Here is a 115343-nt window from a genome sequence, read left to right as displayed (position 1 = left end):
TCATACGCGAGGGGGATGTTGCGCCCGATTGCCGTGGGTTCGCGCCCCTCAAGTCGGGCACGGATCGCCTCCGCAAACCCGCAGTAGAGGTTTGCAAAGGCTTCTAGATACCCTTCGGGGTGACCGGGCGGCGTTCGAGAACGGACCTTTGTTTCTTCGGATAGATCGTCGGCACCGCGTTTGATCGTCTGCACGCGACCGTCAAGCGGCGTGTAAATCAGCTCGTTCGGCTGCTCTTGGAACCATTGGAACGAGCCTGTGGAGCCGAATACCCGGAGCCGTACGCCGTTCGAATTGCCAAGCGCGACTTGCGATGACCAGAGGAGGCCGCGTGCGCCACCTCCATAGCGCATCATGACATGCGCGTTGTCATCCAGGGCGCGCCCCTGAACAAAGGTTGCAAGATCGGCTGTAAGCGTTTCGAGCGTAAGCCCAGTGACGAATCCGGCAAGATGGTAGGCGTGCGTACCGATGTCGCCTATCGATCCACCTCGTCCGTTCTTCTTTGGGTCGGTGCGCCATGCCGCCTGGGCATTGCCGTTTTGCTCGATCGCGGTCGCCATCCACTCAAGCGGATATTCAACCTGCACCGTCCGAACGTCGCCAATCTCGCCTCGGGCAATGCGAACACGCGCCTCATGAACCATGGGATAGCCGGAATAGGTGTAAGTCACACCGACGAAACGGCCGGATTGCCGCGACAGTGCCTCAAGAGCAATTGCATCCTGGATCGTCGCCGTCAGAGGTTTCTCGCAAATAACATCGAACCCGGCTTCAATCAGGGCCTTGGCGATCGGATAGTGCGTAAAATTCGGCGTGCAGATCGCAACGGCGTCGACACGATCTTCGCGCCCACGTTCGCCGGCAATCAAGTCCTGGTACGTTCCATAGCTTCTTGCAGGATCGAGACCCTCGTTGATAGCGAAGTCCCGGCCACGGTCCGGGTCGACATCAAAAGCGCCAGCGACCAATGTCCAATGTCCGTCGAGACGCGATGCCAGGCGGTGGATATTGCCGATATAGGCTCCCTGCCCACCACCGACCATACCAAGGCGAAGCGGTCTCCTACTCATTGTTCCTCCAGTCCGAGCATCGCCCGGTTCGCGCTGCGATTTGCGCCTGATTTTACGAAGTCATCGAAAGCCCGGTCCGAGACGCGAATGATGTGATCGGCAATGAAGCGCGCGCCTTCCGACGCGCCATCCTCGGGATTCTTGACGAAGCACTCCCATTCGAGCACCGCCCACCCGTCAAAGCCATATGTCGTCAGCTTGGTAAAAATAGCACCGAAATCGATCTGCCCGTCGCCGGGGCTTCTGAAGCGGCCGGCCCGCTTCGACCATGGCTGGTAGCCGCCATAGGCACCCGATTTTCCATCGGGGCGGAACTCGGCGTCCTTTACGTGGAAGGTCTTGATCCGCTCGTGGTAGTGATCGATGAAGGCCAGATAGTCCATGCCCTGAAGAACCAGGTGCGAAGGGTCATACATGAGATTGGCCCGGGGGTGCTCATCGACCTTGTCGAGGAACATCTCCCAGCTATGACCATCATGCAGGTCCTCACTTGGGTGGATTTCATAGCAGACGTCCACACCGTGCTCGTCGAAGTCGTTCAGGATCGGTTTCCAGCGGCGAGCCAGTTCGTCGAACCCTTCCTCCACAAGACCTTCCGGCCATTGCGGGTAGGGGTAAAGGTAGGGCCACAGGAGTGCGCCTGGGAAAGTCACGTGACGATCGATACCGAAACGCTTCGAGGCACGTGCGGCAAAACGCAGTTGTTCTTCAGCCCAGGCGCGCCGCGCGCCGGGATTTCCCCGAACATGTTCGGGGGCAAAGCTATCCATGATTTTGTCATGGGCAGGATGAACCGCGACGAGTTGGCCCGTGATGTGCGACGCCAATTCGGTAATCTCCAGACCGTGCTCACTGAGCATGCCTTTCAGATCATCGCAGTAGGCCTGGCTTTCGGCTGCCTGCTTCATATCGATCAGGCGAGTATCCCAGGTGGGAATCTGGACGCCTTTGAAGCCCTTGTCCGCTGCCCAGCGACCGAGAGATGGCAACGAATTATAGGGGGCATCGTCGGCAGCAAACTGTGCCAGGAAAACGCCTGGTCCCTTGATAGTACGCATCTCAGGCCTCCAGCTTCCTTGCCGGCACCGGAGCGTCGTCGTACCCGCCATAAACCGATTGATCGAAGGGGATGACTGCCCCGGTCATCATGCCACTCTCGTCAGAAGCCATCCACAGCACTGTACGGGCAACTTCCTTCGGATCGAGGATTCGACCGAACGGCTTCGCAGCGGCCGCCCGGTCAATGAAGTCCGGATCGCCCGTCTCCGAGAGAATGAGCTTTCGCTCGTGATCCGAGTTCATCCAACCGATGTCCAGCTGGTTGACGTGAATACGGTGACGCATGAGCGAGAAGCCGGCATGGCGTGTGACCGTCGACAGCGCACCCTTGGACGCCGCATAGGGGGCCAGAAATGGCTGGCCAGCCAAACCGGACATGGAGCCGATGTTGACAACCCGCCCCTCGATGCCTTCACGGATCATCACCTTTGCCGCGTCTTGAATCAGGAAGAACGGCGCGCGCGTATTGACTGCGAACATCCGATCGAAAAGGTCCGGCGTGGTGTTCAGCATGTTGCCACGGTCAGTAAGGCCCGCGGAATTCACCAGAATATCGACGCGGCCGAAACGTGCGTCGGTCGCTGGGATGATGGCTTGCACATCTTCGATCTTGCCAAGATCGGCCGCGACCAGCTCGACCGGCACACCGGTCTTGTCGGTGATGCGCTTGGCGACGGCCTGACCCTTTTCCACGCCGCGCCCGACGATGACAATGCCAGCGGCTCCTGCATCGGCAAACTGTTCAGCGATTGCCGCTCCCAAACCTTGCGTGCCACCGGTGATGACCGCGATTTTTCCTTCAATCCTGCTCATTTCATGACCTCGTAACCTGCAGCGTCCATGACGCGGAGAAGCTCTTTGTGTCCCTTTCGGGCCATATCCAGTGGTGGGTTTTTAATGGGGTCTTGCTCTGCTTCGACCACGAACCAGCCTTCGTAGCTCTTGGAGGCCAGCGCCGTGACGATTGTCTCGAAGTCGAGGCTGCCATCGCCGGGAACGGTAAAGGCTCCTTTGATGACCGCGTCGAGAAAACTCTCTGACGTGCGGTCAAGCGCGTCTACGACCTCACGCCGAATATCCTTCGTATGGACATGGGTGATGCGTCCATGATGGTTCTCGATCACGCGCAGCACATCACCGCCTGCGAATGCCATATGTCCGGCATCGAACAGAAGGGGCACGGACGAGTGTTTCATCAACAGGTCGAGCTCGCTTTCAGTCTCGACGGCTGCTGCCATATGGTGGTGATAGGAGATCGGCATGCCCTGTCCGGCGCACCAATCAGCAAACTCCGACAGTTTCCGCCCATAGGCCGCCATCTCTCGTTCATCGAGCTTGGGCTTTGTTGACAGCGGCGCGGCGCGCACGCCCTGGATCGAACGTGCTGTTTCGCCGTAGACGATGCAAGGCGCGCCCGCTGCGATGAAAAATTCCATCTGCTGTGCAATGCGATCCTTCTCGGCCTCGATATCGCCATCAAGCAGCAGTCCGGAGAACCAGCCACCGCAGACGGATATTCCGTAGCGCGCAAGGACAGGGCCGAGTTCGGCCATATCCATGGGAAACCGCCGTCCAGTTTCCATACCGGTGAAGCCTGCTTCAGACGCCTGCCTCAGGCATTCCTCAAGACTGACATCATCAGACAGTTCGGCGAGGTCGTCGTTCCACCAGGCAATTGGTGCAATTCCAAGTCTTGCTTTCATCTCAAACTCCTAGACGCCGCGCTTCGCGGATTTTTTCCTGAGCGGCGCGAGCAGCACGCACGCTTTCGAACGTGGATACTTCGGGTACGCCGACATCCCAGTCCGCATCGCCGGGAACCCACTTCCAGGCATCGGAGACGATCGAGATCAGCGTTACGCCGTCATTTCCTTGCGCCCAGATCATTGCATCTTCGAGATCGGCAAGGCTCTCGACCTTTCGTGCACTGGCTCCCATGGCTTCGGCATGCTTGACGAAATCGACATGCAGAGGATTGGTGCGGTCCTGAACACGGCAGTCGGCGAGGAGATTGTTGAATCCCGGAACACCTTTTGCCTGTTGAAGGCGGTTGATGACGGCGTAGCCACCATTGTCGCAAACCACGACGATCATCTTGTGGCCAGTGAGTGCGGCCGAATAGATGTCGGAGTTCATCATCATGTAGGTGCCGTCGCCGAGCATGACGATCGGAGTGCCGCCGGCACTGCCAGGGCCGTCCTGGGCCATTGAAACACCCCAGCCGGCCGCGATTTCATAGCCCATGCACGAGAAGCCGAATTCGCAGTCGAAGGTGTTCGGGTTCTTGACGCGCCAGCCCTTAGTAACCTCTCCCGGTGTACCGCCAGCCGCCGCGATCAGAGTATCTTCGGGGCGGGCAACCTTGTTGAGAATGCCAACCACCTGAGCGTAAGACGGAACCGGGGCATTGGTCGGAGCCTGATGCTCGTCCAGCAACTGGTTCCACTCTGCGAACAACGATTTCGCCCGCTGCATAAGGGCTGAGTCGGCTTTGTAGCCCCCAAGGGCTTCGTCGAGTTCGATGATCGATTCGAGTGCATCGCCGACAACCGCGAGCGCACGATGCTTGATCGCGTCGAAGCGGGCTGCATTGATCGAGATGAACTGGGCTTCCCGTGAAAATGCAGTCCACGAACCGGTCGTGAAGTCCTGCAGTCTTGTCCCGATCGCTATGATGACGTCGGCTTCTTTCGCCAACGCATTGGCGGAGGTTGAGCCAACGATTCCGATCGGACCCGCATGAACTGGATGATGATGGGTGAAGGCACCCTTGCCAGCGATCGTCTCGACGACGGGGATGCCACGCTTTTCTGCAAACGCTGCAAGTTTGTCCTCAGCCCCCGAATAACGGACACCGCCGCCGGATATGATCAGCGGGCGCTTTGCTTTGGCAAGCAGTTCAGCCGCCTGAGCGACTGCGTCCCGATCCGGACGCGGACGTGGAATCTTCCAGACCTTGGGTTCGAAAAAGACCTCGGGGTAGTCGTAGGCGAGCTCCTGCGTATCCTGGGCAAGGCCGATAAATGCCGGACCACAGTCGGCAGGATCAAGCATCGTCGCGATCGCCTGGGGCAGAGACTGGAGCAGTTGCTCTGGAAGCACGATACGGTCCCAGTAGCGAACGACGGACTTGAAGGCATCGTTTGCGGTGAGAGTCGGATCACCAAAGTGCTCGACTTGCTGAAGCACCGGGTCGGGCAGACGGTTGGCGAAGGTGTCTCCTGCAATAAGCAGGACGGGAAGCCGGTTCGCCATCGCAACGCCCGCAGCGGTTACCATGTTCAACGCACCAGGACCGATCGACGTCGCGGCCACCATGAGCTGCCGACGACGCTTGGCCTTGGCAAAGCCAATTGCGGCCAGTGCCATGGATTGCTCGTTCTGACCGCGCCATGTCGGCAGCTGGTCCTGAACCGTTTCCAGTGCCTCGGAGAGGCAGGTTACGTTGCCATGTCCAAAGATGGCGAAGACTCCGGCGAACAGCGGCACGCGCTCGCCTTCGACCTCGGTAAACTGGTTGCATAGGTAGCGTACAAGGGCCTGAGCCATGGTCAGGCTTAAGGTCTTCGCGGTCATCTCGCCTCCTCCTGCGGATGTGAATTTCGGTTTGTTCTGGAATGCATATTGACAATTGGAATAGTTTGCAATGATTATTGCGAAAATATCTCGGGAGGAATTCAGATGCTGAAAATAGCCGTTCTAGGCGTGGGTCGTATTGGCAAGATGCATGCGGAAAACATCGCTGCGCACCCTCGTGCCTCCCTTGCCGGGGTCTTTGATGTGCACGGGCCATCGGCGAAGGAAGTATCCCAGAAACTGGGCGTAGAACAATACGAATCGGCTGAAGCCGTGTTCGCGTCGGGTGACGTTGATGCCGTCTTGATTGCAACTTCTACGCCGACACACGCCGACCTTCTCGAACAGGCGATAGCGGCGGGAAAGCCGGTTCTCTGCGAAAAACCAATCGACCTTTCGCTAGAGCGCGTGAATGCTTGTGCGGCAAGAATTGCAGGGACCAGCATCCCGATCATGCTGGGTTTCGTTCGCCGCTTCGACACCGGACATCGCGCAGTGACGAATGCAATCGCATCCGGTGCCATCGGCGATCTGCATCAGGTGATCATCACATCACGTGACCCCGGAATGGCACCGGCCTCATACATAGAAGTGTCCGGAGGGATTTTCCGGGACATGACAATTCATGATTTCGACATGGCGCGCTTCATCCTCGGTGAAGACGTGACAGAGGTCAGCGCGACGGGATCAAGGCTTGTCGATCCTGAGCTTATGGCGAAATGCGCGGACTACGACACTGTAACGGTCGTCTTGAAAACAGCCTCTGGCAAGCAGTGCATCATCAACAATTCGCGGCGCGCGGTTTACGGATACGACCAACGGGTCGAGGCGCTGGGTAGCGCCGGAATGGCAATCTCCGAGAACCGGCCGCTTAACGGGATGCGTCTCTACAGCGAACAATTCACCGATCAGGCCGCGCCGTTGATGAACTTCTTCATCGAACGTTATGCCGACGCTTTCGCCGCAGAAATCAGCGCATTTGTCGATGCCGTCGAGAAGGGCGCACCGCCGGAAGTTGGTTTCGAGGACGGCCGCCAGGCCTTGATCCTTGCCGAGGCCGCCATGCTTTCGATTTCCGAAGGCCGCTCCGTCAACACGAACGAAATCGGGTAAGCCATGTACGCGAAATTTGGATTGTTCATCAACGGTAGCTGGGTCCCCGGCTCCGCGTCGGCAGACGTCATTTCTCCGGTCACGGAGAAGGAAATCGGAACCGTACCACTCGCAACGGCTTCAGAAACGCGCCAGGCAATTGACGCCGCCGCAAGCGCTTTGCCGAAATTGCGAGCCATGGGCGGCTTTGGCCGAGCCGAGGCGCTGCACAAGGCCGCCGATGAAATGCTCCGTCGGTCGGATGAAGCCGCCCGGATGATCTCAACGGAAACCGGCAAGCCGATTGCGCAGGCCGGCCGCGAATGGGTACTTGCCTGCGATCAGTTTCGCTGGTTTGCCGAGGAGGCTCGCCGCATCTACGGGCGCATCGTCGACAGCCGCGTGCCCGGTGGGCGATTCGAGGTCAGCCGCGAAGCTGTCGGTATTGTTGGGGCATTCACGGCGTGGAACTTTCCCGCGGCCTTGCCCGCGCGCAAACTTGCGCCGGCTCTCGCGGCCGGTTGCTCCGTCGTGCTTCGGCCGTCTTCGCAGACGCCGGGTGTCGCGATGGTCATGGTCGATTGCCTCCGCGCAGCCGGGCTTCCGGATGGGGCGGTCAATCTGGTTGTCGGTTCGACAGACAATACCTACGGTCCGATCATGGCCGATAGCCGTGTCCGCAAGGTTTCGCTGACGGGATCGACCCGCGTCGGCCAGCAGATGATCCGCGACGCCGCGGCCACGGTCAAAAAGGTCTCGATGGAACTCGGCGGTAATGCACCGTTGATCATCTACGATGACGCCGACTTGCAAAACGCCCTGGACCTCACCGTGCCGACCAAGTTCGCCAATTGCGGACAGGTCTGCGTCACCCCGGATCGCATCTTCGTCCACGACAGCCTGCACGACGCCTTTGTCGAAGGTTTCGTCGAGCGTGCTGCCAAGATCAAACTCGGCGACGGCCTCGAAGCAGATACTGGCATGGGGCCGCTGATCAATGCGCGCCGCCTGCAGGAAATCGAAGAGATCGTTGCTGCCGCCACACAAGCAGGTGCGACCCTTGCTTTTGGCGGAAAGCGGCCGGCGCAGTTGAACCACGGCTTTTTCTTCGAACCGACGGTGCTGACCAATGTCACCGACGACATGAAGGTCTTTGCCGAAGAGAACTTCGGACCGATCGCAGCAATAACGCGGTTCGGCAGCGAGGACGAAGCTCTTGCGAGAGCGAACGCTTCCGACATGGGATTGTCGGCCTATGCTTTCACCCGTTCGCCTGACAGGGCGCGCCGAACGGTGGCCGCTTTAAAGTCGGGCATGGTCGGCATCAACAGCTTTGCCCTTGCCGCGGCTGAAGCGCCGTTTGGCGGCACCAATCACTCCGGCATGGGACGCGAGGGCGGAATCGAAGGCATCGATGATTACCTCGACACCAAACTTGCTCAGCTCGTGTTCTAGGAAACCGATCATGAAAAAGAACAAGCTGAGACAAATCTGGGCGGAGGGACGTCCCGTACTGCACGGTTGGCTGTCGATCGCCAGTCCGTTCACGGCCGAGATCATGGCCGCCCAGGACTATGACGCCATCTCCATCGACATCCAGCATGGCGCGGTCGATTACAAGGACGTGCTGGGCATGTTCCAGGCGATGCGAGCGTCGGACAAGGTCCTGATGGCGCGCGTGCCGTGGCTGGACCCCTCCTGGATTTCCAAGGTGCTGGACGCTGGCGCATACGGGATCATCTGCCCGATGATCAATACACGCGCGCAGGCGGAGCAGTTCGTTCGTTACATGCGCTACCCGCCATTGGGCGAGCGAAGCTTCGGGCCGACACGCGCCGTCTACGCGGCCGGTGCGAACTATCCGGCGGAAGCCAATGACGAAATCCTCGCTTTCGCGATGATCGAAACCGCCGAGGCCATGGGAAATCTGGAGGAGATCGCCTCCACGCCCGGTCTTGATGGCATCTATGTCGGTCCGGCCGACCTCAGCTTCTCACTGTCCAAGGGACAATTGATGCCGGCTTTCGACCGGGAAGAGCCGGAGGTCATAGAGGCGATCAAGCGCATCAAGGATGCCTGCCTCCGAAACGGCATCCAGGCGGCGATCCATTGCGGAACAGCCGAGTACGCGGCGCGCGCAGTCGAGTGGGGTTTCAACATGACCACTGTGTCGGGAGACAGTCGGCTTATCGCGGCAGCCGCCGCTGAGTCCGTCGCCACTTTCCGCAAGCTTACCGCAAAGGTTACGGCGTCGACCGACCGACCGGGAGGCTACTGATGCCAAATCTTTTGGTTGCCGGGAAAATGCACCCGTCCGGCGAAGCCATACTGCGCGAACTGCCCGCGCACGGCTACACGGTCAAGTACATCGAGGAGGTATCAGAAGCCTCATATGCACCGTTCATCGACGCTGCCGACGCGATAGTTATTCGGACCCAGCCTTTGTCGGCTGCAACCATCGCCAAAGCCGAGCGCTTGAAGGTCGTTTCTCGCCACGGGGTCGGCTACGATTCTGTCGACCTCGTAGAACTGAACCGCAGAAAGATCGCGCTCACTATAGTCGGGGACGTCAACTCCGTCTCGGTTGCCGAACACGCGATCATGCAGCTCCTTGCCGGGGCAAAACGTGCGATCCTCGCGGACAGGTCTGTAAGAGAACCAGGACAATGGGGCTGGAGGAACAAACTTGAGCAGCAGGAAGTCTCGGGCAAGAACCTGCTCATTCTCGGCTACGGTCGGATTGGAAGGCATCTTGCGCGAATGGCATCCGGGTTCGGAATGCAAATCCGCGCTTATGATCCGTACCTGCAACAGACTGGTTGGCCAGATGGGGCCGTAAAGGCAACCTCACTGGAGGACGGACTTCCCTGGGCGGACTATATTTCCGTTCATATACCCAAAGGTGCGACACCTGCGATCGGTGAGGCTGAGATTGCCGCGATGAAGCGTGGTGTCGTGTTGGCGAACACCGCACGAGGTGGCGTGGTTTGCGAGCGGGCCTTGAACGACGCTCTGCTCAGTGGGCACATCGGCGCTGTGGGCCTTGATGTCTTCGATGATGAGCCACCGGCAAGTGACTCCCCACTTCTTTCGCACCGCAACGCCATACTCTCCCCGCACATCGCCGGCCTCACGGCTGAATGTGGTGAGCGGATGGCCATCGCCGCGATCCAGAACGCAGTGAACTTTCTGGCGGGCACCATCGACCGTACCCTTATCGTCAATCCGGATCACGCATATGCCTAATAAACCTGTTCTTCGCATCGGACTGATCGGTACTGGTTTCATGGGTAAGGCTCATGTCTTTGGTTTTGCCTCGGCACCAAAGGTGTTCGACCTTCCCTTTGATATCGAGCTGCATACCGTTGCAGACGTTACCGAGGAGGTAGCGGCACGAGCTGCCGCCGATTTCGGCTTTGCAAACTCGACATCCGACTGGCGATCGCTGATCGCTAATGCCGATATCGACGTCATCGACATTACTGCACCCAATGCCTTGCACAAGGAGATGGCCTTGGCCGCCATCGCCGCCGGCAAGCATGTCTACTGCGAAAAGCCTTTGGCACCACTGGCGTCAGATGCCCGCGAGATGGCGCAGGCCGCAACCGCTCGGGGCGTGAAAACCCAGGTCGGTTTCAACTACCTCTGCAATCCAATGCTCCGTTTGGCAAAGAAGATGATCGCCGACGGTGAACTTGGTGAAATCCGCGGATACCGAGGGCTGCACGCGGAAGACTACATGGTCGATGCCTCAGGGGCATTCACTTTCAGACATGATCCAGCTGGCGGCGGGGCGCTCGCCGACATTGGATCACATGCACTGGCGACCGCCGAATTTCTCCTCGGTCCGATCACCGAGGTAATGGGCGACTGCATCACCATGATCGGCGAGCGCCCTGACGGCAAAGGCGGAACCAGGAAGGTGGAAGTGGACGATGTCGGGCGCGCATTTGTCCGTTTCGCCAACGGAGCGCAGGGATCGGTCGAAGGAAACTGGATCGCAACCGGACGAAAGATGCAGCATGACTTCGAGGTCTATGGCACCGAAGGCGCACTCCATTACAGTCAGGAGCGCTTCAACGAGCTACACTTCTACTCGAACCGCGACCCGGCAGGACGTCGTGGCTTCCGCAAGATCGAAGCGGCCCCTGATCACGAGCCCTATGGCCGTTTCTGCGTCGCTCCCGGCCATCAGCTCGGATTCAATGATCTAAAGGCCATTGAGGTCGCCGGGTACATCCACGCAATCGCCGGCACGATCGAAGAACCGTTCGGATTTGCCGCCGGTCTTCGCATTCAGACACTTGTCGAGACGATCCAGCGCTCCTCGTCGACGCGTCAATGGATCAGCGTGCCCGCCTGACCAGCATAGCCGCCGGATAGCCTCGGCGCTACCAGGGGCAACAGCCCCTACTCCCCGGACGTCCGGCCCTCCCCCGGACGTCCGCTCCTTCACGAGGGCTCCAATGTTCAAGAAAATCCTGATTGCCAACCGCGGTGAAATCGCAATCCGTGTGATGCGCGCAGCCAACGAACTGGGCAAAAAAACAGTGGCCGTGTACGCGCAGGAGGACAAGCTCAGCCTCCACCGCTTCAAGGCTGACGAAGCCTATTGCATTGGCGAGGGACTGTCTCCCGTTGGCGCATATCTCAGCATCTCCGAGATTATCCGTGTCGCCAAGGAAGCGGGCGCGGACGCCATCCACCCGGGCTATGGTCTACTGTCGGAAAACCCGGACTTCGTGGAAGCTTGCTCGAAGGCCGGCATTACTTTTATCGGACCTCGCGCCGAAACAATGCGGTCGCTTGGTGACAAGGCGTCCGCACGAAAAGTTGCCGAAGTCGCCGGTGTCCCTGTCATTCCTGCAACCGATGTACTCGGCGACGACTTCGATCTCATCCGGAAACAAGCTGCAGCGGTCGGCTACCCGCTCATGCTCAAGGCGAGTTGGGGTGGCGGTGGCCGGGGCATGCGGCCGATCAACTCGGAAGATGAACTCTCCACCAAAGTCCGTGAGGGTCGCCGTGAAGCGGAAGCTGCTTTCGGCAATGGCGAGGGCTACCTGGAAAAGATGATCCTCAGGGCGAGGCATGTTGAGGTCCAGCTTCTCGGCGATGCCCATGGCGGTCTATACCACCTCTATGAACGTGACTGCACAGTGCAACGACGGAATCAGAAGATTCTAGAACGCGCGCCTGCACCTTACCTCACTGAAAGTCAGCGCGCTGAAGTCTGCGATCTTGCACTGAAGATCGGTAATGCCGTCGGATACCAGAATGCGGGGACTGTCGAGTTCCTGATGGATATGGACAGCGGCCACTTCTATTTCATCGAAGTGAACCCGCGCGTGCAGGTTGAACATACGGTGACCGAGCAGATCACCGGGATCGATATTGTGCAGGCCCAGATCAAGATCGCTGAAGGCGAAACACTGGCTCAGGCAACCGGCGTTTCCCGACAACAGGACGTCAAACTTAACGGACATGCACTTCAGTGCCGTGTCACGACCGAAGACCCGCAGAACAACTTCATCCCTGACCATGGTCGCATCACCGCATACCGAACTGCCACGGGCATGGGCATTCGTCTCGATGGCGGCACAGCATACGAGGGTGGCGTGGTCACCCGCCATTATGACTCGTTGCTGGTCAAGGTGACGGCATTGGCACAGACACCGGACCAGGCAATCCGCCGAATGGATCGGGCATTGCGAGAGTTCCGGATCAGGGGGGGCAGTACGAACATCGAGTTCGTGGTGAACTTGCTCAAGCATCCAACATTTCTGGACATGAGCTATTCCACGAAGTTTATCGATACGACGCCAAGCCTGTTTCAATTCAACAAGCGGGCTGACCGCGGCACCAAACTGCTTCAGTACATCGCCGACATCACGGTCAATGGTCATCCGGAGACTGCGGGCCGTGCAAAGCCTGCGGCTGATGCCAAATCAATCAGCGTTCCGACCGTGACCAAGGAAGTGCAACCAGGCACACGCCAATTGCTCGACCAAGAGGGTGCAAAAGCGGTCGCCGCCTGGATGGTGGCACAGAAGAAGCTTCTGATAACCGACACGACCATGCGTGACGGCCATCAATCGCTTCTGGCGACCAGGATGCGCACCAATGACATGGTCAAGATCGCACCGGTCTACGCATCAGGCCTCGGAGACTTGTTTTCCGTGGAATGCTGGGGCGGTGCGACCTTCGATGTCGCCTATCGCTTCTTGCAGGAATGCCCGTGGCAAAGGCTGCATGCGATCCGCGAGCGACTGCCGAACGTGTTGACGCAAATGTTGCTGCGGGCCTCCAACGGCGTTGGATATACCAACTACCCGGACAATGTAGTCTCGTTTTTCGTCAAGCGTGCCGCCACTTCAGGGGTAGACGTCTTCCGCGTATTCGACAGCCTCAACTGGGTCGAGAATATGCGCGTCGCGATGGACGCGGTCGTTGAAACCGGCAAGATTTGCGAAGGCACGATCTGCTACACGGGTGACATCCTCAACCCCGACAGAGCAAAATACGATCTCAAGTACTACGTGACCATGGCGAAACAGCTGGAAGCCGCCGGGGCCCATCTGCTAGGCCTGAAAGACATGGCTGGCCTTCTGAAACCCGCTGCAGCTCGTGTGCTGGTCAAAGCATTGAAGGAGGAAGTCGGACTTCCGATCCATTTTCATACGCACGACACGGGCGGGCTCGCAGCAGCATCTATTCTCGCCGCAGCTGAGGCCGGCGTCGACGCGGTCGATGCCGCGATGGATGCATTTTCCGGCGGGACTTCTCAGCCCTGTCTTGGGTCCATTGTTGAAGCACTTGCGAGATCGGACAGGGATACTGGGTTGGATATCGAGACCATCCGCCTCGTCTCATCCTATTGGGAGCGGGTACGGCATCAATATGCGGCTTTCGAAAGTGGGCTGGAAGCGCCAGCGTCGGAAGTCTACCTGCATGAAATGCCCGGAGGGCAGTTTACCAACCTGCAGGCCCAGGCACGAAACCTCGGTCTTGAAGAGCGTTGGAACGAGGTCGCCCAAGCCTACGCGGATGCCAACCAGATATTTGGTGATATCGTCAAGGTCACACCGTCGTCGAAAGTTGTCGGTGACATGGCGTTGATGATGGTGGCGCAGGGATTGTCGAAGGAAGACGTCATAGACCCCGAGAGAGAAGTGGCGTTTCCGGAATCCGTCGCCGACATGATGGCCGGAAACTTGGGGCAACCGCCTGGCGGCTGGCCGGAAGCAATTTCGAGTAAAGTTCTTAAAGGCAAGCTGCCATCAACAGAACGCCCGGGAAGCAACTTGGCCGCGGTCGATCTGGTTGCCACACGCAGTAAGCTGAGCGACGAGCTCGATGGATACGCCGTCTCGGATGAGGACCTAGCATCCTACCTGATGTACCCCAAGGTCTTCCTGGACTTCATGGGGCGACGCCGTACATATGGACCGGTTCACTCTTTGCCGACGCCAACCTTCTTCTACGGCATGCAGGAGGGGCAGGAACTGTCGGTCGAGCTTGCACCAGGCAAAACAGTTGAGATCAGATATCTGACCAAAGGTGAGCCAGACGAGAACGGTGATGTGAAGGTCTACTTCGAGATCAACGGCCAGCCGCGCTCCACGAAAGTTTCAGATCGGAAGCGGTCAGTGAGAAAGACTGCACATCCGAAAGCTGACCCGACAAACCCTGGCCAGATCGGCGCGCCTATGCCTGGCATTATTTCAACCATCTCAGGGTTCGTGCACCAGACGGTCAAGGTAGGTGACCCTTTGCTTTCAATTGAAGCCATGAAAATGGAAACCAGCATCAACGCTCACCGTGATGGCGTCATCGTTGCCATGCATGTCAGCTCAGGTATGCAAGTCGATGCGAATGATCTGCTAGTTGAGATCGTATAGAGGTCGACCCCTTGGTTTTTCGCAACAGATATTGCAAGGTTTTGTCATGAAGCAACAACCGACACCCACGGCATCACCTAAAGACTACGAAGAACTTATCCGTCTGATCCATGAGCGTCATGATCAGATGAGCAAAACCTATCAGAAGATTTCGGTCTATCTGACCCAGAACCCCAATGAGGTCGCCGTCCAGTCGGTCAACACCATCGCAGAGCGATGTGGCATGCACGCGTCGAGCTTCGTCCGGTTCGCTCAAGCGCTCGGCTACAAAGGGTTCAAGGAGCTTCAGGTTCTCTTCCAAAAGAGGCTCGCGACGGCTGCGCCGGGCTTCGAGGCCAGAATCAAGGCGCTCGACAACGAGCTCATGAACAGGGAGGATCGATCCGAATACGGCTTCCTGCACGATTTGGTCGTGCGCGACATCGCGTCCCTGCAGGACATTCTCGAACGGACGAGCGGCGAAGACCTCGCCATGGCGGCAGACGTCATTGAGGGGGCCGACACGATCTACCTCATCGGGCAGTTGCGCTCGGCTCCTGTTGTGGAACTGTTGCGCTACATCCTGACAATGCTGGGAAAGCGCTGTGTGCTCCTCGATCCGGGTGGGGGCTTGGCTACCCATATGGCGCGGACGATGAAGAGTACGGACGCGTTGATTGCCGTGTCATTCCGGTTCTATGCAAACGAAGTGGTGAACATCGTAGAAGAGGCGCAGAAGATTGGCGTCCCCGTCGTCGCGATCTCCGACAGTACGCTCTCACCGCTGGCTAAGTCCGCCAAGGTCTTGTTCTCTGTTCCCGAACATGACTACACGTTCTCCCGGTCTTTGGCAGCGCCTATGTGCCTGGCTCAGGCCTTGACTGTCGCGGTCGCGGCCCGGGTTCAGAAGGACGATACCGCTCCCCGCATTCCGACGGTGACGGGCATATAGCGTTTACAAACTAACGATGCCGTCCCAAACGAGCTTCACACCAACGGCCGCGACTGAAATGTAAGTCATGGGATAAAACACGGCAGCGTCCATCCGGCGTACTGCCCATGCTCCTAGCCATGTCGACGCGATAGCCAAGGGCATCATGATGGCCGCGCGACTGAGGTTCTCAACACCCAAACCACCCAGTGCGGCATAGGGCACCAGCTTCACCGCGTTGGTGATCGCGAAGAACATTACCGTTGTTCCGGTGAAAACCTTCGGATCAAGTCGAAGTGGTAACATATAGACTTGCAAGGGCGGGGACCCGGCATGCGCGACGAAGCTTGTATAGCCGGCGAGTGTGCCCCAGAAGCTCGCAGCCAATGGACGTTCACCGGTGACCGCTCCGGTAACGGTTCTTCCCAACGCAACGCGCAAGACGAATGTCAGAGACACCAATCCGACAATAAGCCGGACAACGGCGTCAGATGTTACTTCGGCCGTCAGCCAGCCCAACCCAATACCGCCTAGAGCACCCGGCAAAACGAGCACCAGTATTTTCCAGTTTACCCACTTCTTCCAGGCGGCAACGCTGACGATATCCATGACCACCAGGATTGGCAGAAGTATCGCAGCAGCAGTGATTGGCGACATAGCCAGGGCCATTAACGGTACCCCGAGAAGGCTCATTCCCCCGAGCCCTCCCTTAGACAAACCGACAAGGAAGACCGCAACTACTGTGACGGCCAACTCCAAGGGGCTACCAAAGAATCCATCGGCCATGATTGCCTCGAAGACTGGCGAGTTCGATTACACTCAGCCCTTCTTGACCCGAGCCTTTTGCCGATAAACATCGGTGACCACAGCGGCGACGATGATCAGCCCTTTGACGATCTCCTGGTAGTAAGCGTCAACGCGCAGGAACGTGAAGCCGGACATCATCAGGCCAAGAATGACTGTACCGATCACCGTTCCAAATATCCGTCCACGTCCACCCGAAAGCGATGTCCCACCAATGACGGCGGCCGCAATCGCATCGAGTTCATACATCATGCCCATCCCAGCCTGGGCAGTCTCCGCTCGAGCGGCCGTGACGACCCCTGCGAGGCCTGCCAGCATGCCGGCAATCGCATAGACTTTCACGAGATGCGCCTGCACGTTGATACCTGAAACACGGGCGGCCTGTGCATTTGCACCGATCGCGTACGTGAACTTGCCGTACCGTGTATAGCGAAGGGCAACATGAAATATGACCGCTGCCAGCAAGAAGATGGCGACTGGCCATGCACCCGAGCCGATGCTGGCGAAACTTTCCGATGGGAAGGAAATCGGCTGACCCTTGGTGTACCACTTTGCGACACCGCGTGCGGTGACCATCATGCCGAGGGTCGCGATGAAGGGTGGTATACCTGTCAACGCGATCAGTGCACCATTGATGATACCGGCGATCAAGCCGAGGCCGACACCGATCAGGATGGGTACGATTGCCGGCAAGTCTGTCAGACCCGGGTAGATGGCACGCGCAAAATCACTCGTTTGCGCAAAGCTCATGGCAATCATTGCAGTCATCGCGACGACGGAGCCAGAGCTGAGATCGATACCGCCGGTGATGATGACCTGGGTTACTCCAATGGCGATGATGCCGACAACGGAAACCTGGAGGATCATGATGGTCAAGCGCTGGGGATTTCCCAGAAAGCTCTGTCCCTGGACGAACCACCCAAGAAGTTCAAAGACGAGCGCCACTCCGATCAATACGGTCAGGATATTCAGTTCCTGAGGCAGTTTTCGTCTCGTTGGGCTGGCCGGCTGCGCTTGCACGTTTTCCATTTCGTCTCCTCCTCGGCATTCTCGCCTCTGCGACCTCAGCGGGCCGCGAGTTCCATTATCTTGACTTGATCGGCTTCCGCCCGGTCCAGGATTCCGGTCATGTGTCCCTCATGCATGACAAGAATTCTGTCTGACATGCCCAGGACCTCAGGCAGCTCCGACGAAATCATGATGACGGCCACGCCTTCCTTGGCCAGGTTTGAAATCAGTCGATGGATTTCCGCCTTGGCACCGACGTCGATGCCTCGGGTTGGCTCATCCAGGATCAAAATTTTCGGCTTTGTCAGCAACCATCGCGCAATCAGCACCTTCTGCTGATTTCCGCCGGAGAGGTTTTCAATGCGCTCATCAAGGTTCGGAGTCTTGATGCGCATTGCGTTCTTCATCTCGTCGCACAAGACTCGGAGGCCGCTTTCATCGACATAGCCCATTTGGGAATGACCGTGCTGCAAAGCTGCAATCTGCATATTTTCAAGGATAGTCAGCGGCAAGAAACAGCCCGTTTCCTTGCGATCCTCAGTCAGTAGCGCCATGCCGGCGCGCATGGCATCGGCAGGGGAACTGATTGTTGTCTCCTCGCCGTTGATCCTGATCGAACCTTCGGTAGCCGGGACCACGCCGAAAATCGCTTCCGCGACATTGGAGCGTCCGGAGCCGACCAAGCCGGCCACACCCAGAATTTCGCCACGGCGCAGGTCGAAGGTGATGCCGCTGAAGACACCGTTTAGTCCAAGGTCTTTGACCTCCAGGATGACATCACCGATCGGTGCCTCTTCCTTCGGAAACATGTTAGTGATTTCGCGCCCAACCATCATTCGAATGATATCGTCGCGGGTCACGTCGGTGCTGGCGTGGGTGCCGACGTAGTGGCCGTCACGGAATACCGAAAACTCGTCGGCGATTTCAAACAGCTCGTTCATTTTGTGTGTGATGTAGACGATGCCGATATTCCGGGACCTGAGGTCGCGGATAATCTCGAAAAGATGACTTACCTCGGATTCAGTGAGGGCAGAGGTTGGCTCATCCATTATCAAAACGCTGGATTCGTAGCTGACCGCCTTGGCGATCTCGACCATTTGCTTCTGCGCGACTGTGAGCGTGCTAACTTCGGCCGAAGGGTCGATCCCGATCTTCAGCTGATCGAACAAATCCCTTGTATTCGCCATCATGCGCCTGTGGTCTATGAGACCAAGCGCGTTGCGAGGCTCCCGCCGTATCCAGATATTTTCGGCGACGGTCATCCACGCCATCAGAGCGAGTTCTTGGTGGATCATTGCGATCCCCTGCTCCAAGGCATCTTTCGGGCTCTTTAGTCGGACTTCGTCACCCCTCAGCTTTATGGTGCCTTGATCCGGCGCATACACTCCCGCAATGATTTTCATCAGCGTGCTTTTGCCTGCACCGTTCTCTCCCATCAGAGCGTGAACAGTGCCAGGTCGAAGGCGAAACTCAACGCCATCTAGCGCGACGACGCCCGGGAATTCTTTCCGTATGCCCTCAATCTCAAGCAGGTACGGCCGCGCCTTCGATTTGAAGTCCTCTATGGCTTGAAGGGTCGTTGTCGAAATCATGTATCACCTGTGCTATCTGCAGGCAGCGCCCAGTTGCGAAGTCGAGGACGACCAGAGAAACCCTGATCGTCCTCGACGATTGCTTAGTTGCTGGACTTGTAGTTCGCGACGTTTTCCGGCGTGACGAGCTCGAACGGGATTGCAACCCGCTGTTCGGACTTTTCACCGCGGGCAATCTTCAGAACCGTATCGAGCGAACCTTCGCCCTGGCCCTTCGCGGACTGATAGACAGTGACGTCGAGATCACCAGCTTCGAGAGCCGCAAGCGCATCCTGAGTCGCATCCACGCCACCGATGATCACGTCGCTCATGGCGACACCCGAGGCCTTCAGCGACTGGATCGCGCCAAGCGCCATTTCGTCGTTGTTGGCGAACACGATGGTGGGCTTGATGCCGGAGGTGGTCCAGTTGGTCATCAGATCGAGAGCCGGGGTACGCATCCAGTTTGCAGTCTGCTGGTCGAGGACCTTGATCCCCTTGCAGGCGTCACTTTTCAGGACGCGTTCGACGGCTGCCGTACGACCACGCTGGCCGGTCGTTCCGAGCTGCCCCATCAGGATAACCGCGTCGCCCTTGCCCCCTGCAAGCTTGCAGATTTCGGTCGCCTGCAGCTCACCTGCCTGCTCTTCGTCCGAGCCAACCCAAGCCTGCTTTTCAGGGAACGTGTCCATGTTGGCCGGCAGCATGTTGACGAAAACCAAGGGAATTCCGGCATTTTCGGCAATCTTCGACATAGCCCTGCCGGAGTCAGCATCCACCAGCATCGTGATGATGCCGTCGACGCCTGCGGCAACGAAGTTTTCGATCTGGGACTGCTGGCGCGCGATGTCGCCCTGGGCGTCTTCCATCTGCACTTCAACGCCAAGGTCCTTCGCGTGGCGCTCAATGTTGTGACGGAGTACGGTCAGGTAGTTGTCGTCGAACAGGGACATCGCGACGCCGATCGTTTCGGCATGTGCAGCTCCCGACATCAGGGCACAAAATGCAGTAGTGATTGCGAACTTCTTCATCATGAGATTTCTCCTCCGTTAAATCCCTGCACGCGTCGAACCTGTACGAACGCTCATTCAAGTCCCATCCGGTAATCGCGGACACAGCTTCGCCATGGCGGACAACGCGAACGTCCCACCTGGATAAGTTTCGGTCTTTGCGATTGGCCTCCTCGGCACCATCACGAGCGAAGCGTTATGAACGCTTCGCGCTTCTCTCCCATGCAGCGGGTCTTGCCCGGTGCATGGTCAACATACGCACGTAATTTCGAGTACGCAACAAAAATTGCGAAATTATTTTAACGGCAATATTGCTTCCGGATTTGCACTTGCATTGCGCGACCGGAGCCGGCCGTCTTGTAAACAAGGTGGCTGCCGTTGAACTGTCCCTAATGTTGGGTCAAAAAGTTTAGGTTACGCGGAAGCGATGGCCGAGACGAAGGCCATCGACCAACCTGCGTGGCATACGCGTGGGTGAGTAAACAATCAAACCTGGGGAGAAGGTCGGTCTTGCAACGCCGAGCATGTCGAGAGTTTCCCTGGTCGACAGGTGCGACTGCTCGACAAGCCGGATGATCTCACGCTCTCTGAGTCGGGTATCTCAACCGGGCCCTATCACTTGGCCCGGATCATCACGGCCTCACAGACCGCTCCGGAAATGACCGTGCAGAAGACGCTCCAGACCTCAGCATGACTGCTCGGCGATCGATCCCGCCTCGCGGTAAAGCGTGATTGCTCCTTTGCCAGACAGCATGCGCCTTTGAAGGTCGAACAGACCTGTACCCACGCTTCCCATTTCGACATCGACGCTGATCGCAAAAGTTTAGGTCATTCCTATCCACCCGGTAGCCGGTAACGCGCTATCAGTGGTTCGCCACAAACTCGCTCATTCGCCTGATCAGGAAAAACCCAACCGTTGCGCCAGCGTCCTGCAGCCCCACGGTCTTTTCCTGAAATGCCGCGGCCTTTCCGTGCTGCGCGACCATCGACTTCGTCGCTTCGAGCGCATCTTCCGCGGCTTTGGCGGCAGAAGACAGCGCTGCCGTCAGAACTTCGCCCTTTCCGGCCGCGTCCTCGAGAGACCTCGTCAATGGATCAAGTACATCGAGCAGAGTCTTGTCACCGACCTTCGCCTTGCCGCGTTCGGCAATGCCATCGGTATAGGCACGCCAGAACTGAGCAAGCGCTTGCGTATCAAGTGCGTCCAGTCCTTCGACCGCCTTGCTCGCCCTCAGGAAACCGGTCGCCGTCAGCGTTCCCATGGTTGAGGGAGCCGTCCGGGCCATCGTCGCACCGGCCGTGCGAAGCAGCTTGGACAAACCGGCTTCTTCGCCTTCGGCAGCGACGGCGTCGGCCGCCGCTGCAAAAGATTTCGCCATGGTGATGCCAAGGTCGCTGTCACCAACCTTGCCGTCGAGTGCGATCAGAAACTCGCGCTGTTCAGCAAAAAGCTGCTGCCAGCTCTGAAACAGCCCGATCAGATGACCCGCATCCAGTTTTTCGAGGCTCATGATCTTATCCCGTGACATGCTTGAAGAAAGGCGTGTTGGCGGGTGCAGCCATCAGACGGTCGAGCTCTTCGTCCAGCTGAAGGATCGAAATCGAGGCGCCTGCCATCTCCATCGAGGTTGCAAACTCTCCAATCCAGACATGCTTGAGGTTCACGCCGCGCGCATCGAGAAGCTGACGGACCCGGCGGAAAAGGATGTAGAGTTCTTCGAGTGGCGTGCCGCCCAGACCGTTGATCAGGACTGCAACATCATCCCCCGACTTGTAGTCAGTCTCGTTGAAGATGCGCTCCATCATCTCGTCGACAACGGCGTCCGCTGCACCAAGCTTCTTGCGGCTAATGCCGGGCTCGCCATGGATCCCCATGCCGATCTCCATCTCGTCTTCGCCGATCGAAAACGTGGCATGACCGATTTCAGGCACGACGCAGCTGGAAAGAGCAACACCCATGGTCCGGGTCTTCATCCGTGCCTTGTCGGCAATTCGTGCGACCTCGTCGAGCGACAGACCTTCGGCGGCAGCAGCACCTGCCGCCTTGTAGATGAAGAAGATACCGGCCACGCCGCGGCGCTTGTGCTCTTCTCCAACAATCGAGGAGGCCACGTCATCGTTGCCGACCACCTGCTTGACGGCAATGCCATCGAGATCTGCTAGTTCGGCGGCCATGTCGAAATTGATGATGTCGCCCGAGTAATTGCCGTAGATGTAAAGGACTCCGGCACCCTGATCGACGGCCTTCGTCACCTGATACATCTGCTCGGCACTGGGAGACTGGAAGACGCCGCCAACGGCTGCACCGTCGAGCATGCCGTCCCCGACAAAGCCCAGGAACGTCGGCAGGTGACCCGAGCCACCGCCGGTGGTGAGCCCGACCTTGCCTGTCTTTGGCTTTGCCGTCACCAGGCAACGCAGATCGTCATTCACATAGGTGACCATCGGATGCGCCGCATAGATGCCCTCAAGCATCTCGTCGACGAAGTTGACCGGATCGTTGAGAAACTTCTTCACTTTATCCTCCACTGTTACTTTTTGCGCTGACGCGTGACGAAGAAGGCAGCGGCAAGCAGGATGAAGCTGCCGACCACCAGTCGCTGCCAAGTGCTTGGGATGCCGACGAGAACCAGGACGCTGTTGATGACCACGACCAGGAGAACGCCGAGAATGGTGCCGAGAACCGTGCCGGTTCCGCCCGTGATGCGGGCACCGCCCAAGACGACGGCTGCGATCACGTTGATTTCCGTGCCGACCAGATCAAACGGGTTGGCCTGCCGGTTGGCACAGACATGGATGATCCCTGCAAGTCCCGCCAAAGCGCCAGCATAGCCGAAGAGGAACAAATGCACCGTGCGCAGACTGTAGCCCAGGCGCTCGGCGATATTGGCATTGCCGCCTACGGCAAAGATTGCCCGCCCCATGAGCGTGCGGTTCAAGATCCACCAGGTCAGGATGGCTGCCACCGGAAGCACGAGGAAATAGAAGGGCAAGGTGACGAGGGCGCCATTGGCGGTCTCGAACTGCAGAAGCGGCATTCGCCCGAAGGCCCCCATCTGCGGCGGCAGCGACATGATCCAGACGGTACCGATGAAGGACAGAAGAAATCCGCGAAACAGATACTGGGTGCCGATCGTCACGATCAGCGATGGCACCCGCAGGTGATGAACGAGAAGGCCGTTGATCACACCCAGCAGGACGCCGCCTGCCATCGCAACCAGAATGATGACAATGATCGGTAGCCCAGGCAGATAGGTCTGCACCAGAAGGGTCACCGAATACATGGTGAAGGCGGCAATCGCGGTGAACGAAACATCGATGCCGCCAGCTGCCAGAATGACGAAGACGCCAAGCGCAAACAGTCCCATGACGACGCTTGCACGGCCTATATCGATCAGGGTCGACGGCTGAAGAAAGGCCGGATTGGCAATCGAAACGGCAACACAGATGGTCACGAGAAGAGCAAAGGTGATCGTCTCGGGCCGTCGCCGTATCAGATCGCCCAGACTGAAGGAGCCCGCATGTGTTGAAGAAGGGGCCTTCTCGGCTTTGGTCGTGTTCATTGTGCAGCCCCCTTTTCACTGCCAAGCATTGCCCGGTAGAGATCGTCTTCGGACGCCTTGTCTGCTTCGAATTCTGAAACGATCTGGCCGCCATTCATGACCATGATCCGGTCGGCGTTTTGCAAGAGTTCCGGCAGATCGTCACTGACGATGATCAGCCCCATGCCGGATTGCGACAGGGATTGGATCACCTTGTAGATCGTGTCCTTTGAGCCAACATCGACACCGACGGTTGGACCATGCAGGATGAGGAGCTTTGGCAGAATGCTCAGCCAGCGACCGATCAGGACGCGCTGCTGGTTTCCGCCGGATAGCGAGCCAACCGGCAAGTCGATATTCTTCGTATTGAGGCGCATCTGTGCCGAGAGATCATCGGCAAGTCCCCTCGCCCGATCGCGATCAATCACGCCGATCCCATTTGTCAGATCCCGAAGAATCAGGGCGATCTCGTTGTCGAGGATGGATTTGTCGAGAAACAGACCTTCTGCAAGACGATCTTCCGGGACATAGCCGATCCCGTGTCTGATCGCGTCTGCGGGAGAAGTCAGTCTGACCTGCGCCTCGTCGATCAGCATTTTCCCACGCCCGATCGGCATGACACCGGCCAGTGCCATGGCAAGTTCGTTTCGACCGGAATCGGCAAGACCGGTGATGCCGAGGATCTCTCCGCGGCGAAGCGCAAGCGACACGCCTTCGACATTGTCGGTGTGCAGACCGTCGACCTTAAAGAAGATTTCGCCGTCGGGCCGTCCCTCACGATAGCGGGTGGCTGTGATCTGCCGCCCGGTCATCAATTCAGACAGATCATCCTTGGTGAAGCTTGCGATTGGGCCCTGCGCCACGCATTTGCCGTCGCGAAACACGATGGCGTTGCCGCCGATCCGGTAGCATTCCTCGAGCTTGTGGGTGACGAAGAGTACGGTCACGCCCTCAAGCCGCAAGCGCTCGACGACGTCAATCAGGTTGTCGACCTCTCGCCTGGTCAAAGAGGTGGTCGGCTCATCCATGATGACAAGCTTTGCCCGTGTGGCAATCGCGCGAGCGATCGCCACCAGTTGCCGTGAGGCAAGCGGCAGATCCGAGACGATTTCCTGCAGGAAGGCGCGGCCTGTGGGCAGGCCAACGGCTGCAAGCGCGCGGGCTGCTGTCTCCCGCATCTGGCTGCGGTTAAAAAGACGCGCCAGTCGTCCGCCAGCCGACACGAGTTGCTCGGTCAGGGCGACATTCTCGGCGACCGTCAGATTGGGCAAAAGCGAGAGATCCTGATAGACGGTCTCGATCCCGGCTGCCAGCGACTGGATCGCAGTGAGAGCAGCATAGCTCTTGCCCTCGAGCACGATCTCTCCAGAAGACGGCGGGTGCGCACCGGACATGATCTTGATGACCGTGCTCTTGCCGCAGCCGTTTTCACCCAAAAGGTGATAGACCTGGCCTCGGGCAAGCGTGAGGTTAATGCCCCTGAGCGCATGGACGCCACCAAACCACTTCTCGACATTGTTCAATCTGAGCAGCTCTTCTGGCTGCTCAACGCTTTTATGCATTGCGACCACGGGAACAGGATCCTCATTTTATCCGCAGGCAAATTTTCGCTGCGGCGATGTGACCGGGAGAGAGATCTCCCGGTCACGGCTACTCAAAGGATCAGAACAGGAAGTCCTTGTAGGTCGCCTTGTCGGCGAGAACCATGCCATTGCCGACAACCAGCAAGCCCTGGCCAGCGCCCTGCTTGACGGTCACCTTTTCATAGCCGGGGACACCGAGATCCATGCCATCGGTAAGCTCCTTCTTTTCAAGCAGGAGCTTGGCGATCGTGTTCATCGCCATGCCGGCCTTTTGCGGATCCCAGAAACCGATCGCGGTGATTGCGCCTGACTCAAGCAGATCGGCCGAGGGGTTCGGCAGGCCCGTGCCGACGAGGCAGACCTTGCCGCTCAGACCGGCTTCGTCGATTGCACGACCAACACCGAGGACGTCATTGCCGGCAGAGGTCTGGAAGCCCTTGATGTCGGGATGCTTGCGCAGAATTTCCTTGGCCTTTTCATAGGTCGCGTTGGCATCGTCGAAGGACTCGTTATTGGCGTCAACGAGTTGCATGCCTGCATACTTCTTGGCGTTCTCTTCGCCTGCACCGACCCACTGCATGTGGGTGCGGCTGCCAAGCGAACCGACGAATGTCGTCCACTTGCCTTCCTTGCCCATGCATTCGGCAAGGCGTTCGTTGAGGGCTGCACCATAATCGGCGTTGTCGAAGGCCTCGACATTGGCATTGGTGTTGATCTGGTTGTCGGCCTCATGGGTGACGACAACGATGCCACGTTCCATGGCGCGCTGCAGCGTGCCTTCAAGCACAGCCGGATCCATGGGAACGACGGCAAGCGCATTGACGCCCTTGGCGACGAGGTCATTGACGATCTGCAGCTGCTGGGCGGAGTCGGCGGTCGCTGGACCGCTCTGGCTTGCAACCACATCAGCATTGGCTTCCTGGAAGGCGACCACGCCGGTGTTCATGCGATCGAACCACGGGATACCGCTGATCTTGACCACCGTTGCGATCACCGGCTTTTCCTGGGCCACGAGCACGCCGACCGAGCCTCCCAGCGAGACGGCTGCAAGTGCTGTGCCGAGCATCATTTTTTTAACAAACGAGTTCATGCTTTCCTCCACAAATTTTCCCTCGCTTTGTTACTTCGGCGATTGAGGGACAGACGCCGAAGGATCTTCAGATCGACGCATGGGGGCGAAGAAACCCATCACGTCGTAGCGACCGACAGCCAGGAAGGTGAGCAGCAGAGCTCCCCAGGCGAAGTCTCGGACGAAGTTGGAAAGGCCGCCGAAGTTCAAAAGGCTCGACATCAGCTGGAGGGCGACCGCGCTCAACACCACGCAAACCACGCGGCCATAGCCACCTTCGGGGCGAACACCCGCCATCACCGCAATCAGGATGGCGATCAAGAGATAGGAGCTGCCATAGTCGAACTTCACGTTGACGTTGCGGGCCGCGATGATGATGCCGGCGAGACCCGACAGCGTTCCCGACAGGGCATAGGTCGCAAGGATGACACCGTTCTTCGGGAAGCCGGCAAAGGTTGCAGCCTTGGGGTTCGTTCCCATCAGCATCAACCAGAGACCAAATGGCGTGAACTTCAACACGGCGCCAATCAGGGTTGCGACGCCGATGAAGATGATGAAGCTGATCGGCACGCCAAACAGCGTGTCGTTGCCAAGGCTCGACAAAAGAGCCGGACTGCCAACCGTCACGGCACGCCCTTGAGAGACGACAATGGCAAGGCCCATGAAGGCCATCTGGGTGCCAAGCGTGCACAGGATCGGCGTGATCTGGAAGCGGGCAATCAGAAACCCGTTGAAGAGGCCGCCCGCAAAGCCGACCAGGAGGCAGCCGAACATGAAGCCCAGACTGAATGTTGTGGGATCGGACGCCGGCCCGAGGATCGACACCATCAGAACTGCAGAGACGACGCCTGAGAGATTGGCAAGCGCGATGCCTGAAAGATCAATGCCACCATTGCCGGCACACATGGCGAGCATGACACCGATGGCCAGAAGCCCGATTTCGGGCACCTGACCCGTCATGGATTGCAGATTGAACAGCGACAGAAAGGAGCCGCCAGAGATCACCACTCCAGCAACAAGCAGCAGGGCGTTCATGATGACAAGCATCACGAATTGGCCGTCGGTTCGCCGCATGGTCTCCTCCCATGTTTAGTGAACGTTTTACGACTTCACTAAACGCTAACAAAGCAGAAACCCGGTGGCAAGCCCTATTTTGCGCGCAAATCTAATTGCGAACGGATAGCACTTGCCGTAAACATCCGACTTAACGACTATATTGTTTAGTAAATTATCTCGCAGATGCAGCATTCGGGACAGCGATGAAGAACGGCAAGAACCTGACGATCCGAGACATTGCGGAGGCCGCGGGTGTTTCTGCTGCAACCGTGTCGCTGGTGCTGAACGGAAAAGGTGACATTTCGGGCGTCACACGCGCCAAAGTGCTCGAAGCGGTGGCCAGCCTCAACTATGTACCGCGAACGAGCAAATCGACCGCCGAACCGGGCGAAACGTTCAGGTTCTTGAAGATCGCCAAACATGGCCACACCGTAAACCGCGACCACAGCGTGTTTATCTCAGACTACATCGATGGCATGTCTGCAGAGGCCACCCGGCGCAACTACACGCTCGAAGTGGTAAGCTTCGAAGGCCAGCCGATCAGCTCAGTCGCTGAATCGCTGGCAGGATCGCCGATCTCGGGTGTCGTTGCCCTTGGAACCGAACTGACCGAAGGCGACATCAGGCTGATCCAGGGACTGGGCTATCCCACGGTATTCATCGATACATTCTTCGATGTCATAGACGCCAATTTCGTCGACATGAACAATGAGGATGCGGTCTTCAAGGTGCTGTCGCGCTTTCACCAGCAGGGCTTCCGGCGAATAGGCTTTGTCGCCTCGCACGTCGAAACGACGAATTTTAAGCTTCGCCGCGATGCCTTTTTCAAGAATATGGCGCGGCTCGGACTTTCGGTGGACGCGGCCGATATTCTCTCTGTGGAGTCGACCTATGACGGCGCTTACAGCGACACCCGCCAGCTATTGGCCGACGGCCTGGACCTGGCAGAATGTTATTTCTGCACCAATGACATCATCGCCTATGGCTTCATCCGCGCCTTGCGCGAGCATGGGCTGACCATCCCGGATGATGTCTCGGTCATCGGTTTCGACAACTTGCCCCAGAGTGCGACGATGGACCCGGGCCTGACAACAATCGAGGTCTCGAAACGAAAGATCGGCTATCTGGCGGTTACCATTCTCGATGATCTGATCAATTCGACCGAACCCCAGCCGGCCGTCAAAATCCTGGTCGGCGCTGATCTCGTCTTGCGCGGAAGCCACGAGAAGCTCGTGCAGCGCAGCAAGACCCGTGCTGCAAAACAGCAGATCCCAGCGCAATGACCAGCGACACGAATGGCCAAATCAAGGACCAGATAGTGACCAAGCCGCAGATGGCGCAGCCCCGAAGGCTGACCTTCATTCACACGGTCAAGGCATTGGAACCCGTCTTTGCCTTGCTTGCAGCCGAAAAGCTGCCGGGCTGGCAGATCGCCTCGGTCGTGGACGAAAGCCTGCTCTCAAGGGTGATTGCCAATGGCCATGTGGCTGAGGACGTTTCTGACCGCCTCGCAAGCCATGTCAATGCGGCGAGAACAGGCGGCAGCAGCGCGATCATCGTCACCTGCTCGACACTTGGAAAGGCCGTCGACGCCTTGGCTGCCAAGAGCGCAACACCGCTTTTTCGGATCGACAGAGGCATGGCGGAACGGGCAGTCAGTCAGGCATCGACGATCGGCATTCTTGCGACCTTGCCAACCACGCTCGAGCCGACCACCCGGCTTCTTGAAAGCACCGCCAAGCGAATGGGCCGCCCATGCAAATTCGTCTCACAGCTTGTCAACGAAGCCTTTGCACGCCTGAAGAGCGGAAACCCGGAAGCCCACGACCTCCTGGTGCAGGAGGCCTATGCAGCACTTTCAGCGAAGGTTGAGCTCGTTGTTCTGGCCCAGGCGTCCATGGCGCGTGCCCTGCAGGCGGGCCAGTACCCTAAGCCTTACCTGACAAGCCCTGAACTGGGAATGGACCAGATTGCCAGCTTGCTGCGCCTGTCGCGCATGTCGGCTGACTGAGGAGGAGGATCAAATGCAGTATAGAATGCTCGGCCGTTCGGGCCTCAAGGTGTCGGCCATTTCGATGGGTACGTTTTCCTTCGGCGGCGTCGGTGGATTTGCCAAGGTGGCAAACCAGGGCGTTGAGGATGCACGCCGCCTGATCGACAGCTGTATCGACCTTGGGGTCAATCTTTTTGACACGGCCAACATGTATTCGCTTGGACGATCCGAGGAAATCCTCGGTGAAGCGCTGGGAGCAAAACGCAACGACGTGTTGATTTCGTCAAAGGCCCGCATGAGGATCGGCGACGGCCCCAATGACGAAGGCGCCTCCCGATATCAAATCATCAGAGAATGCGAGCGCTCGCTCAAGCGACTGAAGCGAGACCATATCGACATCTATTTCATGCATGAATGGGATGGGCTTACGCCACTCGACGAGACGCTCGAAGCCCTGCATACGCTGCGCGAACAGGGCAAGATCCGCTACATCGGCTGCTCGAACTATTCGGGCTGGCACATCATGAAGGCCCTACAGATCTCGGACAACAAGGGCCTGCCACGCTTCGTCACCCAACAGATCCACTATACGCTGGAGGCGCGTGAGGCAGAATATGAACTCCTGCCACTCTCGGTCGACCAGGGGCTCGGGGTAATGGTCTGGAGCCCCCTTGCCGCCGGACTTCTGTCGGGTGCCTTTGCACGCAACAAGGCACCGGAGCAGTCGCGCCAGGCTCAAGGCTGGAGCGAGCCACCGATCCGCGACAAGGAACGGCTCTGGGCCATCATCGATGTGCTCGACGAGATTGCAACAGAGAGAGGCGTGTCCGTCGCTCAGGTCAGCCTTGCCTGGACGCTGTCGCGCCCGGCCATTTCGACACTCGTTGTCGGCGGCCTTAACGAGAACCAGTTCCGTGACAACATTGCGGCCAGCGACCTAAAGCTTTCTGAATACGAGTTATCGAAGCTCAACCTGGTTAGCCGCCCGCCTTACATCTATCCCTACTGGCATCAGCACAACTTCGCCAGCGATCGACTGTCGCCGGCGGATCAAGCGCTGCACCAATCCTTTGATGATCTGGGGATGGTGTAGATGCAAGCGCGTCATTTACGCGGAATACTGTGTACCGAACTTGAACGCAGGGTAGGTGTCGAATCCAAAAAACGCTTCAAGGACCGACCAAAGATCGAATGCAAGAGGCCAAGCTAGCCACACGTCAAACCGAGAAGCATTCCGCGCGTAGCGGGTCGGTCTGGTAGATTCGTCAGATGTTTCGCTTGTCATCGGTCAATGTTGTCGCGACATTGGGCGCCTGTGTACAAGAGGCAAAGTGGTTGGGGCGCACGAGCTGCATACGGCAGAAAAAAGTACCCTCTCGGTGTCTTCGCCTTGAACGGAATCGAACCGTCGACCAGTCATAACTCTGGATGCAAGCCAGCAAATAACCAAACTAGATCAGATACCTGGCTTATTTGGTAGGTCTGAAAAGCGGGCCAAAAACCCGCCCTTGTGCACCCTATATAGTGAAAGACTTGAGGAATGCCGGATCCAGTGTGCTATCATTTGTCCAAAAAAACTTGAACCGAATGCGAAACAGCGAGAACGTTTCCGTCGCTTCCTCCCGGTCCTGAAATCAACAACCCGACGGGCATCGCAACGGCCCCCGTGCTGCATGGTATAGAGACGCCGCACCAATTGAGAAAATTCCCAATAAGCGTGTTGCGTAGTGTCTTCCCATTCATTTGGAAGAAGAGGTCCTCATCCTCGAGCAATGGTTGAATGGCAGGTGCGACATGCGGGAGCGTGGGGCTGAGAAGAAACGCTCCCGGCTCAAGGCGAGCCTCGAACGCTGCAATCATCCGATCGCGCTCGGCAAGAGTCTCCATGTAATTGGCAAGCGTGATCTTTTCACCCAGGAGTGTTCGCTTGACCACGCGGGGGTCCATATCTGCGGCTGCAGCGCCCAAGATACGCTCACGATGGAGAACGAAGGCTTCGGCTGTAACCAAGGCGCCGTTCTTTGCCATCAGATCGAAGATTGCTGAGAAATCGGGGAAGGCTTCGCGGCGGATTTGAGCACCTGCCTTTGCTAACCGTTCGACTGCCAGTTCGAAGACCTCGACCACTTCCGATTGCGCATCATCGAAGAACACTGTTTCTGGAATGATGAAGGAAAGGTCGCGGATAGCAGGAGGCTGCAAGGCCATACCAGCCGGCAGGCCGCGCATAGCGGCATCCACCCACGCGGCGTCCTGCACAGTGTGGCAAAGTGGCCCGAGCGAATCGAGGCTGCGGGAGAGCGGAAATACACCATCCATCGAATAGCGGCCACGCGTGGCCTTGTAGCCGACAATACCGTTGAAGGCAGCTGGAATACGAACCGACCCGCCGGTATCCGTACCGATCGAAACAGGCACAAGCCCGGCAGCCACCGCTACGCCCGAACCAGATGACGACCCACCTGGAATCCGATGCTCTCCCCCAGGCGAAGCAGGGTTACGGGGGGTGCCGTAGTGAGAATTAATGCCAAGGCCGGAGAAGGCAAACTCGCTCATGTTGACGCGGCCAACACTCACCATACCGGCACTGGCAAGCGCGCGCACGACAGCAGCATCGCGGCCTGCAGGCTCACTGGTTTTCAGCACGCGAGATCCCGCAGTCGTCGGAAAACTCTCGATGTCGAACAAATCCTTCCAGGCGACAGGAACCCCGTCAAGCGCGCCGAGCGAACGGCCGTCACGAATACGGCGACGTGAAGCCTCTGCCTCCGATCGCGCCCTGTCCTTCAGAAGCACCGTGAAGATTGCCTTATCACTATGGGCCTCGATCTTTGCGAAGGTTTCCTCGAACAGATCAACTGCGTCGAGGGCCCCGGATTGAAGCAGCGCGGAAAGCTGGGCGATCGAACGTGACATCGTCAAATGTCCTTCTCTGCGCGTCCGACAAGCTGCATCCAGCGACGGACAAGATAGTTGTGTTCATCCATGGTCGTGTTCCACACAGCTATCCCGTTAGCGCGCTGCCAGTAGCTACCGCCACTGCGGACTGAGCCGCGCTTGATACGGATCACGCCGTCAGGTCCTGGAAGGTCCTCCCTAGCGGGCAGGCCTTCATACCAGTAATCCCACTCGGCCGCGGTCATGTGGCTTCGCGAGCGTTGAGGGGTAGAGATATAGTAACCCTGGCGGGCGACCACAGCGCCCGGCCAGCCGGAAATCCACCAGTTCAGATAATCGTAGGCAATATCGAGCATGCGCCCAGAAAGACTGCGCGACAGACACAAGCCACCATGCCAGGCCCGGTAGCCCTCCACGGGCGCGGCCTGCTCCACTGGCAATCCCTTGCTATTGAGAATACCGATACCAGTCGACCACATACTCTGGATGTCGGTGTCGCCATCGATCATCAGACGGGCGGCATCCTCGGCTGTGCGCCAAAAGCTGCGGAAGAAGCCTGCCTTGCGGCGCGCTTCCAGGATATCCATCAACTGATCGATCTCGGCGACGGTCATGTTGCCAATATTGCCAAAGCTCATCAAGCCGGCGGCCTGCGCGGCAAGAGCTGCATCGAAAATCCCGATCGCCGGCTCATCGACCAACGCGCAACGCCCCGCCCAGCGATCGCCTAGCAGTGCGGCCCAACTGGCCACAGATTGCACACCATGCACCACGTCGCTGCGATAGGCAAAGCTGTCGAAGTTATGGGTCGTTGGCAGCATGGAGATGCGTCCCGTCGGCATGTCACCAAGCGCCAAGTTGGGTTGGACATAGAGCTTGCGGGCCGGCACATCCCCCTGCCCCATGCGTGCGCTCGGGCCAATCTGACCGGTCTTGGTCAGGTCGTTGATCTCGTCCCACAGAGCAATCCGCTCAATCTCGATCGGCTGCACCGCCCGCCAGTACCAGACGATGTCCAGATTATGGAAACACTGATCATAGATGTCGTAGCTGTCAGGCTCCTGCGCAGCTTTGTGCTGGGTGACCACGAAATCATTGTTGTCGAAGACGACGTCGATGCCGAGATCTGCTTGCGCCTTTATGCGCAGCTCTTCCAAAAGGGATATGGCAGTGCCCAGCACGCGCAACTTCGGCTTGCCCGCCGTATGAATGGCGGGCGCGGCAGATTTTGGATACGGGGAATGCTTGTTCATCAAGGACTCTAGACGTTCTGGGCCCCAACGGCTGCTTCTGGCGGCAGGCGGCCCTGCGCATGCCCCGGCAGTGCGAAGGCATAGAAGGACCGTTTCAACAGGTTCGTGTCGAGACCGTCAACAATAAAGACGAGGCGCGAGCTTCGATCAGCCGATGGCCACGCTTCCATATGCACCGGCGGGTGCACGAGATGCTGCACGCCGTGAACAGCTACCGGGCGTTCTTCCCCCGCAAGATTGAGGATGCCTTTGACCCTAAGGACACGCTCGCCGTGACAGTTGAGCAACATGGTGAGCCAGACCCCGAAACCAGTCCAGTCTATCGGATCCTGGAAAGTGATCACGAAAGAGGAAATGGCAGTCGTATGCGCAACGCCCTCGGCCGTCTGGAGGGTTGCCGGTGCATCGCAGTAAAATCCAGAGGCAGACTGCAGCTGCGCGCCGCGATGATCCTCCGAGAACAAGGTGTCTGCATCCGGCCCCTCGTCGCCCGAGATATGCGTGGAGGCATCAGGGTTAAGCTCAGCAACCCGCGAAAGCAGAGCCGAAGTGCCGGTCGCAGAAAGATCCGTTTTCGTGACAACGATGCGGTCGGCGATCGCCACTTGACGGTTCGATTCCACATAGGTGTTAAGCTGCCTGAGGCCATTGACGGCATCGACGGTGGTAACAACGCTACCAGCGTGAAAATGATGGCGTAGGACCGGATCGGATTTCAGGGTGGACAGGACCGGGAACGGATCGGCAAGGCCCGTGCTCTCGATTATCACACGCGAGAAAGGCGGCACCAAGCCAAGGTCTCGCTTGGAATAGAGGTCCTTTAGCGCCTCGGCGAGCTCACCACGAACAGTGCAGCAGACGCAGCCAGATTGCAGCAATACCATCGTGTCATCGATCCGCTCAACCAGATGATGGTCGAGCCCGACCTCTCCAAATTCGTTGATCAATACGGCCGTATCTGCGAGTGCCGGATCCGCCAGCAAACGTCGCAAAAGCGTCGTCTTGCCAGAACCGAGAAAACCAGTCAGCAGGTGAACGGGGGTGAATGCGGGAAGATCACCCATGGCGCCCCTCCTCCAGGCGAGCAATTAACACCGGATCCAGCGGATCGCAGATCCGTCCCGAGAGCTGCTCGGCGGCCGGCCACAAATGGCCGAGGTCCTCGATGATTTCGTTCTTGCCGGTGCGGGTGGAAAGCAAGAAGGAAGAACCCTGCCAATCGGATATGCTCATGCCGAAGGCGGACAGGACCCGGTTTGCGGCCGACACACGGCGTGCCCGCTCACGCCGACGGTCGAACCTTTCGACATTACGGGTATAGACGCCCGGCCGTGCCACGGCATCCGTCCAGTGTTCGTTGCCGCCAATGACACCACAAAGAGAACACATGGTCTTCCTGCCTCATGTCTTGCGAGGGAGCAGGCAACCCCGCCCCCTCTTAAGGTTTACTTGCGTGGGAAACGCTTGGCGAAGTCGTCGGCGATCTCGTTCATCGTGACAAACTTAACACCCGGATGCTTGATCATGTAGGCGTAGAGGCGCTCCAACATCATCAGGACCTGAGGGCGGCCGGCAACGTCAGGATGGATGGTAATCGGGAAAACGGCGTAATCCATTTCGCGGTACACCCAGTCAAACTGGTCACGCCACATCTGCTCGATGTCATGCGGGTTGACGAAGCCATGGCTGTTAGGCGCCTTCTTGATGAACATCATCGGCGGCAGGTCATCGAGATACCACGAAGCCGGGATCTCGATGAGATCGGTCTCCTCGCCGCGGGTCAGTGGCACCATCCACTCCGATGGCTTCTTCGAATAGTCGATCTTGGTCCACTTATCACCAACGCGCACGCGGTAGGGTGTGAAGTCGTTGTGCATCAGCGAATGGTCGTATTTGATGCCGCGCTCAAGCAGCAATTCATTTGTGACATTGGAGAATTCCCACCACGGCGCGACATAGCCGGTTGGGCGCTTGCCGGAGAGCTTGGTGACGAGGTCAATGCACTTGTCGAGAACTTCGGTTTCCTGCTCGCGCGTCATGGCGATCGGGTTTTCATGCGTATAGCCATGAATGCCGATTTCATGGCCGGCTTCAGCCACCGCCTTCATCTGCTCCGGGAAGGTCTCGATCGAATGGCCCGGGATGAACCAGGTGGTCTTGATGCCAAAACGTTCAAACAGCTTCAAAAGGCGCGGGCTGCCCACCTCACCGGCAAAAAGGCCGCGTGAGATATCATCTGGCGAATCCTCGCCGCCATAGGAGCCGAGCCAGCCGGCAACCGCATCAACGTCGACGCCGAAGCTGCAAAAAATCTCCTTAGCCATGGGTACTTCTCCTTCTTTCCTGATTGTTATTGGGTGGTTATTGAGCTGGGATGACCGTCGCTTCGGCCGGATTCCAGCTCAGGCATACATCGCTCCCGGCCGGGAATTGCCCCGGGGGATATTTGTCGACATGGGCTTCGAGGGACACGGCCTTGCCATCGCCGAGCCGTGCGACGAGGTGGGCGATATGTCCCACAACCTCCGAACGCTCGATGCGGGCATCGACAAGATTGCGATTTCCCGCCAGCGCCTCGCGACGTGTAGCGCAATGAAGCTCGACAGCTTCGGCGGGAATGACGAGGTTGACGCGGCCTTTGCTGGCAACTGTCCCGTTCGCTTGACCCGCCAGTGTGCCAATCCCGGTAGAAACGATGATGTCGTCCCCTTCCTGCCCGGCAACCTCACCCGACAGGACCGTATTGCGGCCGATGAATTGGGCAACGAACGGGGTGTTCGGTCGGGTGTAGAGTTGATGCGGAGGGCTGACCTGCTCCACGCGCCCCTGGTTCATCACGACGATACGGTCAGACAGGGCTAGCGCTTCCGACTGGGCGTGAGTGACGAAGATGAAGGTGACCCCGAGGCTCTTCTGAAGGAGCTTCAGTTCGTTCTGAATTGCCTTGCGCAGGTTGGCGTCGAGCGCGCCTAGCGGCTCGTCAAGCAACAGGATGTCCGGCTCGACGACGAGGCCTCGGGCGAGCGCGATACGCTGGCGCTGGCCACCGGAGAGCCGATCTGGCTTACGCTCGGCAATGTCTTCAAGACCGAGTGTTGCAAGAATGCGGTCCACCTTTGCCTCGCGTTCGGCTTTGGCCAAGCCCTTCACCTCCAGCCCGTAGCCGACATTGCGGCGCACAGTCATGTGCGGAAAGAGTGCGTAGTTCTGGAAGATCATAGATGTCGGGCGGCGCTGCGGCGGAACGTCGTTCATGCGCTCGCCCCGGATCATCATATCGCCTGAGGAGATGCCCTCGAAGCCCGCAATCATTCGAAGCGTCGTGGTCTTGCCGCAACCGGATGGACCGAGGAAAGCAATGAACTCACCCTTGTTCACAGACATGTTGAAGTCGATGACGGCCGGCGTACCATTGTCGTAGATCTTGCCGACTTTGTTGAGTTCCAGGTCGAAAATCATTGGGGTCTCCCGAAGTAAGGGCCGGGGACCGGGGCAACTCGCCCCGGTCCGCACGTCTTGGGATTATGCGTTGAGGAATTCGTCCCACTTCTGGATGAGATGGTCATATTCTTCCGGCCACTGGTGCCAGTAAGCCACGTTCTTCGAACGCTCTTCCAGCGAGCCGCCGTCGCGCAGATCGCCTTCCTTAATGCCGCGCTCTTCCGCGCCGACCCAGGGCTTGCCTTCGTACCAGAAGGCGTATTTTTCCGGCGCCATGACATCCTTGATATTGGTGGACGGCGAATAGTAGCCCTGTTCGGAAACGGTGATGCCCGGTTCGCCCGAGAGCCAGTAGTCGGCATAGGCAATTACGGCTTCCCTGTTGGTCGTTCCGGCAATCATCGACGGACCGATGGCCCAGCCACGATAGCCTTCCTTCGGCACGGCATATTTGGCTGGTTTGCCCTGCGCCTTGACGGCCATGACGGCTGGCTGCCAGGCGTCGGAGACGACCATTTCACCCGAGGCCATCAGGTTGACGAGTTCGCCGAAGTCACCCCAGAGGGCCCGGAACTGGCCTTCCTTCTTCTTCGAGATAAGGAAGGCTGCGGCTTCGTCAATTTCGGCCGTCGTCGGATTGCCTGGGTTCTTCACATCGGAAAGGCCAAGCGAATTCATCGCCATGATCGCCTGCCCAAAGGCAATGAGCGGGTCGGTGTTAAGGCCCGACTTGCCCTTCCACTTGGGATCGAAGATGCAGGCCCAAGTATTGGCTTCTTCTGCCGAGACAACGTCCGGATTGTAGCCGATCGAGTCGTAGTTATAGACGGCCGGAACCATATTGAGCACAGTTTGTGCCTCATCGGCCCAGATCTGGCCAATGATCTGCGCAGAGCGATCCCACTTGTCGCTGGGCGTGGTGAAGGTATCGCGGATATTGGCCCAGTTCTTCAGCGATGCGGCAGGGATCGGCTCGACATTGTCGGTCATGGTGATCGACGGCAGACGCTCCGCAATGATTTCCCAGCAATCGTAATCCTTGGAACCCGAGAGGATCTTAGTCTGCGCATCTGGGAAAGTCGCAGCCGTGCCCGAGGTCGTGCCGACGCCGGACGCTTTCTTGAATTCTTCGAGGATGCGCTCCTGTACTGTTACCGAAAGGCCGATGGTGCGGAGTTGCTGACCGGCGAGGTCAGCGGCCTGCGCAAAGGCCATGCGAGAGGACAGGAAGGGCGTACCGGCACCCATGGCAAGTGCCATGGCGCCAGCCGAACGCTTCAGGAGCGAGCGGCGATTTATTTCCGACTTGAACATGTCTCTTCTCCAGTTTGTTTATTGTTCCCCGAGGTCCGCGACCTCTTATTCGCCCCGAATCCGGGGCCGTTCAGTAACGGCCAACGAGTAGGCCGCCATCCACGACCAGCACCTGGCCAGTCATGTATCTCGCGTTGTCAGAAGCCAGGAACGCCGCGACATCAGCGATGTCCTCAGGCGTTCCAAGCCGCCCCATTGGAATGAACTCGGCAGCTTTTTCCGCACCAGCCGGGCCGAGCGAATTCTCTTCCGAAAGGAGCTGGGCGGTGCGGATGTAACCGGGTGCGATGCCATTCACGCGCACGCCTTCGCGTGCCATTTCGACGGCGAGTCCGCGCACGAGGCCGACGACGCCGGACTTGGCAGCGGAATAATGCACATGCTCGTCCCAGCCATAGGCAACGCCCATGATGGAGGAGAGCGCAATGATCGAGCCGGAACGGCGTGCACGCATGCCAGGGGCCGCCGCCCGCACGAGCCGAAAGATACCCTTGAGGTCAATGTCGAAGGTGAGATCCCACTTCTCATCGGTGAGGGCTGAAAGCGGGGTACGGTGGGCGATGCCAGCATTGGCGACAATCACATCGATCCGGCCATGGCGTGCCTCGACATCCGCAACGAGCCTGTCAGTCGCCTCGGTCGAGCGCACGTCGTAGACATGGAACTCGGCAGAGCCCCCGGCGGCCATTATCGCTTCTGCGGTATCTTGCCCTTGTCTCTCGAGGATATCGGTGACCACGACATGATCACCGAGCGCCGCAAAGGCCCTGGCGGCAGCGTTGCCGATGCCGATCCCGGCCCCCGTAACAATCACGATGCGCTTTTTCTGTTCAGTCATTTCACTCTCCGAAATCAAAGCATGACGTCGCCGGAATTGGGCCCAAGGGTCTGTCCGACAAACAGGCTGGCCGCCGGTGAGGCTAAGAACGCGACCGCCTCGGCCACCTCTTCCGGTTCACCGAACCGACCCAGCGGCAGGCCGGCACGTTTGGCAGCACGCCATTCTTCCGAGAGCTCCATGACGAGAGGCGTGTTGATCGGCCCGGGTGCAACCGCGTTGACGCGCACGCCGCGGCTCGACACTTCACGGGCGAGCGCCTTGGTCATGCCGATGATCGCGGCCTTGGCGCTGGAATAGTGGACCAGTTCGATGCCGCCAATCTGGCCGAGCTGCGATGCAACGTTGACGATGGCACCCGTGCTGGAAGCCAGCATGGCCGGCAATACGGCTTTGGTCATGAGGAAGGTGCCGCGCACGTGAACGGCAAACATCCGATCGAAATCGGCAACCTCCAGGTTCTCGAACAATGATTGGTGAGCGATGCCGGCATTGTTGACGAGCAGCGTAACCTCGCCATGGCCGGCGATGGCGGCTGCATGGATTGCCGAAACATCAGCCTCGTTTGAGACATCGCCGGACACAGCGACCGCTTGGCCACCTTTCGTCTTGATGTCGGCGGCAACCGCCTCTGCCCGAGAAAGGGAGAGGTCGTTGACCGTAACGGCGTAGCCATCAGCTGCGAGCTTGAGGGCAATGGCCCGGCCGATCCCGGAACCTGCACCGGTGACGAGTGCGCAACCAGCCATTACGCCTCCTCTTGGATTGCCATGCGCCGCGCCCGGCGGACCGAGAGCCCCATCAGCAGGGCATAAGTGCCGAGCAGCGCGAAGGAAAACAGTGTTGTCAGCACGCCAAAGGCAAAGACGTTGGGGTGCACTTCCACCGAGAAGGTTCCATAAATCGCCAATGGCAGCGTCAGATCACGGCCTGAGGCGAAAAGGGTGCGAGAGAACTCGTCATAGGAGAGGGTGAAGGCAAACAGCATGGCCGAGAGCACGCCGGGGAAGATCAGCGGAAAGGTGATCTTGCGGAAGGTCCGTGCAGGTGTGACGCCGAGCGACCAGGCTGCTTCCTCAACGCTCGGATCGAACCGGTTGAAGATTGCCAACATCACCAGGAAGGCGAAGGGGAAGGTGTAGACGACGTGTAGAACGAAGGCGGTGCCCCACCAGTGTCGGTCGATGCCAAGAGTATTGGCGACGAGGGCCATGCCAAGACCCACGAGTACGCCGGGGACCATCATGCCGAGCACGATGAGATAAAAGACGATGCCGGAGCCACGGAATTTCTGGCGAAAGGCCTGAGCGGCCGCAACCCCGAGCACGGTCGAGACGACCATGGTCATGGCCGCAAGCGCCAGTGAGCGGACCAGGCCCTGTTCGATCGGCAACGGCGCGATGCGCGACGGTGGCGTCAGACCGAAGAGATGCTTGTACCAATAGGTCGACCATTCGATGATCGGGAACTGCGGCCCGCCTTCCGGTCCAGTCTGGAACGAGAGGATGGCGAGCACGACCAGCGGCCCATACAGGAAGACGATGAACAGCGCGGTGTAAACGCCGAGACCAAGCTTGATGCCGGATGCGTTCATGGCTCAGAGCTCCTTCCTGAGGTCGACGACCCTCAACAGGGCGGCTACCACCGCGCCCATGAGAACGGTCAGCACCACGCCGGCGACAGCGGCGAAGGCCCATTTCAAGGATCCGACCTGGGTGACGATGATATTGCCGAGCAGATTGACCTTGCGGCCGGATAGCGCAGCTGATGTGGCGAATTCACCGAGAACCATGACCGAGACGAAGATGGCGCCGACGACCACGCCCGGCATGGAGAGCGGCAGGATGATCGTGCGGAAGATGCGCCAGAAGCTGGCACCGAGATCCTGCGCCGCCTCGATGACCGCGGGGTCGATACGACCGAGCATGAAGGCGATAGGCCCGACCATGAACACGCAGTAGATCTGCGTCATGCCGATAATGACTGACAGCTCGGAAAACAGGAGGACTTCGATCGGCTGGGTGATCACACCGATCTTCATCAGGATCATATTGATGGCACCCTCCTTGCCGAGCATTGGCCGCCAGGCCAGCACGCGAATAAGGAAAGAGGTCCAGAACGGGATGACGCAGAGGACCAGCAGTGCCGTGGACAGCGTCTTGTTCTTAACGAAAAGCCCGACGAAGAGTGCCGCTGGATAGCCCACAAGAAGTGTGCAGGCGAGTACGATCAGCCAGATGCGGATGGTGGTCCAAAGTGCGCTAAGATAGGTCTCGGATGAGAAGAAGGTGACCCAGCTTTTCAGCGTCAGCGTCGGCTCGATCTTGAAAGTGGTCTGCGTCCAGAAGGAAACATAGACCATCATTAAGATTGGCGCGACGAGGAACAACAGCATCCAGAGGACGCCGGGTGCCAACAGCCAGAAGCCGCGGTTTTTTTGCCGGCGGGTCGGGTTTTCCGTCGTCTCGACGGGCATGTCATGGCTGGTAGCGGCCATCGTCATCTCTCATTCTCCGATGCGGCAGGGACGGGTGCGAGGCACGGGTTTCCACGCCAAGGCATCTCCGGTGAAGACATCTCAGGTGAAGACAAGGGCGTCCTCCCGTTTCCAGGCGAGCGCATAGCGCCTCTTCTCCTCGTAGGCGTCCGGCGCCGAATGGCTCAGATGCGTCTCCACCTCGAAAACGCGACCGTCATCGAGCGCGAAAAAGGAATTGATCGCCGCCCCGGAATACTCGCTGGCCACGAAACTGCCCTCGATCGAAACCTCGTCGCCAGCTGGCCGCATGCCCAATGGACGGATCGAGACACGATCGTAGCGGATGGCATAGGCCGGCTGGCCCGTGGACTGGTGCTGACCACCGAGCGGCAGGTTGCCCACGGCACTGCGGAAAGTTTCGCCTGCAACTTCGCCGGTAAAGATGTTGTAGCAATTGAGGAAACGGGCAACGTCGGCGGAAGCGGGCTGGCTGTAGAGCGTGCCGGCATCAGCGGACTGGGCGATGCGGCCACGGTCGAGCACCAGCACGGTATCGCCCATGGCAAGTGCCTCGGTCTCAGATCCCGTGACATGCAGGAAGGTCACGCCGCAGCGTTCGCGGATCGCTCTGAGCTCGCCGCGCATGCGGGTGCGCAGATTTGCATCAAGGGCCCCGAGCGGCTCGTCGAGCAGCACCATGCTCGGCTCGGTCACCAGCGTGCGGGCAAGAGCTACACGTTGCTTCTGACCGCCGGAGATCTGCGTGGTTGCACGATCCTCGAGCCCGGAGAGACCGACCAGAGCGATCATCTCACGGACCCTGGCCGCGACGACCTTCTGGTCGGTGACCGGATCAATAGCACGGTTTTCCAAACCAAAGGCAATGTTCTGCGCGACGCTTAAGTGCGGAAAGAGCGCAAAGTTCTGGAAGACAAAGCCGATACCGCGCTCGTGCGGCGGCACAGTGTCAATGCGTTTGCCGGCGAAGAGAATCTCGCCGCCATCAGGTTGTTCGAAGCCCGCAATGATGCGCAACAGCGTGGTCTTGCCCGAACCACTCGGTCCAAGCAGCGATATGTAGGTGTCTCCGGCAAGTGCTGCATCGATGCCGACCAAGGCAGGCACGCCGGCAAAAGCCTTACGCACGTTCTTGAGTTGCAGGACGGTTGACACGTTTATTTCCACCAGTTGTTAGCCGGAAGACCACCTGCGCACAGCTCCGCTTCCCACCGGACGCGATACGCGTGCGATGAACACAAAAGCTACCGTTCACGCATCGTCAGATGCGCGCCACAGCGATATTCCTGAGCATTTTCGTTTCGTTCCACACTCGGCGCCTCTTCCGGGCGCCTTGACTTTCAAAACCATGCCATGAATGATTTTTGTATTCAATAGACTTTTTTAAATAATTCGAAGATAGATTTTCGGCCGTCGAATTTGATAGAATCCACTCGATATGATCTGCCGATCTGGCGCCTCGCCGAGGCCACTGCAGCCGGCCGCGCGCCACTAGGCCCGCAAATCAGCGCGCCTCGCTCCAACATCGTCTGTTTCTTAGTCAATAACCGTCCGGGACCCTGGAGCGAGACGCTAAGCGCCTCGACTCCAGCCTTAGCCGATTTTGTATTCAATATTCATTTGTGAAATTCTTTCCTTATGCGGCAGAATACGGCAGAGTGCGGCTCACCATCGAGGCGACAGACGACGGAGCAAATGAAGGAAGATCAGGCAGCCAGCAGCACGCAGCGGCGCTACGAGATCGCCGAAGACGTGCTTCGCAGCAACATCGAAATGGGCACCCTGCCACCAGGGCTCGTCCTGCTGGAGGGGCCGATTGCAGATATTCTGCAAACCTCGCGCGCCCCGGTGCAACGCGCCCTGCAGACTTTGGAAGCGGAAGGGCTGGTACATCGCTTTTCCGGTCGTGGCTTCCTTGTTGGACCACCAGGCACGGATAGCGAACCGAACAGGACCGATATCAAGTCGCTTGGGCTCGTGGTTCCCCGCCACGCCGACGAGGCGCTGCAGAGCCGCTCCTCCTGGGAGCGCATTTACAATACCGTAGAGGCGGATGTTGCCGGCTGCGTCGTGTTCGGACGCTATCGCATTATCGAGATCGAGCTCGCCAACCATTTCAATGTTAGCCGCACGGTGGTCCGCGATGTGCTGACGCGCCTGCGCGAACGCGGGCTTGTGCGAAAGAACCAAAGCTCGCACTGGATTGCAGGCCCGCTGACGGCGCAAACAGTCAAGGATCATTTCGTGCTGCGCAAAATACTGGAGCCGCCGGCAATCCGCCTTGGCGCGGCCGCCATAAGCCCGAGACGTCTCGAAACCCTTCTTCACCGCTTGCGCGCCACGGAGGCGACGAGCAACGCGGGATCGCTCAGCGAGATCGAGACCATCCAGTCCGAGTTCATCGAGTGCTGCGTCCTTACGGCTCCGAACGACAGGCTGAAGGACCTGGTGCGCAATAACCTCATGCCGGTGATTGCCACGGACCGCCTGCTGCGCCGTCTTGGCTTGCCTGGCGATCCCGCGATTATTACGGAACTGCGACTGATCACGGAACTGCTTCTGCGTGGCGCTACAGAGGCTGCTGTATCGATGATGGAAACGCATCTCGAAGCTTCGCTGAACCGCACGATCGCCCAGATGAAGATCGTCGCCATCGTACCCGGCCCCAGCGTCACGGCCGCCTATCTGACACCGGTTCTCGATTGATCCATCCGGTGGATCGAGGAATGAACACAGCACAGCGACCGAGACCATTGGAGCCTCCTACGCCAGCGCTTCACGAAGGCTGGCAAGGACTGCCTGCCGCGCCTTGCGCGCTGTCAACGCCTCCTCCATCGTCACCTGCACAAACCGCGTTGGTGTGTGTGGCTGCAATTGACCGATGAGATCCATGTCAGCGGAAATCACCGTGCCGAGCATGAAGTAGCCGCCGCCGGAGACGGCATCGCGGTGCAGAATGATGGGCTCGGTGCCGCTGGGGACCTGGATCGAGCCATAGGGATAGCAGCTGTCAACGATGTTCGAGGGATCGGAGCCTGCGCCGAAGGGCGGCGTACGATCGACGAAATCGAGCTTGCGACCGCCTCGGAAGCGGTAACCCATGCGATCGGCCTCAGGCGCCACTTTCCAGGTGTCCTCGAAAAAGTTCCGGCCCGCTTCCTCGGTGATGCGATGCCAGTAGAGACCTGGCAGGACGCGCAGTTCGGCCGGCATTCCGGGCCTGCGGCGCAAAACTTCGGGAATGGACTTTCCTTCAACCGCGCTCCGCGCTTGCCCGACGGGGAGATCGTCGCCAGCAGCAAGCGGCCGACCGTTCAGGCCACCAAGCGCACCGATGGCATAGGTCGAGCGGGAACCGAGTGCCAGCGGCACATCGATGCCGCCTGATATGGCGATGTATATGCGGGCACCGGTCTTCAGATAATCGAAGGTCAGGACCTGGCCTGCTTTGACCTTGAAGGCCGTCCAGCCGGGTTTTTCCTCGCCATCGACCTTGATCGGCATGTCGGCGCCGGTGACGGCGACCATGGCATCCTTTTCAAACTCGAGCTTCGGTCCAATGAAGACGGCTTCGAGGCCAGCAGCCCCCTCGTCATTGCCGACAAGCAGATTGGCAGCTTTCAGCGCCAGCCGATCCATGGCGCCGCCGAGCGGGATGCCGAGGTGGAAATAACCCGGTCGACCGAGATCCTGGATGGAGGTGGCAAGACCCGGATGAAGAACCTTAATGGCCATGGAGAATGTCCTCCAGCTTTGCGTTGTAGCCGTCGATGCCCTTGCTGAATTCGTTGAGGTCGAACTTCACTTCGCGGATCGGCGGGGAGAAGCGGCCCTTGTCGACATCTTCCACCGCCTGATCGTAGCCGTCGCGATCGACAGGCTTGAACTTGACGATGTCGCCGGGGCGGAAAAAGACCATGAAGTCCTTCAGGTAGGACGTCGTCTGGGTCGGGTCGTAGATCGGCATCGGCGTGATGCCGAACATCTGATAGCCGCCAGCACCACGCACCGAATAGATGCAGCCAAAGCAGCCGCCATGGCCGACAGTCAGACGCGGGGTGTCCGTGCGCGGGCGCAGATATTTCGGCACTTCGATCTGCCGCTGACGCTCGACCATCTGATACATGAAAGGCAGGCCGGAAACGAAACCGACCATCGAGACGAACCAGGGCGAGCCGGCGTGGGCCTTGATGAAATCGTCAACCGAGCCGTAATTGTTGATCCTGGCTGCATAGTCGAGATCGGTACCCGAGGGATCCTGATGGCGCTCGCGGAAACGCATCAGCGTCTCATGGGTCCAGGGATCGTTGTAAAAGACCGGGATTTCGACGATGCGGGTGGAGATCACAGGCTCGGCCTTGGCCGCCGCAAGCTCGATCGCCTGCACTTCCTTCAAAATGTCGTTTGGATGAATGACGTCGGGGTCGAACTTGATCTGGAAGGAGGCATTGGCCGGGCAGATTTCGGTAATGCCCTTGATTCCGGCCTCACGGATGCCGTTGGTCATCGCCATCGAGTTGAAGAAGGCATCGAGGGACATTTCATCGGAGCATTCGACAAACAGATGTTCGTCGCCGCCGAATGTATATCGCATGGGCATCACGCAACCTCCTTTGGTGGAACAGCGGTCTGGAACGCGGTGTCCAGCCAGGGTTCGAGGAACCGGGTATGGACATCGCCAGAGGTGACGGCGGGGTCTGCAGCCAGCGCCTGGTGCAACGGGATGGTCGTGGCGAGCCCCTTGATCTCCAAGGTCTGCAGCGCCTCGCTCAGGCGTGCGATGCATCTTTCGCGGGTCTCGCCCCAGACAATCAGCTTGCCGAGCAGCGAGTCATAGAAGGGCGGCACCTGATAGCCGGCATAGAGCATGGTGTCGAAGCGGATGCCCTGACCTTCCGGAACCGTCAGCGCCTCGACCGTGCCGGGTGCCGGCAGGAAGCCGCGCGCCGGGTCCTCGGCATTGATGCGGCATTCGATGGCGTGCCCCTGGACCTTGATCTCTTCCTGACGGACCGAAAGCCTGGCGCCGCCTGCAATGCGTATCATTTCCTGCACGAGATCGATGCCCGTGACCATTTCCGTCACCGGATGCTCGACCTGGATGCGGGTATTGACCTCGATGAAATAGAATTCTCCACTCGCCTCGTCATAAAGATATTCGACCGTACCGGCGCCGCGATATTTGACCTCACGAGCAAGTGCGACCGCACTGGCGCAAAGTTTTGTGCGCACGGCATCCGGCAGGCGGAAGGCTGGCGCCTCTTCCCAGACCTTCTGCCGGCGACGCTGCAGCGAACACTCGCGCTCGAAGCAGTGGACCGCATCCATGCCGTCACCGAGTACCTGGACCTCGACATGCCGGGCACGAGTGATGACCTTTTCGACATAAAGTCCGCCATCACCGAAGGCAGCGAGCGCTTCGGCGGAAGCCTGCGGGAAATGGCGTTCGAAATCTTCTATGGTCTCGGCGATGCGGATGCCGCGACCACCACCACCGGCAGCCGCCTTGATCATCACCGGAAACCCGATCCCTGCGACAACAGCGCGGGCGGCGTCGAGATCGTCGATGCGACCTTCCGATCCGGGCACAGTGGGTACGCCGGCCTTCTTGGCAACCTTGCGAGCCTCGACCTTGTCGCCGAGCAGTCGGATGGCGTCCGCACTCGGCCCGATGAAAATGAGGCCTGCATCCACCACCGCTTGCGCAAAGGAAGCATTCTCGGAGAGGAAACCGTACCCCGGATGAACCGCATCGACGCCTGTCTCTGCAGCGGCCTTCATCACGGCTGCGATATTGAGATAGGACTTGGCGGCAGACGGCGGCCCGATTTCGACCGAAGCATCGGCCATCTTCACCGCCAGCATGTCCCGGTCGGCGGCGGAATAGACCTGCACGGTGCGGATGCCGAGGGCCTTTGCGGCCCGGATGATCCTGACCGCGATTTCACCCCTATTGGCGACAAGGATCGAGCGGATGGTCATGCCTCGACCTCGGCAATCACCTGGCCGGCCATGATCGGTTCATTGTCTTCGGCGATGAAGACGACGGCTGCACCGGCGACATCTGCGCGGATCTCGTGAAAAGTCTTCATCACCTCGATGAGGCCGATCACCTCGCCAACAGCGACGGTTTCGCCATCGGCCTTGAACTCAGCGGCATCCGGAGCCGGCTTGCGGTAGAAGGTGCCGGGAAGTGGCGATCTGATCTCGAGCTTGCTCATCTTTGTCTCCGGTTACTTGATGATTTCGGACAGGGGCGCGATCCGAATGCCTTCCGCAACCAGAGCCTCACGCATCTGGCGGACGATATCGAGTGCGCCGAGCGTGTCGGAATGGAAGCAGATGCTTTCAAAGGGGATGTCGATGTCCTTGCCGCTCACTGTCGTGACGGTACCATGGGTGCAGGCGCGCACCACCTTGCGGGCGATCGCTGCAGCATCCGGGCGTCCGACATCGCGGGTAAAGACAATCGACCCGCTCTCGTCATAATCCCGGTCGGCATAGAATTCGCGCACAACGGGCTGGCCGGCCTCGATCGCTGCCCTTTCTGTGGCAGACCCTGCCATGCAAAGCACATAGGCATTGGGCGCGACGGTGCGCATATACTCAACGAAGATCTGTGCCAGTTCGGCATTGACCGCCATCTCCATATACAGTGCACCATGCGGCTTCACGTGCTGGAGGCGCGCCCCGTGGCGCCGAGCAAATTCGCGCAGGGCTCCGACCTGATAGACCACGTCATTGACCAGTTCCCGGGCCGTTCCATTGATCTTGCGACGACCGAAACCCTGCAGATCGTCATAGCCGGGATGGGCCCCGATCCCGACGCCATGCTGCACGGCTGTGCGCACCGTATGGTCCATCAGATTGGGGTCGCCGGCGTGAAATCCCGTCGCGATATTGGCGGAACTGATGAGCCCCATCAGCACATCGTCGTCCGTATCCCCGACGCGCCAGCGACCGAAGGCTTCGCCCATATCGCAATTAATGTCCACGACTTCGAGTGCCACGTTTCGCCCCTGTCCTGCCTGTTTTTTACGCACACACCGGTGACGCTTCTGTTTTGATCAGAAAATGGTAGGAAGAATTAAATCATTTGAAAAATTCTATTTTCAGAAGCAAGATATCGAAAATTCAGATGACGTATTGTCCGCGCTGTCGATAGAAATCGCTCACGATATCAGAAATTTAGTTAGTTTTCGCACGTATTGGATAGCAGGACATTTCGGACATTCTACCCCGCCATCTGATTTTCCAATGGCCGACATAAACGAAACAGATTGGAACTCCAATGTCGCTCAGCCTTCGCCAAATTCGCTACTTCGTCGCCACGGCAGAAGCGGGACAGGTATCTCAGGCCGCGATCAATCTGGCGATTTCGCAGTCGGCGGTAACGACCGCTATCAAAGATCTGGAAGAGACGATTGGTGCAGCGCTTTTTGATCGCACGCCGCATGGCATGGACCTGACCGGCGCCGGTCGGCGGTTTTTATCCCAAGCCTATGAGATCATGCGCAAGGTAGAGGAGGCGACGCAGCCCAGCTTCGTTTCGGAAGAAGTTACCGGCACGCTCAGCATCGCAGCGACATATACCGTCATGGGCTATTTCCTGCCCTTCCACATCGAGCGCATGAAACGCCAATTTCCCGGCTTATCGATCCAGCTCTTTGAGATGAACAGGGAATCGGTCGAGGAAGGGCTTTTGGCCAATCGTTACGACATTGCCGTGATGCTGACCTCCAATATCCTTAACCCGGAGCTGATCGCCGAAAAACTCTTGAGTTCGCAGCGCCGCCTCTGGGTGCCGGCACGCCATCGATTGCTGAGCGAAAGCCAGATCGGCCTGAGAGACGTCGCAGAGGAAGATTACATCATGCTAACAGTCGACGAGGCGTCACACAGCTCCATGAAGTACTGGAGCCAGACCCCGTATCTCCCAAAAATCACGCTTCGAACGTCATCGGTGGAGGCCGTGCGCTCGCTGGTGGCAAATGGACAAGGTGTCGCGATCCTCTCGGACATGGTGCACCGCCCTTGGTCCCTTGAAGGCAGACGGATCGAAACGATCCTGCTTACCGATCCGATCCCCTCCATGGATGTCGGCTTGGCCTGGAAGCGGAACGCCGAGTTCAGCCCTGCCATGGATGCTGTCAGAGCTTATTTCCGTCGGTCATTCAATATCCCGGAATGATGGTGATGGTCGTACGCTGGTTCAAAAGAATGCGCCAATGCTGATCCTTAAGCTCTTGAAAGGATTCGAACCTTCAAATGAATTGACGAATGCTGAACCTACTGACTGTATTGGATATATTGGTCTGACAAACGACCATCTAACGCGCTGAGCGATATGTCACCGCAAAAGGATCGTCGTTCAGCGCGTTAGATGCCCGCTCCGTCATTCAACTGTGGCACCAAGACGAGGTCCTTATCTTTGATCAGATCCCTCATATCGGCTACACCTTATTCCTATGGTCGGACGAGCGATTCTATCACTACCCGTCCAGCTGAAAATGAACGACAATGCATGAGGGGCTCCAAGTGAACTTGGCATCTAATGTTGTACCGCTTCGAGCTCCTACACCTGTGCAGAAGCCTAACGAATTGCCAACCCGCGCAACCCGTTACCCTGATCTGCGCTATATGGGATCGAAATCGCGGCTACTGCCGTGGATATTTGAGACCTTGAACGGACTGGATTTTGAAAGCGTTCTGGATCCATTTTCCGGTACAGGATGTGTTGGCTATCTGTTCAAATCCATGGATCGTCGAGTGATAGCCTCCGATTTCATGAACTTTTCGAGCTTGGTCGCTCGGGCCACAATCGCGAACAACAAAGTGCACTTGGATGGAAAAGCAATCCGCCGCCTGATTGATGGCACCCCCCCAGCGCACAATTTCATCGAACAGAATTTCGACGGCGTCTTTTACACAAGGGATGACCTAAGATTTCTGGACCGGATCTCGGGAAACATTCGGCAGCTTCAGGATCCCTACGAGCAGGCTCTGGCATTTGCGGCCTTGTTTAGGTCTTGCCTCAAGCGTCAGCCACGTGGCGTCTTCACAATATCCGGCGATCTCTCACATTATGATGATGGGCGCCGCGATCTGAGACTGTCAGTCGAGGAGCACTTCCTGGAGCAAATCGAGGTTTACAACAATGCCGTTTTCGACAACGGCCGCCGAAATAAGGCTCTTCGCTCCGACATCTTCGAGTTGTCAAACGAGCGGGTTGACCTCGTCTACTTAGACCCCCCATACGTGCCGAGATCAGACGATAACTGCTACACCAAGCGATACCACTTCCTTGAGGGCCTCTCTTGCTACTGGCAAGGCCTGCCGATCGATAAGACGACAAAGGTCAAGAAGATCGCTAAGCGGTACACGCCATTCAGCTACCGCAAAGAAGCAGTCGATGCTTTCGACCGTATGTTTGGCCGCTTTGCAAAAAGCAAAATTGCACTCTCGTACAGTTCAAACGGCTTTCCAGATCTCGAGCAGCTCGTCGAATTGATGGGAAAGCACAAAACTTCAGTCACTGTCTTCGAGAAGCCTCACCGATACCATTTTGGCACCCACAGCAAAGTGGCACGGGCCAACGTTGTTGAGTATCTGATCGTGGGGCAATAATGCAGTCTAAAGACCAGTCTCTGGAAGAAGTCATAGATAGCCTAAGCCCTCTCGCGGTTGATTGGATGGACGACAAAGCGGCAGAAGCGATCGCCACCTTGTCAGAGATCCCGCAAAAGGCTTCTTACTCCCGCTCAGACATAGAAGCATTGCTGGATGATGATTTCGAACGGGGCCTCCTTTGCAGTCGCCTTTTTCTAGCTCTTTCGAAAGACAGCATGGAAGCGGAACTTACCCGGATCCTCGGCAAGGGTGGAATCGGTGTTAAACGCTATAAGTCCGACCGGGCGACGTTCATTTCCGCACTTGAAAGCCTACAACTGCGCGAGGCAATGGCTACAACTGTCAACTACGAACCGGTTTGGAGCGACATTCTTGTCGAGCGCCTTCGGTCTGGCAGGGGATCTGCCATTCAAGGCCAACGCCGCGGTCGCGGCCTGGAGGACTTCGCTGAGGCGATGGTGAAAGAAGTTTTCGGAGAGAGCTACGAGACACGGTGCACTTTCACGGGTGCAGACGGTAAAACGGCCAAATGCGACGTCGCCGTACCGGACAAGAGCCGACCGAGGATCGTCATCGAAGTGAAGGGTTATGGGGCTACTGGTTCGAAGATGACCGACATAATTGGTGATCTTGATGCCATCATCGACGCAATGCGTCGAGACACTTACCTTTTGTTCATAACAGACGGCATGACCTGGAAAAACAGGCTTTCTGATCTTAAAAAGATTGTTGATCGACAGAATCAGGGAAAGATCGCGCGCATCTACACGACAAAGATGCGCGAGGACCTCTTGCGAGATTTAAAGGATTTGAAGTCGATAATCGGCGTCTAGATCAGTGTTGTCGCCCACAAATATCACTGGTTACCGTTAACAAGTCCCGCGAGACCATCAGGCGTTTTCCAGTCTGCAATTGCATCATGCAACATCCATGGAGACGGTGCGCTCAGGGTCACTTCAGCGCTGTCAGTCGCTGTGAAATGGCACCACTCGAACTCATCTGAGGCCCACTCCCCCAGAACTTCGCCGTCGACTAACAGCACATCTCCTTTGAAATCTCGATTATGGTACCCAGTCAAGATGATGCCATAGCGGATCATAGCCCCTGCGTCGGTCATATCGCAAATAGCTCGAAACTGAGAACGCAGAAGATCGATGTTCGGGGCCGTGAGGTGCCCGATATCGAAGACCTTGTATCGCAAGGTTCCTTTATAATGGCTGTCGGCACAATCTACATGGATTTCACAGGAAAGATCGCCATAGAAGTCAGTATGAGTGCTCATTGAGTTCCGCGCGTTGTTTGGTTTGCAGACCATGACCAGTCTACCGCCGTCTCTCCGTTCTGTCAGCTCTATCCATTGACCAGGATCACACGACCTAACGAGCCAAGAGTATTCCACATTTGCTGGTAGCGCTCCATAGCGACACGCTAGATTGCCGCAGAATGTAAGTGCTTACTTAGTAATTAAGGGTCTGCGATGCAGCCTCAGCTTTGATCAATGAAAGAGCAACGTTATTTGAGGTATCGGAGAAGCGTTTCAGGTACTCTCCATAACTCGACACTTTAGGGTGAATTCTCGCTGCACCGAATGACAATAAAAAAGTGCCGAGCATTGATAACGCTTCAGGATCAGCACGATCTGTTTCTTTGTTCTTTATAAGCCTCAAAACCTCACTGGAAGCGGCGAATGCCGCTAACTCTGTAGCGGCAAAAACGGGCCGTTTCTGTTCCGCTGACTTTGCAATCAGAATGGTCCTGACACACCAAGCAATCCGTCGATTGAGGAGAGCCTGATGATGGCTCTGCCGCCCGAAGTCGACAATGAACCAGCCAAGGTCCGATGCTTGGGCGATTTCATGTTTGTAGGATTCACGCAGAACAAAATGTTTTCGCAACAGGTCGAGCTGGTCGCACGGATCATAGATCGCTTTTGCCTCGCGTGTGATATGACAAACGAATAAATCGCCGTCCTTCGCTCGTCTCAGCAGATCGTGTAGGGGATAGATTGATGTTGACAAATGCCCCTTCTGGACATGCTGCGGCCCATCATCGTGTGAAATAAGCAGCAAATCGGTATCAGAGTAGATGTCTTCATCACCCCGAGCGTGGCTGCCAAACAATAACATCGCCGAAATAGTCATGCAAAAGGCCTGCGCGCGCCGGTCATGCTTCAGAACCCCCGGTCTTAACCCTTCGAAGCGCTTCCACGGACAAGCGCCGCACGACTTCTCTGGTCTGGATGACCTCATCGAGATTCTTAAGCACCAGCTGCTGTTTCTCGGGCTTCAGAAGCCCCGGCTCAACGTCTAGGTTGTGCTCATTGATGATGTAGAAAGCCGCGCTTAGACGTGACGGCACTCGCAGTTCCTCATCTACCATCTCGTATTCCACTGCTACTGCAGCCTGCTTCACAAGATCTAGCTTCGGATTGGGAACCAGTGTGAGCTCCATCGTGTGATGCCATTCAAGATCCAGATCAGCAGTCACGCTACTAGGTCCGACAATGACAGCGCTGGCGATGCGGTTCAGGCTGTAATCTCTGAAGTCATTATGCTCTCTTGACCAGGCACGTACATACCAGCGGCCCGCAGCAAACAAAAATGAATGAGGTGCGATCGATCGCGTGCCGGCAGGTGTACCCGTCAGTGAGGCGTACTCAATGTTAAGTTCAGCATTCTGCTTTATGGCATCTAGGATCTGGATGAGCTTGTCTGGGCTGGTCGCGCGCCGCTTGATGAAGCCCACCACGTCGACAGGTGGTGCTTCTGAAAACCAAGTGTCTGATGCGCTCATCCAACCGTTCTTTACCGCCATGAGCTGCAAAAGATATCGGTCAGAGAACGAGCCGATAAATTCAGGCCGGTATCCTTCTGTCCGGACAAAACTCTTGAGGCTTCGGTCGTATTTTAGGTTTCGCTCAGCTCGAGACTGGTACTGCGCGATATCGGACGACGCTTGCTGCTCCGAGATGCCGAAGAAATCCACAAGATCTTTTCTATTAAACGATCCATCCCAAAAAAGCCGAAAGTCGATAAATTCTAACCTCTTAGCAACCCCCCATCTCACCTCACGGTCCGCGATATCCGTCATACGTTCGTCTCCTTTTCCGATTCATCCAGAAAAGATGCATCGCATTACTTGATTGGTTCACCAATCGTCCCTACCTTTTATGGAGGCACAGAAGGATGCCGTCAACGCATCGGAAATGGCAGTGCGTCAATCGTCGGGGATTCAACTCGACCTAAGCGCGTATCAGCAACACAGGTTCGGGTGAGGCTTAACCCATGACAGCGAAGACTACACATTTCAAAGTCAACAACGGCGACATGACCCTAATCAAGACAGGCGAAGGCAACTTCATCGTTGTTGATATCAACATTCGGGCTTCCGCCGATGACCCAAACGATGATGCACCGGATGTAGCCAAACAACTCAAAGACCGCTTGTCTCGCGACGAAGATGGTAGGCTCTACATCGACGCCTTTATGCTGACCCATCCAGACGCTGATCATTGCCGAGGGCTGGAAAAGCACTTTCACCTGGGCCCGTTGGATCAGTGGAAGAAGGCAGACGATAAGATTGTCATCCGTGAGATGTGGTCATCACCGATCATCTTCCGTCGGGCATCTCGGAAACACTCGCTCTGCCCAGATGCTAAGGCATGGGCCGCGGAAGCGCGTCGACGGGTTCGCGAGTTCCGGGCGAATGGCTATGCCTATGATGGCGACCGAATTAAAATTCTCGGCGAAGATATCGACGGCAAAACCGACGACTTGACTGAAATTCTCGTCACGGGTGGCGATGTGTTCCAGACAATCAGAGGAGTGACTGACAATACGTTCTCAGCGCACCTTCTCGCTCCGATCCTGGCGGAGAACGACGAGGAAGCCGAGTTCTTGAGCAAAAACAACTCGAGCATTGTCATCAATATTTCCCTTGGAAAAACAGATCTCCAATACCCCAGTTACTATCTCCTCGGAGGCGATGCGGAGGTCGGTATCTGGGAGAAACTCTGGGGCAAATACGGTGATGACCCGACTCAGTTTCAGTATGACGTCTTAATCGCGCCTCACCATTGCTCCTGGCATAGCCTTTCGTGGGACAGCTGGTCTGATTTCGGGGAAGATGCGGAGGTCTCCGATGATGCAAGGTCTGCGCTCGGCCAACCGATCTCGGGTGCCTCGATCATCGCAAGCAGCAAAGAAATCAAAGACGATGATTCCGACCCACCCTGCATTCGTGCGGAACGCGAATACAAGTCGATCTTGAAGCCGGTCAATGGGCAATTCACCTGTCTGGGAGAACTTGCCGGCGACGCGCCGCTGGAGTTCGAGATCACCACGTCCGCTGGGCCGAAGCGGCTCGAACGCTCAGTCGCTTCTAAACTTGCAGCACCGACTATTCTTGGCCTTTCCGGAGCGGCGGCGGGAAGCCAAACCGCGCTGGGCTCACAGCCATTCAAGCACGGTGATGACGATTGAGCACGCCGTCCCCCGCAATCCAGAGAGCGGTGCGCCAAATACTGGCGCATCCTCGTGTCGTTCGGGTTGAGAACAACCTCGAACAGGACATGTCGCTAGTGGCTCATGTCGATGCTGGTCTGGGTAGCCGATGGCAAGCAGAGGGCGCCAGTCCGAACGGCGTTTTTGCGGTTGAGCCTGTCACGATCCAATTCTCGGAACACTATCCGAATAGATGCCCGGAAGTCGCCCTCCGGCACGACTTTGATCGATCGCACCCGCATCTATTGCCCGGGAGCCCAGATCAGCCGCCTCGACCATGCTACATTGACGGTCACCCGCATGACTTTCTGCGGCTCCGTGGGATGCACGGTGTCATGTCACAGCTTGCCAGCTGGCTAGAAAAAGCGGCGGCGGCGGAACTCATTGACCCGAGCCAAGGTTGGGAACCGGTGCGACGCGATCGCCTTGACGACTACGTGGAGGTTGATGCAGACGCCCTTCGAGCACTAGTCACCAAAGACGGTGGAGGCGTTTTTTTCAGGACCCCGTTTACGACGATCGGCGAAGGCAACCGTCGCTCGATGTGTTGTCACGTACTTGAACGGCTGCAACTTAGAGAAAACGTAGCGCAAGCCCTCCAGAGACAGTATGGGCAGATCGGCATTGCGGTCGTCGTTTGGCCTGGTCGCTCTCCGGAGGGCGGAGAGCTCATCGCCGCAGCCTATTCTCCGGAAACAGTAGCGAATGTCGGGGATCTATTTGAACGCGCCACCTCCTTCGGCCTTTTCAGACAGCTCGATTCGCAGCTTGGGTTGATCCGCAGGCGGCTTAACGGGATACCAGCTGGCGTCCCGAAGGTGATAGCAGTCACCCTTCTCGTTCGCCGGCCGATGGGGATCATCGGACATGGATCTCGGATTGAGATCCTCCCGTACGTTATTGAAGTTTCAACGCCGGACGACTTGGCGCCTGGCAGCCTCTGCCCTGTACGATTGGCCGCCCACAGAGAGGCGGTCAGTTCGAAGCTTATGGCAGCCATGAGCGGAGGTGAAGACGTCACGGACCCACCGAACTGGACCTTACTCGGCGCGGGCAGCGTCGGATCCAAACTGGCGCTTCATCTCGCCAGAGAGGGAAAAGGGCCGAGGGTTGTTATCGACAGTGGCTTGATGCGCCCTCACAACTATAGCAGGCACGGTCTACTTCCGCTGTCTCGATTTGACGCGCTGAATGACGTCAAAGCTCAGGCATTAAGCTATTCAGTCAAAATGCTTGGAGGTGCCTCGACCGGCTACTATTCAGATGTCAATTGGCTTGCCTCTGAGGGGACGAGCGAAGAATGGAAGGTTGCGTGGCCGCGCGATACGCAGATCCTCGTTGACGCAACGGGCTCACCATCTGTGACGGATGCGCTCTGCTTGCCGAGAATAGTCGAGTCCCGACCCCGTGTCGTCGAAACGAGCCTTTTTGCTGACGGCCGCATCGCCTATCTTGGGTTAGAGGGGCCCGGCATCGACCCAACAGTCCAAGACCTTGCAGCCGAGAGTTATCGCATCTTCGCGGCCAATGAGACTTTACGCAACCTTGCATTCAACAGTGACGGAACTACTGTCTCCATTGGCCAAGGCTGTTCAACAGTCACAGCTCGGATGTCGGATGCCTGTCTTTCAGCACCAATCCCGGCCATGGCGAGACAAATTTCAAAGCTACTCAACGAGGGCCTTACTGAAGGCCTTGGAACCATAACTATCGGTCTCGTGGCTGACGACTTGCTCAGTCAAACGTGGTGGAAACATGAGATCCCTAGTTTCATTAAGCTAACAGGCGACCATCAAGACGCACCTTCCGTCCGGATATCGCAACATGTCTCAAATCAGATTGACAAGACGATTGGGTTATTCCAGGGCGTGGAGACAGGTGGCGTTCTGATCGGCCGCTTCAATGAAAGCACCAACAGCTTTCACATTGTTGATCTCATCGAGGCTCCCGCGGACAGCAAGTTTACCGCCAGCCTTTTCTCCCTTGGCATCGCCGGACTGCCGGAACTCATTGCAGAACATGCAGCCCGAAGCCATGGAACGCTCTACCCGGTTGGAACTTGGCACAACCACCTTTCTGATACTTCAGCGTCAAAAACTGACTACGCCACGGGCGTTCAATTAGCGTTTGGCCAGAGATTTCCAGCCGTAATTCTGATCCGGACGCCCTCCGAATATCACGGACTGGTTGTGGAGGCTTCGGGGGCCACCAACGAAAAGTCAGTCCTAGCGACAGCCTATCGCGTTTCAGAGAAGGGAGCGTGAATTGGGTATTCTCAAGCTTTTCGATGCCTACACAATTAGAGCTAGGATTGTACCTGCCCTCATCGCCGGATTGCCTACGCTTGCCTTCTTGTTCTTAATCATTCCTTGGGATCACTTCAGTGTTTCCCAGGCCATTTCAGCTACGATGGCATTCGTCCTGCTTTTGGCTTTTGCGGACCTCGCACGTTACCTAGGGAAAAAGGTCGAAGCAAAACTCGGCACACGAACAACGCCGGAGCTGTGGTTTCGCGAGAACCAGGTGATCGATACGATATCCAAGGATCGGTATCGAGACTTCGTTGCGAGGCAACTCGATGTGTCCCAACCATCGGCAGACAGCGAAATTTCCACCCCGGAAGCCGCGCGCCAGTTCTATTTGAGCGCGGGAACTTGGCTGAGAGATAATACCCGTGACAAGAAGAAATTCCGCATTCTGGCTGACGAGCTATCAAGCTACGGATTTCGGAGAAACCTACTTGGCCTAAAGCCGGTTGCCCTTATCCTAAATTTCCTGGTCCTTCTGTCGTGCTTAATTGCAATGATGGTGGACTTGCCTCTCGATCTGCCGGCGTTGGACTCATCGGGTAGATTGGTGACGGCGATCATCGCTGTTGTTTTTCATTCGGCCTTTATGACGTTTTTCGTCACGAAGGACTTTGTGCGCCAAGCGTCTCAATCCTACGGCATCCAGCTAATTCTGTGTTGTGAATCGCTCATGACCGCAGCCAACACAACTCCTCGTAAGCGAACGCATAAGACAGCGGCGCCTTAGGCGTTTACCCCTACAACACGCCCCACGCCCGAAACCTCCCCCTCCCCGTCATCTCGCGGAGCCCAAGCTCCAACACGATCCGCCGCGCCGCCTGCGGCGTCACCTCGAGCGTCTTTGCGACCATGCCGGCCGACACCAATGGCTTTGCAATCACCAGCTCAACCAGCTCCGGCAGTTTTGACGACGTCCGCCGTCCCTCCAGCTTTCGGTCCATCATCGTTTTCGCAAGAGTCAGCCGGTCATGCTCTTTCAAGCCGATCTCGGCGGCCGCCAAGAATCCGTGAGCAATGGCGAGCAACCGGCTCTCCCGATCACGATGCCGGCGCCGGTCGACCGGAATTGTTTTGAGGCCCAGATTGATGGTGGCCAGGTGCGCGCCTGACGTGACGCCGGCCTGGCGCAGGATGGAGGCGGCAAATAGCCGGCCGAGCCAAGGTGCATGCTGCAGGACGGCAAGCTCGTTCCAGGCATCGAGGGCGACGATGGCCTGCAGCACCGCCGGCAAGTTTTCGGCCTGACGCAATACGCCATGCCATTCATCGAGCCGGGCATCCTCGTCCCAGTCGAGATCATAGACAAGCGGATCGGCCGGAGCCCGGCCGGGCTTTTTGGCTCGTTTGATCGCAGCGTCAGAGCGCGCGAGTAGCGCATCGATAGCAGCATAGTCGACGCCGGGCAGGTTTTCGACGTCGTCTGCGACGTCCCCCTCCCCTTGCGGATCGTTCGCGACCGCGGGCCGGATAGCATCGGCGGCCGTTGCCTCGTCCCCGCCGCCTGACCCGATCTCCGACGTTTTCCGTAGCGAGCGGATGCCGTCGGCGGAAAACGCCCAGCCGGGTGGTTGGGCGGCGATGCGCCTGCGGGTGCGCAACACGTCGCGGGCGATTGTCAGCTCATGGGTGGGCGTGCGAATATCGCGGGTGGCGTCGTGGAGGACGAGGTCTTCCAGGTGGACGAGTTCGCCGTCCATCCACAGCGAGGCACAGGCATCAGAGAAATGGGATCGTTCGATCCAGCCCTGGCCAACCGGTGAACGGGAAATACGCTCGTCCAGACGCGTAAGCGCGGTACCGGCGTCGAAGGCCGGCCGCATCAGGGCGTTTATGCTGATTTTCGAGAGACCGTAAGCCATTGAAATCATGGTAAATGATTTCTTAAAAAAACTCTATATGAATATTACGGTTCCTCACATCGTATAATTGACAGTTGAGGGCCTGACCTCCGATAAGTAACCCTTATCGGGGGTGTGCGAGTCTGTTAGGTTGACCAACCCCAAGACAAATGCCTAAGATGTGGAAATCCGAACTGGAGAAAGCGTCCGATGAGCACTACCGTCAAGATATCAGAGGCCAAGGCGCATCTTTCGGAGTTGTTGGCGCGTGTCGAGGCCGGCGAAGACGTCATTATCGCGCGGGGCAACGACCCGATTGTGCGGCTCTCGCGCGTTCGCAAAGAGACCGACCGGCAAATTCTGCTCGAAGAGGTGCGAGCCGCGCGCGCCAAGATGCAGCCCGTGACGCATGAGGAGATCATGACGTGGCGCAACGAGGGGCGCCGGTGACGGATTTTGTGATTGATGCATCGATGGCAATCGCCTGGTTGCTTCCTGAAGAATTTACAGATTCCGCCGATGCGGTGGTCGCGACGATATCGGATGCCTGCATCGCCCCGTCTCTATTCTGGTTCGAGGTTCGCAATATCTTGGCGATGGCCGAACGGCGAGGGCGGCTCGGAACGGGTGGCGCATTGATTTCCATGGAACGGTTGCGCAGATTGCCGATCGACGATGCCGGGATTGGCAGCGACAGCGCGATCCTGCTCTTGACCGCAAGCCATGTCATCAGCGCCTACGACGCAGCCTATCTCTCCCTGGCACTCAACAGGAACTTGCCTTTGGCAACTCTGGACCGGAAGCTCGCCAATGCGGCTCGCAAGGAAGGTCTCACCGTCCTCGGGCCGTATGCGCATGGCGACTGAACCGGATGCGTTGGCCCAGCGCGTCGCAGAACTCGACACCATTGCTGCAGTGTTGCCGATGGAGCGGCGCGACGAACTGGCGGAATTGCTGACCGATCAGGACATCGAGACCCTTCGCCATCTGGTCAACGAGGGCATGGGTGCCAACACGCTGCGCGCGCTGACCTCCGATCTTGCCTACCTGCAGGCTTGGTCGCTGGCGGCGACAGGACGCTCGCTTCCCTGGCCAGCACCCGAAGCGCTCCTTCTGAAATTCGTCGCGCATCACCTGTGGAACGTTGAGAAGCGTCTGACGGACCCGGAACACGGGATGCCGGCAGATGTCGACGACAAGCTCCGGAACCAAGGATTTCTGCGGACGGTCGGACCGCATGCGCCTGACACCGTGCGCCGGCGCCTGGCCACCTGGTCGACGCTGACGAAATGGCGCGGGCTCAATGGCTTTTTCAGCTCCCCTGCCCTTAAATCCGCTATTCGACTGGCCGTGCGTGCGACACCGCGGCCAAGGAAGCGGAAAAGCGCCAAGGCCGTCACAGGCGATATTCTTTCCAGACTCATCGCAACCTGCTCGACCGGGAGCCTGCGTGATCTCAGAGACCGGGCGATCGTGATGGTCGCCTTCGGCTCTGGCGGCCGTCGCCGCAGCGAAATCGCCAGCCTCAGGGTCGAGCAGCTGCGGCCGGAAGAACCGATCCAGATTGACGGGGCCCCTCCCCTACCTTCCCTTTCCATTCATCTTGGGCGCACGAAGACCAGCGGCGCCGACAATGATGAAGTTGTCTACCTCAGCGGGCGACCAGTCGATGCGCTGAACGCGTGGCTTGCGGTTGCAAAAATCGACGCGGGCAGTGTCTTCAGGGCCATTGACAGGTGGGGAAATGTTTCGCGCCGTCCGATGGACCCGAAAGCCGTCAACGATATAGTCAAGCAGCGCGCCGAAATGGCTGGGTTAGATCCAGGGGAGTTTTCGGCCCACGGGCTGCGATCCGGCTACCTGACAGAAGCCGCCAATCTTGGCATCCCTCTTCCCGAAGCGATGGAGCAGTCGCGGCATCGATCCGTTCAGCAGGCATCACGCTACTACAACAGTGCCCAGCGTCGCAGCGGCCGAGCATCGCGCCTGCTCGACCAAGAGCGGTAAATGCTTTGATTGCAAATGCGTTCTGACGGTACCGGACCGCGTACGACCGCCGCAGTCTCTGCAGCTTATGGAAACTTCTTTCCGGTCAACATCGGTACAAGCTGGTGCCGATTCCGAACGCCATTTTGGTACAGATTGATCAGTAGCTTCGCGTCTTTTTCCGCCTGAGGCGGAGTACTGGCCTCGCCGCGAAGCTCACAGACACGAGTCAACACATAGTGGAGGACGGATAAGTCGTCGGGGCGCAGCGGTGAATTCAGCTTATGGGCAATATCGTGAATCATGCGTCGAGAGTTAGAAGAGCCCAGTCAATTGGCAATAGTGTTTTGACGGATCGGCATATCAGTCCCATCAAAAGTTAGTGATACGCCATGCACAGTTAACGGCAGCAAGCTACGACTGCAGCCATTTTGTACAAACGACGCTACGAATCGTCTTGTGGGCAACAGGCCGGTGAGCGACTTTCCGCAAATCCGGCGAGCTTCGAAAACATGACCCGGGCATGCTCCAGCCTATCGGAAATCGTTTCGACTGGTTCGGCAATGACAAGCGCTGTTGTTGATAAGTCTAGCTTGTACCCGTCAACCAGAACCAGCACGGCCCGTTCAGGAAGTGGAATTTGTGACAACGAGATCAGCGCACCAATATCCAGGTGGCTGACGGGTGAAAACGAAGCGGTTTGCAGCACCTCCGACCAAAGCACGTTCAGCAGCCAGGCCAAAGTGCTGGGAAACAGACGGCGGCGACCCAAACGGCCTTTTGCGATGAGAAGTGTCAAGCTGGTGGCCTCGTAACTCCTGTTGTCGTCCCCTGTCATGAGATAGAAGAATTTTTCTAGGGCCGGCAGGCACTCCACGACGTCAGCTTCAGTGGTCATAGCGCTCCGCAAATGCTCAGGAGTGGCACCCACAACGATGGGCAACCCTGTTTTTCTCAGCCAATCGGGGAACCAGTTTGGCGATCCCGCGTTCTTGCCCGCGGAAAGTGTGCTGTGTCAACCGGACTCGATGACATGGAGAATATGAGGGTTTTTCCGGTTTCACCTTATGGCCAACGAACTGGCAGGCGAGCTCCTACCTCATCCAGCGCACTTTCTGTTTGGGCGTTTCGAGAGGCGCAATGACAATACCCGTGAAATATCGATCACAGTCGAGCATACGTTACTCGCTGGAGGAATTTCAGGTCAAATATGATTTGCCTGCGGACGAAGCCGCGCGGTTGCATACGAAATTCGGACCGTCGGCGCGTGAGCTGGACGCAATCATGCGAGCGAAGAGTTTGCGGGGTCAGATCGGGCTGGATGAAAGAGGAAACGTATGCACCCACGGCACCGTGAGCAGCAAGCGACAAGATTCCAAGGCGGAACCAAGCGGCGCATAACGGCATCATCCCCGTCCATTCCCTTCCATCGGATCCCGAAACGGCTACAATTTTCGGAACTTATTTGACGGCACTGCGTTAAATGGCTCCGCGCTGCGCGGTGTTAATTGGCGGGCGTAATGGACTTCACACTAACAGATCCACAACAAGACATCTTCATCGGCAATAGCGAAATGGCGCTCATGATGCGTCAGCATGACTGGGCACAAACGCCCCTTGGGCCGCCGAATTAATGGCCGCAGGGTCTAAAAGTCGCGCTTCGCGTTCTCCTGACGTCAAAGTTCGAGATGTGGCTGGGGTGGGGGCCAGAAATCACGTTCTTCTATAATGATGCATATCGGCCGACACTCGGAAACAAGCACCCTAATGCCCTCGGAACGCCGACACAGGTCCTGTGGGCCGAAATCTGGGAGGATATCAAGGATCGCTTGTCGACGGTTTACGAAACTGGACAGGCCACTTGGGACCGCGCGCTTTTGCTGCTCTTGGAACGGGACGCGTATCCGGAAGAGACTTATCACACCTTTTCTTATAGCCCTTTGCTAGGGGACGACGGCAAGGTGCAGGGCGTATTCTGCGCTGTCACGGAAGAAACCGAGCGCATAATCAGTGAACGGCGCATGGGAACGATGCGAACATTGCTGTCTGGGTTGGCAGCTGCAGATGCTAAGGCTGAGGTGCTTGCCGCTTCGCGTGCCGCGCTGGTCAGTAATCTCAAGGATCTTCCCTTCAGTGCTCTTTACCTTTTCGACAAGCATGGCACTGCCCATCGGCAATGGGTCTGCGGTGCGAACAATTGTCATCCATTTCTACCGGAAGCCATCACAAGCTCTGACACCTTCTGGAACTTGCGGAGCGACGAGGACAGCCAAGCGATCCGTCTGCGGGATCTGACCGGGCTGCAAGATATTCCTACTGGAGACTGGCAACTGGAGCCAAGGCAAGCAGTGGCCATCACTTTGATGGGACAAGGAGCGGAAGGCCCCAAGGGTGTGCTCATCGCAGGGCTTAACCCTCACCGATCCTGTACAGAAGAGTATTTGGACTTCCTGAAGCTTATAGCAGGCCAAATCAGTTCACGCCTCGCAAGCGCTGAAGCGTTTGCGGCTGAAAAACGGCGCGCTGCAACACTTATTGAAGCCGGCGTGTTGCGCGACAGAGCGGCAGCAGTTCTGGAACAGCTCAACCGGCAACTGTCCAGTGAGGTGGAACTTCGAACTGCGGAGAGCGAGCGATTGCGGACGCTGTTTCAGCAGGCGCCAAGTTTCATGTGCATTCTGAACGGGCCTGATCACGTCTTTGACCTGGTGAACGATGCCTACCGCCAGCTCGTCGGGCACCGACACCTGGAAGGCTTGCCGGTAAAAGAAGCCCTCCCAGAAGTCGCGGGACAAGGATTTCTCGAACTGCTCGACGGCGTTTACCTGACGGGGAAGCCGTATGTGGGTACGAACGTCAAAGTTCAGCTCCTGCGCGAAGGTGCCAGCCTGACAGAAGAACGTTACCTCAACTTTGTTTACCAACCTATCGTCAGCGACAGCGGATCGGTCACCGGCATCTTCGTAGATGGCTTTGATGTAACCCACCAGAAGCGTGCTGAGGAGCAACTGCGAGCGCTTAATCAAGTGCTGGAGAACAGAGTGGAGGAGCGCACTTATGAACTTCAGAAAGCTTACCAACGACTGGAGGAAGAAACTCACGAGCGAGAGGCCGCCCAAACCGCTTTGCGCCAGGCTCAAAAGATGGAAGCTCTAGGCAACTTGACCGGCGGCGTGGCCCACGATTTCAACAACCTGTTACAAGTTGTCGGCGGCAATCTTCAACTCCTGGCCGAAGATGTCGAAGGCAATGAGCGAGCTGCGAAACGACTGCGTAACGCGCTGTCTGGCGTTGCCCGGGGGGCAAAGCTTGCCTCACAGCTATTAGCTTTCGGAAGACGCCAGCCACTTGAACCGAAAGTTGTGAACGTACGCCGACTGATCCACAACATGGATGATATGCTTAGGCGAGCAGTGGGCGAAGAAATTGAATTAGAAAGCATCGTTTCGGGCGGTTTGTGGAACGCGCTCATAGATCCCAACCAGCTGGAAAACGCGATACTAAACTTGGCGATCAACGCACGTGATGCAATGGGCGGACGCGGGCGGTTGACAATCGAAGCTTCCAACTCGGTTCTCGATGATGATTACGCTCGGCTCAACGATGATGTGGTTTCAGGAAACTACGTCATGGTAGCCGTGACCGATACCGGCGCTGGAATCCCTCCAGACTTGCTAGAACAGGTGCTCGAACCGTTCTTCACAACCAAGTCCGATGGAAAAGGCAGCGGTCTTGGGCTGTCGATGGTTTACGGCTTTCTTAAACAATCTGGTGGGCATCTCAAAATCTATAGTGAGGTCGGATACGGCACAACGATGAGGCTCTACATGCCACGGACAACACAGGTCGAAGACGATCTGACAGATTTGAGCGCGTATCCGATCAAGGGTGGCGATGAGACAGTACTCGTCGCGGAGGATGACGACGGTGTCCGCGAAACCTCGGTCGCTCTGCTAACTGATCTCGGCTATCACGTTTTAAAGGCACAGGATGCGCAGTCCGCGTTCGCAATCATCAGCAGCGGGGTCCATATCGATATGCTGTTCACCGACGTGGTCATGCCAGGTCCTATGCGCAGCACGGAACTCGTAGCCCAAACCAAATCACTTTTCCCTCACATGGCCATACTCTACACATCAGGCTACACCGAAAATTCAATCGTTCACGGCGGCAAGCTTGACCCTGGCGTAGAGTTGCTGTCGAAGCCATACACGCGGGAGGCCTTGGCGCGGAAAGTTCGCCATGTGCTCAACAACGCACAGCAGCAACGCCTTGCCGCCGAGCATCTGTCGCGTAGCCTAGCTGGCGGCTCAGCGCCAGCCGAAAAGTCAACCGACCCCAAAAGCACCGTCCAGCGCCAACCATCACGAGTCTTGATCGTTGAAGACGAACCGCTCATTCTGATGGCGACGATGGATATGGTCGAAGAATTGGGACACTCGGTTAACGAAGCAAACTGCGCAGAACATGCTCTTCAGCTGCTTGAACGGAAACAGGTGGACGTCCTATTGACTGATGTGGGGCTTCCCGGGATGCAAGGGACAGAACTGGCCCGCGTCGTTCGCAATAGATGGCCTAAAGTCAAAATCATCTTTGCCAGCGGGGATAGCGCGGCCAGAGCCTCCTCTGGAATTACTGATGCTCTACAGTTGCCGAAACCTTTTTCGCTGGATGAACTTGAGGACTGTCTGGCGATTGCCTTGAACTAGATCCGCCTGTTGCTGAGCGAATAGTCTTCAATCGACATCGTTGTGCTGCGGATACTTTCTGGCCATAACTAGCGAATTAACTGGTGCGCAGTGCTTCGATCACCGCCTTCTGATTGGACAGAACATTGACTGATACCGCTGAACAAGTTTTTGCCGAAAGCAATTTTGCGGCGATTGTGGCGCACTGCGAGGATGCAATCATCAGTGTGTCGCTCAGCGGTGTGGTAACAAGCTGGAATTTCGGAGCGGCCAACCTGTTCGGCTATACATCGGACGAAATGATCGGAAAGCACATTAGCCAGATCATTCCATCTGAACGCCATACGGAAGAGGATGAAATCCTCGCTCGCATTACCCGCGCTGAGCGAGTAAGCCACTTTGAGACACAGCGCGTGCGCAAGGATGGCGAGGTCCTTGAGGTTTCTCTCGCCGTTTCCCCGATCAAAGACCAGAACGGGACTGTGATCGGTGCTTCAAAGATTGCCCGTGATATTACCGCGCGCAAACGGGTCGATGCCGCAAGGCAGAAGCTTGCCGACTGCTCGAGGCTTGTCGGCCGTCAGTTCCTAGATGCCATTGTAGAAGCCCTCGCCGAAGCGTTGGGGGTTCGTTGGGTAATGCTGTGCGACCTCCATCCATCGGATCCGGCGCGGGCTCGAGTTTTGTCCGGATGGAGCGATGGGCAACGCCAGACATATTACGAATATGATCTACGTGGCACGCCGTGTGCGAACGTTCTGGGTGAAGATCTGTGTTTCTATCCGGCAAACGTTGCTGGCATATTCCCGCACGACAAACTGTTGTCAGACATGGGAGTCCAGAGTTATCTCGGTGTTTCATTGCGAGGCACGGATGGCCGGAGCATTGGCCTACTCGCAGTTCTCAACGACCGGCCATTCGATCGTACCCGCCAACCAGAGGAAACGCTTCAACTCTTCGCCGGCAGGGCGGCTGCCGAGTTGCAGCGAATGACCTCGTCCTCAGCCAACGAACGGCTGGGTCGGATCGTTGAGGACGCGGCGAGCGAAATCTTCATTTTTGACGCTCAAACGCTAAATTTTGTGCTGGTCAATCGGGGGGCACGTGAAAACCTTGGCTACTCTATGGAAGAGTTGAGCCACTTGACCCCGATCGATATAAAACCACGCGTCACGCCCGAGGAATTCGAACGTCTGATAGCACCGCTTCGCACGGGCGAAAAACTCGTCCAGCATTTTGATACTGTTCACCAGCGCAGAGATGGTTCGGAGTACAACGTTGCTGTGGCGCTTCAGCTTCTGCACGATCAGGCGCGACCAGTCTTTTTCGCAGCCATTGAGGATACAACAGAGCGTGACGCAGCGCTTCGCGCACTGGAACACGTTTCTCAACGTCTCGATACTGTTCTCAACAATACCATGATGGCCGTGTTCCTGATGGATCATCGCCAAGAGTGCGTCTACATGAATCCCGCCGCAGAACGGCTGACAGGGTACACCTTTGAAGAGACACAAGGGCGGCCCCTCCACGACGTCATTCATCACACCTATCCGGATGGCCGGCCCTTCCCTTTGCACGAGTGTGCGATCGATCGGGCATTTCCAGAAGAGAATCAGGTGCAAGGTGAGGAGATGTTCATTCGCAAGGATGGCAGCTTCTATCCCGTAGGGTTCACTGCAAGCCCTATCCGCGACAACAGTGGGAAAGCAGTCGGAACGGTTATCGAAGCGCGGGATATATCTGCTGAAATCGAGGCGCGCGCAGCGCTGGAGAACTTTAACGCTGCTCTCCAGAAACGCGTTGATGAAGTCGTAGCGGAGCGGGAAGCGATTGAAAGTCAATTACGCCAGGCGCAGAAGATGGAAGCAGTTGGTAAACTGACTGGTGGGATTGCCCACGACTTCAACAACCTCCTCCAGGTCATCGGTGGAAATCTTCAGCTGCTGACACGTGATGTAGCGGGAAACATTCGCGCCGAGCAGCGTGTGCAGAACGCGATTTCTGGGGTTTCGCGGGGAGCAAAGCTTGCCGCACAGCTGCTTGCATTCGGGCGCAGGCAGCCTTTGGCACCCAAGGTCGTCAACTTGGGCCGACTGGTCAGGGGCATGGATGATCTTCTTCGGCGTGCGCTTGGAGAGGGTGTGGAGGTTGAAACCATGATCGCCGGCGGCCTCTGGAACGCATTGGTTGACGAAACACAGGTTGAAAACGCCATCCTCAATCTGGCAATCAACGCCCGCGACGCAATGAGCGGACATGGTAAGCTCACGATTGAGGCAGGCAACGCATATCTGGATGACCGCTACACGCGTCAGTATCCCGACGTGGAGCCCGGACAATATGTAATGATAGCAGTGACCGACACGGGCACTGGCATCCCGCAGGACATCATAGATCAGGTGTTCGAACCCTTTTTCACCACCAAGCCGCCGGGACAAGGTACCGGTCTTGGCCTGAGCATGGTCTACGGTCTGGTTAAGCAATCGAATGGGCACATCAAGGTCTATAGCGAGCTAGGGGAAGGCACAACGTTCCGGATCTATCTGCCGCGGATAAGGCAGCAAGAGGCCGCAGTTTCAGCGGACTGGACCGGTCCCGCTCGCGGCGGCAACGAAACCATACTTGTCGTCGAAGATGACGATGAAGTGCGAGTTACTGTGGTCGAATTGCTGAGTGACCTCGGCTACAAAGTTCTGCGTGCAAGGGATGCTGCCAGCGGCTTGGCGATCATCGAGAGCGGAATGCCGATCGACCTCTTATTCACCGACGTCGTCATGCCGGGTCCTTTGAAAAGCCACGAAATGGCTAAAAGGGCTCAAGAGCGGCTTCCCGGATTACCGGTTCTGTACACCTCAGGATACACGGAGAACTCTATCGTTCATGGTGGCCGCCTCGACGAACATGTGGAGCTGCTGAGCAAACCGTACACGCGAGAAGACCTCGCACATCGAGTACGTGCTTGCCTCGACCGATCAAGCGGTCAAAGTCCACAAGGAGTGTCCCCGAGCAAGGGACCCGCAGCAGCGCCTCGCCAGCTGAACGTGTTGTTGGTGGAGGACGAACCGCTGATCCGAATGTCGGCGTTCGACATGGTGAGCGATTTGGGCCATGTCGTGTACGAGGCGGGTGACGCACATGAGGCATTAAAAATGCTGCAGGATCACCCGATCAATGTGATGATCACCGATATCGGACTACCCGGTGTATCCGGCACGTCCCTGATTGCTGAGGTGCAATCCCGGTGGCCGGCAATTAGAATTGTCATCGCGTCTGGTCTGGCAAATCCTGATCCTGCAGACAGGTCCCGTTCACCATCTGGTGTGCTCTGGCTCGACAAACCGTATACATCTGATGACCTTAAACGAGTATTGGGCTGATATGCAATTGTGGTCACCTGATACTGTCTTTACGAAACCATGGTCTCACAGCAAGTAGTCGGCCTTCTCAATTCGTCACTTGAGCCGAAGGATTTATAGTAGCGGTCATCCCTCCGCCGGAGCCTCTCCAACGCCAAGCGTTGAAGCGCTATACTCACCTCAGAGAAATTCAGTGGTCACGACCAAAACACTCGACGATCTCCTCCCCGCTATTTTGAGGGACATTGCCACGTTGTTTGGCGTTGGTCGCGGGTCGGCAAGGCGTATACATTTAGGCAATGTAATGTAGGCGCCGCATCCCCCATGGGCTTGCGTGGATTTTGAGGTTTACTGCGGATGCGAGAAGGTTTCCTGCTTTGTCTGAAGATTGGCATAGCGAAGAAGGATTTCGTCAATCGCCAGTAGGTTGTCGACCTGCGCCGCGTAAACCGACATCGACTAGTTTATATCAAGGTTCAGGTGGCGCGTTGTCACGGCGTTGTAGCAAAACCAGCTGTCAAGTTGGTGGCGACAAACGGCCAAGAAATTCTGGTCTTCCTGTCGAGTTTCTGTCGGGTCTTTATGAAAGCGGAGGTGCCGAGCGAGCGTGTGTGCCTTTGGCGATTACAGCGGAGCCATGGAAAAAGCCGCCGCGCACGACTTAGGACTGGCGACATTATTTTGCTGTCATCCCGCGCAAACCCGATGCCCTGCGCAGTGGCGCACCCTTTCCGGAATTACCGACGACCTTCAAGCAGTTGCGAGGTCAGATGCTTCGCCGCTCCGGCGGTGATTGTGAAATGGCTGATATCTTTGCTCTCGTTCTTCATCACGACGAGCAAGGCCTCGTCCGGACTGTGGAGCTGACACTGGATGCGGGCGTGGCGACCAAGACGCACGTGTTTAACCTACTGTACCGCGTGGTCGACGGCTAGACTAACGATAGGCCCGACATCGACACATTAGGCACCGGCCTTGGCTCGCGAAGCCAATGTCAATGTAGAACGCTACAATGGCTCACGTGTCCTGATAGTAGAAGGTCGCCAAGCGCCATGATCCAGCCGGCGCTACCGTCGCTGTCATGCCGTATTGCCTAAAGTTATATGGCATGCCCTCAGCAGTCACTGGCTTGTTCGAGCCATTCGCTTAGAGACACTGCCTGTAAAGAAACAAGCCAACCAACGTGCACTAAGTAGCATCGCGGCTGTCCACGCGCTCGTTGAACCGGGGAGCCTTGCGCTTGGAGACCGCCGCGAAGGAATTTTGCTCCCGCGCCTGAGGCAGAAGGAACCGCGATCTGTCCACCGCGTTAATCGGCGGGGCGACAGCACATCCATTTTTCGCGACGGCCGGGTACACACGCGTGCTGCAGCTCCGGAGCGGATCGAGCGCCCTGACCGAGTCATAGCAGGAGAAATGAATGAGCATCTTCGACCGCATCAAGGACGCAATTTTTGGCGAAGCAAATGCTGCGCCTGCCTCGCAAGGGTCAAGCATGGGCTCCACGGCACCGGCATCTTCAGCCACGGCTGCCACTCAACCGCACGCCCAATCAGGGGCTGCCACCCCGGCCGCCAACACTCCCGAACCGTCCGCAGCACAGACCGCAAACCCTGCTCCGCAGATGGAAGGAGGCGCTGGTTACAGCGGAAACTCCCGGGCTCCTGTCGACGTCGAATCGATCCTCGACGAAGCGGCAAAGACGTCTGGCCAAAAGCTCGACTGGCGCCACTCAATTGTTGACCTGATGAAGGCTCTCGGCATGGACGCCAGCCTTGGAGAGCGAAAGGAACTGGCGCAGGAACTAGGCTACACCGGCGACGCCGATGGCAGCGCCAAAATGAACTCTTTTCTTCACAAGGCTCTCATGAAGAAGCTGTCGGAAAACGGAGGGAAGGTCCCCGCAGACCTGCTTGACTGAACCAAAATCTTAGACCTGATTCTCAATCGAAACGGAGTAATGAAATGGCAGCCACCAAGACACTGGACGACCTGTTCCTCGACACTCTCAAAGATATCTACTTCGCAGAGAAGCAGATCTTGAAGGCCCTTCCGAAGATGGCCCGCGCCGCCAATTCGGAAGAAGGAAAGGCAGGCTTCCTGCAGCACCGCGACGAGACCCAGGGCCAGATCGAACGCTTGGAACAGGTCTTCGAACTGCTCGGAAAGGCGGCGCGCGGCAAGACCTGCGAAGCCATTCAGGGCATTATTGCCGAAGGCGAAGAGATCATCGAGGAGTTCAAAGAGTCTGCGGCTCTGGATGCAGGGCTCATCTCATCCGCCCAGGCAGTCGAGCACTACGAGATCGCCCGTTACGGCACGTTGATCGAGTGGGCCAAACAGCTTGGTCTGAAGGACGCCGTACCCCTGCTGGAGGCCAACCTCGCCGAGGAGAAAGCGACAGACGAAAAGCTCACGCAGCTCGCGAAGGCCTCTGCGAACGCCAAGGGCAAAAGCAAGACTTCCTGAGGGCCCAGTTCATTATTCAAGGCCGTCCCACAGGGGCGGCCTTTTTGTATCCAGCCATCACCAAAGGGGAAAAACATGGCAAAGCGTATAAAACGGGCGACCCGCTCGTCCTCTTCCACGGACATTGTCACCATCCATGATCAGCAGCTTCACCGAGGCGCGGGCGGCGAACTCCACCAGATCGCAGAGGACGGTGCCGACGTGTTGACCACGTCGCAAGGCGCACCAATCACCGACGACCAGAACTCTCTTCGGATCGGCGCCCGCGGTCCGCTGCTGATGGACGACTTCCATTTCCGCGAGAAAATCTTCCACTTCGACCACGAGCGAATTCCGGAACGCGTGGTTCACGCACGTGGCTATGGCGCCCACGGCTTCTTCGAAACCTATGAATCCTTGGCCGACCTCACTCGCGCCGACATCTTTCAACGCGCAGGTGAAAAGACGCCTGTCTTTGTCCGCTTTTCCACTGTCGCCGGCAATAAAGGTTCTGCGGACCTCGCCCGTGATGTCCGCGGTTTCGCCGTGAAGTTTTATACGCAGGAAGGCAACTGGGATCTCGTCGGAAACAACATCCCTGTCTTCTTCATTCAGGACGCAATCAGGTTTCCGGACTTAGTACATGCCGCAAAGCAGGAGCCGGACCGGGCCTTTCCCCAGGCGCAGACCGCCCACGACAACTTCTGGGACTTCATCAGCCTTACACCGGAAAGCATGCACATGGTCATGTGGATCATGTCCGACCGCACCATCCCACGATCTTTCCGTTTCATGGAGGGGTTCGGTGTACACACCTTCCGTTTCGTCAATGACAAAGACGAGTCTACGTTCGTCAAGTTCCACTGGAAGCCAAAGCTCGGCCTCCAGTCGGTTGTGTGGAACGAGGCTGTGAAGATCAACGGCGCCGACCCCGACTTCCATCGTCGCGATCTCTGGCAGGCGATCCAATCCGGCAACTATCCGGAATGGGAACTTTCTGTGCAGCTCTTCGATCAAGAGTTTGCCGACAACTGGGACTTCGATGTCCTCGATCCGACAAAGATTATCCCGGAAGAGTTGTTGCCGGTAAAACCAATCGGCCGTCTCGTGCTCGACCGCATGCCGGACAACTTCTTCGCGGAGACCGAGCAGGTCGCGTTCATGACACACAACGTTCCGCCGGGGATCGACTTCAGCAACGACCCTCTTCTTCAGGGCAGAAACTTTTCCTACCTCGACACGCAGCTCAAGCGGCTTGGCGGACCGAATTTCACGCACCTTCCCATCAACGCACCGAAGTGTCCCTTCCACAACTTCCAGCAGGACGGGCACATGGCGATGCGCAACCCGGTCGGCAGGGTAAACTACCAGCCGAACTCGTTTGGGGAAGGTCCCCGGCAGGCCCCGTCCCGAGGATACCGCCACTTCCCGACCGAGGAGAACGGCCAGAAAATGCAGCTGCGTCCGGAAAGCTTCGCCGACCACTATAGCCAGGCCCGCCAGTTTTTCCTCAGTCAGACGCCGCCCGAGCAGCGGCACATCGCGATGGCACTCACGTTCGAGCTAAGCAAGGTCGAGACAGTCGCTATCCGCGAACGGATGATCTCGCACCTGCTGAACATCGACGAGACGCTCGCCACCACCGTTGCCCAGAAGCTCGGGATCCAGACAATGCCTAAACCCGCCGACGCTGCCATGCCCACACGTCAGGATCTAGAGCCGTCTCCCGCGCTTAGCATCGTGCAAGGCGGACCGAAGCGGTTTGAGGGCCGCAAACTCGGCGTGCTTGTCACGGATGGCGTCGATGCAAAGCTCCTCAAAAAGCTGATGATGGTGATCGAGAAGGAGAAGGCTTTGGTCGAGTTGATTGCGCCGAAGATCGGAGGCGTGACCGCGTCCGACGGGACCTGGATAGAGGCGCAGCACATGATCGACGGTGGCCCCTCGGTGTTGTTCGACGCCGTCGCCGTCCTCGCGGCTCCGGCCGCAGTTGAGGATTTGGTGAAGGAGGCGACAGCACGGGACTTCGTGGCGGACGCATTCCAGCACTGCAAGTTCATCGGCTACGACGAGAGCGCTTTCCCGCTTCTCGTCAAGGCTGGCATCACCGACGATCTCGACGAAGGCACGATCGTGCTTCCCGGTGAAGGGGGGGTTGCCGCTTTTGTATCCGAACTCGGGAAGTTGCGGGTGTGGGGCCGGGAGCCTGCTCTTAAGCTCGGCAAAGCCTCTCCTCCCGTTGAGTGAAGATCAGGCGCGGACCTCGTGTCCGCGCCGTTCCCCCTAAGGTGAGGGACGAGATAGTTATCTCCAATGTTGGCGTTCCATGGAACCACAAACACGCGTGAAATAACGCACCCTGAGCCCCTTAATGACGGGTCTGTAAAATCCCTGCTGGCCGCGCTTGCAGGGCCAATTAAGATCGGGAGCGGCGGATGGCGCCCCGTGCAAACTGGGGTCGGCGTCGTATGGGCGGGCTGCGACCTCTATTCGAGCCACAATGGGCTTTAAATTCTAAGCCAGGGTCTCGGCGGCCGGCCAAATGGCCTTTAGCGCATGAATTGCGATAAGGCTGCCAAGGGAGCGCAGCCGGGCTGTTCCGTTGAATCGATGAAAAACAGGTGCTTGAGGAGCGCAACTAGGACGTGTTTGACGAGCCATGGCGCTTCGTGGCCTTTGTCGGGTCATCTCAAGCTGCCATTGACCCCGCTTCAGAAGGTCGTCAACTAATTTAACCCGGAAAGCCGTTTTTAGAGCGAAAAAAACTAGCTCCAATCATTTGCGGCGTTATGTCGAGCAGCAAGCCCGGAAGTGTGCGCCTTTAGGTCGGAGATCAAATGTAGGGCCGATAATGATCTCTGCTGCCAGGCAAAGAGACCACACAGCACGAGCGCTCTGCCGGTAGCTCCGGCACTACACACGGTTTTAGGTTCTACCATGTCGGTTGATGCCGGGTAGGGGTCCGGGCGGCGTTGGCACATGACGCCGCCCAAACGATTTTATTGGTTTACGCTGGTCGCCTAACCATCCGCCCCAGCGCAATTAATATACATGCGCCGATGACCCCGGCGATAAGGTAGCCGAGCCAGCCTCCGAGAACGATCCCGAAAAGTGAAAGGATGAAGTTCGCGACTATGGCACCGACAATGCCGAGAAGGATGTTCATGATGACGCCCATGTTGCTCTTCATAAACGTCTCTGCAAGCCATCCTGCAATGCCACCAATGATGATCGCCGCGATCCAGCCGATACCTGCGTCTTCCATATTCAACCTTCCTTCCGGTTTCCTACAACACATCCGGGGCTCCGGAGGTGACGAGAAAACTCCATGCCGTGGGACTTTGTTCCATCTGGGAAAGGAAGTGGCGTCGTTCTATTATATCCTAGACGAGGGTTGGTAGAGGATTCCTGAACCGGTCGACGGTGATGCTCTGGAACCAATAGACTGGCTCATACTGCAGTGCGCTGAGCAGACGCGAACAGCGCATTTACACCCGATAAGCGTGAGGGAAGACAATTGTAAGCGAAGAATCTAAGTTCAGTCGTGCAGGTCTTCTGGGGGGCTGCTCATGTCGATGATCGTGCAGCTGCCAGCTGCTGAGTCTCGTCAATACGAAGCGCAGAGATTAGGAGGAGTTATCACTCGCAGGGTTTGTGCCGTCGTCGATTGACGACCTCTGACCTACCGTTCAACCCCCGTATTGCCCTCGAAAGTGTGCGAGGGCCCAGAGATAATGATTGATCACGCAAGCCATTGTAGTCTCGGCATAGCTAGGGCGTCCAAGGGCGGGCCGAGAACTCAAACTGCACATGCACCGCTGGCAGCCCGGGGCTACGCGCAGGGTCGGCCGTTTTGGCAAGTTTGCTCGAGTGGCCAGTGGCGCCGGGCGCCTGCGCGAGCGAACCGCTCGGTTGTATCAGCAATGCTTCGCATGGGGTGACCTTCTGGGGTTCCGGAAAACCAACCGACATCCCTGTTGATAGATGATTTGCCTCCAAAACGATGAGGACCGGCGTGAGCCCGGTCCTCAGTTATCATACTTTAGAGAGTGCGAACCCGATAGCGCTCGCGCTCCTGCTCGACTTCAGCTGGGCCGTAAGGATCAGCGGAATGATCGAACTTCGTCCAGCCCTGCTCCGAATAGGCTTGACGGCGCGCCATCGGATCGACGCGGTTGGACTGCTTGAGGATCATTTCAGCTTCGGTTTCCATGCCGGCATCCACACGAGCGGTGACCAGCGTGCCGCCGCGGCGAACACCTTCAGCATAGACATGGGCCTCGTCTTCCGAGACGCCGGAATCCGTCAGTGCGCCGATGAGGCCACCAGCCGCGCCGCCGGCAACCGCGCCGGCAATGGCGCCAGCAGCGGTGGCGGCGAGCCAGCCGGCTGCAACAACTGGGCCGACGCCGGGAATGGCCATGATGCCGAGGCCAGTCAGGAGACCGCCTGCGCCACCGACCACAGCGCCGATGCTGGCACCGGTGCCAGCGCCTTCTGCGGAACCGTTGTCGTTATCTTCGTGCTTGTGGCGGTTGTCGGCATTGTTGGAAACAATGCTGATGTCGTCAGACGGGACGCCACGCGCTTCCAGCGCGCTTACGGCTGCGCTTGCATCATTGTAGTTGTCAAAAAGTCCGGTAACGGTTTTCATGAGAATGACCTTCTCTGCGTAAATTATTTAGAGACGACGTTGCCCTGGTAATCCATGGCCACCGGCACGGACATGCCATCCTTCATCGCCGTGGCCTGCCAGACGCCCTGGTCGTCGAGCTTGAGGTCGGCAATACCGGTGAAGCCGGCTGCTTCGATGCGCTCCCGCGCCTGTTCTTCGGTAAAGGAATTTGCGCCCTCGACAGGGGCTGCAGGGTTCTGTGTTTCCGGGGTCGCAACGGCTGGCGTGTCGCCGTCCGTCGCAGGAACAGTGGTGGTCTGGGCATGGGCAGACACTGCCGTGGCGCACATGAGCCCCGCCGCGAAAATCATCTTTTTCATGGGTTTTCCTCTTTGCAGACCTGGTTGCTAGGTCCGGTAGCGAAAATGCGCCCGAGTGAGGAAAGTTCCGCCTTCGACGTTTGTGCGTTATGAACCCAAAGCGAGTCACGTCGGGTCGTTTGCTGCCCCGCTCCTTGCCGATTCGCTAAACCTCGCGCGATGCGACTCGACGGCTCAACTCAATTGAACCTCAGTGTTTCTTTCCAGGCGACGCAATATAACATCTTGGTTAATGTCATTATCTTTTATGAACGATGGCCCCCCCTGTAAAACCCGGCTTCAGCTCACATTAGGTCCAAGGGACAGAGTATTTATACAAAATTGCCGGGCACCGAACGCGTCATTGTAATTTCAGCATTATAATATCAACAGACGATCTCACTGTAGTGGCCCCCTAAATCCCCGGACACGATCTCCCACTTGCTAAGTGTTAGGAGTAATGTGCCCATTATGACCAGTCACATCCCCAAGATTGAAGTGCTGTCCGGCCGTGAGCGTCGCCGTCGCTGGTCGACAGCGGAGAAGCTGGCGATAGTCCAGGAGACCTACGAGCCTGATGTCACGGTCAGCATCGTGGCGCGACGGCACGGCATTCAACCGAACCAGCTATTCGCCTGGCGCAAACTTGCGGCGCAGGGTGCGCTGACGGCCACGGCATCGCAGGAAGAGGTCGTTCCTGCATCCGAATACAGAGCGCTTCAGAACCAGGTTAAAGAGCTGCAGCGCCTCCTCGGCAAGAAGACGATGGAAGGCGAAATCCTCAAGGAAGCGCTTGAGGTCGCATCAGGGTCAAAAAAACACCTGTTGCGCTCGCTCTCGTTGCCGAAGGACGGTTCCGGATGACGACGGTGTGTGAGACCTTGGGTGTCGCCCGATCCAACATCGCGGAATCTGTGAAGCGACGTCCCTCCAAAGCCAGAGGGCGTCCGCCGCTTGCTGATCGGGAGCTGGTGGATGAGATCAAGACCATCATCGACGATATGCCCACCTACGGATATCGCCGGGTGCACGCGATCCTTTGCCGTAAAGCCCGAAGCGAAAGCCGACCGTGGCCAAATGCCAAACGCGTCTACCGGGTGATGAAGGTTCACGGCATGCTTCTTCAGCGCCACACCGGTGCTCTCGACACCCATCGCCACGATGGCCGTGTTGCCGTCGAGCAATCCAATCTGCGCTGGTGTTCAGACGGCTTCGAGATCGGCTGCGACAACAAGGAGAAGGTCCGCGTTGCGTTCGCCCCATTGCTGTGATCGCGAAGCCATTGCCCATGTCGCGACAACAGAGGGCATCAAGAGTGAGGACGTCCAAGACCTGGTCATTACGGCTGTGGAGAATCGCTTCGGTCTCATCAACACTCTTCCAAAGCCAATCGAATGGCTGACTGACAACGGCTCCTGCTTCATCGCAAAGGACACCAGGTCACAGCTTGTCGATATCGGCATGGAGCTTTGCTCCACGCCCATTCGCAGCCCCCAATCCAATGGGATGGCAGAGGCTTTCGTCAAAACATTCAAGCGCGACTACGTCTCAGTGAACCTTCGACCAGACGCCGCAACCGTCATCGCGCAACTGCCCTCATGGTTCGAACACTACAATACCCTTCACCCGCACAAGGCATTGGGGTATCGCTCGCCTCGTGAGTTCTTAAACCGTCAAACCGAAACCTGATCCGGTCCGGTTTTTAAGGGGCAACTCCACTCACATCATGTTCACACGATCCCCTTTGCTCGAATGATAGTTCGCGCGGCCGCATGAGGGCGGGAACAATTTCAAGGGTGGAACATTCCCTGACAGCCGTGCGAGATTGTTCGCCGGACATAGGATATGTCCATGCTCCCACGAATTGCAATCATCGGCACGGGTCCAACCGGCCTCTACACGTTCAAACAACTGATCGGCTCGACCGTTCCCCTGTCGATCACCCTTTATGAAGCGGAGGGAGAGCCGGGCAAGGGTACGCCCTACCACCCCGACATGAATGACCCGGCGATGCTCTCCAACATTCCGAGCATCGAGCTGCCGGCCTTCACCGAGACCCTGGTCGAATGGCTGCGACGCCAGGATGAGGACACGCTCATGCGCCACGGCATCCGCCGAGAAGCGATCGACGAGCGCGCATTCTATCCGCGGCTGGTGCTTGGCGACTATATGCAGGCACAGTTTCAGCAGATGCTGGCTCAGGCAGCCGAACGAGGCCATCAGGTGACGGTGCTGGCGCGCCATAAGGTCACCGATATCGAGATCCAGACCGAGGCGATCCGGCTCAGGATTGCCCATCCCGACGGCGAGGACGATGCGATCTTCGACCATGTCGTGATGGCGACGGGCCACAACTGGCCGGAAAGCACCGAAATCCGCCCGGGCTATTTCGTTTCGCCCTGGCCGGCGAGCATCCTGAAGTCGGTGCGCAACGAGGCGGTCGGCATTCTCGGCACGTCGCTGAGCGGCATCGATGCGCTGATGACGGTCGCAACAGCCCACGGCATGTTCTACGCCGATGCGGCCGGCGATCTGCAATATCAGCCATCTGACGGTACGGAAGAGTTCCGCGCGACCCTGATGTCGCGCAAGGGCATCCTGCCGGAGGCCGACTTCTACTGCCCGCTCCCCTATGTGACGCCGCTTGTCTGCACGGAAGAGGCCATCGAGGCGCTGATCACGACAGGTCGTCACGACTTGCTCGATGACGTCTTCGAACTGTTCCGGGGAGAAATCGTCGCCCGCGACCCTGATTATGCGGCCCGCATCGGGCTGTCGCAGTTGACCGTCGAGACCTTTGCCGCTGCTTACTATGCCGACCGGACGGAGAGCGATCCCTTCGTCTGGGCGGCCAAGAACCTGGCCGAAGCCGAGGAGAACAGGCAGAAGCGTTACACGGTGCCGTGGCGTTATGCGATCCTGATCACCCACGAGATCGTGGCAAAGGTCATTCCCCACCTCGACGAAAACGACCTGAAGCGCTTTCATCGGCACTTCAAGGGCATTTTCATCGACGACTATGCAACGGTGCCGTTGATGTCAATCCGCAGGCTGCTGGCGCTGTCCCGGGCCGGCAAGCTCTCGATCCTGAAGCTCGGCGAGAATTACCAGATCCGCACTGCGGAAGATGGGCTGGAGCGCGGCGCGGAGGTCGAAGTGGATGGCGAAGTCCATCGCTTCGGTGCGTTCATCGACGCAACGGGCCAGGAGACACTCTCGGCCACGGATCTTCCATTTCCGACCCTGGTTGCCCAGGGCGGCGTGCAGGAATCGGCGACCCCGAAGGCGGCCGCGATCCGGCAGCCGGACCGCGATCCCGATATGGTCCGCACCGGCGGCATCGACGTCGATGAAGCCTATCGGCCACGTCTCGGCCTGATGTCGGAAGGCCGGCTCTATTGCGCGGCGATCGCTTTTTTACTGCACAAGGAGCCCTTCGTGCAGGGCATCACCAGCGCGCGCGACATCGGTGAAACGGTTGGCCGCGCGATCCTGAGCGATATCGCCGACGAGAAGACGCCGCTGTTTCAGATCTCCGCAGAAACCGGATCTCCGACACGGATGGTGACGGGCTCGGCGCGCGTGGCATAGACGCCGAGATTGCGCTTGTTGTGGCACATGATGCCGCGCAGCACGTCGGGCCCTTCCGAAAGACCGGGCTGGGCGGCAGCATGTGCCACACCGATGCGTAACCTCTGGTGCACCAAGCCGTTCTCGATGAAGCCTTCACCGTCGTCTATTTCGACCAGCAATGGGGGCCAGAACCCTCTTGCGTCGTGCGGTACGACGCGCGAAATAACGGCGAGCGCCCCGGCCGAGGCATCAACAGGCGAAGCGGCGCCGTCCGGATGTGTTCCGCGGCAACATCGACAGCTCTGAAGCAAATGTGGCACCTGATACTTCAACAGGGCGATTGTGCCGCACAAGGTAGTTTAATCAGTGGACGGAAAACTGTTCACTTGTTCAAGTAGACGGGCAATCGTCAGACTTTCGCATCTATAGTATACCGTCTGCCCGGCTTTCCGTGTTGTGACAACACCCGCAGCACGAAGCTTTCCAAGATGCTGGGAGAGGGCAGATTGACTGAGAGCGATATCAAATGCCATCTCGTTCACCGACCACTCCCGCTTCATCACGCGCAGAATGATTGCTAAGCGTATCGGGTTCGACAATGACATGAAAAGGTCGGACGCTCTACTCAACGCGATACGATCGGTGCAATCCAGTTCAATGTTGGCTACACTTTGAGCAAGCATGCTGTTGTTCTTCCCAAACCATGACGCCCAACATACATATCATGATATGGTTAATGCTTATCTAGGGGTAGTAAGTCTGTGAGTGATGTCAGGGGCTGGACCGATCCCTGAAACGAAAATGGGGCCACGACGATCGTGACCCCAAGGACTTCCATGCGGACCTTGGCTTCGCTTGCAGTCAAGCCGCGCGAACAGTTCTGAAACCAGTTATCGAGCTGACCTGGAATTGGGCCATTAGCTGATCGAGTGTCGTTGCCTCCTGCACGAGTTGCTCGATGGCAGCGCTTGATTCTTCTACCATCGCCGCGTTCTGCTGCGTATTCCGATCGATCTGGCCAATGGCTGAATCGATTTCGGCAAGCCCCTGTGCCTGGCTCTTGGCACCATCGATGATCTTGCAGATCTCCCGGCTGATCGCCTGAACCTCGGTCGAAATCGTGCTCAGGGCCTCGCCTGCCTGGTCGACCAGCGACACACCGTGGCGAACTTCTTCGCCTGAAGTGTTGATCAGCGCCTTGATCTCCTTCGCCGCATTGGCCGAGCGCTGCGCAAGTTCGCGAACCTCCTGGGCGACGACCGCGAAGCCCTTGCCGGCCTCACCGGCACGGGCAGCCTCGACGCCAGCGTTTAGCGCGAGCAGGTTTGTCTGGAAGGCGATCTCGTCGATGACGCCGATGATGTTTGAAATCGACTGCGACGACTGCTCGATGCGGCTCATGGCGGAGACGGCATCGGTGACGATCGTGCCGGAGCGCTCGGCACCGGTTCTCGCCTGATTGACCAGCTTGCCGACCGAGTCTGCGACGGATGCCGTATCCTTGACCGTCGACATGACGCTGGACAGGGCGCTCGCGGTTTCCTCGACCGAGACGGCCTGGCGTTCGCTTCGGGCAGAGAGGTCGTTGTTGGCCTGACCGATCTGGCCCGTGCCATTCCGGAGCACCGAGGCGACCTGCCGCACTTGGGACACGACGACTTCGAGTTTCTGCACAGATGCGTTGAAGGAGGTCCGCAATTCATCGAGGGGGCCGGAGAAGGCAGTGTCGATGCGGCAGGACAGATCGCCATCAGCGAGCTTCTGCAAGGACTTTGCAAGCTCGGCCACGGCAAAATCGACGGCGTCTGCTTCCCGCGCCTTTTCTGCCTCCCGCTTGCGACGTTCAGCATCGGCGGCAGCATCCGTACGTCTCACGTGATCGGCCATCTCAACGGCCTCACGCTCGGCGGCAACGGCTTCGGCAACGGCCTTGTCGGAGACATCGAAAGCCTTGACGACCGCCGAGGTCAGGGCGATCAGCACGATGCTCTGCACGATCAGCACGACCGCATGCAGAACGACGCGCGAGAAGTCGGAATCCCCAGGAAAGACCGCCAGGGGCATCGCGACATAGAGCAGCAGATGGTGGACCGCGACGAGCGCGGCGTAACCGATTATGGCACGCCAGTCGATCCAGGCGGCGCAGATGGCAAGGCTTGCGAAGAAGTACATATGCAGGTCGATCTGCAGCGGCGACCCCTGGAATGAGAAGACCAGGATGGCAACGGTTGCCGCGTTGGCCATGGAGGTGACCATGCGGGTGGTCGCGCCTGTGCGATTCTGTGTCCACAGCAAGGTGGCTGGTACCAGCAGGACGAGGGTCGCCAGGATCATCATCCAGTCGGGCCCCTCCTCGCGCACGAGGTTGCGGATCAAGATCAAGGCAAAGTTGATCCAGAGCAGTCCGACGATGCCGTAGGAGACCCTGTCTCTGAGCTTCTTCAGTTCATTCATGTGTTTATTCCTTGCAGGCAACCGAGTGCCAGATCATGGTTGATGACGAGCAGAGCGCCCGCATTGAGTAGCCGCTCCGGAAAATCCGGAGCCTGCGAATAAGCGACCGACATCCAGGGGACGCTTCCAGCCCAGACGAAAGCGCCGTCTGCCCGGTCGATGACGGCCATCGAACCGGCCGCATGCGCAGCCGGTGAAGTTACGACGAGGACGAAGGGGCCGGACGGCCTTGCCGCGATGACAGCGACAACGGCGACCGCCAGTGAGAAGTAGACAGCGGGAATGAGGGACTTCATGGTGCCTACGGATGTTCGCCGGTCGAATGCTTAATAAGTGCATTGCACTGCAGGTTTTTCAGACTATAAGCGAACCACACATATCTCTAAAATATAATTAATCTAAGGGCGAAAACCCCTCAAATTGTTGGGCTTTACGCCTAGCGTCGCCTTAAAGCTGAGATGGTCCTGCCACCGGCAATTCAAGCGTGAACATACTGCCTAAAGCCGGACCATTACTCCAAACGGAGACATCTCCACCGTGCAGTTGCATGAGTTGTTTCACGAGGGCGAGTCCGATCCCGAGCCCGCCGCGTGCGTGATCCCTATGCTCCTCGATCTGCTCAAACATTTTGAAGATAGCGCTCGACTCTTCAGGGGTCAGGCCTAGCCCATTGTCGGTTACGCTAATGCGGTAGGTGTTTGAGCTTAAAGCAAGCCCCACCTCTATCAAACCTCCATTCGGAGTATACTTCGCGGCATTGTTAAGCAAATTCGCAACGCATTGCGTCAATCGGACTTTGTCAGCGAACACCGTGCAGGGCTGCTCAGGAACACTGAGCGTCACCGTATGGCCTTTTTCGTCAACCGTCTGTCTGGTCATCTCCACGGCTGTATAGACCGCCTCCCTAAGATCAAACTCCGATTTGGCAAGAGTTATTTTGCCCTGCGTTATCCGCGAGACATCGAGCAGGTCATCTACCAGCCTGATAACATGGTCTATCTGGCTATGCATGAGGCCTTGTATCTGATCGGCTCTTGCTGGCTCCGGTTTCCTTGAGAGCAACTTTAGCCCGCCGTTGAGCGCGGCCAAAGGATTGCGCAATTCGTGCACGAGGACGGCGATGAATTCATTCTTGCGCTTGTCCGCTAGCTGCAGCGCGCGAGTTTGCGCCTCAAGAAGGTCGCGCTGTTCGGAAATCATTTTACGCTGGCGATAGAGTTCTGCAAAAATCTCTGCCTTGCTGCGCAGGATATCTGGTTCGATCGGCTTTTGAATAAAGTCGACGGCACCCGCTTCATATCCCTGGAACCGCCGCTCGGCTGTATGGGTGCCGGCAGTCACGAAAATGATCGGAACCCGCCGTGTCCGCTCATTGCCTCGCATGAGTTCGGCAAGCTCGAAGCCGTTCAAACCTGGCATCTGAACGTCGATCAGCGCCAGTGCCACATCATGTTGCAGCAGAAGTTCGAGAGCCTCATCGCCGGACCGCGCCTTCAATAGCATCAGCTCGTCGCGTTGTAGCAGAGCTTCCAGAGAAAGCAGGTTCTCTGGAAGGTCGTCAACCAAGAGGAATTTGACGTCAGTGTTCATTTTCGATGTTCTGCAAATAGGTTGAAATCTTGGACAAGGTCAAAACTTGAGCGCCTGGGCATGCGCGGATAGCAGCTTCGGGCATGGCCCGAGTGAAAGCCTCGGTCGGATCCTGAACGATTGCCGTTCCGCCAGAACGAACGACGGCCGAAAGGCCTTGGGAACCGTCATGATTGGCGCCCGTGAGGATAATCGCTGTCAGTTGGCTGCCCCAGGCATCTGCCGCGCTCTCGAATGCCACGTCGATCGAGGGCCGCGAGAAGAGGACCTCTTCTTCGCTGGATAAAGCGACATGCGTTCGCCCCTCGAGCGACAAGTGATAATTAGGGGGCGCGAAGTAGATGAACCCGGCTTCCACGGGCTCCTTGTCTTCCGCCTCAATCGCGCGAAGCTGACATTTGAGGTCAAAAATCGCGGCGAGCACACTGCGTTTGTTTGGCGGTAAGTGCACCACGACGAAGATGGGATATGGATAAGTCGCAGGTAGTGGCGGCAATAGCACGGACAGCGCTTCGAGCGCCCCAGCAGAGGCGCCGATGATGATCGCACCGTTCGGATTGTCCTTCACGAGCCGATCCTCTGATAGATCTTCTCATCTCGGACGAACTCCCGGAAGCCATCGGCATGCGTTGAAAACCGAAGTGTTTCCTTCGAGCCCAGCCCGAGAAAGCCGTTGCGTGGCAGCGTATCCCGGAAAAGACCGACAGCCCTGTCCTGTAGATCCCGGTCGAAATAGATCATGACGTTCCGGCAAGAGACCAATTGCATCTCACCAAAGACCTGGTCCGTCACAAGACTATGATCTGAAAACACGACATTGCGCCGCAGGCTTTTGTCCAGGATGCACCGGTTGTAGCCCGTCGTGTAATAGTCAGACAAAGATCCCTTGCCGCCGGAGTCACGATGGTTCTCGGTGAACAATCTGACCCGTTCGATGTCATAGATTCCGGCTTCCGCTTGGGCGAGGGCCTCTGGATTAATATCCGTCGCATAAAAGAGGGTTCGCTCCTCAAGCCCTTCCTCGCGAAAAAGGATGACAAAGGAATAGAGCTCTTCGCCCGAACTGCATCCGGCAATCCAGATCTTCAAGGAGGGGTAAGTGCGAAGATGCGGAACCACCTTCTCCCGGATCGCCGCGAAGTAGGACGGGTCGCGAAACATCTCGCTGACCTGGACCGTAAGGAAGCGGAGCATGTCGTCAAGCATCTCGGGATGATGAAGGACGCGCTCCTGCATGGCTGAGATGGTCGCAAAGCCCAACTGTTCGCGTGCCTGGCGCAACCGCCGCCGGATCGACGACATGGCGTAGCTGCGAAAGTCATAGTGGTAGCGATGATAAAGCGCCTCCAGCAGCAGCCGGATCTCTATATCCTCCACCTTTTCGAACGTCTCCGTCATTGCGGCATCCAGACGCGCACGAGAGACAGAAGCTTTTCGACGTCAAGCGGCTTTGCCATATAGTCATTGGCGCCGGCTTCAATGCAGCGTTTCTGATCGTCAGGCATTGCCTTGGCGGTCAAGGTGATGATCGGCAACTTCTGCCATGCTGAGTTCTTGCGGATGTGGCGGGTTGCGGTGAGGCCATCCATGATCGGCATCATTACATCCATCAAAACCAGATCGATCCGCCCGTCTGGGTTGCTTATCGATTGCTCCAGTTTTTCCAGCGCCTCCTCGCCGTTTCTGGCGATATCGACGATCACCCCGCGTGGTTCGAGGATGTTGGTCAGGGCGTAGACGTTGCGCACGTCGTCCTCGACGATCAGAATGCGGCGCCCTTCCAGCAGTTCATCGCGATTGCGGGCTTTGCGGATCATTTGCTGCTGCTCGTCCGGCAGCTCGGAGACCACCTGGTGCAGGAAGAGTGTGACCTCGTCGAGAAGACGCTCCGGCGATTTTGCACCCTTGATGATGATAGATTTCGAGTAGCGGCGCAGCCTCTGTTCTTCTTCGGACGAGAGAACGCGTCCGGTGTAGACGATGACAGGCGGGAAGGAATGCATGCCCGCTTCGCTCAACGTTTCCAGTAGCGCAAAGCCGGATGTATCTGGCAACGACAGATCCAGCACCATGCAGTCAAAGGTCTGTTCGGCCAGCAACGAGATGCACTCTGCCGCAGTCCCAGCCCCCACCGTTTCGACGTCATGCGACGACAGGAGTTTCGACAGAGCGTCCCGCTGAACGGCGTTGTCTTCAACGATCAGCACGCGCCGCAGCGTTTGTTCGGCCTTCGCGCCTAGGGACTCGATCACAGATACCAGATGATCGCGTTGAACGGGCTTCAGCGCATAACCGACCGCGCCCAGCGACATGGCCCGGTCGGAATAGTCTTCACCGGACAGGATGTGGATCGGAATATGGCGCGTCCGCACGTCACGCTTCAGGCGGTCAAGCACCGAAAGGCCGGATTGGTCCGGAAGACCGACATCGAGCAGGATGGCGTTCGGCAGATACTGATGGGCGAGTTCCAGGGCTTCTTGAGCGGTTCCGGCTACGAGCGCCTGGAACTTCAGCTCACGGGCGAGATCGCGCAGGATGAGTGCAAAGGATTGATCGTCCTCGACAATCAGCAGCTTGCGGGCTGTTGCCTCGGATGCTGCACGGTCGTCATCGACGATTGCGACGGCCTTTGGCTTTTGTGCAGTGCTCTCTGCTTCTGTGCGGAAGACGGGTTCTGCAGCGGACGCGACGGGCGGGGCAAAATCCTGTTTCGGAGCCTGGACCAGCGCACTGTCGAACTCGGCCGGGATGATGACCGTGAACGTGCTGCCCGCGCCAAGCTGGCTTTGAAGCTGGAAGCGGCCTCCAAGCAAGCGCACGAGTTCGCGAGAAATCGACAGACCAAGCCCGGTGCCGCCGAACTTGCGGCTGATGGTGCTGTCCGCCTGATGGAAGGCTTCAAAGATCCGTTTTTGCTGCTCGTCCGCAATCCCGATGCCTGTGTCCTTGATCGAAAAGGCGACCTGGCTGTCATCGCGACGGCTAACAGTTAGCGAGACGCCGCCGTTTTCGGTGAACTTCAGCGCATTCGCCAAGAGGTTCTTGAGAACCTGCTCAAGGCGCTGCGGATCGGTCTGGATGACTGCGGGCACGCCCGCCTCGACCGAGACGTTGAACTGCAGACCCTTGTTGGTTGCGAGCGGTTCAAACATATGACGAAGCCCATTGACGGTCCTCTCGATGGACACCGCTTCCGGATTGATCTCCACATGTCCTGCCTCGATCTTGGACAGGTCCAGGATGTCATTGATGAGGTTCAGCAGATCATTGCCCGATGACTGGATGGTCTGGGCGAATTGGACCTGTTGGGCGGTCAGATTGCCTTCGGAATTGTCAGCCAGGAGTTTGGCGAGGATGAGCGAAGAGTTGAGCGGTGTTCGCAGCTCGTGCGACATGTTCGCGAGGAAGTCTGATTTGTAGCGGCTGGCGAGTTCCACTTCCTTCGCCTTGGCCTCGATGGCGTCTTTCGACCGTTCAAGATTGTCCCGCTGTCGTTCCAGTTCTTCCGCTTGCTCCTCGAGCTGCGAGTTGGTCTGTTCGAGTTCTGCCTGCTGCTGTTCAAGGCGGGTTTGTTGTTCGCGAAGTGCGCGTCCCTGTTCTTCCAGCTCCTCGTTCGAAACGCGCAGTTCTTCGCCCTGTACCTGCAGTTCCTCCGACTGACGTTGGGTTTCTTCCAAAAGAGCCTGGAGGCGCGTTCTGAATTCCGCCGAACGGATGGCGACAGCGATCAGCTCTGAGACCTGTTCAAGAAGCACCAGAGTCTGGTCGCTGATCGGAGTAAGGAAGCCGAGTTCGAAAACGCTTCTTACATCCCCTTCAACGATCGCAGGCGCCAAGGCGAGGTAACGTGGCTTGTGCTGCCCAAGGCTTGATCCGAAGCTGATATAGCCATCCGGAACCTCGCCAACCGCGATCGGACGGTGATCCCGCAACACATGGCCGAACAGGCTGTCGTTTTGGCCGAAGCTTGTCGGCAGCATCACGTCCGGTGGCACGCCGTACACGGCCATGCGATGAAAGCGGCCGGCATTTTCTATATAAATGGCACCTGCAACGGCACCGAGGTAGTTGGTGAGGAAGCCGAGGATATTCTGGCCAAGCTGAGCAAGTGGCTGCTCGCCAGATACCGCCGACCCCAGGCCAAGTTGGGCATCTCTGAGCCATTGCTCTCGCTTCTGCGCAAGGGCAGTTTTGCTGAGCAATGCAGAGATGACCAAAGTGAGGATGATACCAACGCCCCCCGTCGCGATCCCGCTCGTCCATGCGACCACGAATGATCTGTCTCGCTCCCGCAACGCCTGCGCACGGTCTTCGCCCGCCTCAAGTCTCAGTTGCCCGACCGTGTCTCGGATACCATCCATATCGCTACGACCTCGGTCGGTCCTCATGAAGGCCACGGCTGCGGCCTCGCCCTCTTCCCGGTGAAGACGGAGCGTCTCCCTCATGGTGCCGAGTTTGGAAACAGTGAAGGCTCGCAACTCGGATGGCCCGCCTCGTTCTTGCATTTCCGGTGTGGCAATTGACGCGAGGGACTCAATACGGTTCTCGACCTGAGACATCGCACGATTGTAAGGGTCTAGATATCCGTCGTCTCCTGTCAGAAGATAACCTCGTAGGCCAGTCTCTGCGTCCTGCACGTCAATCAACAGCAGGTCGAGGGCGACAATTAGTGAGTGCGTTTGGGTCACCCGAGCGCTGTTGCCCCTGATGTTCTGCACTGTGAAATAAGACAGTGAGGCACTTGCGATGAAGAATACAATTGCCGCTAGCAAACCGAATAGGGCATTGCGACCGAGGCCAAGCAGTCGCTCACCTGTAAGTACGGAGGTCTTTCGGTGCATGCTAAAACTCTAAACACTGGTTTCACGAATCAATATGGGCCGCTTCGATCATCATTTTCAGCGGGCATTGGCAGGCGGGGCGATCGACGTTAAAAAAACGGAACTTGTTCAAGCGCTTAACACGGTCACATCTGAGCAAGTTTTACGTAGCAATAATTTGCTCCAGAACGCAAGAATGTAGTGAAAATGGAACAGAAAGAATTCCTTGACCTGCGGGGTATATCGCAACCTCCACAGCGTCTGCTGAGAACACATCGTGGCTTCAGCGTGGAATACGTCCGTCCCGAATTAGCCGCTGCTTTCAGCTATGATTGGACCAGTGATCTGCATTTCTGCGCTCACCATGATATCGTTCTCGAGGATGGTGGGATACGTGCTGGGGATGGAGCGGAAGACAGCCGCCGGGATCTGCGACATACCCTTACCTATGTCCCTCGCGGCGCGCGCGTCTCCGGCTGGTCCAGGCTGAGCAGGCGAAACAATTCGTTCACTGCTATCTATTTTGATCCCGTCTCGATCCGAGAAGAGATTGGCGTGCGCTTTGCCGAGTGTGTCTATGAGAAGGTTTATTACCGGAGCGACGAGGTTGAGAGAATTATGCGTCAATGGGCTCGACTAGTGGCGCAACCGCATGCTGACAATTTGTACGAAGAAGCGTTAGGACTCGTCACCATCTTGGCGATCCATAGAACGTCAAGGCTCGATCTTGAGGCGGCTCCTCCAATTGGCAAGGCAACTCTCGCCCTCGTTGAAGAGTTCATCGAGGAGAACCTCGGCTCAAATTTGACCCTGTCAGCGCTGGCGGAAATCACTGGGCTGAGCCGGTTTCATTTCAGCAGATCATTCAAGGCGGCTACCGGTGAAAGCCCATATCAATACGTGCTCCGACGCCGGATGGAGCGCGCAAGATTGCTCCTGGCCTCAGCCGAAGTCCCAGTTCATGAAGTCTCGCAGAGTTTGGGTTTTCGAAATACCGCGTATTTTCAAAAGACCTTCAAGTCGTGGATGGGGAGGAGCGCCAAAGATTTTATGGTAAAATAGGTCGACCTCGCATCCAAGTGGTGTCCGTCTGTCCTGAAGCATAACGAGGACAGAGCAAATTTGCACATTCGGACAACGAATGGAGCAGGTCATAGACAGCAGCGTCATAACACAAGAAGCAGCAAGAGAAATACACGCGATCAACAGTGCTTGGCTGATCGCCATAAAGGAGATTCTCAGGGTGATTGACTGCAAGGTGTAAATGAATGGTGACGAGCCAGCGTTCCGGTCACACGTGAAGCGCATCGAGGCGGCGGCAGCATTTACGGCTACGTGGGGCGAGATGGCGCCCGCAAAAGGTACGGAAGTTTTAGTAAAGAAAGGCCGGCAATTTTGTGCCACCCTTCTGACCTCGTTCACCTACGACATGGTGCGAGAGATGTTCGCCACCAGGAAAGCTACCCTGTGATCGCGCGTCTTGGATTCTCCCTATGCAGCTTTCGCGAGCAATGTTTCAAGAGCCACCGGCGTGGTCAAGGCTTCGAAACTCGATCTGGCCAGCACATAGCCTTGCGCGAGGCGCACGCCGAGATCCTGCAATACCTTCAGTTCCTCCACAGTTTCAACCCCCTCGCAAAGTGGCAAGACTGACAGCTCTTCCAACATGCGCAACGTGTGTTTTACGATCGTTCGTTTTCCTTTGTCGACTTCAATGTTGCGGATCAGATCCATGTCGAGCTTGACGATTATTGGCCTCCATCCATTACTGGCGCTTTCCACTTGCGCCATCTTCGAGATGGTCGCCCCGTAGATTCGTTCAAGAATCCAGCTCAGTCAAGGCAACCTGCCCCTGCAGTTCTGCAAAGGGCGCGACAATAGCCACAGGATCAGGCCGCGGTTGACACCTGGTCACGACCTGCGCGTTTGGCTTCATAGAGCGCCGCATCCGCACGCATGAGAGCCTCCGCAAGATCGTTGCGGACAGTGGCAACTCCCGCGCTGACGGTCACTGTTATTGGTCGATCCCCTCCCACGAAGAGGCTCTGCTCACGGGTCTTCTCGGCCACTCTTTCGGCGAGATCGACAGCTTCGGTCCCGCTAAGCTCGCGGAACAATACGATGAACTCTTCCCCTCCAAGGCGGGCGACAAGGTCGGTCGAGCGAACGGCCTGACGCAAGAGTGTGGCGAAGAGTTCCAGAACCCGGTCGCCGATCTGGTGACCGAACCGGTCGTTGACTGACTTGAAATGGTCGAGATCGAAGACGGCGACGCTGTGATGAGAGTCCCCCTGCCCCGCTAGCAGCAGACCAGCTTCATCGAAGAAGGCGCGCCTGTTGAGCAGTCCCGTCAGGAAATCGGTCTCAGCAAGCTGCTTCAACTCATGCTGACGTCGGACATATTCGGTAATGTCCCTTACAACGGCGACCAGCAGCCGTTCGCCATTCACCTCGGTCTTCAGGATTGTAATCCCCAGATTGACTTCCGAGCCATCGGCACGCAGACCGGAAATACCGCTTCCGCGCTGCCCCATCCGCCTTGTGTCTACCGTACCTGCGCAGAAACCGGCCATCAGGGTATCGTGATGTTGTCGTGCCCGCTCTGGAAGCAGAATGTCAAGTCGCTTGCCAACAAGCTCAAGCGGTTGCCAGCCAAAGATCTCTGCCGCCGCAGGATTGGCGAAACGGATAACTCCCTGTTCGCTCACGCCGATTACACCATCGGCAATTTCCAGCACGATCTTCCGGAAAACTTCCACTGACATGACGTCCAGGTGATGCTCTGTCTCGTTGGGCATAGGATTCCGTTTAAGAAACTCAGTTCCAGTCGACCGATAATAATGCTCGTAGGACTCTATTTCTATAGTCCGACCAACCTTGGCTCAGTACTCATTGTCATAAAATATGATCGCACAGAAATATTACCCTCGAACTAATAAATTCGGAACAATCTCTACGCCGTTTCAACGAGAGGTGTTACGTCAGTAATACTATCAACCATCACACAGCCTGGCAGACTGATATGAATTAGCCACTCGCGAAAGGAGTGGATGATGCACTACAAGGCTTTCGTGAGCTCACACTGCAACAGCTGCCTAGTAGTGACAGTGGCAAAAGGTCGGTCAGTCCTAAAGGTGTTCGGCCGCCTCGACTAAATAAAGCCAACTTCGTTGGCAAGTCGAGCTCGTTCTTCAGAGCCACGCTTTGCCCAAGAGCATGCCTAAAATCCCTTGCTGTGACGTTGTCAATATTCCCCTAGATGTGGCAGGCGCCCTACTACTGAGACGTCAAACTATCGCTCTATTTCCGGTTGAGGCGCTCTGATTTCCGTTGATCTTTGTGTTCCGTCTCTTTAGCTATCGTCGTAATTCAGCAGCCGGACATCCGGCGGGAGGATGGGCGGTGACAATGGGCGGATCTACCCGATCGGTGTCGAAGGTGGCAGCAGTTGCCACAGCCGCGGCTCTCATCGCGCTCTTGTCCATACTCGGCACGTGGGCCGCGCAAGCTTATTTCATGTCCATCGATCGCGCCGAAGAGCGCGCTATGGCGTCTGCAAAGATTGTCTCAAGTCATGTCTCCTGGATCCATCAGATGGGAACTCAGACAGTGCGTCGGATAGATGATGCACTCCGCCTCACAGATCTGAGGTTTGACGGGAACATCCGTGACATGGACTTGGCCACCCAAGGCTTGCCAAGCGGTGTTCAGGCCTATGTAGTCGATGCTGAAGGCCGAACCCTTTATTCAACCGACCCAGAGATCAAGCCCGTCGACATCACGGATCGCGACTACTTCAAGGCCGTCAGGGATGGACAGATAGAGTATGTCTCCTCGCTGTTGATCAGCCGCCTGAACGGCAACCAGATTTTCGTATTCAGTCGCCGCATCGTGCGAGAAGGCAGGTTCATGGGTGCCATTATGGTATCCGTTCCTGCAGAGATCACGCGCCCAATCTGGGAAACCGTCGATCTCGGCGGGAATTATGCCGTCAGCTTTATTCGCGATGACGGCATGCTGGTCGCACGTTACCCGTTGCCCGGGACGACATTGGATATGTCTGGCTACATCCTCTTCACGAAGTATCTGAAGGACGCGCCGTCAGGAACCTACTTCGCTGAGGCCTCGCCAATGGATGGCGTGAAGCGCCTGGTAGCTTATCGTCGGGTTGAAGGGACACCTTTCATAGCCGTGGCCGCGGCAGACTATGAGTTCCTCATGCAGCCATTTCGGCAAACGCTGCTGATGCTGATCGTCGTAGCTGCCATGGTCATCGGCGGTGCCGCGGCTGCTGGCTGGTGGATCCGGCATCTCCTGAGAGACCAGGAGCAGCAATCGGCCCAACTCGCCAAGGCGCTCGAAACCAACGAGATGCTTCTGCGGGAAATCCATCATCGGGTGAAGAACAATCTGCAGTCGGTGATGTCACTGGTCCGGCTCCAGATGCGTGGTTCGGAGAGCTTTGAAGCCCTGAGCAGTCGGATCAAATCAATGATCGCGGTTCACGAGCAGATCTATAAACATGATGCGTATGCTCAGATCGATGCCGCGGAACTAATTAAGGCAGTCGTCTCCAGTGCGGTTTCGGCCCATGATGCAAAACTTCATGTCGAATTCGATCTGCAATCTGCGCCTGTGTCAGCGGACAAGGCGACAGCACTGGCCCTTCTGGTGAATGAGGTTGTGACCAACGCTATCAAATACGCTTACCCTGACGGAGAAGAGGGGCGCCTGCTCGTTGCTCTGACGGCACCCAACGAGGTGGGAAAAAGCCGCCTGAGCATCATCGATAACGGTGTGGGCTTCGACGTCAGCGCGGTTTCCTCTGGAACCGGAACGCGTTTGATAGACGGATCAGTACGCCAACTGGATGGATCATACGACTTCCAGTCTCAAGCAGGCACACGGTTTGCAGCGACCGTTTCTCTGGTGTGAACAATCGCTATCGGTACGGGCTATGTGGCGGCCCTTCCGATTGAGTAAGCAAATTAGGCCGGCTTCTTCACGCGCTCGTCAGCCAATCTCTGAAACCCGACGCGGTCTCTCCCGGCATCCTTTGCTCGATAGAGTGCAAGATCGGCCCGTGCCACAAGCTCGGCCGGGTTCTCCACCCTCGACGCCGAGATCAAGACGGTAGCACCCATGCTTGCGGTTTCGATGCCGTACTCACTGCCTTCGTGCACCATGCCAAGGTCCCTGATCGACGTCCTGATCTTCTCGGCAATCATGATCGCCGTCTCGCCATCGGTATCGGGCAGAACAACCGCAAACTCCTCGCCTCCGAACCGCGCCGCCATGTCGCCTGACCGTCTGACTGCGGTCGCGATTGCGGCAGCCACTGATTTCAGGCACACGTCACCGGCAAGATGACCATAGCGGTCGTTGTATGCCTTGAACCTGTCGACATCAATCAGAAGCACTGACAGGGGCCGACCAGTCTGTTTCGCTGCCTCGAATTCCCGCTGCAGGCCATCATCGAACGACCGACGATTAGATAGTCCAGTCAGCGCGTCTGTCTCAGCTAAGCCTTTCATCTGTTCGGCAAAGCTCTTGCGGGAAAGCTCGGACTCCTTCATTGCAGTGATATCGGAGACGAGTGCCAGTACGTGGCGATCCTCGGTCACCCGTGTTCTTAGGGACAACCAGCGACCGTCTGCAAGTGGGATGACTTCGTCCTTGTTGATGAAGAGTGTCTTGGCGGCCGCCTGAATGCTCTCCTCGTCCAGATCGATGGGCAAATCCTTCCGCTCCCCGTTGCGCACAGTAGCCCTAACAATGTCGGTGATGTGTGCGCCTTCCTTGCGGGCATAAGCGGATTTCGGGAAGAGTTCTCGGTACCGTTCATTGCAGAACACGATGTTCCCATCCGGCCCGAACATCGCAAGCCCGTCGGACATTTCGGCCATGGCCTGCGCCATGATATTCCTGCTGGACCGGAGTTCCTGCTCGAGAAGCTTTTTCTCAGTAATGTCGACCGTTACCCCGGCCAACCCGACCATGTCACCTTGTCGGTTTTTCAGAGGTACTTTTGAGGTCGAGTACCATCGTGGCGGTTTACCCTCTTCGATGAGAAACTCTTCAAAATGGTCCAGCGGCTGCCCAGTTCGCATGACATCGGCCTCGACTGCCATCAACTGCTCGGCTCTCTCCTTAGGAGCGAGATCATGATCCGTCAGCCCAACCATTTCAGACGACCGCGCGCGCCCATTGTGGCGAGCAACATTGAGGTTCGCGACAACGAAACGGTGTTTCAGGTCTTTGACGTAGTGATAGTCGGGCGCCTGTGTGAGAGCAGCGTATAGAATATCGCGTTCCAGCGTGAAACGACGGAAATAGGCGAGGAAGAAACCAATAGCGGCTGTCGTTGCAAAGTTCAAAACGGCGATTGGTAGTCCCACCTCGTCAACGGCCCGCTGGGAATCAGCTGCAGGAAGAAGTGCAAGGACTGCAATCGAAAGGCAGCCCGCAAGCACAGCGGCACTCAGGATCGATGGCGCATGGCTCATTGGCTTCCTGCCTGCAAAAAACCAGAGTGCACTTCCAAGGACGAAAACAATGGCGATTGCGGTCAAACCAGGCGTCACCCCTGCCCCGCCGAGGTAAAGGCGGAAGCACGCAGCCAAAATGGCGGTAATCAGCGCAGGGCCTGGCCCACCGAATACAGCAGCGGACTCTATGATCGCAAGGCGGAGGTCAAAGATGACCTCGACATCGAAGCGGACCGAGAGTAGCATTGAGGCGATTGCCGCTAGGCCCATTGCGACCCCGAGGCCAGCGCAGCGCAGCTTGGGCGGCAATTGGTAGAAGCGGTATGAGAGATGTGTCCAGATCGAGACTATCAATGCGACGGCGGCAAGATTGCCAGCAAGAACTTTCCAGACGTCATCCATTCTCGCTCACCGTCACGCTACGCCCCGAACACTCAACTAGAAGAGACGACGCTGCGCTTTCGGTCGTCCTGGAGGACGCAGTGACAAGCCCAAACTGTCAATACAGTTCAGGCTCAGTATCTACCAAAAACCTAAAGCAGCGGTTTATGATCAGCGATTTACGGCTAAAGTCTCAGTCCGTCCAATCATCGCATGCAATCACCTGACGTCAGACCGCTTGTTACACAGGCGCCAGATGGTTAGGGTCGGCCCTCTCAACCACCAAAGAGGCACAGATGGCGACCGGTACTGTAAAATTCTTTGCTCAAGACAAGGGCTTCGGCTTCATCACCCCGGATGACGGCGGTCAGGATGTCTTCGTGCATATCTCGGCGGTCGGCTACGGCGAGGCGTTGAAGGATGGCCAAAAGGTTCGCTACGAAGTAGGACAGGACCGCAGGACAGGCAAATCCAAGGCCGAAAACGTCTCGGTAATCTGAGGCATCACGAAGAGAATTCTGCGCGGCGATCGGATCGTACATCAGTCGCCGCGCATACTCCGTTTGTTAGCGCGACAAACAATATAGTCACTTACATTCTGACCCCGTTGTTCGGTTTCAGGTCCTATCATTCCACCGGCGTAAGCAATCAAAAAATGGATAAGGAGATTCCCTACGGAAACCTCTGTCCCGTCAGCATCGCCACCAGCTGGAACCTGTTTCGAATTCCACTCTGATACAAATTAATCAGAACCTTGGCGCTCTCCTGTGCCGGCGGCGACGTCTGAGAAATACCGCGCAGCTCACAAACGCGCGCAAAGGCTTTCTCTAGCAGTGCCAGATCTTCAGGTGTGAGGACTGAACTCAGTTTTTTGGCAACGTCGTGGATCATGCGCGTGACTTAGAAGCTCCCGCGCTCCTATCAAGTCCTTTGCTTTCAATCATCCTGATGGCTCTCGATTGTCATTACATTCACGTGCAGGAAGGCACAGCGCGAGCGTTCCTAGAAATTCTGGTGGTGAAGGAAGCTACTGCGCCTAGCCATCGCTTTCAGCTCTTCCTCGCTCCGAAAACCCGATTTGAATAGCGCAACCAGTTCCTTTGCCAAACCAAGCTCATCATCGGTGTTTGAATCGCCGGCATGGTCGCGAAACAGGTCCACAAGCACCTTGCGTAACAATGCCAAACCTTGCGGACCGATCTCCTGTTCATCATCGAAATAGGTTCCGCCCATCAGTAGTCCTCTCCCCCATACACGCCTCATCACACACCAACATGATACTACGTCCATAAGCTTCGCAACACATTCTCTGCAAAGCTGAAGGTCTATCCCGCTTCTTTTCAATCGAGCGGACGGGGTGGCTCCCTCGTCCCTCTACGCGGGCTGCCAGCTGATGCCTGGATCGGTGCCAAAGGCCGGTCTCCATTAGGGTATACCTCCTGAGACAGTCTCTGTGAGGCGCAAATCAGTGTATCATTTGGGTCTTTTTTCGATTTTTGGGACAGCATCCCGGGCAGGTCTAGAAGCTATTGAGACGTTCTTGGTTTGCTCGGACTCCAAGAAAATCAAGAAGGCGTGGAACGAACGCTGGATGAAATGCGGCACGACTGCCATACGACTATGCCCCCTACCCGTTGCGCCGTTATAACCGCTCACCCCGTTTTCCGATCTCCGTTCGCGTTGGCGCGCATCAGCGACATCAGCATTGGTCCGAGCCCGAACTCCCCTACCCTCGCTCGGCGCGTGAGATCGCGGAGATATCCACCTGCCGAGTTGATATGCCCTGCCCTCTCCAGGATTGCAGCCATGGCAACCGCCGCGTTCTCCGGCCCCATCACCTCACACGCTTCCTCATAAGCCGACGGGCTGACGCCAAGCATCGATCGAACCACCACCGCGGCCCCCATCAGCTCGCGCCAATGGGAGATCGTGCCCCCGGGCCCGTAGTCCAAAATCTGCGGGCAGGCTTTCAGGACCATCGACAGCGGGAACGCCTTCATCTGTTCCGGCTTTGCCAACGGCTGAGCAACCTCTTTGGGTGCTACTTCCAGCTCGGCGGCTCCGCCCTGCTCTTTTTCAGAGCTAGGTTCAAGTTCATGGATGGATTCTGGTTTTGAATTCTGTATGTGGCAGCCATTTTGAGCAGCATTGCCGTCCATATTGTGAGAATCTAGCTGATTTTCCAGAAGGTTGAGGATTTCGGTGCGCAAAAGCTGCATCTCGTCGAGGATTGCGTCCACCTGGTGACGATCAGGATTGCGGGGAAGTCGGCTGACAATGCCGACATACATGTCTTCGATGGCTTCCCAGTCGCCGTCAGCCCCCTCCTCCATCGCGGCGGAGATCAGCTTGCGCACATCGCGCCGGCAGATAGTCAGGGCCTCTTTGGCTCGCCTGAACTGCAGGCGTTCGGCAGCGACTTCCTGTGCCAGAATTGCAAGTTCCGCAGCACGAGCCAAAAGTGGAGAAAGATCGAACCCAAAGGCTTGCTCGATATCGCCACTCTTGTCCCGGTGAGCGTAACGCTTTCCGTTCGGACTATCCTTTCGCTGGATGAGCCCGGCTTCGACCAGGGCAGCCAAATGCCGCCGCAAGGTCGTTCCGGTAATGCCGTGCGCTCGGACAGACAGCTGGGCATTGGACGGAAAGACCACCAATCCACTATCGCCGTCGAGCTCGTTCTGCGGATAAAAAGTCAAAAGCGCATCAAGCACAGCCAGCGCCCTGTCCTGAAGGCCGAGGCGTTCACGGGCCTCACAGGCGTCGCGAAACACCTTCCATTTTTCGACCGGGCGGTATGGTTTTGTATCGGACGTCTGGAGCTGCCTCTTTACAAGGGCAAGCACAGCCGGCCGCCGCCCAAAGGGCGTCGTCACATTTCCAGTCTGCATATTCCTTCGCCTTTCTTCAGGCAAAAGAAATCCGCTCACCAAAACGATGCCAAAGACTCTTGACTGCGATTCATGAAAATGCGATTCTCAGGCTGCTTAGACCGATGAGAGAGGCTTCCATGACGGCAACGTTTGGGGGCCTTTTTCTTTTGCTATCTCCCTTCAGTCTCTTTGCTCGGAGATTGAGTTTGGTTTTTGAAACTCGAATAGAGTTCCGGAAGCTGCTGCATCACGAATGATGCGAAATCCTCATCACGAGTTCGATCAAGCTGAATTTTGCAAGATTTGCCAGAAACGGCCAGTCTTGCGATCTCAGTGCCATCGGAGAGTTTCGCGACCAATGTGCGATTTGTCGGCGCCGAGCTGGTCTCATTCTTCGCCTTCGCGGCACGAAGGACGACCGCAAATCGCTCATCGCTGTCCTTATGCCGAAAAGTGGCGTGCTCGATGGCTTTCCGGATTTTTGTTTCCGCACCTGTTTCCTTCAACTGTTCGGCCAGCTCCTGCCATCTTGGACGACCAATCTTTGGAGCTCGACCGATCGCCGTGACTATCCACTGCGGAACGGCCCGGGCCACCGTTACAAGCTTCGAGGCTTCCTGGCGGTCAACAGAGAGTGCTGTCTGAATTAGAGTCCGTTGGAAACCTCCGTCTTCAAGCCTTAAAGCAAACGTTGCACGTTCAATGAATGTCAGATCTTCACGGGCTGAATTCTCGACGCCTTGTGCAACAATGAGCCGATCATCGTCCAGCTCCCGGACGTAGGCTTTAACTTTGAGACCAAGATCCGAGGCCGCTTTTGCTCGCCGATGGCCATAGGCAATTTGATAACGACCGGGAGAGGTTGGATGAACTCGGACAAGGATCGGGATTTCCTGACCATGCTCCTGAAAAGACGTTTTCAGCGCCTCGACGGCCGCCAGATCCTGGTCAGCGAATCTGTCAGCAAAAGGGGAGGGGTCGAGCAATTCGGTATCAAGCTCGACAGGAACCGCGCCGCTTGAAACCTGACGCTTCAGCTCTTCGTAGTCCCTTTCGACCTCGGAGAATGTATCCTTCAATGAGCGAACTGCTCCGGATGCGACCCGCTCAACAGGAGGCCTGAGACCCTCTGCGGAAGCGGAGCCAGATTCCGCTGCGAAAAGAGATCGGATCGATTGTGTGCGTTTACTCATCTTATCCTCTCGGGGTCATCAATCCAGACGCCGTCTTCTGTAGTCAGCTGACAACAGCTTAAGTCGTTGAAAAATAATGAGTCGAACTAGATTCACCGCTGCCATACCTGGTTCAGGAGCCCAACGACTTCTTCGTTTACTGCGTTGATTGACTCCATGGCTCGATCATAAGTGGACCGCCCAACTGCACCTCTAGTCAGCTCGTAGAGCGACTGTTTTGTAAGCCCAGCATTGGCAATGGCAGTCGACTTCCATGCGGTCGCAGACATCACGTCGGCACCAAATACGTCTCGCATCAAACCAACAATTTCTTGCTCTGGAACGTCGCGAGGATCATGCCGCGTGACCAGGAAGCGAAGGAAGTCGTAATCTAGGCGACCACCGGCTTCCTCGATCACGGAGACCAGGTCGGAGGTCATCAACAAGAACTGACTCATGGAGGCGACATCAACCATCTGGGGATGCACGGTGACGATCATGCCAGTGGCGGCATTCAAGGCGCCCATGGTAAGGAAACCCAATTGCGGTGGGCAATCGACGACGACAACGTCAAAGTCGTCCTCCACCTGAGCGATAGCCCCTGCCACGCGACGGAAGAAGAGATCCTCCGCTTTCCCCCTATTCTGCAGCATGAATCTTGGAGTCTGATGCTCGAACTCCATCAGTTCCAGGTTGCCGGGCACAATGCTAATCCCTGTGAAATAGGTCGGACGGACCACGTCCTTCATGAGTACTCGTTCTTCATCGTACCGGATGGCACCGTACAAGGTGGTGTTCTCGGCGACGTCAAACTCTGGCTGATAACCAAACATCGCTGAGAGGGATGCCTGCGGATCCAAGTCGATCGCGAGAACCCGGTAACCCTGAAGAGCGAGCCCCTGTGCGAGGTAGACAGAAGTAGTCGTTTTGGCTGACCCACCCTTGAAGTTTGCGACCGTGATCACCTGCAACTTTTCACCGCTGCGCCGCTGCGGGAAGAATCTTACAGCTTCCTTGGGCCGGGCAGTGGCGAGATAGCGCCTGAGTTCATTGATCTGTTCAAGAGAGTAAGATCGGCGCCCGCCGTTACCCAAATCCGGTGTTGGCCCCAACCCGTCAATCGACAGCTGTCGAAGATAGCCGTCAGACACGCCAACAATCTCTGCAACTTCCCCGGAGGTAAATGATCGCAGGGACTTCTGTGCCGTTGGTGGGAATGCGCGCTCTCCTACGGCTCGGAGCCTCGCTGAAAGCGCTTCAGCGCGCTGAGTAATGTTGGCTGAAGTTGATGGTTTTCCGATGTTGCGATCGATCACGTTCACTTTTGCCTCTATCCTCAGACGGTTTTTTAGCGTCAGACGCGCTATTTCCGTCTCAAGGATAAGTCACGATTCCCGTTGGTCTGCAAGAGAAATAGGGTTAACAAAACCTTAACAGCTCAGGAGGGAGCTCACACGCAGATCGTTCGGCTCAGCCATTCCGCTTTGCGACCAATAGCTTAGCGAATTCTGCGACTTCGCGGTCAGAGCGTCTTACTAACACTTTTGTTAGTCACTGAGGCATCCCGCCGAACTCGAAACGATAGGTTCGCAGCCGACTGAGCTAGAATCAGCAGCTGACACTTTTGGCAGTAGATCAAAGCTGGATGCCCCGGCAAAGCTCCTCGCACCGTCAGAGCAGGGGAGATTTGCCCGATGCGCATCGTTGGGATCAGTAATCCAGAGGCCGAAGCAGAACACCGCCTCATTCACGACATGCACCGTCTTCGCGCCCGCATCTTCTGCGGCAGACTGGCCTGGAACGTCCGTTGCACATCCGGCCTCGAGATAGACAGCTTCGATGAGCTAAAGCCGACCTACATCCTATGCATTGACCGTTCCGATGCTGTGATTGGCTGTGCGCGGCTCCTGCCCGCCACGAGCAGCACGATGTTGAAGAGGGTATTTCCGCAGCTTCTAGAATCGGCTCATCTGCGAGTTCATGCCCGCATGATCGAAAGTTCTAGATTTTGTGTGGATACCGAAGCCGCTGGAAGGCAACAGCAGTCGGGCCTTCACACTGCGACGCTCGCGATGTTCGCCGGTATCGTCGAGTGGAGCATACTTAATGGTTACTCCGAGATCCTCACCGCAACGGACGTCCGGTTGGAGCGTATCCTTCGTCGCGCCGGCTGGCCGCTCAAGCGCCTAGGCTCACCCATTCAAATCAATGAGACGCGAAGTATCGCCGGAAGGCTTCCAGCAGATTGGGTGAGCTTCGATCGCCTTCGCCCCGGCACCTATTCATCAAACTTCTCAACCCTCAAAAAGGAAGCGGCCTGATCATGCTCGGCACACAAAACCGCTCACTTCCCCGCCTCGTCAGCAAACTGCAGAACGCGCTGGGAGACCATCTTTGCATAGCTCTCGAAGACCCTGGTGTCGTTGAGATCATGCTGAATCCTGACGGTCGGCTGTTCATCGAAAGGCTTGGTCACGGGATCGCCGCAGCAGGAGAGATGACACGGTCTGCGGCAGAAACCGTCATCGGCAGCGTCGCTCATGTTCTCAACTCCGAGGTCGATGATGATCGCCCGATCGTTTCAGGCGAACTGCCAATCGGCGGGCATCGCTTTGAAGGACTACTGCCTCCCGTCGTTTCAGGCCCGTCGTTCACCATCCGCCGTCGTGCGTCGCGCCTCATACCGCTCGACGACTATGTGTCCAGTAAGGTGATGACCGCGAAGCATGCCGACGTCATTCGAAGCGCAATTGCTTCGAAGCTCAACATCCTGGTTGCCGGCGGCACGGGTTCCGGCAAGACCACGCTGACAAACGCGATCATCGCCGAGATCGTTGCAAGTTCCCCCGATGACCGCTTGGTCATTTTGGAAGACACCGCTGAGATTCAATGTGCCGCGCACAACGCAGTCAGCCTGCACACCAGCGACGCCGTCGATATGTCGCGTCTCTTGAAAAGCACGATGCGCTTGAGACCAGATCGGATCATCGTCGGCGAGGTTCGCGACGGCGCAGCACTGACTATGCTCAAGGCCTGGAACACGGGACACCCCGGCGGGGTCGCAACAATCCATGCAAACAGCGCACGATCAGCGCTGCAACGCCTTGAGCAGCTGACGGCCGAGGCCAGTCATCAACCGATGCAGGCAGTCATCGGAGATGCGGTCGATCTTATCATTTCGATCGAACGAACGGCCAAAGGACGCCGGGTCAATGAGATCCTTCATGTGACCCGCTTTGCCGGGGGGCAGTACCTAACTGAAGCTTATGCCGAGGACAGCCGCGATGCAGCTTGAGAAGTCAGCCCCAACCATTGCGGCTATCGCTATCGCAGCGATCGCCGTTGCATCACCGACTTTCGCCAGTTCAGGCGGAAGCCTTCCCTGGGAAGGACCGCTTGAGCAGATCCAGGAGTCCATCACTGGTCCGGTTGCGGGGTATATCGCACTCGCCGCAGTCGCTATCGCCGGAGGTATGCTGATTTTCGGTGGCGAGCTCAACGACTTCGCTCGCAGACTGGTCTATGTCGTCCTGGTCGCCGGAATCTTGCTTGGTGCCACGACGATCGTCGGCCTCTTCGGCGCCACCGGTGCGTCAATCGGCCTACCGAAAGAGCAGGTCACGCAGGTCATTTTGGACAGAGCGGGGGAGGGGGCTACGTGAGCCTCCGCCGCAATCGCATTCATCGCGCACTGTCTCGACCAAACCTCCTGATCGGTGCCGACCGTGAGCTGGTGCTGATCACCGGGCTTGCGGCCGTGATCCTAATCTTCGTGGTGCTGACGGTCTATTCGGCGCTCTTTGGCGTGGCCGTCTGGATCGTCATCGTCGGACTACTTCGAATGATGGCCAAGTCTGACCCGCTGATGCGGCAGGTCTATGCCCGTCACATTTCCTACAAATCCCACTACCGGCCGACGGCCGCGCCGTGGCGCAAGTACTAGAGCTGTCCAATGGCTGCCCTCAAACATTTCCGCTCAACAGGTCCCTCGTTCGCTGATCTGGTTCCCTATGCCGGCCTAGTCGACAACGGCGTCCTGCTTCTGAAGGACGGCAGCCTGATGGCTGGCTGGTATTTCGCGGGTCCGGACTCCGAAAGCGCCACCGACCTCGAACGCAACGAGCTTTCTCGGCAGATCAATGCGATCCTGTCGCGTCTCGGGACCGGGTGGATGATCCAGGTCGAGGCCATCCGAGTGCCAACGGTCGACTACCCCACGCCTGACCAGTGCCATTTTCCCGATCCTGTCACTCGCGCGATCGATTTGGAGCGGAGAGCCCACTTCAGGCGTGAGCAGGGGCATTTCGAGAGCAAGCATGCGATCATTCTCACCTACCGGCCGCTCGAGTCGAAGAAGACCGCGTTAGCCAAATACATCTACTCGGACGAGGAGAGCCGGAAGAAATCCTATGCAGACACAGTGCTATCAGTGTTTCGAAACGCGATCCGGGAAATCGAACAGTATCTGGCCAACACCCTGTCGATCGCCCGCATGCAGACCCGCGAAGTTCGCGAGAGGGGAGGGGAGCGGGTCGCGCGCTATGACGACCTCCTGCAGTTCGTTCGTTTTTGTATCACGGGGGAGAGCCATCCGGTCCGGCTGCCGGAAGTCCCGATGTATCTCGACTGGCTGGCAACGGCTGAGCTGGAGCACGGCCTGACGCCAAAGGTAGAGAACCGGTTCCTCGCGGTTGTCGCCATAGATGGCCTGCCTGCCGAGAGCTGGCCCGGCATCCTCAACAATCTCGACTTGATGCCGCTTACCTACCGCTGGTCGTCGCGCTTCATCTTCCTTGATGCGGAAGAGGCACGCCAGAAGCTCGAACGCACGCGGAAGAAATGGCAGCAGAAGGTTCGCCCATTCTTCGATCAGCTTTTCCAGACGCAGAGCAGATCGGCCGATCAGGATGCCATGACCATGGTCGCCGAGACCGAAGACGCCATCGCTCAGGCTTCGTCCCAGCTGGTTGCATACGGCTACTATACACCGGTCGTGATCCTGTTTGATGAAGACCGCGACGCCCTGCAGGAAAAGGCGGAGGCTATCCGCCGGCTGGTCCAGGCCGAGGGGTTCGGAGCACGTGTCGAGACCTTGAACGCGACAGATGCGTTTCTCGGGAGCCTGCCGGGGAACTGGTACGCCAATATCCGTGAGCCGCTGATCAACACGAGCAACCTAGCGGATCTCATTCCATTGAACTCGGTATGGTCGGGAAATCCGGTGGCGCCGTGCCCGTTCTACCCACCGAACTCGCCGCCGCTGATGCAGGTGGCTTCGGGCTCAACCCCGTTCCGACTGAACCTGCATGTCGACGATGTCGGCCACTCCCTGATCTTCGGACCTACAGGTTCGGGTAAATCGACCCTGCTCGCCTTAATCGCTGCGCAGTTCCGCCGCTATGATTGTGCCCAGATTTTTGCCTTCGACAAGGGCAACTCGCTCCTGCCCCTGACGCTTGCTGCCGGCGGCGATCACTACGAGATTGGCAACGACCAAAAGGGGGAGGGGAGAGCGCTGGCATTCTGCCCGCTCTTCGATCTTTCGACAGATGGCGATCGAGCATGGGCGACCGAGTGGATCGAAACGCTTGTCGCCCTGCAGGGCGTTACCATCACGCCGGACCACCGTAATGCAATCTCTCGCCAGATCGGGCTGATGGCAACAGCACCCGGAAAGTCGCTATCGGACTTCGTCAGCGGCGTGCAGATGCGCGAAATCAAGGATGCACTCTATCACTATACGGTCGATGGCCCGATGGGTCAGCTTCTAGACGCTGAAGAGGATGGCCTGACGCTTCGAGCGTTTCAGTGCTTCGAGATCGAGCAGCTCATGAACTTGGGCGAGCGTAATCTGGTGCCCGTCCTCACCTATCTCTTCCACCGGATCGAGAAGCGGCTCGACGGCTCACCTAGTCTTATTCTCCTCGACGAGGCTTGGCTGATGCTCGGCCATCCCGTGTTTCGCGACAAGATCCGGGAATGGCTGAAGGTTCTCCGCAAAGCCAATTGCGCGGTCGTTCTGGCGACGCAATCCATCTCCGACGCTGAGCGCTCCGGCATCATCGACGTGCTGAAGGAATCCTGCCCGACCAAGATCTGCTTGCCGAATGGCGCTGCGCGCGAGCCGGGCACGCGGGAATTCTACGAACGGATTGGCTTCAACGAGCGTCAGATCGAGATCGTTTCGGGTGCCATCCCCAAGCGCGAATACTACGTCGCCACGCCAGACGGACGGCGGCTCTTCGACATGTCGCTCGGGCCAGTGGCGCTGAGCTTTGTGGGCGCATCGGGAAAGGAAGACCTGAAGCGCATCAGAGCGCTGAAGGCGGAACACGGCCAGGAATGGCCGACCCATTGGCTTGAATCGAGAGGAGTTCACGATGCCACGTCGCACCTCAACGTCCGGTAACTGGATTGTCGCAACGATGACTGCGGCAATCGCGCTGTCGCCGATTGTTTCCGCCCATGCAGGGTCAGCAACGGGCGCTGCCACCGAATGGACGCAGCTCGCCAACAATGCGCAGCTCATCGACCTTCTGAAAAGCTCCGGCCTGCAGGTCGACAATCAGTTGACCCAGATCACGCAACTCGCCGAGCAAATCCAGAACCAGCTGAAGATCTATGAGAACATGCTGCAGAACACGGCGCAGCTCCCTGATCATATCTGGGGCCAGGTCGAAAGCGATCTCAACCGTCTGCGCAGCATTGTTGATCAAGGGCAGAGCATCTCTTTCTCGATGGGCAATGCCGACGACGTCCTTCAGCAGCGGTTCAATAGCTATGCGGATCTGAAAACCAACCTGCCGAACGCCGAGTCTTTCTCGAACACCTACCAATCCTGGTCGGACACGAACAGGGACACGATCGGCAGCACTCTGAAAGCAGCCAGTCTGACAGCGGATCAGTTCGATACCGAGGAGGGCACGATGAGTTCGCTGCGATCGATGTCGGAGTCGGCCGACGGCCAAATGAAGGCCCTCCAGGTCGGACACCAGATTGCCGCCCAGCAGGTTTCCCAAATGCAGAAGCTGCGTGGTCTTGTCTCGCAGCAAATGACGATGATGGGGACATGGCTCCAGACCGAGCAGACGGACAAGGACCTCGCACAGGCCCGGCGTGAGAAATTCTTCAATGCCGACGTTACCACGATCCCGAGTGGCCAGAAGATGGAGCCACGCTGGTGAGCCGCCCGGTCCTCGTCATGGTGCTGGTCATGGTCGCTGCGGCGGCTTCCGCCACCACTTTTTATTTCGTCCAGGCAAACGCCCCGGCATCACCCGAGATGAGCGAAGAGCAACGGATCACCCGTGAGAAATTTTTCGGCACATCCAAGGAGCTGCCCCCGATCGAAAAAGGTCAGGAGATGCGGCCGCGATGGTAAAGCGAAATCTTGAGCGAGCCTTCGTGCTCGGCGGCATAGCCTGCCTGGTCCTCGCCACCCCAGCGTTCGCGCAGCAAGGACAGGTCCTGACAGAGCTTGAAAACCAGGTCTCTGCTGCCGCGAAGGGGTGGGAGACCACCATAATGGACGCGGCAAGGTCGCTATTCTGGATCCTTGCGGGGATCGAGGTCGGCATCGCCGCCGTCTGGCTCGCCATACAAGCCGCGTCGCTTGATAGCTGGTTCGCCGAACTCGTCCGACGGATCATGTTTATCGGCTTCTTCGCGTTCGTTCTAACCCAGGGACCAACGCTTGCGAGGGACGTCGTCAACAGTCTCTACCAAATTGGTGCGGGCGGTGGAGCCGCCTCACCGGCCGAGGTGTTCGACGCCGGTATCCGCGTGGCATCGCAGATGTCCGAGCAGGCGAAGTTCGGGGTGTTCGAGGACAATGCACTCGCAATCGCCGCTGTCCTTGCAATGGGGATCGTAGTCATATGCTTCTCCTTGGTCGCGGCAATCTTCGTCGCTGTGATGGTGGAGATGTATGTGGGGCTGCTGGCCGGCATGATCATGCTTGGCTTGGGTGGTTCGTCCTTCACGAAGGATTTTGCCGTCCGTTATCTTGTCTATGCCTTCGGCGTCGGTATGAAACTCATGGCGTTGGTCATGATCGCTAGAATTGGCTCGGAAGTGCTCTTCGGACTGGCACAAGCACCGACGGCGGAAACGGACCAGTTTATCACCACATTGGCGATCGCTGGCATCTCGGTCGTGGTCTTCATTATCGCGATGTACGTACCCAACATCATCCAGGGCGTCGTTCAAGGTGCATCCGTCACGGGCGGCATGGAAACCATTCGTCACGGCGGCCAGACGACATCATTTGCACTCGGCGCAGCATCGCTTGCTGCGGGTGCGGTGGGCGCCGGCGCTGCAGCAGCCCAATCCGCCCGAGCCGCGGGCTCCTCTGTGGCAGGCGCGACACTGCGCGGTATGGGCGCCGGGATCGGATCAGCTGGGAAGGCGGCCGGCTCGGCCGCCAAGGAAAAGGCGATCGGTTCGCCCGGCGCATACGCCGGTTCGATCATGGGGCTCGCCAACGCCAAGCTCGATCAGGCTCGCACAGGGCATAGCAGTCCGACACCTCCTCCCGAACGACACAACACATAATCATCAGGAAGGCAAAAGCGATGGCATCAAACCGGCCGCCCGAAAGTCCTTACCTTGCCGCGCGGCAGGAATGGACAGAACGATATGGATCTTATGTCCAGGCCGCGCGCGCATGGCGTATCGTCGGCATTCTCGGACTGTCGATGGCCGTGATCGGCTTCACCTACGCCATGTATCTTAGCACGCAGGTGAAGCTCGTGCCCTACATCGTCGAGGTCGACAAGCTGGGCACCTCTGTGACGGCGGGATTCCCGCAACAGATCGAATATGCCGATCCCCGGGTCGTTCGCGCAACGCTCGGCAACTTCATCACGAGTCTGAAGTCGATAACGCCGGATGCGGTAGTCCAGAAGCAATACATCGACCGGACTTATGCGCTTCTCAGGGCATCCGATCCCTCGACCCAGAAAATCAATGCCTGGTTCCGTGGCAACTCGCCGTTCGAGAAGGCCAAGACATCGACGGTTGCCATCGAGGTCAACAACATCGTCGCACTCTCCAACCAAACCTATCAGATCGACTGGACCGAGTACGAACGCGACCGCAAAGGCAAGGAAACCGGCACCCGCCGGTTTCGCGGCATCGCGACCGTTGCTTTGACCGCGCCACAGGACGAGGCGATCATCCGCCTTAACCCGATCGGTCTTTATGTCCAGGACTTCGACTGGACCGCACAGCTTTAAGGCGAGGATATCTCATGCACAGAACAGGATTGATTGCGGCCGTCGGCTGCATGGCCGGGCTCGTCCTTGCGGACTGCGCAATCGCGCAAAGCATGACACCAAACGAAGCCAAGGGCACCAATATTTCCCGCAAGTGGAGAGGCACGGCCGGTCTGGTGACAACCGGGCCGGACGGTAAGGTGATCTTTCTGTTCGGCGAAACCCAGCCCTCTGTCGTCTGCTCGCCGCTGCAGGTCTGCGACATCGAACTGCAGGCTGGCGAGATCGTCCGTGATGTGCTCGTCGGTGACACAGTCCGTTGGAAAGTCGAACCGGCAACATCAGGGGCAATCGGCGGGCAGGCGATCCATCTGATCGTGAAACCGTCCGAGGCAGGTCTCGTCACCTCCATGGTCGTTACGACGTCAAGGCGGACTTACCATATTCAGCTCAAATCCCACCCCAGTCAGTACATGGCGAGGATCGGGTTCGAGTACCCGGAAGATGTGTCGACCAAACTGGCCGATATCAATGCTCGCCTTGAGACCGGCGGCACTCCTGGAACGGCTCCAGATAAGCTGAACTTCGCCTATTCGGTCAGCGGTGGAGCCTCATGGCGGCCGAAGCGTGTCTATTCCGATGGCGCCAAAACCTACATCCAGTTTCCACGGTCCATCTCCGGGCAGGACGCTCCGGTGCTGTTCGTCGTCAGCGGCGGCCAGAACCGCATCGTCAACTATCGCATGAAAAACGACATGATGATCGTCGACTACGCCGTCGACAAGGCTGTGCTCGTCTCAGGGGTTGGTTGGCGCCAGCAGAAAATCACCATCCGGCGGGGAGGCTGACCGATGAAGAAGACCATCGCCGCCACCATCATCACCGCCGTTCTTTCCGGTTGCCAGACTGCGGATGAAACGCTGGCCACAAGTTCCACTCCGATTTCTGTCACAGGGGCCACCGCAAGCGCAATCGCCGGCGACATGGCAAGCCGGCTTGCAGAACAGGTTGGACCTGCCGGCACCACGACGCTCAAAATGGAAAAAGATACCTCCGAATACGCCGCCGCTCTTGAGGCTGCGCTAAAGGGATGGGGGTACACGGTCGTTACCGATGAGAAAGTCAGTAAGGATCAGAACCCTGTCGAGTTTGCGTGGTCAATCGATAGTTTCGACGGTCAAGTATTGGCGCAAGTTAGCACAAAAGCCGTTGCGCTTGGTCGGGTCTATACGGCGACGTCATCAGGCGCGACACCCGCCAGTCCGCTTTCGGTCATGCAGCGAAACTGAGGGAAGACGAGACCATGGTTCAATCGCTCCAGCTCGGCACGGCGGGTAATTCTGACGATCCACAGAGCATGCAACGCCTCAATCGCCTGCCAATCATCGTCGCTATCGTCATCATCGTTCTGTTTTTCGGCGTGGTCATCATCGGCCTTTCGTGGCGCGGCCTTTCCTTCAACCGGGGCAACGAGCTCGACACCGGTACCACCGCTCCCGCCACTTCATTTGGCGATCAGCTGAAGCGTGGCGTATCCGATGGAATTATCGGTGAGCCGGACCAACGGGAAGCATTCCAGCCGACACCTGTCATTATCGAGCGTGAGCGCGTGAGAGAGCCGGTGGTGGAACGTCAAGAAGTCGCCCGAACGGAACGCAGAACGAAACTCGAGCCAGAGGCTGAGTGGCGAGCGCGGCTTAAGCGCGAGCAAGATGAGCAGATACTGCGTGAGGCACAGCGCCAGCGGATGGCAAGCATCCAGGCTCGCGCAACAGCGCTAGACTCCCCGCTCAAGGTAGATGTGTCCGAGGTGCAGAGAAGCGCGTCGGAAAACCCGATCGATACCCGTCAACCGCTCAATTCCAAGACAAATAGTGCATCCGATCTTTACAGCGCCGCGATGAAGTCCGGGTTACTCGGACAGAACGGCGATCAAAACGGCCAGGCGTCAAAGGAAGACTTCCTCAACCAGGACATCAAGGATCTTGGCTATCAGCCACACCAGGTGGTCCCGCAGCTCTCGCCCTACGAGCTGAAGCGTGGGTCTGTCATCCCTGCGACCATGATCACGGGCCTGAACTCCGACCTTCCGGGCAGGATTTCGGCACAGGTCAGCCAGAATGTCTATGACAGCGCCACGGGCTACCGGCTGCTCATTCCGCAGGGGACAAAACTCTTTGGTCGTTACGATTCCAAGGTATCATTCGGGCAGGAGCGCGTGTTGGTCGTCTGGACGGACCTCATATTCCCGAATGGATCGACACTTCAGATCGGCGGGATGGCTGGCACGGATGCCGAGGGCTATAGCGGCTTCAAGGACAAGGTCGATCGCCACCTCTGGCGTACGTTTGGCTCTGCCGCGCTCGTTGCCATCATCGGCACAGGCATAGATGTGTCGATGCCTGAAAGCTCGACACTCGCAACGCAGGATACCGCGTCCGACGCGGCCCGTCGGAATTTTGCCGAGAGCTTCGGCCGAGTGGCCGAGCAAAGCATCTCAAAAAATCTGAACGTCCAGCCGACGGTCAGAATACGGCCGGGCTACAAATTCAACGTGTTGGTAGATCAGGACATCGTCTTTCCAGCCGCGTATCGCGACTAGCCGACCAGTCCTGCCCTGCAAATGCCGCAGTCAGATTGAATCGTTATGACCTAATGCAATCTTGCCCTGCTAAAAACTATCATTTAATAGTCAACTTTAACGCCGCATGCTCCTGTGCGGCGACTTATCTCGGAGCCATCGCGCCCTCAGCCAAGGGCATCTCTGGATGACTGCAACTGTGCTGCAGTCACACCCTCAGTCGAAGGAGGCTGTAAATTGAATCAATGGTTTGAGCGTTTGACCGAGCAGGTCGCCCTGGCTCACGACGAAGCTGCAGTGAGGGCCACCCTGGAAAAACTCAGTCAGGAGGCAGGTTTTGGCGCCTATGCGTATCTGAGCCTTCAGGCAGAAACCCACACGGCAATCTCAAACTATGACATTGAGTGGCAGCAGCGATATCTCGAAAGAGCATATGCATCGATTGATCCAGTCGTGCGAAACGCCCGCGACAAGTTTGAGGCCTTCGCGTGGTCCAATGAAGCATCACTGCGAATGAGCAAGGAGCGCAGGGCCTTCTACGGAGAGGCCGGTGAGTTCGGAATCCGCTCAGGGATTACCATTCCGATCAAGGCGGGCTTCGGGCGTATGGCGATGCTTACACTTGCCTCAGCAGATGCGGACTTCGCCCAAGGACAACAGCTGAACCCGGTCCTTGCGGCTTCGGCAGTCGCGCAACTGCATGCGAGGCTCGAAGGCATGGGAGCGAAGCCAACCTTTCGAACGCCAATTCGATTGAAGTCGGATGAGTTGACTTGCTTGCGATGGTCCGCCGAGGGTAAATCGATGCGTGCGATCGCGATCATCGAGAACACCACCTATGCCAATGTCGCCTTCTTCATTCGCAATGCCAAGGCTGCATTGGGTGCGACGACCTTGCCGCAGGCGACAGCCATGGCCACAAAGTTCGGCCTTATCTGAATTAGTGTCCCTTTGATCTCGGCATGTCTGGAATATAGCCCAGAATGTCGAGAAGCGTGGACACGACCGTCTGCTGGGCATGCACCGCAATCATCGCCTGGATGTAGTCTTGGCTCGCCTCTCTCACCGTGTCTGAGTCGGCTGCAGCATCGACTTTCGCTTCGAGCATGACTGCGTCGTTGCGCAAGCGGCGATGTTTCTCAATCTCGCGTACAACATGGCGTTCGATCTCCTCAGGCGGTTGATCGCTCATCAAACCGATGAGTGGACGCAATATGAGTTTGTTGTCAGACACAGGCCCGGCTGCACTTGTTTTTAACATGATCGATCCAGTTACTGCCCATATGCGGTCGGTGTAAACCGTCTTAAAAATCTGACATGCAGAGGGGCAAGCCGATATAGAAATCAGTTACATACTATAGTTGATAAACTTAAAGTATGTAAACGGTGATCTTCCGCGCATGGATATGCGCAAGCTGGTCGGCCGAAATTTCGCCCGCCTCCGTCGGGAAAAGGGCCTGACGCAAGAGGATTTGGAGGCGCGCTCAGGCTTCAGCCAGCAATACCTGAGCGGTCTCGAACGGGGAAAGCGAAACCCGTCCATCGTCACGCTTTATGAAATCGCCCAGGCGCTCGGAGTGAGTCATGTTGAACTGGTCACGCCCGACGATGGAACTGGAGATCGAATTGTCCCTTCGTGAGGCCGAAAACGCGATCGAGCATGTAGTCGGTGTCTGCGGCGGTGAGCCTGTGTTCAGGGGCACCCGTGTTCCGGTTAGAATGGTTGCAGCCATGAGAAGCCGGGGCGCGACCACAGAGGATATCATTGCAGGTTATCCGTCGCTCACGGTTCGCATGGTGGAGCTTGCAGAGATCTGGACGATGGCGCACCCAGTAAGCGGTCGACCACCCAAACTGTCGGACCTTGGTGCTACGGTGAACAACGCCAAGCGTTTCTCGCTACCGCAGCCACCAAGCAAAACCTCATAAGCCCGACAAATCCACTTCACATCGACCACAGGATCGAAAGGGGCGCAGCTTGGAGGCGTTCGGCAAACGGCGTTACGCGGTCATGATCATGCAGGACCAGGCCTCGCACGAAACGGTCGCCGACCGCTGCCTGTAGCTGACGTAACCCACGGAAATCATCGGCCCTGACGGTCGCAGATGCCTTGACTTCAATGCCGATGATCCGCCCACGCCGATCTTCAATCACGATATCGACCTCATCCAGATCCTTCGTTCTATAGTGCGAAAACGAGACGCGTCGCTCAGACCAGGATGCCAGCTTCATCAGTTCGGAGACGACAAAACTCTCCAGCAGTGCGCCAAATCGAGTCTTGTCGTCAGATAGTTTGGCCAGTTCGTCTTCGCGCAAAGCCGCCAGAAGCCCTGTGTCGATGAAATGGAGCTTTGGTGTTTTGACAAGCCGGCTGAGCCGGTTGTTCGACCATGGGACTAGGGTTTTGATCAGGAATAGCCGCTCCAGGATCGCTATGTATTTTTGTGCGGTAACCCCGGACAAGCCCAGCGCCGAACCAAAACTACTATTGTTGATCAATTGGCCGGCATGTTCTGCGAGTATGTTCAGGAGGCGCGGCAAACGATCGAGCTGATCTATGTTGGCAATGTCGCGCACATCGCGATCTAGGATAAGACTGACATAGTCTTCGAGCCACGAGACGCGCCGGGCTGATGTGGTTCGCCTCAAGGCTTCAGGATAGCCTCCAGCCAATACCATGCTCATCAATTCCTTGCCGAGAACAACCTCACCCTGTACGGCCGGTTCTTCCCCCGCGAACAGTCGGTCGAGCATAAGGCCCGGACTCGATCGGATTTCAGTAAGCGGCAAGCTGAGGCCGTTCAGCCCGTGTAATTCCAAGGCATGAGTGCATCGAGATCGCTGCTGGGCCAGCCGTTGGCGATTCGCTCAAGGGTCTGGGTGAGCCAGGCCTGCGGATCGACGTTGTTCATCTTCGCCGTCTGAAGGAGCGTGGCGATTGTCGCCCAGGTCCTTCCGCCGCCATCGCTGCCAGCG

At 57.4% G+C, this 115343-nt stretch carries 102 protein-coding genes and 3 pseudogenes (1 of these 105 running past the window's edge); 46 read left to right on the top strand and 59 right to left on the bottom strand.

What is annotated here, in order from left to right; genetic code table 11:
- The 5 genes in view from ACQKP1_RS21120 to iolD are tightly spaced (at most 23 nt apart) and all read right to left on the bottom strand, a layout consistent with a single transcriptional unit that may run on beyond the window.
- Positions 1-1046, bottom strand: the 5' portion of a protein-coding gene (locus ACQKP1_RS21120) for a Gfo/Idh/MocA family protein (RefSeq protein WP_427276937.1). 88 nt of this gene lie to the left of the window's left edge; 1046 of the gene's 1134 nt are visible here — the first part of the coding sequence; the start codon lies at positions 1044-1046; its stop codon lies beyond the left edge, outside the window.
- Between the two features lie 23 nt (positions 1047-1069).
- The gene (locus tag ACQKP1_RS21115) at positions 1070-2131 is read right to left on the bottom strand and encodes a sugar phosphate isomerase/epimerase family protein (RefSeq protein WP_113458348.1); all 1062 of its coding nucleotides are present in this window, start codon (positions 2129-2131) and stop codon (positions 1070-1072) included.
- Position 2132: 1 nt separating this feature from the next.
- A complete protein-coding gene (locus ACQKP1_RS21110) occupies positions 2133-2945 on the bottom strand; it encodes an SDR family oxidoreductase (RefSeq protein WP_113458347.1) in 813 nt (270 codons plus the stop codon).
- Positions 2942-3835 carry a myo-inosose-2 dehydratase gene (gene iolE, locus ACQKP1_RS21105; RefSeq protein WP_113458346.1) on the bottom strand — a complete coding sequence of 298 codons (894 nt, stop codon included), beginning with the start codon at positions 3833-3835 and terminating at the stop codon, positions 2942-2944. The genes ACQKP1_RS21110 and iolE overlap by 4 nt, the downstream gene beginning before the upstream one ends.
- A gap of 1 nt (position 3836) precedes the next feature.
- Positions 3837-5708, bottom strand: coding sequence for a 3D-(3,5/4)-trihydroxycyclohexane-1,2-dione acylhydrolase (decyclizing) (gene iolD, locus ACQKP1_RS21100; RefSeq protein WP_427276894.1), 1872 nt, complete (start codon positions 5706-5708; stop codon positions 3837-3839).
- Between the two features lie 105 nt (positions 5709-5813).
- Here iolD and iolG point away from each other — a divergent pair, with 105 nt between their 5' ends.
- The 7 genes from iolG (at position 5814) to ACQKP1_RS21065 (ending at position 15632) form a co-directional block, all read left to right on the top strand.
- A complete protein-coding gene (gene iolG / locus ACQKP1_RS21095; protein ID WP_427276936.1) occupies positions 5814-6821 on the top strand; it encodes an inositol 2-dehydrogenase in 1008 nt (335 codons plus the stop codon).
- Between the two features lie 3 nt (positions 6822-6824).
- Positions 6825-8255: an NAD-dependent succinate-semialdehyde dehydrogenase gene (locus tag ACQKP1_RS21090; RefSeq protein ID WP_427276893.1), complete on the top strand. Its 1431-nt coding sequence runs from the start codon at positions 6825-6827 to the stop codon at positions 8253-8255.
- A gap of 10 nt (positions 8256-8265) precedes the next feature.
- Entirely contained in the window at positions 8266-9078 is an 813-nt protein-coding gene (locus ACQKP1_RS21085; protein ID WP_427276892.1) for an HpcH/HpaI aldolase family protein, read from the top strand.
- Positions 9078-10046 (top strand): hydroxyacid dehydrogenase, encoded by a 969-nt coding sequence (locus tag ACQKP1_RS21080; protein ID WP_427276891.1) that lies wholly within the window; start codon positions 9078-9080, stop codon positions 10044-10046. Before ACQKP1_RS21085 ends, ACQKP1_RS21080 begins: the two co-directional genes overlap by 1 nt.
- Positions 10039-11163, top strand: a complete 1125-nt coding sequence (locus ACQKP1_RS21075; RefSeq protein WP_427276890.1) for a Gfo/Idh/MocA family protein — start codon at positions 10039-10041, stop codon at positions 11161-11163. The genes ACQKP1_RS21080 and ACQKP1_RS21075 overlap by 8 nt, the downstream gene beginning before the upstream one ends.
- Before the next feature lie 103 nt (positions 11164-11266).
- On the top strand, positions 11267-14701 hold the full coding sequence (locus ACQKP1_RS21070) for a pyruvate carboxylase (RefSeq protein ID WP_427276889.1): 3435 nt from the start codon (positions 11267-11269) through the stop codon (positions 14699-14701).
- A gap of 31 nt (positions 14702-14732) precedes the next feature.
- Positions 14733-15632, top strand: coding sequence for a MurR/RpiR family transcriptional regulator (locus ACQKP1_RS21065; protein ID WP_427276888.1), 900 nt, complete (start codon positions 14733-14735; stop codon positions 15630-15632).
- A 3-nt stretch (positions 15633-15635) separates the two neighbouring features.
- On the opposite strand, the gene ACQKP1_RS21060 is transcribed toward ACQKP1_RS21065, so the two are convergent.
- The 10 genes from ACQKP1_RS21060 to ACQKP1_RS21015 all read right to left on the bottom strand — a co-directional run bounded on the left by ACQKP1_RS21060 (position 15636) and on the right by ACQKP1_RS21015 (position 27272).
- Positions 15636-16397, bottom strand: coding sequence for a sulfite exporter TauE/SafE family protein (locus ACQKP1_RS21060; RefSeq protein ID WP_427276887.1), 762 nt, complete (start codon positions 16395-16397; stop codon positions 15636-15638).
- A gap of 33 nt (positions 16398-16430) precedes the next feature.
- Positions 16431-17444, bottom strand: coding sequence for an ABC transporter permease (locus tag ACQKP1_RS21055; protein ID WP_427276886.1), 1014 nt, complete (start codon positions 17442-17444; stop codon positions 16431-16433).
- 35 nt (positions 17445-17479) lie between these two features.
- Positions 17480-19015, bottom strand: a complete 1536-nt coding sequence (locus tag ACQKP1_RS21050; protein WP_427276885.1) for a sugar ABC transporter ATP-binding protein — start codon at positions 19013-19015, stop codon at positions 17480-17482.
- An 83-nt stretch (positions 19016-19098) separates the two neighbouring features.
- Entirely contained in the window at positions 19099-20025 is a 927-nt protein-coding gene (locus tag ACQKP1_RS21045; RefSeq protein WP_427276935.1) for a sugar ABC transporter substrate-binding protein, read from the bottom strand.
- Between the two features lie 842 nt (positions 20026-20867).
- Positions 20868-21515: a dihydroxyacetone kinase family protein gene (locus tag ACQKP1_RS21040; protein ID WP_427276884.1), complete on the bottom strand. Its 648-nt coding sequence runs from the start codon at positions 21513-21515 to the stop codon at positions 20868-20870.
- A gap of 4 nt (positions 21516-21519) precedes the next feature.
- On the bottom strand, positions 21520-22521 hold the full coding sequence (locus ACQKP1_RS21035; RefSeq protein WP_427276883.1) for a dihydroxyacetone kinase subunit DhaK: 1002 nt from the start codon (positions 22519-22521) through the stop codon (positions 21520-21522).
- A gap of 14 nt (positions 22522-22535) precedes the next feature.
- Positions 22536-23567, bottom strand: a complete 1032-nt coding sequence (locus ACQKP1_RS21030; RefSeq protein ID WP_427276882.1) for an ABC transporter permease — start codon at positions 23565-23567, stop codon at positions 22536-22538.
- Positions 23564-25108, bottom strand: a complete 1545-nt coding sequence (locus tag ACQKP1_RS21025) for a sugar ABC transporter ATP-binding protein (RefSeq protein ID WP_427276881.1) — start codon at positions 25106-25108, stop codon at positions 23564-23566. Before ACQKP1_RS21025 ends, ACQKP1_RS21030 begins: the two co-directional genes overlap by 4 nt.
- 100 nt (positions 25109-25208) lie before the next feature.
- The gene (locus ACQKP1_RS21020; RefSeq protein ID WP_113376111.1) at positions 25209-26219 is read right to left on the bottom strand and encodes a substrate-binding domain-containing protein; all 1011 of its coding nucleotides are present in this window, start codon (positions 26217-26219) and stop codon (positions 25209-25211) included.
- 30 nt (positions 26220-26249) lie between these two features.
- The gene (locus tag ACQKP1_RS21015; RefSeq protein WP_427276880.1) at positions 26250-27272 is read right to left on the bottom strand and encodes an ABC transporter permease; all 1023 of its coding nucleotides are present in this window, start codon (positions 27270-27272) and stop codon (positions 26250-26252) included.
- A 185-nt stretch (positions 27273-27457) separates the two neighbouring features.
- Here ACQKP1_RS21015 and ACQKP1_RS21010 point away from each other — a divergent pair, with 185 nt between their 5' ends.
- The 3 genes from ACQKP1_RS21010 to ACQKP1_RS21000 are packed head-to-tail and all read left to right on the top strand — an operon-like array spanning position 27458 to position 30340.
- Positions 27458-28537 (top strand): LacI family DNA-binding transcriptional regulator, encoded by a 1080-nt coding sequence (locus ACQKP1_RS21010; RefSeq protein ID WP_427276879.1) that lies wholly within the window; start codon positions 27458-27460, stop codon positions 28535-28537.
- On the top strand, positions 28534-29265 hold the full coding sequence (locus ACQKP1_RS21005) for an aspartate/glutamate racemase family protein (protein ID WP_427276878.1): 732 nt from the start codon (positions 28534-28536) through the stop codon (positions 29263-29265). Before ACQKP1_RS21010 ends, ACQKP1_RS21005 begins: the two co-directional genes overlap by 4 nt.
- A 13-nt stretch (positions 29266-29278) precedes the next feature.
- A complete protein-coding gene (locus ACQKP1_RS21000) occupies positions 29279-30340 on the top strand; it encodes an aldo/keto reductase (RefSeq protein ID WP_427276877.1) in 1062 nt (353 codons plus the stop codon).
- A gap of 467 nt (positions 30341-30807) precedes the next feature.
- Here ACQKP1_RS21000 and ACQKP1_RS20995 read toward each other — a convergent pair whose 3' ends face one another.
- From ACQKP1_RS20995 to ACQKP1_RS20940, 12 genes are all read right to left on the bottom strand, one after another.
- Positions 30808-32163 carry an amidase gene (locus ACQKP1_RS20995; protein ID WP_427276876.1) on the bottom strand — a complete coding sequence of 452 codons (1356 nt, stop codon included), beginning with the start codon at positions 32161-32163 and terminating at the stop codon, positions 30808-30810.
- 2 nt (positions 32164-32165) lie between these two features.
- Positions 32166-33398, bottom strand: coding sequence for an ABC transporter substrate-binding protein (locus tag ACQKP1_RS20990; RefSeq protein WP_427276875.1), 1233 nt, complete (start codon positions 33396-33398; stop codon positions 32166-32168).
- An 8-nt stretch (positions 33399-33406) separates the two neighbouring features.
- Complete coding sequence (locus ACQKP1_RS20985; protein ID WP_427276874.1) at positions 33407-34462, bottom strand: CobW family GTP-binding protein; 1056 nt, start codon at positions 34460-34462, stop codon at positions 33407-33409.
- Entirely contained in the window at positions 34455-34787 is a 333-nt protein-coding gene (locus ACQKP1_RS20980; RefSeq protein WP_427276873.1) for a hypothetical protein, read from the bottom strand. Before ACQKP1_RS20980 ends, ACQKP1_RS20985 begins: the two co-directional genes overlap by 8 nt.
- Before the next feature lie 56 nt (positions 34788-34843).
- Positions 34844-35722, bottom strand: coding sequence for a polysaccharide deacetylase family protein (locus ACQKP1_RS20975; protein WP_427276872.1), 879 nt, complete (start codon positions 35720-35722; stop codon positions 34844-34846).
- 37 nt (positions 35723-35759) lie between these two features.
- The gene (locus ACQKP1_RS20970) at positions 35760-36857 is read right to left on the bottom strand and encodes an ABC transporter ATP-binding protein (RefSeq protein ID WP_427276871.1); all 1098 of its coding nucleotides are present in this window, start codon (positions 36855-36857) and stop codon (positions 35760-35762) included.
- Between the two features lie 63 nt (positions 36858-36920).
- The gene (locus ACQKP1_RS20965; RefSeq protein ID WP_427276870.1) at positions 36921-38153 is read right to left on the bottom strand and encodes an ABC transporter substrate-binding protein; all 1233 of its coding nucleotides are present in this window, start codon (positions 38151-38153) and stop codon (positions 36921-36923) included.
- Positions 38154-38223: 70 nt separating this feature from the next.
- Positions 38224-38991 (bottom strand): SDR family NAD(P)-dependent oxidoreductase, encoded by a 768-nt coding sequence (locus tag ACQKP1_RS20960; protein WP_427276869.1) that lies wholly within the window; start codon positions 38989-38991, stop codon positions 38224-38226.
- Between the two features lie 14 nt (positions 38992-39005).
- On the bottom strand, positions 39006-39740 hold the full coding sequence (locus ACQKP1_RS20955) for an SDR family NAD(P)-dependent oxidoreductase (protein WP_427276868.1): 735 nt from the start codon (positions 39738-39740) through the stop codon (positions 39006-39008).
- Positions 39740-40585 (bottom strand): ABC transporter permease, encoded by an 846-nt coding sequence (locus ACQKP1_RS20950; RefSeq protein WP_006727833.1) that lies wholly within the window; start codon positions 40583-40585, stop codon positions 39740-39742. The genes ACQKP1_RS20955 and ACQKP1_RS20950 overlap by 1 nt, the downstream gene beginning before the upstream one ends.
- A 3-nt stretch (positions 40586-40588) precedes the next feature.
- A complete protein-coding gene (locus ACQKP1_RS20945) occupies positions 40589-41467 on the bottom strand; it encodes an ABC transporter permease (protein ID WP_427276934.1) in 879 nt (292 codons plus the stop codon).
- A gap of 102 nt (positions 41468-41569) precedes the next feature.
- Entirely contained in the window at positions 41570-42643 is a 1074-nt protein-coding gene (locus ACQKP1_RS20940) for an ABC transporter ATP-binding protein (RefSeq protein WP_427276867.1), read from the bottom strand.
- A gap of 540 nt (positions 42644-43183) precedes the next feature.
- On the opposite strand from ACQKP1_RS20940, the gene ACQKP1_RS20935 reads away from it, so the two are divergent.
- Positions 43184-44194 carry a GntR family transcriptional regulator gene (locus tag ACQKP1_RS20935; protein WP_427276866.1) on the top strand — a complete coding sequence of 337 codons (1011 nt, stop codon included), beginning with the start codon at positions 43184-43186 and terminating at the stop codon, positions 44192-44194.
- Between the two features lie 57 nt (positions 44195-44251).
- Here ACQKP1_RS20935 and ACQKP1_RS20930 read toward each other — a convergent pair whose 3' ends face one another.
- The 5 genes from ACQKP1_RS20930 to ACQKP1_RS20910 are packed head-to-tail and all read right to left on the bottom strand — an operon-like array spanning position 44252 to position 48498.
- A complete protein-coding gene (locus ACQKP1_RS20930) occupies positions 44252-45223 on the bottom strand; it encodes a biotin-dependent carboxyltransferase family protein (RefSeq protein WP_427276865.1) in 972 nt (323 codons plus the stop codon).
- Positions 45213-46088 carry a 5-oxoprolinase subunit B family protein gene (locus ACQKP1_RS20925; RefSeq protein WP_427276864.1) on the bottom strand — a complete coding sequence of 292 codons (876 nt, stop codon included), beginning with the start codon at positions 46086-46088 and terminating at the stop codon, positions 45213-45215. The genes ACQKP1_RS20930 and ACQKP1_RS20925 overlap by 11 nt, the downstream gene beginning before the upstream one ends.
- The gene (locus ACQKP1_RS20920; RefSeq protein ID WP_427276863.1) at positions 46088-47470 is read right to left on the bottom strand and encodes an acetyl-CoA carboxylase biotin carboxylase subunit; all 1383 of its coding nucleotides are present in this window, start codon (positions 47468-47470) and stop codon (positions 46088-46090) included. Before ACQKP1_RS20920 ends, ACQKP1_RS20925 begins: the two co-directional genes overlap by 1 nt.
- Positions 47467-47709 carry an acetyl-CoA carboxylase gene (locus ACQKP1_RS20915; RefSeq protein WP_427276862.1) on the bottom strand — a complete coding sequence of 81 codons (243 nt, stop codon included), beginning with the start codon at positions 47707-47709 and terminating at the stop codon, positions 47467-47469. The genes ACQKP1_RS20920 and ACQKP1_RS20915 overlap by 4 nt, the downstream gene beginning before the upstream one ends.
- A 12-nt stretch (positions 47710-47721) precedes the next feature.
- On the bottom strand, positions 47722-48498 hold the full coding sequence (locus tag ACQKP1_RS20910) for a 5-oxoprolinase subunit PxpA (RefSeq protein ID WP_427276861.1): 777 nt from the start codon (positions 48496-48498) through the stop codon (positions 47722-47724).
- Between the two features lie 281 nt (positions 48499-48779).
- On the opposite strand from ACQKP1_RS20910, the gene ACQKP1_RS20905 reads away from it, so the two are divergent.
- The 3 genes from ACQKP1_RS20905 (at position 48780) to ACQKP1_RS20895 (ending at position 51951) form a co-directional block, all read left to right on the top strand.
- On the top strand, positions 48780-49679 hold the full coding sequence (locus ACQKP1_RS20905; protein ID WP_427276860.1) for a LysR family transcriptional regulator: 900 nt from the start codon (positions 48780-48782) through the stop codon (positions 49677-49679).
- Between the two features lie 329 nt (positions 49680-50008).
- The gene (locus ACQKP1_RS20900) at positions 50009-51115 is read left to right on the top strand and encodes a DNA adenine methylase (protein WP_427276859.1); all 1107 of its coding nucleotides are present in this window, start codon (positions 50009-50011) and stop codon (positions 51113-51115) included.
- Between the two features lie 65 nt (positions 51116-51180).
- Positions 51181-51951, top strand: a complete 771-nt coding sequence (locus ACQKP1_RS20895) for a DpnII family type II restriction endonuclease (RefSeq protein WP_427276858.1) — start codon at positions 51181-51183, stop codon at positions 51949-51951.
- A gap of 23 nt (positions 51952-51974) precedes the next feature.
- Here ACQKP1_RS20895 and ACQKP1_RS20890 read toward each other — a convergent pair whose 3' ends face one another.
- The 3 genes from ACQKP1_RS20890 to ACQKP1_RS20880 all read right to left on the bottom strand — a co-directional run bounded on the left by ACQKP1_RS20890 (position 51975) and on the right by ACQKP1_RS20880 (position 54208).
- Positions 51975-52400 carry a hypothetical protein gene (locus ACQKP1_RS20890; protein ID WP_427276857.1) on the bottom strand — a complete coding sequence of 142 codons (426 nt, stop codon included), beginning with the start codon at positions 52398-52400 and terminating at the stop codon, positions 51975-51977.
- Positions 52401-52575: 175 nt separating this feature from the next.
- The gene (locus ACQKP1_RS20885) at positions 52576-53259 is read right to left on the bottom strand and encodes a hypothetical protein (protein ID WP_427276856.1); all 684 of its coding nucleotides are present in this window, start codon (positions 53257-53259) and stop codon (positions 52576-52578) included.
- A 22-nt stretch (positions 53260-53281) separates the two neighbouring features.
- Positions 53282-54208 (bottom strand): helix-turn-helix transcriptional regulator, encoded by a 927-nt coding sequence (locus ACQKP1_RS20880; RefSeq protein ID WP_427276855.1) that lies wholly within the window; start codon positions 54206-54208, stop codon positions 53282-53284.
- A gap of 194 nt (positions 54209-54402) precedes the next feature.
- Between ACQKP1_RS20880 and ACQKP1_RS20875 the strand changes: the two genes are divergently transcribed.
- The 3 genes from ACQKP1_RS20875 to ACQKP1_RS20865 are packed head-to-tail and all read left to right on the top strand — an operon-like array spanning position 54403 to position 58656.
- Positions 54403-55599 carry a metallohydrolase gene (locus tag ACQKP1_RS20875; RefSeq protein ID WP_427276854.1) on the top strand — a complete coding sequence of 399 codons (1197 nt, stop codon included), beginning with the start codon at positions 54403-54405 and terminating at the stop codon, positions 55597-55599.
- A gap of 29 nt (positions 55600-55628) precedes the next feature.
- Complete coding sequence (locus tag ACQKP1_RS20870) at positions 55629-57884, top strand: hypothetical protein (protein WP_427276853.1); 2256 nt, start codon at positions 55629-55631, stop codon at positions 57882-57884.
- 1 nt (position 57885) lies between these two features.
- On the top strand, positions 57886-58656 hold the full coding sequence (locus tag ACQKP1_RS20865) for a hypothetical protein (RefSeq protein WP_427276852.1): 771 nt from the start codon (positions 57886-57888) through the stop codon (positions 58654-58656).
- A gap of 10 nt (positions 58657-58666) precedes the next feature.
- Here ACQKP1_RS20865 and ACQKP1_RS20860 read toward each other — a convergent pair whose 3' ends face one another.
- The gene (locus tag ACQKP1_RS20860) at positions 58667-59797 is read right to left on the bottom strand and encodes an RHE_PE00001 family protein (RefSeq protein ID WP_427276851.1); all 1131 of its coding nucleotides are present in this window, start codon (positions 59795-59797) and stop codon (positions 58667-58669) included.
- Between the two features lie 180 nt (positions 59798-59977).
- Between ACQKP1_RS20860 and ACQKP1_RS20855 the strand changes: the two genes are divergently transcribed.
- Genes ACQKP1_RS20855 through ACQKP1_RS20845 form a run of 3 tightly spaced genes read left to right on the top strand, consistent with a single transcriptional unit; the run spans position 59978 to position 61774 of the window.
- Positions 59978-60217 carry a type II toxin-antitoxin system Phd/YefM family antitoxin gene (locus ACQKP1_RS20855; RefSeq protein WP_427276850.1) on the top strand — a complete coding sequence of 80 codons (240 nt, stop codon included), beginning with the start codon at positions 59978-59980 and terminating at the stop codon, positions 60215-60217.
- Entirely contained in the window at positions 60193-60633 is a 441-nt protein-coding gene (locus ACQKP1_RS20850; RefSeq protein ID WP_427276849.1) for a type II toxin-antitoxin system VapC family toxin, read from the top strand. Before ACQKP1_RS20855 ends, ACQKP1_RS20850 begins: the two co-directional genes overlap by 25 nt.
- Entirely contained in the window at positions 60623-61774 is a 1152-nt protein-coding gene (locus ACQKP1_RS20845; RefSeq protein ID WP_427276848.1) for a site-specific integrase, read from the top strand. The genes ACQKP1_RS20850 and ACQKP1_RS20845 overlap by 11 nt, the downstream gene beginning before the upstream one ends.
- Before the next feature lie 424 nt (positions 61775-62198).
- On the opposite strand, the gene ACQKP1_RS20840 is transcribed toward ACQKP1_RS20845, so the two are convergent.
- Positions 62199-62651 carry a hypothetical protein gene (locus ACQKP1_RS20840; protein WP_427276847.1) on the bottom strand — a complete coding sequence of 151 codons (453 nt, stop codon included), beginning with the start codon at positions 62649-62651 and terminating at the stop codon, positions 62199-62201.
- A gap of 790 nt (positions 62652-63441) precedes the next feature.
- Between ACQKP1_RS20840 and ACQKP1_RS20835 the strand changes: the two genes are divergently transcribed.
- The 6 genes and pseudogenes from ACQKP1_RS20835 (at position 63442) to catE (ending at position 74492) form a co-directional block, all read left to right on the top strand.
- Entirely contained in the window at positions 63442-66462 is a 3021-nt protein-coding gene (locus tag ACQKP1_RS20835) for a response regulator (protein ID WP_427276846.1), read from the top strand.
- A 125-nt stretch (positions 66463-66587) separates the two neighbouring features.
- Positions 66588-69818, top strand: a complete 3231-nt coding sequence (locus tag ACQKP1_RS20830; protein ID WP_427276845.1) for a PAS domain S-box protein — start codon at positions 66588-66590, stop codon at positions 69816-69818.
- A gap of 644 nt (positions 69819-70462) precedes the next feature.
- Positions 70463-70729, top strand: a pseudogene (locus ACQKP1_RS20825) (IS21 family transposase); the annotation flags it as partial.
- A gap of 488 nt (positions 70730-71217) precedes the next feature.
- Positions 71218-71718 carry a DUF3597 domain-containing protein gene (locus ACQKP1_RS20820; RefSeq protein WP_427276844.1) on the top strand — a complete coding sequence of 167 codons (501 nt, stop codon included), beginning with the start codon at positions 71218-71220 and terminating at the stop codon, positions 71716-71718.
- 44 nt (positions 71719-71762) lie between these two features.
- Positions 71763-72266 (top strand): ferritin-like domain-containing protein, encoded by a 504-nt coding sequence (locus tag ACQKP1_RS20815; protein WP_427276843.1) that lies wholly within the window; start codon positions 71763-71765, stop codon positions 72264-72266.
- 75 nt (positions 72267-72341) lie between these two features.
- Positions 72342-74492, top strand: a complete 2151-nt coding sequence (gene catE / locus ACQKP1_RS20810) for a catalase C (RefSeq protein WP_427276842.1) — start codon at positions 72342-72344, stop codon at positions 74490-74492.
- Between the two features lie 760 nt (positions 74493-75252).
- Here catE and ACQKP1_RS20805 read toward each other — a convergent pair.
- The 3 genes from ACQKP1_RS20805 to ACQKP1_RS20795 form a co-directional block, all read right to left on the bottom strand.
- Positions 75253-75510, bottom strand: coding sequence for a GlsB/YeaQ/YmgE family stress response membrane protein (locus tag ACQKP1_RS20805; protein ID WP_427276841.1), 258 nt, complete (start codon positions 75508-75510; stop codon positions 75253-75255).
- A 777-nt stretch (positions 75511-76287) separates the two neighbouring features.
- Positions 76288-76899 carry a general stress protein gene (locus ACQKP1_RS20800; RefSeq protein WP_427276840.1) on the bottom strand — a complete coding sequence of 204 codons (612 nt, stop codon included), beginning with the start codon at positions 76897-76899 and terminating at the stop codon, positions 76288-76290.
- Positions 76900-76922: 23 nt separating this feature from the next.
- Positions 76923-77240, bottom strand: coding sequence for a PepSY domain-containing protein (locus ACQKP1_RS20795; RefSeq protein ID WP_427276839.1), 318 nt, complete (start codon positions 77238-77240; stop codon positions 76923-76925).
- A 450-nt stretch (positions 77241-77690) separates the two neighbouring features.
- On the opposite strand from ACQKP1_RS20795, the pseudogene ACQKP1_RS20790 reads away from it, so the two are divergent.
- Together ACQKP1_RS20790 and ACQKP1_RS20785 are read left to right on the top strand one after the other, a co-directional pair.
- A pseudogene (locus ACQKP1_RS20790) lies at positions 77691-78908 on the top strand (IS3 family transposase).
- A 162-nt stretch (positions 78909-79070) separates the two neighbouring features.
- Positions 79071-80810, top strand: a complete 1740-nt coding sequence (locus ACQKP1_RS20785; RefSeq protein ID WP_427276838.1) for an FAD/NAD(P)-binding protein — start codon at positions 79071-79073, stop codon at positions 80808-80810.
- On the opposite strand, the gene ACQKP1_RS20780 is transcribed toward ACQKP1_RS20785, so the two are convergent.
- From ACQKP1_RS20780 to ACQKP1_RS20745, 8 genes are all read right to left on the bottom strand, one after another.
- Complete coding sequence (locus ACQKP1_RS20780; protein ID WP_427276837.1) at positions 80747-80971, bottom strand: hypothetical protein; 225 nt, start codon at positions 80969-80971, stop codon at positions 80747-80749. The two genes, ACQKP1_RS20785 and ACQKP1_RS20780, sit on opposite strands and share 64 nt — an antisense overlap.
- Positions 80972-81151: 180 nt before the next feature.
- Complete coding sequence (locus ACQKP1_RS20775) at positions 81152-81397, bottom strand: ArsR/SmtB family transcription factor (RefSeq protein WP_427276933.1); 246 nt, start codon at positions 81395-81397, stop codon at positions 81152-81154.
- 256 nt (positions 81398-81653) lie between these two features.
- The gene (locus tag ACQKP1_RS20770) at positions 81654-83246 is read right to left on the bottom strand and encodes a methyl-accepting chemotaxis protein (RefSeq protein ID WP_427276836.1); all 1593 of its coding nucleotides are present in this window, start codon (positions 83244-83246) and stop codon (positions 81654-81656) included.
- Positions 83243-83542, bottom strand: a complete 300-nt coding sequence (locus tag ACQKP1_RS20765; protein ID WP_427276835.1) for a hypothetical protein — start codon at positions 83540-83542, stop codon at positions 83243-83245. The genes ACQKP1_RS20770 and ACQKP1_RS20765 overlap by 4 nt, the downstream gene beginning before the upstream one ends.
- A gap of 151 nt (positions 83543-83693) precedes the next feature.
- Entirely contained in the window at positions 83694-84836 is a 1143-nt protein-coding gene (locus tag ACQKP1_RS20760) for a hybrid sensor histidine kinase/response regulator (RefSeq protein ID WP_427276834.1), read from the bottom strand.
- Entirely contained in the window at positions 84826-85404 is a 579-nt protein-coding gene (locus tag ACQKP1_RS20755; protein WP_191192710.1) for a chemotaxis protein CheB, read from the bottom strand. The genes ACQKP1_RS20760 and ACQKP1_RS20755 overlap by 11 nt, the downstream gene beginning before the upstream one ends.
- Positions 85401-86234, bottom strand: a complete 834-nt coding sequence (locus tag ACQKP1_RS20750) for a CheR family methyltransferase (RefSeq protein WP_097143438.1) — start codon at positions 86232-86234, stop codon at positions 85401-85403. The genes ACQKP1_RS20755 and ACQKP1_RS20750 overlap by 4 nt, the downstream gene beginning before the upstream one ends.
- Entirely contained in the window at positions 86231-89677 is a 3447-nt protein-coding gene (locus ACQKP1_RS20745; protein ID WP_427276833.1) for a response regulator, read from the bottom strand. The genes ACQKP1_RS20750 and ACQKP1_RS20745 overlap by 4 nt, the downstream gene beginning before the upstream one ends.
- Before the next feature lie 186 nt (positions 89678-89863).
- On the opposite strand from ACQKP1_RS20745, the gene ACQKP1_RS20740 reads away from it, so the two are divergent.
- Entirely contained in the window at positions 89864-90718 is an 855-nt protein-coding gene (locus ACQKP1_RS20740) for a helix-turn-helix transcriptional regulator (protein ID WP_427276832.1), read from the top strand.
- A gap of 429 nt (positions 90719-91147) precedes the next feature.
- On the opposite strand, the gene ACQKP1_RS20735 is transcribed toward ACQKP1_RS20740, so the two are convergent.
- Positions 91148-91447 (bottom strand): EAL domain-containing protein, encoded by a 300-nt coding sequence (locus tag ACQKP1_RS20735; protein WP_427276831.1) that lies wholly within the window; start codon positions 91445-91447, stop codon positions 91148-91150.
- Positions 91448-91545: 98 nt separating this feature from the next.
- Entirely contained in the window at positions 91546-92454 is a 909-nt protein-coding gene (locus tag ACQKP1_RS20730) for a GGDEF domain-containing protein (protein WP_427276830.1), read from the bottom strand.
- Positions 92455-93064: 610 nt separating this feature from the next.
- On the opposite strand from ACQKP1_RS20730, the gene ACQKP1_RS20725 reads away from it, so the two are divergent.
- Positions 93065-94591, top strand: coding sequence for a sensor histidine kinase (locus tag ACQKP1_RS20725; protein WP_427276829.1), 1527 nt, complete (start codon positions 93065-93067; stop codon positions 94589-94591).
- Positions 94592-94644: 53 nt separating this feature from the next.
- Here ACQKP1_RS20725 and ACQKP1_RS20720 read toward each other — a convergent pair whose 3' ends face one another.
- The gene (locus ACQKP1_RS20720; RefSeq protein WP_427276828.1) at positions 94645-96546 is read right to left on the bottom strand and encodes a diguanylate cyclase; all 1902 of its coding nucleotides are present in this window, start codon (positions 96544-96546) and stop codon (positions 94645-94647) included.
- A 275-nt stretch (positions 96547-96821) separates the two neighbouring features.
- On the opposite strand from ACQKP1_RS20720, the gene ACQKP1_RS20715 reads away from it, so the two are divergent.
- Positions 96822-97025, top strand: a complete 204-nt coding sequence (locus ACQKP1_RS20715) for a cold-shock protein (protein WP_427276827.1) — start codon at positions 96822-96824, stop codon at positions 97023-97025.
- A 172-nt stretch (positions 97026-97197) separates the two neighbouring features.
- Here ACQKP1_RS20715 and ACQKP1_RS20710 read toward each other — a convergent pair whose 3' ends face one another.
- From ACQKP1_RS20710 to repA, 5 genes are all read right to left on the bottom strand, one after another.
- Entirely contained in the window at positions 97198-97416 is a 219-nt protein-coding gene (locus ACQKP1_RS20710) for a hypothetical protein (protein WP_427276826.1), read from the bottom strand.
- 111 nt (positions 97417-97527) lie between these two features.
- On the bottom strand, positions 97528-97758 hold the full coding sequence (locus ACQKP1_RS20705; protein WP_427276825.1) for a hypothetical protein: 231 nt from the start codon (positions 97756-97758) through the stop codon (positions 97528-97530).
- Positions 97759-98177: 419 nt separating this feature from the next.
- Positions 98178-99416 (bottom strand): plasmid replication protein RepC, encoded by a 1239-nt coding sequence (repC, locus tag ACQKP1_RS20700; RefSeq protein WP_427276824.1) that lies wholly within the window; start codon positions 99414-99416, stop codon positions 98178-98180.
- A gap of 152 nt (positions 99417-99568) precedes the next feature.
- The gene (gene repB, locus ACQKP1_RS20695; protein WP_427276823.1) at positions 99569-100591 is read right to left on the bottom strand and encodes a plasmid partitioning protein RepB; all 1023 of its coding nucleotides are present in this window, start codon (positions 100589-100591) and stop codon (positions 99569-99571) included.
- Positions 100592-100683: 92 nt separating this feature from the next.
- A complete protein-coding gene (gene repA / locus ACQKP1_RS20690) occupies positions 100684-101892 on the bottom strand; it encodes a plasmid partitioning protein RepA (protein ID WP_064334277.1) in 1209 nt (402 codons plus the stop codon).
- 372 nt (positions 101893-102264) lie between these two features.
- Here repA and traI point away from each other — a divergent pair, with 372 nt between their 5' ends.
- From traI to ACQKP1_RS20625, 13 genes are all read left to right on the top strand, one after another.
- Positions 102265-102891: an acyl-homoserine-lactone synthase TraI gene (gene traI / locus ACQKP1_RS20685; RefSeq protein ID WP_427276822.1), complete on the top strand. Its 627-nt coding sequence runs from the start codon at positions 102265-102267 to the stop codon at positions 102889-102891.
- 2 nt (positions 102892-102893) lie between these two features.
- Entirely contained in the window at positions 102894-103865 is a 972-nt protein-coding gene (gene trbB / locus ACQKP1_RS20680) for a P-type conjugative transfer ATPase TrbB (protein WP_427207668.1), read from the top strand.
- Entirely contained in the window at positions 103855-104232 is a 378-nt protein-coding gene (locus ACQKP1_RS20675) for a TrbC/VirB2 family protein (protein WP_097143212.1), read from the top strand. Before trbB ends, ACQKP1_RS20675 begins: the two co-directional genes overlap by 11 nt.
- Complete coding sequence (locus ACQKP1_RS20670; protein WP_427276821.1) at positions 104229-104513, top strand: conjugal transfer protein TrbD; 285 nt, start codon at positions 104229-104231, stop codon at positions 104511-104513. Before ACQKP1_RS20675 ends, ACQKP1_RS20670 begins: the two co-directional genes overlap by 4 nt.
- 9 nt (positions 104514-104522) lie before the next feature.
- Complete coding sequence (locus ACQKP1_RS20665) at positions 104523-106979, top strand: conjugal transfer protein TrbE (protein WP_427276820.1); 2457 nt, start codon at positions 104523-104525, stop codon at positions 106977-106979.
- Entirely contained in the window at positions 106951-107754 is an 804-nt protein-coding gene (gene trbJ, locus ACQKP1_RS20660) for a P-type conjugative transfer protein TrbJ (RefSeq protein WP_113462197.1), read from the top strand. The genes ACQKP1_RS20665 and trbJ overlap by 29 nt, the downstream gene beginning before the upstream one ends.
- The gene (trbK, locus tag ACQKP1_RS20655) at positions 107751-107951 is read left to right on the top strand and encodes an entry exclusion protein TrbK (protein ID WP_377278777.1); all 201 of its coding nucleotides are present in this window, start codon (positions 107751-107753) and stop codon (positions 107949-107951) included. The genes trbJ and trbK overlap by 4 nt, the downstream gene beginning before the upstream one ends.
- Positions 107945-109123, top strand: a complete 1179-nt coding sequence (trbL, locus tag ACQKP1_RS20650; protein WP_427276819.1) for a P-type conjugative transfer protein TrbL — start codon at positions 107945-107947, stop codon at positions 109121-109123. The genes trbK and trbL overlap by 7 nt, the downstream gene beginning before the upstream one ends.
- 20 nt (positions 109124-109143) lie before the next feature.
- Entirely contained in the window at positions 109144-109806 is a 663-nt protein-coding gene (locus ACQKP1_RS20645) for a conjugal transfer protein TrbF (protein WP_427276818.1), read from the top strand.
- A 14-nt stretch (positions 109807-109820) separates the two neighbouring features.
- On the top strand, positions 109821-110633 hold the full coding sequence (trbG, locus tag ACQKP1_RS20640) for a P-type conjugative transfer protein TrbG (RefSeq protein WP_427276817.1): 813 nt from the start codon (positions 109821-109823) through the stop codon (positions 110631-110633).
- Positions 110634-110636: 3 nt separating this feature from the next.
- Positions 110637-111074 (top strand): conjugal transfer protein TrbH, encoded by a 438-nt coding sequence (trbH, locus tag ACQKP1_RS20635; RefSeq protein WP_427276816.1) that lies wholly within the window; start codon positions 110637-110639, stop codon positions 111072-111074.
- Positions 111075-111088: 14 nt separating this feature from the next.
- A complete protein-coding gene (gene trbI / locus ACQKP1_RS20630; RefSeq protein WP_427276815.1) occupies positions 111089-112387 on the top strand; it encodes an IncP-type conjugal transfer protein TrbI in 1299 nt (432 codons plus the stop codon).
- Positions 112388-112603: 216 nt separating this feature from the next.
- A complete protein-coding gene (locus ACQKP1_RS20625; protein ID WP_427276814.1) occupies positions 112604-113305 on the top strand; it encodes an autoinducer binding domain-containing protein in 702 nt (233 codons plus the stop codon).
- A 1-nt stretch (position 113306) separates the two neighbouring features.
- Here ACQKP1_RS20625 and ACQKP1_RS20620 read toward each other — a convergent pair whose 3' ends face one another.
- Positions 113307-113627: a transcriptional repressor TraM gene (locus ACQKP1_RS20620; RefSeq protein WP_427276813.1), complete on the bottom strand. Its 321-nt coding sequence runs from the start codon at positions 113625-113627 to the stop codon at positions 113307-113309.
- Positions 113628-113766: 139 nt separating this feature from the next.
- Here ACQKP1_RS20620 and ACQKP1_RS20615 point away from each other — a divergent pair, with 139 nt between their 5' ends.
- Together ACQKP1_RS20615 and ACQKP1_RS20610 are read left to right on the top strand one after the other, a co-directional pair.
- Positions 113767-114006 carry a helix-turn-helix domain-containing protein gene (locus ACQKP1_RS20615; RefSeq protein WP_427276812.1) on the top strand — a complete coding sequence of 80 codons (240 nt, stop codon included), beginning with the start codon at positions 113767-113769 and terminating at the stop codon, positions 114004-114006.
- Positions 113996-114295, top strand: a pseudogene (locus tag ACQKP1_RS20610) (DUF433 domain-containing protein); the annotation flags it as partial. The gene ACQKP1_RS20615 and the pseudogene ACQKP1_RS20610, both read left to right, overlap by 11 nt.
- A gap of 16 nt (positions 114296-114311) precedes the next feature.
- Here the strand turns inward: ACQKP1_RS20610 and ACQKP1_RS20605 are convergent.
- Together ACQKP1_RS20605 and ACQKP1_RS20600 are read right to left on the bottom strand one after the other, a co-directional pair.
- Entirely contained in the window at positions 114312-115121 is an 810-nt protein-coding gene (locus tag ACQKP1_RS20605; RefSeq protein ID WP_427276811.1) for an ATP-binding protein, read from the bottom strand.
- A 47-nt stretch (positions 115122-115168) separates the two neighbouring features.
- Positions 115169-115343 (bottom strand): transposase domain-containing protein (locus tag ACQKP1_RS20600; protein ID WP_427276932.1); only part of this gene is annotated, 175 nt, incomplete at its 5' end.

Origin of the sequence: Allorhizobium sp. NPDC080224, assembly GCF_050281005.1 — a bacterium.
Lineage (GTDB): Bacteria > Pseudomonadota > Alphaproteobacteria > Rhizobiales > Rhizobiaceae > Allorhizobium.
The sequence above is the reverse complement of the archived record's forward strand: the minus strand, read 5'-3'. Positions and strand labels throughout refer to the sequence as shown.

Coding starts and splice junctions, on each gene's coding strand:
- ACQKP1_RS20785 (WP_427276838.1), top strand. CDS start 79,071: ATGCTCCCACGAATTGCAATCATCGGCACGGGTCCAACCGGCCTCTAC.
- trbG (WP_427276817.1), top strand. CDS start 109,821: ATGCACAGAACAGGATTGATTGCGGCCGTCGGCTGCATGGCCGGGCTC.
- ACQKP1_RS21005 (WP_427276878.1), top strand. CDS start 28,534: ATGACCAGCGACACGAATGGCCAAATCAAGGACCAGATAGTGACCAAG.
- ACQKP1_RS20775 (WP_427276933.1), bottom strand. CDS start 81,397: ATGTCATTGTCGAACCCGATACGCTTAGCAATCATTCTGCGCGTGATG.
- ACQKP1_RS20765 (WP_427276835.1), bottom strand. CDS start 83,542: ATGAAGTCCCTCATTCCCGCTGTCTACTTCTCACTGGCGGTCGCCGTT.
- ACQKP1_RS20955 (WP_427276868.1), bottom strand. CDS start 39,740: ATGGCTGGTTGCGCACTCGTCACCGGTGCAGGTTCCGGGATCGGCCGG.
- ACQKP1_RS20960 (WP_427276869.1), bottom strand. CDS start 38,991: ATGACTGAACAGAAAAAGCGCATCGTGATTGTTACGGGGGCCGGGATC.
- ACQKP1_RS20885 (WP_427276856.1), bottom strand. CDS start 53,259: ATGACTATTTCGGCGATGTTATTGTTTGGCAGCCACGCTCGGGGTGAT.
- ACQKP1_RS20770 (WP_427276836.1), bottom strand. CDS start 83,246: ATGAATGAACTGAAGAAGCTCAGAGACAGGGTCTCCTACGGCATCGTC.
- ACQKP1_RS20905 (WP_427276860.1), top strand. CDS start 48,780: ATGTCGCTCAGCCTTCGCCAAATTCGCTACTTCGTCGCCACGGCAGAA.
- ACQKP1_RS20975 (WP_427276872.1), bottom strand. CDS start 35,722: ATGGCTAAGGAGATTTTTTGCAGCTTCGGCGTCGACGTTGATGCGGTT.
- ACQKP1_RS20675 (WP_097143212.1), top strand. CDS start 103,855: ATGCAGCTTGAGAAGTCAGCCCCAACCATTGCGGCTATCGCTATCGCA.
- ACQKP1_RS20605 (WP_427276811.1), bottom strand. CDS start 115,121: ATGCTCGACCGACTGTTCGCGGGGGAAGAACCGGCCGTACAGGGTGAG.
- ACQKP1_RS20880 (WP_427276855.1), bottom strand. CDS start 54,208: ATGACGGATATCGCGGACCGTGAGGTGAGATGGGGGGTTGCTAAGAGG.
- ACQKP1_RS20900 (WP_427276859.1), top strand. CDS start 50,009: ATGCATGAGGGGCTCCAAGTGAACTTGGCATCTAATGTTGTACCGCTT.
- ACQKP1_RS20710 (WP_427276826.1), bottom strand. CDS start 97,416: ATGATCCACGACGTTGCCAAAAAACTGAGTTCAGTCCTCACACCTGAA.
- trbJ (WP_113462197.1), top strand. CDS start 106,951: ATGCCACGTCGCACCTCAACGTCCGGTAACTGGATTGTCGCAACGATG.
- ACQKP1_RS20665 (WP_427276820.1), top strand. CDS start 104,523: ATGGCTGCCCTCAAACATTTCCGCTCAACAGGTCCCTCGTTCGCTGAT.
- ACQKP1_RS21040 (WP_427276884.1), bottom strand. CDS start 21,515: ATGAGCCTCGAAAAACTGGATGCGGGTCATCTGATCGGGCTGTTTCAG.
- ACQKP1_RS21020 (WP_113376111.1), bottom strand. CDS start 26,219: ATGAACTCGTTTGTTAAAAAAATGATGCTCGGCACAGCACTTGCAGCC.
- ACQKP1_RS20895 (WP_427276858.1), top strand. CDS start 51,181: ATGGACGACAAAGCGGCAGAAGCGATCGCCACCTTGTCAGAGATCCCG.
- ACQKP1_RS20760 (WP_427276834.1), bottom strand. CDS start 84,836: ATGAACACTGACGTCAAATTCCTCTTGGTTGACGACCTTCCAGAGAAC.
- iolD (WP_427276894.1), bottom strand. CDS start 5,708: ATGACCGCGAAGACCTTAAGCCTGACCATGGCTCAGGCCCTTGTACGC.
- ACQKP1_RS20615 (WP_427276812.1), top strand. CDS start 113,767: ATGGATATGCGCAAGCTGGTCGGCCGAAATTTCGCCCGCCTCCGTCGG.
- ACQKP1_RS20860 (WP_427276851.1), bottom strand. CDS start 59,797: ATGATTTCAATGGCTTACGGTCTCTCGAAAATCAGCATAAACGCCCTG.
- ACQKP1_RS20645 (WP_427276818.1), top strand. CDS start 109,144: ATGGCATCAAACCGGCCGCCCGAAAGTCCTTACCTTGCCGCGCGGCAG.
- repB (WP_427276823.1), bottom strand. CDS start 100,591: ATGAGTAAACGCACACAATCGATCCGATCTCTTTTCGCAGCGGAATCT.
- ACQKP1_RS20845 (WP_427276848.1), top strand. CDS start 60,623: ATGGCGACTGAACCGGATGCGTTGGCCCAGCGCGTCGCAGAACTCGAC.
- ACQKP1_RS21030 (WP_427276882.1), bottom strand. CDS start 23,567: ATGAACACGACCAAAGCCGAGAAGGCCCCTTCTTCAACACATGCGGGC.
- ACQKP1_RS20965 (WP_427276870.1), bottom strand. CDS start 38,153: ATGTTCAAGTCGGAAATAAATCGCCGCTCGCTCCTGAAGCGTTCGGCT.
- ACQKP1_RS20750 (WP_097143438.1), bottom strand. CDS start 86,234: ATGACGGAGACGTTCGAAAAGGTGGAGGATATAGAGATCCGGCTGCTG.
- ACQKP1_RS21090 (WP_427276893.1), top strand. CDS start 6,825: ATGTACGCGAAATTTGGATTGTTCATCAACGGTAGCTGGGTCCCCGGC.
- ACQKP1_RS20715 (WP_427276827.1), top strand. CDS start 96,822: ATGGCGACCGGTACTGTAAAATTCTTTGCTCAAGACAAGGGCTTCGGC.
- iolG (WP_427276936.1), top strand. CDS start 5,814: ATGCTGAAAATAGCCGTTCTAGGCGTGGGTCGTATTGGCAAGATGCAT.
- ACQKP1_RS20745 (WP_427276833.1), bottom strand. CDS start 89,677: ATGCACCGAAAGACCTCCGTACTTACAGGTGAGCGACTGCTTGGCCTC.
- iolE (WP_113458346.1), bottom strand. CDS start 3,835: ATGAAAGCAAGACTTGGAATTGCACCAATTGCCTGGTGGAACGACGAC.
- ACQKP1_RS20820 (WP_427276844.1), top strand. CDS start 71,218: ATGAGCATCTTCGACCGCATCAAGGACGCAATTTTTGGCGAAGCAAAT.
- ACQKP1_RS20720 (WP_427276828.1), bottom strand. CDS start 96,546: ATGGATGACGTCTGGAAAGTTCTTGCTGGCAATCTTGCCGCCGTCGCA.
- ACQKP1_RS20945 (WP_427276934.1), bottom strand. CDS start 41,467: ATGCCCGTCGAGACGACGGAAAACCCGACCCGCCGGCAAAAAAACCGC.
- ACQKP1_RS20735 (WP_427276831.1), bottom strand. CDS start 91,447: ATGGCGCAAGTGGAAAGCGCCAGTAATGGATGGAGGCCAATAATCGTC.
- ACQKP1_RS21060 (WP_427276887.1), bottom strand. CDS start 16,397: ATGGCCGATGGATTCTTTGGTAGCCCCTTGGAGTTGGCCGTCACAGTA.
- ACQKP1_RS20875 (WP_427276854.1), top strand. CDS start 54,403: ATGACAGCGAAGACTACACATTTCAAAGTCAACAACGGCGACATGACC.
- repC (WP_427276824.1), bottom strand. CDS start 99,416: ATGCAGACTGGAAATGTGACGACGCCCTTTGGGCGGCGGCCGGCTGTG.
- trbB (WP_427207668.1), top strand. CDS start 102,894: ATGCTCGGCACACAAAACCGCTCACTTCCCCGCCTCGTCAGCAAACTG.
- ACQKP1_RS20985 (WP_427276874.1), bottom strand. CDS start 34,462: ATGGGTGATCTTCCCGCATTCACCCCCGTTCACCTGCTGACTGGTTTT.
- trbI (WP_427276815.1), top strand. CDS start 111,089: ATGGTTCAATCGCTCCAGCTCGGCACGGCGGGTAATTCTGACGATCCA.
- ACQKP1_RS20995 (WP_427276876.1), bottom strand. CDS start 32,163: ATGTCACGTTCGATCGCCCAGCTTTCCGCGCTGCTTCAATCCGGGGCC.
- ACQKP1_RS20855 (WP_427276850.1), top strand. CDS start 59,978: ATGAGCACTACCGTCAAGATATCAGAGGCCAAGGCGCATCTTTCGGAG.
- ACQKP1_RS21000 (WP_427276877.1), top strand. CDS start 29,279: ATGCAGTATAGAATGCTCGGCCGTTCGGGCCTCAAGGTGTCGGCCATT.
- ACQKP1_RS20620 (WP_427276813.1), bottom strand. CDS start 113,627: ATGTTAAAAACAAGTGCAGCCGGGCCTGTGTCTGACAACAAACTCATA.
- traI (WP_427276822.1), top strand. CDS start 102,265: ATGCGCATCGTTGGGATCAGTAATCCAGAGGCCGAAGCAGAACACCGC.
- ACQKP1_RS20930 (WP_427276865.1), bottom strand. CDS start 45,223: ATGGCCATTAAGGTTCTTCATCCGGGTCTTGCCACCTCCATCCAGGAT.
- ACQKP1_RS20725 (WP_427276829.1), top strand. CDS start 93,065: ATGGGCGGATCTACCCGATCGGTGTCGAAGGTGGCAGCAGTTGCCACA.
- ACQKP1_RS21045 (WP_427276935.1), bottom strand. CDS start 20,025: ATGAAGAAGTTCGCAATCACTACTGCATTTTGTGCCCTGATGTCGGGA.
- ACQKP1_RS21075 (WP_427276890.1), top strand. CDS start 10,039: ATGCCTAATAAACCTGTTCTTCGCATCGGACTGATCGGTACTGGTTTC.
- ACQKP1_RS20890 (WP_427276857.1), bottom strand. CDS start 52,400: ATGAGCACTCATACTGACTTCTATGGCGATCTTTCCTGTGAAATCCAT.
- ACQKP1_RS20730 (WP_427276830.1), bottom strand. CDS start 92,454: ATGCCCAACGAGACAGAGCATCACCTGGACGTCATGTCAGTGGAAGTT.
- ACQKP1_RS20950 (WP_006727833.1), bottom strand. CDS start 40,585: ATGAACGCATCCGGCATCAAGCTTGGTCTCGGCGTTTACACCGCGCTG.
- trbH (WP_427276816.1), top strand. CDS start 110,637: ATGAAGAAGACCATCGCCGCCACCATCATCACCGCCGTTCTTTCCGGT.
- ACQKP1_RS20740 (WP_427276832.1), top strand. CDS start 89,864: ATGGAACAGAAAGAATTCCTTGACCTGCGGGGTATATCGCAACCTCCA.
- ACQKP1_RS20835 (WP_427276846.1), top strand. CDS start 63,442: ATGTGGCTGGGGTGGGGGCCAGAAATCACGTTCTTCTATAATGATGCA.
- ACQKP1_RS21025 (WP_427276881.1), bottom strand. CDS start 25,108: ATGCATAAAAGCGTTGAGCAGCCAGAAGAGCTGCTCAGATTGAACAAT.
- ACQKP1_RS21070 (WP_427276889.1), top strand. CDS start 11,267: ATGTTCAAGAAAATCCTGATTGCCAACCGCGGTGAAATCGCAATCCGT.
- ACQKP1_RS21085 (WP_427276892.1), top strand. CDS start 8,266: ATGAAAAAGAACAAGCTGAGACAAATCTGGGCGGAGGGACGTCCCGTA.
- trbL (WP_427276819.1), top strand. CDS start 107,945: ATGGTAAAGCGAAATCTTGAGCGAGCCTTCGTGCTCGGCGGCATAGCC.
- ACQKP1_RS20990 (WP_427276875.1), bottom strand. CDS start 33,398: ATGAACAAGCATTCCCCGTATCCAAAATCTGCCGCGCCCGCCATTCAT.
- catE (WP_427276842.1), top strand. CDS start 72,342: ATGGCAAAGCGTATAAAACGGGCGACCCGCTCGTCCTCTTCCACGGAC.
- ACQKP1_RS20935 (WP_427276866.1), top strand. CDS start 43,184: ATGAAGGAAGATCAGGCAGCCAGCAGCACGCAGCGGCGCTACGAGATC.
- ACQKP1_RS20980 (WP_427276873.1), bottom strand. CDS start 34,787: ATGTGTTCTCTTTGTGGTGTCATTGGCGGCAACGAACACTGGACGGAT.
- ACQKP1_RS20925 (WP_427276864.1), bottom strand. CDS start 46,088: ATGCCCATGCGATATACATTCGGCGGCGACGAACATCTGTTTGTCGAA.
- ACQKP1_RS21050 (WP_427276885.1), bottom strand. CDS start 19,015: ATGATTTCGACAACGACCCTTCAAGCCATAGAGGACTTCAAATCGAAG.
- ACQKP1_RS20970 (WP_427276871.1), bottom strand. CDS start 36,857: ATGATTTTCGACCTGGAACTCAACAAAGTCGGCAAGATCTACGACAAT.
- ACQKP1_RS21115 (WP_113458348.1), bottom strand. CDS start 2,131: ATGCGTACTATCAAGGGACCAGGCGTTTTCCTGGCACAGTTTGCTGCC.
- ACQKP1_RS21080 (WP_427276891.1), top strand. CDS start 9,078: ATGCCAAATCTTTTGGTTGCCGGGAAAATGCACCCGTCCGGCGAAGCC.
- ACQKP1_RS20840 (WP_427276847.1), bottom strand. CDS start 62,651: ATGACCACTGAAGCTGACGTCGTGGAGTGCCTGCCGGCCCTAGAAAAA.
- ACQKP1_RS21055 (WP_427276886.1), bottom strand. CDS start 17,444: ATGGAAAACGTGCAAGCGCAGCCGGCCAGCCCAACGAGACGAAAACTG.
- ACQKP1_RS20915 (WP_427276862.1), bottom strand. CDS start 47,709: ATGAGCAAGCTCGAGATCAGATCGCCACTTCCCGGCACCTTCTACCGC.
- ACQKP1_RS21010 (WP_427276879.1), top strand. CDS start 27,458: ATGAAGAACGGCAAGAACCTGACGATCCGAGACATTGCGGAGGCCGCG.
- ACQKP1_RS20795 (WP_427276839.1), bottom strand. CDS start 77,240: ATGAAAAAGATGATTTTCGCGGCGGGGCTCATGTGCGCCACGGCAGTG.
- ACQKP1_RS20920 (WP_427276863.1), bottom strand. CDS start 47,470: ATGACCATCCGCTCGATCCTTGTCGCCAATAGGGGTGAAATCGCGGTC.
- ACQKP1_RS21015 (WP_427276880.1), bottom strand. CDS start 27,272: ATGCGGCGAACCGACGGCCAATTCGTGATGCTTGTCATCATGAACGCC.
- ACQKP1_RS20800 (WP_427276840.1), bottom strand. CDS start 76,899: ATGAAAACCGTTACCGGACTTTTTGACAACTACAATGATGCAAGCGCA.
- ACQKP1_RS20705 (WP_427276825.1), bottom strand. CDS start 97,758: ATGGGCGGAACCTATTTCGATGATGAACAGGAGATCGGTCCGCAAGGT.
- ACQKP1_RS21110 (WP_113458347.1), bottom strand. CDS start 2,945: ATGAGCAGGATTGAAGGAAAAATCGCGGTCATCACCGGTGGCACGCAA.
- ACQKP1_RS20815 (WP_427276843.1), top strand. CDS start 71,763: ATGGCAGCCACCAAGACACTGGACGACCTGTTCCTCGACACTCTCAAA.
- ACQKP1_RS20805 (WP_427276841.1), bottom strand. CDS start 75,510: ATGGAAGACGCAGGTATCGGCTGGATCGCGGCGATCATCATTGGTGGC.